This window comes from Akkermansiaceae bacterium (assembly GCA_024233115.1).
In the GTDB taxonomy this organism is placed as follows: Bacteria; Verrucomicrobiota; Verrucomicrobiia; order Verrucomicrobiales; family Akkermansiaceae; genus Oceaniferula.
The window spans coordinates 230,687-346,029 of record JACKQB010000004.1 but is presented as its reverse complement, the minus strand read 5'-3'; the positions used below and the strand labels follow the sequence as shown (position 1 = coordinate 346,029).

General features: G+C 56.6%; 90 protein-coding genes and 6 tRNA genes (2 of these 96 running past the window's edge). 34 read left to right on the top strand and 62 right to left on the bottom strand.

Annotated elements, in window-relative coordinates; all coding sequences use genetic code 11:
- Window positions 1-375, bottom strand: the 5' portion of a protein-coding gene (locus H7A51_12465) for a pentapeptide repeat-containing protein (protein ID MCP5537026.1). It extends 45 nt beyond the left edge of the window; only the first 375 of its 420 coding nucleotides appear in the window; it begins with the start codon at window positions 373-375; the stop codon falls past the left edge of the window.
- A 91-nt stretch (window positions 376-466) separates the two neighbouring features.
- Between H7A51_12465 and H7A51_12460 the strand changes: the two genes are divergently transcribed.
- Window positions 467-1,348, top strand: a complete 882-nt coding sequence (locus tag H7A51_12460; protein MCP5537025.1) for an MYG1 family protein — start codon at window positions 467-469, stop codon at window positions 1,346-1,348.
- Between the two features lie 94 nt (window positions 1,349-1,442).
- Here the strand turns inward: H7A51_12460 and H7A51_12455 are convergent, their stop codons facing one another.
- The 4 genes from H7A51_12455 to H7A51_12440 form a co-directional block, all read right to left on the bottom strand.
- The gene (locus H7A51_12455; GenBank protein MCP5537024.1) at window positions 1,443-4,670 is read right to left on the bottom strand and encodes a hypothetical protein; all 3,228 of its coding nucleotides are present in this window, start codon (window positions 4,668-4,670) and stop codon (window positions 1,443-1,445) included.
- Entirely contained in the window at window positions 4,667-5,407 is a 741-nt protein-coding gene (locus H7A51_12450) for a hypothetical protein (GenBank protein MCP5537023.1), read from the bottom strand. Before H7A51_12450 ends, H7A51_12455 begins: the two co-directional genes overlap by 4 nt.
- On the bottom strand, window positions 5,394-6,158 hold the full coding sequence (locus H7A51_12445) for a hypothetical protein (GenBank protein MCP5537022.1): 765 nt from the start codon (window positions 6,156-6,158) through the stop codon (window positions 5,394-5,396). The genes H7A51_12450 and H7A51_12445 overlap by 14 nt, the downstream gene beginning before the upstream one ends.
- Before the next feature lie 294 nt (window positions 6,159-6,452).
- Window positions 6,453-7,814, bottom strand: coding sequence for a transposase (locus H7A51_12440; protein MCP5537021.1), 1,362 nt, complete (start codon window positions 7,812-7,814; stop codon window positions 6,453-6,455).
- 155 nt (window positions 7,815-7,969) lie between these two features.
- Here H7A51_12440 and H7A51_12435 point away from each other — a divergent pair, with 155 nt between their 5' ends.
- Window positions 7,970-8,872 (top strand): hypothetical protein, encoded by a 903-nt coding sequence (locus tag H7A51_12435; protein ID MCP5537020.1) that lies wholly within the window; start codon window positions 7,970-7,972, stop codon window positions 8,870-8,872.
- Between the two features lie 15 nt (window positions 8,873-8,887).
- Here the strand turns inward: H7A51_12435 and H7A51_12430 are convergent, their stop codons facing one another.
- The 6 genes from H7A51_12430 to H7A51_12405 form a co-directional block, all read right to left on the bottom strand.
- Window positions 8,888-9,805, bottom strand: coding sequence for a PEP-CTERM sorting domain-containing protein (locus tag H7A51_12430; GenBank protein MCP5537019.1), 918 nt, complete (start codon window positions 9,803-9,805; stop codon window positions 8,888-8,890).
- 76 nt (window positions 9,806-9,881) lie between these two features.
- Entirely contained in the window at window positions 9,882-10,478 is a 597-nt protein-coding gene (locus H7A51_12425; GenBank protein ID MCP5537018.1) for a GNAT family N-acetyltransferase, read from the bottom strand.
- 183 nt (window positions 10,479-10,661) lie between these two features.
- The gene (gene rpmA / locus H7A51_12420) at window positions 10,662-10,916 is read right to left on the bottom strand and encodes a 50S ribosomal protein L27 (protein MCP5537017.1); all 255 of its coding nucleotides are present in this window, start codon (window positions 10,914-10,916) and stop codon (window positions 10,662-10,664) included.
- A 30-nt stretch (window positions 10,917-10,946) separates the two neighbouring features.
- A complete protein-coding gene (rplU, locus tag H7A51_12415) occupies window positions 10,947-11,258 on the bottom strand; it encodes a 50S ribosomal protein L21 (protein ID MCP5537016.1) in 312 nt (103 codons plus the stop codon).
- Window positions 11,259-11,608: 350 nt separating this feature from the next.
- Window positions 11,609-12,970, bottom strand: a complete 1,362-nt coding sequence (locus H7A51_12410) for a transposase (GenBank protein MCP5537015.1) — start codon at window positions 12,968-12,970, stop codon at window positions 11,609-11,611.
- Window positions 12,971-13,214: 244 nt separating this feature from the next.
- Entirely contained in the window at window positions 13,215-14,294 is a 1,080-nt protein-coding gene (locus H7A51_12405) for a substrate-binding domain-containing protein (GenBank protein MCP5537014.1), read from the bottom strand.
- A 172-nt stretch (window positions 14,295-14,466) separates the two neighbouring features.
- Here H7A51_12405 and H7A51_12400 point away from each other — a divergent pair, with 172 nt between their 5' ends.
- Together H7A51_12400 and H7A51_12395 are read left to right on the top strand one after the other, a co-directional pair.
- Window positions 14,467-22,878, top strand: coding sequence for a cadherin domain-containing protein (locus H7A51_12400; protein ID MCP5537013.1), 8,412 nt, complete (start codon window positions 14,467-14,469; stop codon window positions 22,876-22,878).
- 23 nt (window positions 22,879-22,901) lie between these two features.
- Window positions 22,902-23,708, top strand: coding sequence for a hypothetical protein (locus H7A51_12395; protein ID MCP5537012.1), 807 nt, complete (start codon window positions 22,902-22,904; stop codon window positions 23,706-23,708).
- Window positions 23,709-23,769: 61 nt separating this feature from the next.
- Here the strand turns inward: H7A51_12395 and H7A51_12390 are convergent, their stop codons facing one another.
- From H7A51_12390 to H7A51_12365, 6 genes are all read right to left on the bottom strand, one after another.
- A complete protein-coding gene (locus H7A51_12390; GenBank protein MCP5537011.1) occupies window positions 23,770-25,158 on the bottom strand; it encodes an alkaline phosphatase in 1,389 nt (462 codons plus the stop codon).
- Between the two features lie 192 nt (window positions 25,159-25,350).
- Window positions 25,351-26,907, bottom strand: a complete 1,557-nt coding sequence (locus tag H7A51_12385; protein ID MCP5537010.1) for an RtcB family protein — start codon at window positions 26,905-26,907, stop codon at window positions 25,351-25,353.
- 123 nt (window positions 26,908-27,030) lie between these two features.
- Complete coding sequence (locus H7A51_12380) at window positions 27,031-27,717, bottom strand: HNH endonuclease (protein ID MCP5537009.1); 687 nt, start codon at window positions 27,715-27,717, stop codon at window positions 27,031-27,033.
- A 210-nt stretch (window positions 27,718-27,927) separates the two neighbouring features.
- Window positions 27,928-27,999: transfer RNA gene (locus H7A51_12375), tRNA-Glu, on the bottom strand.
- Between the two features lie 7 nt (window positions 28,000-28,006).
- Window positions 28,007-28,077: transfer RNA gene (locus H7A51_12370), tRNA-Lys, on the bottom strand.
- 239 nt (window positions 28,078-28,316) lie between these two features.
- Window positions 28,317-28,907 (bottom strand): arylesterase, encoded by a 591-nt coding sequence (locus tag H7A51_12365; GenBank protein MCP5537008.1) that lies wholly within the window; start codon window positions 28,905-28,907, stop codon window positions 28,317-28,319.
- Window positions 28,908-29,046: 139 nt separating this feature from the next.
- On the opposite strand from H7A51_12365, the gene H7A51_12360 reads away from it, so the two are divergent.
- A complete protein-coding gene (locus H7A51_12360) occupies window positions 29,047-29,736 on the top strand; it encodes an ABC transporter ATP-binding protein (GenBank protein ID MCP5537007.1) in 690 nt (229 codons plus the stop codon).
- A 25-nt stretch (window positions 29,737-29,761) separates the two neighbouring features.
- Window positions 29,762-32,377, top strand: coding sequence for an ABC transporter permease (locus tag H7A51_12355; protein ID MCP5537006.1), 2,616 nt, complete (start codon window positions 29,762-29,764; stop codon window positions 32,375-32,377).
- Window positions 32,378-32,388: 11 nt separating this feature from the next.
- On the opposite strand, the gene H7A51_12350 is transcribed toward H7A51_12355, so the two are convergent.
- From H7A51_12350 to H7A51_12310, 9 genes are all read right to left on the bottom strand, one after another.
- Window positions 32,389-32,462: transfer RNA gene (locus H7A51_12350), tRNA-Gly, on the bottom strand.
- A gap of 151 nt (window positions 32,463-32,613) precedes the next feature.
- A tRNA-Cys gene (locus tag H7A51_12345) sits at window positions 32,614-32,690 on the bottom strand.
- 6 nt (window positions 32,691-32,696) lie between these two features.
- Window positions 32,697-32,768: transfer RNA gene (locus H7A51_12340), tRNA-OTHER, on the bottom strand.
- A 1,043-nt stretch (window positions 32,769-33,811) separates the two neighbouring features.
- Window positions 33,812-34,531 (bottom strand): hypothetical protein, encoded by a 720-nt coding sequence (locus H7A51_12335; GenBank protein MCP5537005.1) that lies wholly within the window; start codon window positions 34,529-34,531, stop codon window positions 33,812-33,814.
- Window positions 34,532-34,663: 132 nt separating this feature from the next.
- The gene (locus tag H7A51_12330; GenBank protein MCP5537004.1) at window positions 34,664-35,344 is read right to left on the bottom strand and encodes an SDR family oxidoreductase; all 681 of its coding nucleotides are present in this window, start codon (window positions 35,342-35,344) and stop codon (window positions 34,664-34,666) included.
- 64 nt (window positions 35,345-35,408) lie between these two features.
- Entirely contained in the window at window positions 35,409-38,537 is a 3,129-nt protein-coding gene (locus H7A51_12325) for a multidrug efflux RND transporter permease subunit (GenBank protein MCP5537003.1), read from the bottom strand.
- A gap of 41 nt (window positions 38,538-38,578) precedes the next feature.
- Window positions 38,579-39,766: an efflux RND transporter periplasmic adaptor subunit gene (locus H7A51_12320; protein ID MCP5537002.1), complete on the bottom strand. Its 1,188-nt coding sequence runs from the start codon at window positions 39,764-39,766 to the stop codon at window positions 38,579-38,581.
- A gap of 67 nt (window positions 39,767-39,833) precedes the next feature.
- Entirely contained in the window at window positions 39,834-41,228 is a 1,395-nt protein-coding gene (locus H7A51_12315) for an efflux transporter outer membrane subunit (GenBank protein MCP5537001.1), read from the bottom strand.
- Window positions 41,229-41,276: 48 nt separating this feature from the next.
- Window positions 41,277-41,882, bottom strand: coding sequence for a TetR/AcrR family transcriptional regulator (locus tag H7A51_12310; protein ID MCP5537000.1), 606 nt, complete (start codon window positions 41,880-41,882; stop codon window positions 41,277-41,279).
- A 183-nt stretch (window positions 41,883-42,065) separates the two neighbouring features.
- Between H7A51_12310 and H7A51_12305 the strand changes: the two genes are divergently transcribed.
- From H7A51_12305 to H7A51_12290, 4 genes are all read left to right on the top strand, one after another.
- Window positions 42,066-43,514, top strand: a complete 1,449-nt coding sequence (locus H7A51_12305) for a hypothetical protein (protein ID MCP5536999.1) — start codon at window positions 42,066-42,068, stop codon at window positions 43,512-43,514.
- A 107-nt stretch (window positions 43,515-43,621) separates the two neighbouring features.
- Window positions 43,622-44,932 (top strand): hypothetical protein, encoded by a 1,311-nt coding sequence (locus tag H7A51_12300; protein ID MCP5536998.1) that lies wholly within the window; start codon window positions 43,622-43,624, stop codon window positions 44,930-44,932.
- Between the two features lie 101 nt (window positions 44,933-45,033).
- Window positions 45,034-47,724 carry a c-type cytochrome gene (locus H7A51_12295; protein ID MCP5536997.1) on the top strand — a complete coding sequence of 897 codons (2,691 nt, stop codon included), beginning with the start codon at window positions 45,034-45,036 and terminating at the stop codon, window positions 47,722-47,724.
- Window positions 47,712-49,208, top strand: a complete 1,497-nt coding sequence (locus H7A51_12290) for a hypothetical protein (protein MCP5536996.1) — start codon at window positions 47,712-47,714, stop codon at window positions 49,206-49,208. The genes H7A51_12295 and H7A51_12290 overlap by 13 nt, the downstream gene beginning before the upstream one ends.
- Before the next feature lie 10 nt (window positions 49,209-49,218).
- Here H7A51_12290 and H7A51_12285 read toward each other — a convergent pair whose 3' ends face one another.
- Together H7A51_12285 and H7A51_12280 are read right to left on the bottom strand one after the other, a co-directional pair.
- Window positions 49,219-50,142, bottom strand: coding sequence for a histone deacetylase (locus H7A51_12285; GenBank protein ID MCP5536995.1), 924 nt, complete (start codon window positions 50,140-50,142; stop codon window positions 49,219-49,221).
- Window positions 50,143-50,346: 204 nt separating this feature from the next.
- Complete coding sequence (locus H7A51_12280) at window positions 50,347-51,927, bottom strand: SulP family inorganic anion transporter (GenBank protein MCP5536994.1); 1,581 nt, start codon at window positions 51,925-51,927, stop codon at window positions 50,347-50,349.
- Window positions 51,928-52,107: 180 nt separating this feature from the next.
- Between H7A51_12280 and H7A51_12275 the strand changes: the two genes are divergently transcribed.
- Window positions 52,108-52,953 carry a PEP-CTERM sorting domain-containing protein gene (locus H7A51_12275; protein MCP5536993.1) on the top strand — a complete coding sequence of 282 codons (846 nt, stop codon included), beginning with the start codon at window positions 52,108-52,110 and terminating at the stop codon, window positions 52,951-52,953.
- Window positions 52,954-53,617: 664 nt separating this feature from the next.
- Here H7A51_12275 and H7A51_12270 read toward each other — a convergent pair.
- A complete protein-coding gene (locus H7A51_12270) occupies window positions 53,618-53,764 on the bottom strand; it encodes a hypothetical protein (protein ID MCP5536992.1) in 147 nt (48 codons plus the stop codon).
- A gap of 566 nt (window positions 53,765-54,330) precedes the next feature.
- Between H7A51_12270 and H7A51_12265 the strand changes: the two genes are divergently transcribed.
- From H7A51_12265 to H7A51_12255, 3 genes are all read left to right on the top strand, one after another.
- Complete coding sequence (locus tag H7A51_12265; protein MCP5536991.1) at window positions 54,331-54,897, top strand: transposase; 567 nt, start codon at window positions 54,331-54,333, stop codon at window positions 54,895-54,897.
- A gap of 166 nt (window positions 54,898-55,063) precedes the next feature.
- Entirely contained in the window at window positions 55,064-56,374 is a 1,311-nt protein-coding gene (locus H7A51_12260) for a transposase (GenBank protein MCP5536990.1), read from the top strand.
- 111 nt (window positions 56,375-56,485) lie between these two features.
- Window positions 56,486-57,586 carry a transposase gene (locus H7A51_12255; GenBank protein MCP5536989.1) on the top strand — a complete coding sequence of 367 codons (1,101 nt, stop codon included), beginning with the start codon at window positions 56,486-56,488 and terminating at the stop codon, window positions 57,584-57,586.
- A gap of 61 nt (window positions 57,587-57,647) precedes the next feature.
- Here H7A51_12255 and H7A51_12250 read toward each other — a convergent pair whose 3' ends face one another.
- From H7A51_12250 to H7A51_12240, 3 genes are all read right to left on the bottom strand, one after another.
- Complete coding sequence (locus H7A51_12250) at window positions 57,648-59,561, bottom strand: heavy metal translocating P-type ATPase (GenBank protein ID MCP5536988.1); 1,914 nt, start codon at window positions 59,559-59,561, stop codon at window positions 57,648-57,650.
- A gap of 77 nt (window positions 59,562-59,638) precedes the next feature.
- Complete coding sequence (locus tag H7A51_12245) at window positions 59,639-60,403, bottom strand: class I SAM-dependent methyltransferase (GenBank protein ID MCP5536987.1); 765 nt, start codon at window positions 60,401-60,403, stop codon at window positions 59,639-59,641.
- Between the two features lie 49 nt (window positions 60,404-60,452).
- The gene (locus tag H7A51_12240; GenBank protein ID MCP5536986.1) at window positions 60,453-62,273 is read right to left on the bottom strand and encodes a cation:proton antiporter; all 1,821 of its coding nucleotides are present in this window, start codon (window positions 62,271-62,273) and stop codon (window positions 60,453-60,455) included.
- 247 nt (window positions 62,274-62,520) lie between these two features.
- On the opposite strand from H7A51_12240, the gene tadA reads away from it, so the two are divergent.
- The 5 genes from tadA to H7A51_12215 all read left to right on the top strand — a co-directional run bounded on the left by tadA (window position 62,521) and on the right by H7A51_12215 (window position 68,944).
- Complete coding sequence (gene tadA, locus H7A51_12235) at window positions 62,521-64,197, top strand: Flp pilus assembly complex ATPase component TadA (protein ID MCP5536985.1); 1,677 nt, start codon at window positions 62,521-62,523, stop codon at window positions 64,195-64,197.
- Window positions 64,198-64,284: 87 nt separating this feature from the next.
- On the top strand, window positions 64,285-65,964 hold the full coding sequence (locus H7A51_12230; GenBank protein ID MCP5536984.1) for a type II/IV secretion system protein: 1,680 nt from the start codon (window positions 64,285-64,287) through the stop codon (window positions 65,962-65,964).
- A 117-nt stretch (window positions 65,965-66,081) separates the two neighbouring features.
- Window positions 66,082-67,356, top strand: coding sequence for a type II secretion system F family protein (locus H7A51_12225; GenBank protein MCP5536983.1), 1,275 nt, complete (start codon window positions 66,082-66,084; stop codon window positions 67,354-67,356).
- 126 nt (window positions 67,357-67,482) lie between these two features.
- Window positions 67,483-68,016 (top strand): type II secretion system protein GspG, encoded by a 534-nt coding sequence (locus H7A51_12220; GenBank protein MCP5536982.1) that lies wholly within the window; start codon window positions 67,483-67,485, stop codon window positions 68,014-68,016.
- Window positions 68,017-68,173: 157 nt separating this feature from the next.
- The gene (locus tag H7A51_12215; protein ID MCP5536981.1) at window positions 68,174-68,944 is read left to right on the top strand and encodes a hypothetical protein; all 771 of its coding nucleotides are present in this window, start codon (window positions 68,174-68,176) and stop codon (window positions 68,942-68,944) included.
- Window positions 68,945-68,979: 35 nt separating this feature from the next.
- Here H7A51_12215 and H7A51_12210 read toward each other — a convergent pair whose 3' ends face one another.
- From H7A51_12210 to H7A51_12190, 5 genes are all read right to left on the bottom strand, one after another.
- Complete coding sequence (locus H7A51_12210; protein ID MCP5536980.1) at window positions 68,980-69,966, bottom strand: aldo/keto reductase; 987 nt, start codon at window positions 69,964-69,966, stop codon at window positions 68,980-68,982.
- A 70-nt stretch (window positions 69,967-70,036) separates the two neighbouring features.
- A complete protein-coding gene (frr, locus tag H7A51_12205; protein ID MCP5536979.1) occupies window positions 70,037-70,603 on the bottom strand; it encodes a ribosome recycling factor in 567 nt (188 codons plus the stop codon).
- 44 nt (window positions 70,604-70,647) lie between these two features.
- Window positions 70,648-71,382, bottom strand: coding sequence for a UMP kinase (locus tag H7A51_12200; GenBank protein MCP5536978.1), 735 nt, complete (start codon window positions 71,380-71,382; stop codon window positions 70,648-70,650).
- A gap of 122 nt (window positions 71,383-71,504) precedes the next feature.
- Window positions 71,505-72,764 (bottom strand): bifunctional glutamate N-acetyltransferase/amino-acid acetyltransferase ArgJ, encoded by a 1,260-nt coding sequence (gene argJ, locus H7A51_12195; GenBank protein MCP5536977.1) that lies wholly within the window; start codon window positions 72,762-72,764, stop codon window positions 71,505-71,507.
- A gap of 25 nt (window positions 72,765-72,789) precedes the next feature.
- Window positions 72,790-73,827: an N-acetyl-gamma-glutamyl-phosphate reductase gene (locus H7A51_12190; protein ID MCP5536976.1), complete on the bottom strand. Its 1,038-nt coding sequence runs from the start codon at window positions 73,825-73,827 to the stop codon at window positions 72,790-72,792.
- A 107-nt stretch (window positions 73,828-73,934) separates the two neighbouring features.
- On the opposite strand from H7A51_12190, the gene H7A51_12185 reads away from it, so the two are divergent.
- Window positions 73,935-74,011 (top strand) — tRNA-Pro (locus tag H7A51_12185).
- Window positions 74,012-74,325: 314 nt separating this feature from the next.
- Here H7A51_12185 and H7A51_12180 read toward each other — a convergent pair.
- Complete coding sequence (locus H7A51_12180; GenBank protein ID MCP5536975.1) at window positions 74,326-75,099, bottom strand: tellurium resistance protein TerC; 774 nt, start codon at window positions 75,097-75,099, stop codon at window positions 74,326-74,328.
- 52 nt (window positions 75,100-75,151) lie between these two features.
- Between H7A51_12180 and H7A51_12175 the strand changes: the two genes are divergently transcribed.
- Genes H7A51_12175 through H7A51_12165 form a run of 3 tightly spaced genes read left to right on the top strand, consistent with a single transcriptional unit; the run spans window position 75,152 to window position 77,150 of the window.
- The gene (locus H7A51_12175) at window positions 75,152-76,171 is read left to right on the top strand and encodes an aldo/keto reductase (protein ID MCP5536974.1); all 1,020 of its coding nucleotides are present in this window, start codon (window positions 75,152-75,154) and stop codon (window positions 76,169-76,171) included.
- An 8-nt stretch (window positions 76,172-76,179) separates the two neighbouring features.
- Window positions 76,180-76,944 carry a carbohydrate-binding family 9-like protein gene (locus H7A51_12170; protein ID MCP5536973.1) on the top strand — a complete coding sequence of 255 codons (765 nt, stop codon included), beginning with the start codon at window positions 76,180-76,182 and terminating at the stop codon, window positions 76,942-76,944.
- Window positions 76,944-77,150, top strand: coding sequence for a hypothetical protein (locus H7A51_12165; protein MCP5536972.1), 207 nt, complete (start codon window positions 76,944-76,946; stop codon window positions 77,148-77,150). The genes H7A51_12170 and H7A51_12165 overlap by 1 nt, the downstream gene beginning before the upstream one ends.
- Window positions 77,151-77,253: 103 nt before the next feature.
- Here H7A51_12165 and H7A51_12160 read toward each other — a convergent pair whose 3' ends face one another.
- The 11 genes from H7A51_12160 to rpe all read right to left on the bottom strand — a co-directional run bounded on the left by H7A51_12160 (window position 77,254) and on the right by rpe (window position 92,306).
- Window positions 77,254-78,501: a DNA polymerase gene (locus H7A51_12160; GenBank protein ID MCP5536971.1), complete on the bottom strand. Its 1,248-nt coding sequence runs from the start codon at window positions 78,499-78,501 to the stop codon at window positions 77,254-77,256.
- Window positions 78,502-78,633: 132 nt separating this feature from the next.
- The gene (locus H7A51_12155; GenBank protein MCP5536970.1) at window positions 78,634-79,290 is read right to left on the bottom strand and encodes a LysM peptidoglycan-binding domain-containing protein; all 657 of its coding nucleotides are present in this window, start codon (window positions 79,288-79,290) and stop codon (window positions 78,634-78,636) included.
- 107 nt (window positions 79,291-79,397) lie between these two features.
- The gene (locus tag H7A51_12150; GenBank protein ID MCP5536969.1) at window positions 79,398-79,754 is read right to left on the bottom strand and encodes a DUF1311 domain-containing protein; all 357 of its coding nucleotides are present in this window, start codon (window positions 79,752-79,754) and stop codon (window positions 79,398-79,400) included.
- A gap of 125 nt (window positions 79,755-79,879) precedes the next feature.
- A complete protein-coding gene (gene ligA, locus H7A51_12145) occupies window positions 79,880-82,105 on the bottom strand; it encodes an NAD-dependent DNA ligase LigA (GenBank protein MCP5536968.1) in 2,226 nt (741 codons plus the stop codon).
- A gap of 14 nt (window positions 82,106-82,119) precedes the next feature.
- A complete protein-coding gene (locus H7A51_12140) occupies window positions 82,120-84,789 on the bottom strand; it encodes a DEAD/DEAH box helicase family protein (GenBank protein MCP5536967.1) in 2,670 nt (889 codons plus the stop codon).
- A gap of 446 nt (window positions 84,790-85,235) precedes the next feature.
- Window positions 85,236-86,114, bottom strand: coding sequence for a DUF3800 domain-containing protein (locus tag H7A51_12135; protein MCP5536966.1), 879 nt, complete (start codon window positions 86,112-86,114; stop codon window positions 85,236-85,238).
- The gene (locus tag H7A51_12130) at window positions 86,114-87,742 is read right to left on the bottom strand and encodes a site-specific DNA-methyltransferase (GenBank protein ID MCP5536965.1); all 1,629 of its coding nucleotides are present in this window, start codon (window positions 87,740-87,742) and stop codon (window positions 86,114-86,116) included. The genes H7A51_12135 and H7A51_12130 overlap by 1 nt, the downstream gene beginning before the upstream one ends.
- Window positions 87,743-87,921: 179 nt before the next feature.
- Window positions 87,922-88,239, bottom strand: a complete 318-nt coding sequence (locus tag H7A51_12125; protein MCP5536964.1) for a hypothetical protein — start codon at window positions 88,237-88,239, stop codon at window positions 87,922-87,924.
- Window positions 88,240-88,325: 86 nt separating this feature from the next.
- On the bottom strand, window positions 88,326-89,705 hold the full coding sequence (locus H7A51_12120; GenBank protein ID MCP5536963.1) for an FAD-binding protein: 1,380 nt from the start codon (window positions 89,703-89,705) through the stop codon (window positions 88,326-88,328).
- A 65-nt stretch (window positions 89,706-89,770) separates the two neighbouring features.
- Window positions 89,771-91,594, bottom strand: a complete 1,824-nt coding sequence (locus H7A51_12115) for an NPCBM/NEW2 domain-containing protein (GenBank protein ID MCP5536962.1) — start codon at window positions 91,592-91,594, stop codon at window positions 89,771-89,773.
- A 43-nt stretch (window positions 91,595-91,637) separates the two neighbouring features.
- Complete coding sequence (gene rpe, locus H7A51_12110; protein ID MCP5536961.1) at window positions 91,638-92,306, bottom strand: ribulose-phosphate 3-epimerase; 669 nt, start codon at window positions 92,304-92,306, stop codon at window positions 91,638-91,640.
- Window positions 92,307-92,378: 72 nt separating this feature from the next.
- Here rpe and H7A51_12105 point away from each other — a divergent pair, with 72 nt between their 5' ends.
- Complete coding sequence (locus tag H7A51_12105) at window positions 92,379-92,867, top strand: nucleoside deaminase (GenBank protein ID MCP5536960.1); 489 nt, start codon at window positions 92,379-92,381, stop codon at window positions 92,865-92,867.
- Between the two features lie 35 nt (window positions 92,868-92,902).
- Here H7A51_12105 and H7A51_12100 read toward each other — a convergent pair whose 3' ends face one another.
- From H7A51_12100 to H7A51_12090, 3 genes are all read right to left on the bottom strand, one after another.
- Window positions 92,903-93,913 (bottom strand): CAP domain-containing protein, encoded by a 1,011-nt coding sequence (locus H7A51_12100; protein MCP5536959.1) that lies wholly within the window; start codon window positions 93,911-93,913, stop codon window positions 92,903-92,905.
- 101 nt (window positions 93,914-94,014) lie between these two features.
- Window positions 94,015-94,383 (bottom strand): hypothetical protein, encoded by a 369-nt coding sequence (locus H7A51_12095; GenBank protein MCP5536958.1) that lies wholly within the window; start codon window positions 94,381-94,383, stop codon window positions 94,015-94,017.
- A 75-nt stretch (window positions 94,384-94,458) separates the two neighbouring features.
- Complete coding sequence (locus tag H7A51_12090; protein MCP5536957.1) at window positions 94,459-95,439, bottom strand: zinc-binding dehydrogenase; 981 nt, start codon at window positions 95,437-95,439, stop codon at window positions 94,459-94,461.
- A gap of 496 nt (window positions 95,440-95,935) precedes the next feature.
- On the opposite strand from H7A51_12090, the gene H7A51_12085 reads away from it, so the two are divergent.
- Window positions 95,936-96,460, top strand: coding sequence for a DUF456 domain-containing protein (locus tag H7A51_12085; protein MCP5536956.1), 525 nt, complete (start codon window positions 95,936-95,938; stop codon window positions 96,458-96,460).
- 82 nt (window positions 96,461-96,542) lie between these two features.
- On the opposite strand, the gene H7A51_12080 is transcribed toward H7A51_12085, so the two are convergent.
- Both H7A51_12080 and rph read right to left on the bottom strand, forming a co-directional pair.
- Entirely contained in the window at window positions 96,543-97,214 is a 672-nt protein-coding gene (locus H7A51_12080) for a prepilin-type N-terminal cleavage/methylation domain-containing protein (protein MCP5536955.1), read from the bottom strand.
- Window positions 97,215-97,364: 150 nt separating this feature from the next.
- Window positions 97,365-98,147, bottom strand: a complete 783-nt coding sequence (rph, locus tag H7A51_12075; protein ID MCP5536954.1) for a ribonuclease PH — start codon at window positions 98,145-98,147, stop codon at window positions 97,365-97,367.
- Window positions 98,148-98,209: 62 nt separating this feature from the next.
- Between rph and lpxK the strand changes: the two genes are divergently transcribed.
- The 3 genes from lpxK (at window position 98,210) to recG (ending at window position 103,309) form a co-directional block, all read left to right on the top strand.
- Window positions 98,210-99,418, top strand: coding sequence for a tetraacyldisaccharide 4'-kinase (gene lpxK / locus H7A51_12070; protein MCP5536953.1), 1,209 nt, complete (start codon window positions 98,210-98,212; stop codon window positions 99,416-99,418).
- A 112-nt stretch (window positions 99,419-99,530) separates the two neighbouring features.
- A complete protein-coding gene (gene recJ, locus H7A51_12065) occupies window positions 99,531-101,252 on the top strand; it encodes a single-stranded-DNA-specific exonuclease RecJ (GenBank protein ID MCP5536952.1) in 1,722 nt (573 codons plus the stop codon).
- Between the two features lie 17 nt (window positions 101,253-101,269).
- Complete coding sequence (recG, locus tag H7A51_12060; GenBank protein ID MCP5536951.1) at window positions 101,270-103,309, top strand: ATP-dependent DNA helicase RecG; 2,040 nt, start codon at window positions 101,270-101,272, stop codon at window positions 103,307-103,309.
- A gap of 29 nt (window positions 103,310-103,338) precedes the next feature.
- On the opposite strand, the gene H7A51_12055 is transcribed toward recG, so the two are convergent.
- Window positions 103,339-103,713, bottom strand: coding sequence for a VOC family protein (locus H7A51_12055; protein MCP5536950.1), 375 nt, complete (start codon window positions 103,711-103,713; stop codon window positions 103,339-103,341).
- A gap of 147 nt (window positions 103,714-103,860) precedes the next feature.
- Here H7A51_12055 and H7A51_12050 point away from each other — a divergent pair, with 147 nt between their 5' ends.
- Together H7A51_12050 and H7A51_12045 are read left to right on the top strand one after the other, a co-directional pair.
- Window positions 103,861-103,998: an entericidin A/B family lipoprotein gene (locus H7A51_12050; protein ID MCP5536949.1), complete on the top strand. Its 138-nt coding sequence runs from the start codon at window positions 103,861-103,863 to the stop codon at window positions 103,996-103,998.
- A 157-nt stretch (window positions 103,999-104,155) separates the two neighbouring features.
- Entirely contained in the window at window positions 104,156-105,310 is a 1,155-nt protein-coding gene (locus H7A51_12045; protein MCP5536948.1) for a helix-turn-helix domain-containing protein, read from the top strand.
- Window positions 105,311-105,395: 85 nt separating this feature from the next.
- Here H7A51_12045 and H7A51_12040 read toward each other — a convergent pair whose 3' ends face one another.
- From H7A51_12040 to H7A51_12020, 5 genes are all read right to left on the bottom strand, one after another.
- Entirely contained in the window at window positions 105,396-105,848 is a 453-nt protein-coding gene (locus H7A51_12040) for a hypothetical protein (protein MCP5536947.1), read from the bottom strand.
- Between the two features lie 225 nt (window positions 105,849-106,073).
- Complete coding sequence (locus H7A51_12035) at window positions 106,074-106,646, bottom strand: Uma2 family endonuclease (GenBank protein ID MCP5536946.1); 573 nt, start codon at window positions 106,644-106,646, stop codon at window positions 106,074-106,076.
- A gap of 57 nt (window positions 106,647-106,703) precedes the next feature.
- Window positions 106,704-109,223, bottom strand: coding sequence for an ATP-dependent Clp protease ATP-binding subunit (locus H7A51_12030; GenBank protein MCP5536945.1), 2,520 nt, complete (start codon window positions 109,221-109,223; stop codon window positions 106,704-106,706).
- Between the two features lie 18 nt (window positions 109,224-109,241).
- Window positions 109,242-110,381: a protein arginine kinase gene (locus H7A51_12025; GenBank protein MCP5536944.1), complete on the bottom strand. Its 1,140-nt coding sequence runs from the start codon at window positions 110,379-110,381 to the stop codon at window positions 109,242-109,244.
- 23 nt (window positions 110,382-110,404) lie between these two features.
- On the bottom strand, window positions 110,405-110,968 hold the full coding sequence (locus H7A51_12020; GenBank protein MCP5536943.1) for a UvrB/UvrC motif-containing protein: 564 nt from the start codon (window positions 110,966-110,968) through the stop codon (window positions 110,405-110,407).
- 201 nt (window positions 110,969-111,169) lie between these two features.
- Between H7A51_12020 and H7A51_12015 the strand changes: the two genes are divergently transcribed.
- Genes H7A51_12015 through H7A51_12000 form a run of 4 tightly spaced genes read left to right on the top strand, consistent with a single transcriptional unit; the run spans window position 111,170 to window position 113,853 of the window.
- Window positions 111,170-111,856 carry a sigma-70 family RNA polymerase sigma factor gene (locus H7A51_12015; protein MCP5536942.1) on the top strand — a complete coding sequence of 229 codons (687 nt, stop codon included), beginning with the start codon at window positions 111,170-111,172 and terminating at the stop codon, window positions 111,854-111,856.
- A 36-nt stretch (window positions 111,857-111,892) separates the two neighbouring features.
- Window positions 111,893-112,477, top strand: a complete 585-nt coding sequence (locus H7A51_12010) for a hypothetical protein (GenBank protein ID MCP5536941.1) — start codon at window positions 111,893-111,895, stop codon at window positions 112,475-112,477.
- A 33-nt stretch (window positions 112,478-112,510) separates the two neighbouring features.
- Window positions 112,511-113,032: a hypothetical protein gene (locus H7A51_12005; GenBank protein MCP5536940.1), complete on the top strand. Its 522-nt coding sequence runs from the start codon at window positions 112,511-112,513 to the stop codon at window positions 113,030-113,032.
- A complete protein-coding gene (locus H7A51_12000) occupies window positions 113,032-113,853 on the top strand; it encodes a DUF1573 domain-containing protein (GenBank protein ID MCP5536939.1) in 822 nt (273 codons plus the stop codon). Before H7A51_12005 ends, H7A51_12000 begins: the two co-directional genes overlap by 1 nt.
- Before the next feature lie 38 nt (window positions 113,854-113,891).
- Here H7A51_12000 and H7A51_11995 read toward each other — a convergent pair whose 3' ends face one another.
- Complete coding sequence (locus tag H7A51_11995; GenBank protein ID MCP5536938.1) at window positions 113,892-114,431, bottom strand: type II secretion system protein GspG; 540 nt, start codon at window positions 114,429-114,431, stop codon at window positions 113,892-113,894.
- Between the two features lie 249 nt (window positions 114,432-114,680).
- A protein-coding gene (locus H7A51_11990) for a hypothetical protein (GenBank protein MCP5536937.1) crosses the window boundary here: on the bottom strand, window positions 114,681-115,343 show its 3' portion. The gene runs 912 nt beyond the window's last position; 663 of the gene's 1,575 nt are visible here — the last part of the coding sequence; the start codon falls outside the window, past its right edge; the stop codon is at window positions 114,681-114,683.

Genomic DNA, 115,343 nt, shown 5'->3' with positions numbered 1-115,343 from the left:
CATGTCGGGGCGGCTCCCTTCGAGGGCCGTGCCGACACCATTGCTGCACCGGTCGAGCGTGCACATGCTAAAATCAGCCCCCCTGAGATCAGCCCCATGGAATTCCGCCAAATAAATATGGGCGTCGTGAAAAAGGGCTTTTTTCAGAATCGACCGATGGAATAGGCAGCTGCCCAGTTCACAACCAGAAAAGTCCACTCCCGTTAGATCTAGGTCGGAAAAGTCCGTGCCCCAGAGGTCTGTTCCGAACTCCAGCATTACATCCAGCTGACGCCCCGCCTTTTGCTCGGCTTGTAGATAGGTAATGACTATCATCCGCTCTATTCCAGGTGCCAATTGCGCCAGGCAAAGTAACAGGATGAGCGCGACTTTCATATTGGGCAATCTATCACGTGTTACTAAAGATGCACGCCGATAAAGGTTGAGGTGGACAGGAGTGTCCACTCTCCCTATGGATGCGCCCCGTATGTCCATCCACACCATCATCACCCATCCTGGCGGCGCGCATAAGGATGATTTTCTTGCCTGCAGTATCATGGTAGCCCTGCATGGAGCCCCGATCGTGCGGCGAGAACCTTCCGATGATGAACTCAACGATGCCCATGTCTGCGTCATTGATACCGGCGACCGGCACGAGCCGGAGTGCAACAACTTCGACCACCACCAGTTCCCGCGCGACCACACCCCGACCTGTGCACTCTCACTGGTCCTGAAACACCTCGGTCTTTACGATGACGCCAGGTTGTTCTGTGATTGGTTGGAGCCTGCCGAGTGGTTTGATTGTCGGGGTCCTAACAAAACCGCCGAATGGTTAGGTGTCGGGCGCGATGTCATAGGCAAGCTGGGCTCACCCATTGATATTTCGATGCTGACTCGTTTTGCACGTGTCTCGCCATCGGACCAACTGCAAGCGGGTGACCCCGTTTACGAACTCATGCGCTTCATCGGCGAAGACCTGCTGGATTACCTGAAAGGGGTGAGGGAAAAAATCGACTTCGTGGCCCGACACGTCGAACGCTGGACCATCACTGCGGGCGGGGAGACTTTCGAGGCTCTTTTCCTGCCGCGCACGGAAACGGGCATCGACGATTCATCAGGCGGCCTTGCCCGCTATATCCTGGTCAACGGACTGGATCAGGAAATAGCCGCCATCATCTACCCCGATAGCCGGGGTGAGGGGTTTGGTCTCGCAAGGTTCAATGACCATCCCCAACTCGACTTCACCCGGATCGGCTCGGCCGGTGATGTCCACTTCGCCCACAACAGCGGCTTCCTCTGCAAAACAAGCGCCACCGGTCCCGACCGCCTGAAGGAGATCCTTGCCGGGGCTTGGAGTGCGGTGACTTAACACCGCTTTCTCCTTGCCTCGACCCTCCCCAAAGCGGAGGCAAGCCGTCCGCACTCCAGGACACGCGATCTAACGGATGAATGTGATGGGCTGGCTATTCCTTCCAGCTCAAGTCGTAGCTGGCGGCTTTGGTGTAGCCTTTTCCATCGAGTTGCACGGTTGTCCACTCACAGCTTTGGTTGGGCCCGCCCCAGTGGCTGTAAATGGCAATCTGGACGGTGGTGGGGTGTTGTGAGGCACACTCAATGGAATAGTTGCCCGGCATGGCGCGCTTGAGCATGTATTCCTGGACGCCCGGTGCGGTGAATAAGCGGCCGCCTTGTCGCGAGTTATGCCACTTTCTCGTTTCGGTGCCACCCGGTTCGATGATGCGGGTATTGAATTGGACGGTCGGGTCACTGCAGTAAATGACACAACGCAGATCGGAGATGAGGTTTTCACTGAGCTGGTCGTAGTGGGTTTTTGCGTAGGCATTGCGTTCTGTGACGGCGAGTGTGTTATAACCCAGATCGACATCCTTGGGAAAATGGTTCACACTGAAGTTGTAAGATGTCGCGGGGTTGACGGCGGGGTTTTGCCGCTGCTGGTAGCGGATAAGATCGAGCCTGGCTTGTGCATCCTGTGGATAATCGTTGCGCAGGGCTGTTAGCTCGACCAGTGCCGCTTTCCAGAAACCGAGTTCGCCGAGCCAGTAGGCCAGCTCACGTCTGCTGGCGAGTGTGCGCGCACTGCCCTCGGTGATATTGGTGAGCACCTGGTGGGCGAGTTCCTGCTGGTTGTGCCGCGCCAATATGCGTGCCACCCGGATGTAAAATCCAGGTGGGTAAACGTGTTTGCCTTTGAGCTTCTGATAGGCGGTGGCCGGGTCGGTGCCGTTGTTCAATTCCTCTGCAAAACCTTTGAGGGCATCCGGGTTGACAGTGGTTGTTGTGACCGCCTGAATCCGGATCACTGTCTCAGCTGGTTTGTTAGGCAGCCTGGTGCCGCCGAAGGGATCATCGTCCGCGCCACCACGGTCAGCATAACGGGGGGGTCTTTGGGTGACCGCCGGGGCATGGGCGGGGGAGGGTTTGGGTTGGGTTTCACCGCTGGAAAAAGGATCCCAATCAGCATCGTAGTATGAGCGGTCCCTCTCCACCACAACCATGTCCCCGGGCAGGAGGGGGACATCCTTGTAATGCATACTGTGCAGGTTGTAAGTCAGGGCATGGGCGTTGCGGTAGAGGCTGACGTACTGGAGCGAGCCAAGAGGGAATTTTCCGCCAGCGAGAGCGATCGATTGTTTTAAGGTAAGCGGTTGATCACTGCGGTAAATGTCCGGGTTGTTGACGAGTCCACGGACCGAGACCGCCAGCTTCTGGCCCGGTGCCAGTTTGGGTGGTTTGTTAGGCAGCTCGTTCCATTGGGTGATGAGTTGATGTTGGGTATTGAGCCAGCGTCGGTAATCCTCCTTGTTTTTGTTGTCCCCCTGGCTGACGGCCAGCTTTTGCGCCTGCTGGTGCCACGTTTCAATGACGCCGTAGGCTTGCGGATCGAGGTCTTTTTTGTCAAAAACCTTGCTGATGGCGTCGAGCCAGATGCCCGCTTGCTGGTGCGCCGCAAGAAGCTCCTCGCTGAGCCAGCTGAAGTCACGCTGATGCCATGCCAGTTTGAAGTTCCATTGCTGTTTGAGCCGAAGCAGGAGTTCGTCCCGGGCCGGTTGACCCGACTGTTTGGTGGTGCGTTGCCGTTCCCATTTAGCAAGCAAATCCGGCTCCGGTGGCGGAATGTCAAAGCGGACGTAATCCTGAAAGCGTTCGAGGACAATCAGCGAGGTGAAGTCGCTGACAAGACCGTATTGGCGGCAGTGGGAGACAATCTGCTCCTTGCTGTCAGGGATGGTTTCGAGCTGGCTGAGCTTCCTCTGTGCCCAGAGTCGTTTGACCAAGGAGGAGTTGTTGACCTGTTTGACCTGATGGCTGCGTAGATGGTGCCGGATGGTTTCGCCGTTGCCGTTTGTAAAGGTTATGCTGAAACTGGATGGAGTTTCGCGGCAGGTGCCTAACAACTGATACCTTCCGTTGCGCAACCCAGGCAGGATGCCGAGGTTGGTGGAGTCAATATCCGTGATGATATAACGTGTATGCGTCAGTGCGTGCAGTGCCTTTTCGATGGGTGTGTGGAGGATATGGATTGCTTGAACCTGGCCGGCTCCGGTATGCAGGCGCAGGCGAGCGTTTTCGGCGGTATGGAAAATGATGGTGCTTTGGCGGTCATTGATGGAAAGATCCCCGGCATTGTTGCCATCGGTGAAAACAAGCGTGAGCGGGGCGTCATGCTGGCTTTCCTTGATCAGGTGGTAAGCCGTCGAGCCGTCATGGAACGTGTTTTCGAGGGTTTTGCGCAGCTTGTCCCAGTTGCCCTTGTCGATGTTGAACTCCCCGGCATCCTTGAGGGTGTTCCGCAGGATTTGCAGGCTTACGCGGGTATTGCCGAGCTGTTTGAAATAAGCGCCGAGCAGCTCCAGCTCGCGTTGGACGGGGCGTTGTGCAGCCGACCCGGAAGCATCCCAGATGATGTTGATATGAGCCGGTTTGTGCCGTGGTTTCTCAACGGCATCCGCAGGGGGCGCGAAGTTGAGCGAGAAGTAGGAAACGGAGTCATGCTTTTCCACCGTCATCGTGTCCCCGGCCAGCGGCGTGGTCCCGACGATGATCGACGGTGGCAGTTTGCTGTTGGCGGATCGGGCTGTGTGTATACCAGTGGCCGATGGAGTAAAGGGAAGATCCCCGGCCTGGATGCTGATTTCCTGGTGGTGGCGGATCGTGCAGGAAAAGGCATTGATGGTCCCGGGGTAGTCGGTGGGTAGGGTGTAACGAAGTTTTCCGTCGACTGCGTGCAAGTGTTCAATGTATCCAATACGGACGAGTTTGGTGCCCCGGGCGGGAATCGGGAAGACCTTGGTGCGGTAGGTGTTGCCTGCCTCACGTTCGATGATGCCGGGGTCAATCATCGCGCGTTTGATGGTTTCATAGGCATGTCGCGCCTGTTCCTTTTCAACCGAAACCCCGTTACGAAGCTGGCCGTTTACCTCAAGGGCATACTGGGAAACGGTGGATCCGACTGGAAGAGGCATGACAAACTCACCTTCCTGGATACGACTCGTTTCGTTGCGAAAACGGAGGGTGAGCAGGGTCTCGGCAACATCACCGGTGATGGTGACCTGGGCATCGATGGTGTCGATGCGCAGCGGGATGCGCCCACGGGCATCCTTGATCCACATGGTGGGTGTGGCAGCCTGCGCGAAGGTGCACGCTGCGAGTAAAAGCATCAGGGGTTTCATGGTTTGACGGGGGTGATGGTCGCTTTGACAAAAAGCAGTATTTTGCGTGAGGGGTCGGGTTTGCCCTTCGCATCCATTGGGCTGAAGGTGTTGATTAATTCAAACTGGCCGTTGGTCAGGGTAACCGCCGTGGCGACCTCCATGGAATAAAAGACGGGGGATTTGATGTCAGTTTCACCCCATGCGTCGGTGTGTGTGACCCAGTGAACCATGTCAGGCATTTGCAACCATTCGGGCGCGAACCTGAGATCAATGGTGTGGCCGTCCTCCGACCATGATGGTTCTACCTCCAGGCTGGTGCCGACGTTGCGCGTTTGGAACACCGGTGGATGTGGTCGGATGGCACCAGACATCCGCTGCATGCGTTGATGGTCTTCTGGGGTAAATGAGCCACTTATTCCCGAGCCTTCCAATTCCGCTGGATGAATGATCTCCCGGATTGATGCGACAGTGGATTTTTCGCCACTGCGGGCCAGAAGGATGGTGCTGTGGACCACCTTGGCTTTTTCTTGTGAAACCAGTTTTTGGGTGGCTACAAAGAGTGTTTTTCTGTTAGGCTCATGGGTGCTGAGCATTTGGCAAAGCGAGGGGTGGGCCATTTCGATCCATCGCGTCTGGATACGGATCATCCGGGCTGGGTCCTGCTGCGCCGGAAGCACCGGGCTGGACCAGAGTGCGAACAAGACTCCAGAGAGCAGCGCCTTCATGTTTGCTTTGTTGATGTTAGCGTCCCGCATACATGATGTCGGCCTTGAGGAAAACGAGGATCTTCCGTGAAGTGTCAGTGACCCCCTTGTCATCCCTGGGCGACAGAGCGGCAAGAAGACAGGGTTTGCCCGTGACAACGCTGGCGGCCGTGGTCACCCGTAGCGTGTAGAAGACCGGCATCATGATGTTCGCCTCACCATGGTGGTCTTTCCACTCCGACCAGACCAGGTTTTCCACATGATAAACCAGTTCGGGGGAAATCCGCACATCGAGCACTTTGTTATCCGTGTCAATGACCGGTTCTACCTCGAGTGTGGAGCCGAGGTTGCGGGTTTCAAAAGCCGTGGGGGTGGGTCCTGTGGCCAGGTCCTTTTTGGTAATCTTATCCTCGGCACCATTTTCGATTTTTACAGTATGGGGAAGCTCGGCGGGTTCGTACTCCGTGGGATAGATGAACTCGCGGACGGATTCCGCCGTGGCTTTTTCACCGCTGCGGGCGATGAGCATCTGGGTTTCAATGATTGTTGCCTTTTGGGTTTTCGTAAGCTCGCCGATACGTTTGCGAAGCGCGATGTCGCTTGTGTTGACCGTGGGATCGTCCATGAGCTCGGTCATTTGCTCCAGCGACATTTCGATATACTCCACTTGAATGCGGACCTGGCGCGGGAGATGGGCCTCGGCTTCTTTTCCAAGGGGGTCGAATGGCGCTTCCTGGGCAATGAGGGGAGTGAGGCCCAGAAGAAATGGGCACACGGCGAGCAGTTTAAGATTGGGTTTCATAGGTATCTATCAGACTAGGTGGGTGGCTACGAGCTGTCGAGCAAGATTTCAAATTGAAGCAACAAGCCCTGATCGTTAGCGAGGATTGGGCTGGATTAATTTTTGTGTGATATTCATGCTGAGGGGTTGTAAATCCATCGCGTTGATCGCTTACGGTGATGGAGCAACGATGTTCTGGCGTTTTTACCTGCTCATTCTCAGGCTGGATTGCTCCCAACTCCCAGTCGACGGCGTTGTCCTTCCTCCTCCCCGGCACGGGAGGTCTTCAACCGGAACTTTTTGCGCAAGGCGGCTTCAGGCCTTTGGATACATCAGCCGGTGATCCGGCATCCATTCCTCAAAGATCTGCCGCCAAGCTTTCATCCTCTCATGACAGATGTAAACCACCGCCTTGAGTTGGCGGGCATGACGCTTGATTTCCATGGGCAATAACAACAGCCGCTGCATCACCGTGCGCGGACGCTTGGCCAGGTCTTTTTCAGGCAACACCAACAGCTTGAGGGCCCCGAGGATGTTGTAGGCCAACGCCCCGAGGCTATACCATCCGTCGTTGGCGCTGAGACTGTGGCAGGGCGGCCTGTGAAGCCCTAGATCACTGAGCACTTCGCCAAAGCGGCGTTCACACTCACCCTTGAGCCGGTGACGTTCAAAGGCTGCCCTGGATTGGGCCGCTGTGTGACCCCGTCCTTCTTCAACTTCGACGAAGCAGTAGCTCCAGAACATGTCGTCTTCCCGTTTGTGACGCAGGGCCGCAAAGTTATGCGCTTGCCTACAGCCCGAGGGCTGGTGTCTTACCCAGCTGTAGGATACGAGATGTTTGATTCCTCCACGCCAGTGGGTAAGTTCGGACTCGCCCCAACTTTCCTCGGGAAGTCCTCCGGCCATGCGTTCCAGGGGACTTGTCCATTTGTTGTAGCTGATGCTGTGGCGGGTGAAGTGTTTGGCCGCGTGTTCAAGATCCTCCCCGTCACTGCTGCCGCTGTCGGCGTAGAGATAGTGTTTTCCTTTTTTACGCAGCTTACCGCTGTTAGCGCAGAACCTGCCGAAACACTCGCTTACTCCGCGCTGTCCCCCGAGTTCGCATTCGAGGATGAGAGGCCCGGCCCACAACGTCTGCCAACCAAGCGATACATCCCCCTTGTAGTTGATTGCGGCACCTTCAAATTTTTTACCGCTGACTTCGATCTGGGTATCATCGAAAAACCATTCGAGTTCGTTGCCACCGTAGCTGTATGTATTGGCCGGAGCCGTCTTGAGCACCCATGTGCAAAACCGGCGGTTGATCGCCTTGAGGGCATCAAGGCCCGCGGGGTCCAGAGCCCGGAGCCATTCGCCCAGGGCGCTCTGGTCGGGCAGTTTTTTTATTCCTAACAGCCTTAGCAGTGCCTTGTCTTCATTGAGAGCCTCCGCATCCGCCAGGCTGCTTCCTCCTGTGCAGAAGTTGTAGAGAAAGGTGCTGATGTAGACTTCGGGATCAAAGCCCCGGTTGCGGTTCTTGCGGTGCTCGAGCTGCGGGTAATCACTGATCCAGCCCATTAGTCCGCTTTGCCGGATCAAGCCGACAATGGCCAGTTGCCCTCCATGCACCGAGCATGATTCCGAGGTTCTTAGCTCCATTGCAAACTTGCGCGGCTTCAGGGAGTAGTGTCGTGACATGCCCCCTTATACACAATATCAGTCAAAGTTGCAAAATCACCTTCAGGGTGAATCATCCCCAGCGTCGCTAATGATTAGGGCAACAAGCAGAGGATGCATAAGAAACGCTGGGATTATCCGTTGGACGTGGTCGGGGGTTCTGCTATTCAGGGGGTATGAAATTGAAAGCCACACTGTCTGTTTGCCTGATTTTATCCTCCCTCCCGGCTTTGGCCCAAGATGCCGGCCGGGTCAGTATCGGTGATTTTCTGCTGTCCCGGTCACCGGCCACGGCACCGTCGACCCAGCTGGACTACAGCATGGCTACGGAGGTCGATTTCGATGCGGCGGCCGGTGGGTTTTCCTATCAGCGACAGGAACTCGATGTACCACTCACCGCCCCCATGCATATAAACCGCTGTAATGCGGTTAACCTGGGCGTTGTCTATGAGGCAACCCAGCTCGATACCAACACATTTCTGGGGAACATGGACCTACACGATTTTCGTATCAACATCCGCTGGATCTACCGCCAGCCTGGTAGCAAGTGGGGATGGATGGCCCTGCTTTCACCGGGTCTGGCCACCGATGGTGAGGGGGTCAATGCGGATGACTTTTCGATCAATGGGCAGGTGGGATTCCGTTACACCAAGTCACCTGGGTTCGCTTGGCTTGGTGGGGTGGTCTTCTTTTCCAACTCCTTTGATACGACGGTTTATCCCGGTATTGGATTCCAGTGGAAGCCCTCGGACGACGTCCAGGTTACCTGGGCTGGCCCGAGTTTCAAAGCGTCCTGGCAACCCCATCAAGACTGGTTGCTCCACGCCACTTTTGGTTCTGCCGGGGGTAACTGGAATGTGGAAAACAGCGGTGGCAGCTTCGATGTCAAACTCCGCAGCTATCAGGCGGGAGTAGGGGTGGAGCGCAGGCTGTCCGACAAAATCTGGCTCGGACTCTGGGGCGGTGCCACCTTTGCCAATGATCTGGAAATAGAAACCGCATCAGGAAAGCGGCTCTTTAACCAGGACGCTGACATGGGCTGGTTTGTGAAACTCGGGGTGCGGCGGATCGTCTGGTAATCCCGGCTACCGATCTTACCTCCGGCGACGGGCCGTAAGAAGGCCAAGCCCTGTCAGAAAGCTAAGGGCAGGCGATGGCTCGGGCACCGCATGGGCGTCAACGTAATTCTGGATCTCGGTGGCGTAGTTTCCCACGTAGGAATAGTAGGAGGCGTCACGCAAGTCCTCCCTGGTAGGATGCAGGTCGATATCGACCTGGCCGATCGCCCAGTTGATACCAACTAACAGAAGCTCCCCGCCGTCATCGATAAACAGTGGACCGCCTGAATCACCACTCGCGAGCTGTGATTCATAGGAAACCAGACCGGTGTCTCCAGAAATCTCTTCAAGCGTCCTCAGCGCCGGTGCCGTTGTGCCCGCAACGGTCAGAGTGAGAAATTGATCGATGACGTTTCTCCCCACAGCCATACTGGTGCGCTTGTCGGCTCCATAACCTGTTGCCGTTGATGTAATCCCGGCTGTGAGGGCGTTTTCATCGGCAACCATGGACAGGGCGTAGGTGGCGACATTGAGACTCTGGTTGGCCCAATTGTAATAGCTTATGGTGTTGGGCAGGGCGGAGTCGATGGTACCGATCCACAGGTCGGACGTGCCGATCCGTTGTCCACCGGTGATCGTCCGGACAACAGGCGAGCTACCGGCGTCGTTATCAGGATAGAAATAGAGACTCGTTTCCGTACCGGGGTAATAATGGTTCGCAGAGAGGAAGACGTTGGAGCTGATCATCGTCGCCCAATGGCCGCCTTTTCCCGCTGTGCCGGTGGTGGCCCGTCCTACACCCGACCAATCGTAAGCCGCGCCGATAAACGACGGATCGTCGGCAAAACGATCATTTTCGGCTGCCGAGTGGCCCTGGATTTCGATGGCTTGTGCAGAGACAAAGAAGCCTATCCAAAGCACCGATGCAAATTGAACGAGGGGCGGGATTTTCATGTTAGGCAATCCAACCTAGCCAAAGCGGATGATTAATCAACCTTAAATAACCGCAGCCTGTTGTCCGGCTCAATGATCAAAGAAACCGGGGCGTCAGCTCGGCAATCCACTCGGCGAGGTCACCCGCAGCGAGCGTCAGCGGCAGCTTGGAGGTATCGGTGAGATCCCAGCGGAAGATCGCCTTGTACCCGTCCCATTCACCCTCGCCTCCGGTATCGAGCATCCAGCCGATGGCTTGTTGGTTTTCGGGCATCGTGTAACCGACAAATTCCTCAATCCCGTTGGCATAGGCCTCGAGCCAGAGAATGGCGAGCAGCAGGGTGCCCACGCCCCGCCCCTGGTCGCGGTCGAGCACGGTGCAGGAGAATTCCGCTTTACCGGGATCGTCCGCAAACCTCCAGTAGCTGGCCGCCCCCATCCCGGGGTATTCACGCGATGCATCGAGCACGGCCCAGATGGAATGATTGCCATGGTCAGGATTGAGCAGGCGGTCGAGCATACGTTCCCCGATCACTTCGCCAGTGCGCGTCCAGAACCGCTGGTAGCGTGATTCCATGGAAAGCTGCTGGTAACCTTCCGCCAAATCCTCCCGGTCGGCGGGGCCGAGTGGTCGGGCCGAGACAGGGGTGCCGTCTCTCAGCTTGAGGGTCAGACGTTGTTCTTCCGGATTCATGGTGGCTATCTCCTGCTGGCACACTAGCCAATTCTCAACCACCGTCAATGAGCTTGGTCCACTTTGATAAAACGACCGTGTGTTTGATCGCCTGAAGCCAGGCGATCAAAAAACCCCACCGGTCATGCCGATGGGGTTTTGGAAACTGGTAAAACCGGGATGTTTGTACGGGTCGTATCGACCTTAGCTGGCCTCGGCGAGCTTTACATTGACGCGACGTCCTTCCTTATCGAAGTAAACATTGCCATCGGCCTGGGCGTGGATGGTGTGATCCTTGCCCATGTAGACGTTGTTACCCGGGTGCCACTTGGTGCCACGCTGGCGGATGATGATGTTGCCTGCGACGACGACCTCACCGCCGAATTTCTTGACGCCGAGACGTTTGCTGCGTGAATCGCGACCGTTTTTAACGGAACCTTGTCCTTTTTTATGAGCCATTGTTCTAGGTAGTTGAAATGAATAATTGAATTAACCGATGCTGGTGATCTCCAGCTTGGTCATGTGACGGCGGAAGCCCTTGGTCTTGTGGTAACCCTGACGGCGCTTGAACTTGAAGGCAACACCCTTTTTGCCACGGAATTGGTCGACCACCTTGGCGGTGACGGTAGCTCCGGAGACGGTGGGGGTTCCGATGGTTGTGCTGCTGCCGTCGTTGACAAGCAGAACCTCTTCGAATTTTGCTTCAGTGCCTACTTCGGCGTCGATTTTCTCAACGTCGAGTGTTTGACCTTCTTGAACGCGGTATTGTTTACCACCTGTTTTAAAAACTGCGTATGCCATGGGATTGTCTCCTCGGAGTGCTTGGATTGTAGTGCCGGAACACACCTCGTGTGCCGTGCGGGGGCGGAATTCACCACATTCCCGCGCTACGGGCAAGAATATTTTTTTAATAAAACGCGTAACCCTGATCGTTAGCGAGGATTGGGCTGGATTAATTTTTGTGTGATATTCATGCTGAGGGGTTGTAAATCCATCGCGTTGATCGCTTACGGTGATGGAGCAACGATGTTCTGGCGTTTTTACCTGCTCATTCTCAGGCTGGATTGCTCCCAACTCCCAGTCGACGGCGTTGTCCTTCCTCCTCCCCGGCACGGGAGGTCTTCAACCGGAACTTTTTGCGCAAGGCGGCTTCAGGCCTTTGGATACATCAGCCGGTGATCCGGCATCCATTCCTCAAAGATCTGCCGCCAAGCTTTCATCCTCTCATGACAGATGTAAACCACCGCCTTGAGTTGGCGGGCATGACGCTTGATTTCCATGGGCAATAACAACAGCCGCTGCATCACCGTGCGCGGACGCTTGGCCAGGTCTTTTTCAGGCAACACCAACAGCTTGAGGGCCCCGAGGATGTTGTAGGCCAACGCCCCGAGGCTATACCATCCGTCGTTGGCGCTGAGACTGTGGCAGGGCGGCCTGTGAAGCCCTAGATCACTGAGCACTTCGCCAAAGCGGCGTTCACACTCACCCTTGAGCCGGTGACGTTCAAAGGCTGCCCTGGATTGGGCCGCTGTGTGACCCCGTCCTTCTTCAACTTCGACGAAGCAGTAGCTCCAGAACATGTCGTCTTCCCGTTTGTGACGCAGGGCCGCAAAGTTATGCGCTTGCCTACAGCCCGAGGGCTGGTGTCTTACCCAGCTGTAGGATACGAGATGTTTGATTCCTCCACGCCAGTGGGTAAGTTCGGACTCGCCCCAACTTTCCTCGGGAAGTCCTCCGGCCATGCGTTCCAGGGGACTTGTCCATTTGTTGTAGCTGATGCTGTGGCGGGTGAAGTGTTTGGCCGCGTGTTCAAGATCCTCCCCGTCACTGCTGCCGCTGTCGGCGTAGAGATAGTGTTTTCCTTTTTTACGCAGCTTACCGCTGTTAGCGCAGAACCTGCCGAAACACTCGCTTACTCCGCGCTGTCCCCCGAGTTCGCATTCGAGGATGAGAGGCCCGGCCCACAACGTCTGCCAACCAAGCGATACATCCCCCTTGTAGTTGATTGCGGCACCTTCAAATTTTTTACCGCTGACTTCGATCTGGGTATCATCGAAAAACCATTCGAGTTCGTTGCCACCGTAGCTGTATGTATTGGCCGGAGCCGTCTTGAGCACCCATGTGCAAAACCGGCGGTTGATCGCCTTGAGGGCATCAAGGCCCGCGGGGTCCAGAGCCCGGAGCCATTCGCCCAGGGCGCTCTGGTCGGGCAGTTTTTTTATTCCTAACAGCCTTAGCAGTGCCTTGTCTTCATTGAGAGCCTCCGCATCCGCCAGGCTGCTTCCTCCTGTGCAGAAGTTGTAGAGAAAGGTGCTGATGTAGACTTCGGGATCAAAGCCCCGGTTGCGGTTCTTGCGGTGCTCGAGCTGCGGGTAATCACTGATCCAGCCCATTAGTCCGCTTTGCCGGATCAAGCCGACAATGGCCAGTTGCCCTCCATGCACCGAGCATGATTCCGAGGTTCTTAGCTCCATTGCAAACTTGCGCGGCTTCAGGGAGTAGTGTCGTGACATGCCCCCTTATACACAATATCAGTCAAAGTTGCAAAATCACCTTCAGGGTGAATCATCCCCAGCGTCGCTAATGATTAGGGCGCGTAAGTTTGGAAAAGAGCTTCGAAATATGGGGAGATATGGCTGAACCCATGGAAAATACCGTGGCAAACGGCCATTGTGGACAGGTGCAACCCGGCCATCGAGACCTTGGCATGGAAAAACCTGGCTGTCACCTCGAATACCATCACGGTCATCCTCCCCGTCACCGGTGCGGTCGCGACACCGACCCCTTGTCGGTGAGGTGGGGTGGCAGGGTGAGCGGCTTCACCTTCTTGGCGGGATAGCTCCGGATTAAACGGATCAGTGCCTGTTGTTCGGATTGGGAGTCCCTGTGAAAGCAGCTTAGCCCGGGTGAATACCAGTCGAGATAGTCAAGGTCGTTGCCCAGTATGATGGATAGATCGTCGGGGATTTTCAGGTTGTGCTGTGCACAATAGCCAAGCACGCCGAGCAGTTGGAGGTGCGAGGTGATGACCATGGCGGTGGGGGGCGTGACCCGGTGTAGCTCGGTGAGCATGGCGTTGAACTTCTCCCGTGTCATGCCCGACAAATCCGGCATGTGGTAGCTGTTTCTGAACTGGATGCCGCGGCTGTGCAGGTAGTCCGCATACGTTTTCACGGTTTTGGCAAGGGGCTCAATGGTCAGCACGACGATACTTTTGTGACCCAGGCTGCTGAGGTGCTTGTGGGCTATGATGAGCATTTGGCTCAGTGAGGCACCGACAACAGGCAAACCCGTGTTGCCGATGTCACCGCCATAGGCTACTGCCCTGATCCGCTTGCGCACGCACCAACGGCAAACCTCCAGGCTCGGCATGCCGAACAGCCACCGCGCGTGCGGGTAATCGCTGTGAAGTTGGTTCAACTTGGTACCTGGGCGAGTCCCGGCTTCGTTGGAGTGAATGAGGAGGCATTTCCACCCTCGTTGGTTAAAATGGCTGAACACCTGGTCGAACATGGACAGCGGGCTGTCGCGTTCCAATGCGCTGTTGTCCCCCGCGACGCAGATGAGCACCCTGCGTGCCGTCGAAGGCCGGTGGTGCTGGTGCTGCTCCGTGATGGTGTGTTTGAGCCTGCGCGGGCGGGTGCCGTTGGGAGGTTCTAACAAGTCACGACGGGTCAGGATTTCCAGGGCATCCACCAGCGTCTTGCGGCTCACCCGGAGGTCGTTGCAGAGCTGCCGGTAGCCCGGCAGTCGAGTCTGCCAGCGTCCATTGAGAATCTCTTCTTCGAGTGCGTTCGCAGTCAATCGACTCAAGGGTATGCGTTCGGGGACGATCATGAAGTCATGTGTATATGACTGATAATGAGTCAACAAGGAAAAACTGCGCACCTAAATGACGCAGTCGACTTTTGCAAAAATCTAGACGGCTCAGGCACCTCAGCTAGTCTGCCGCCAATCTATCTTGGCTCCCAGATTATTTTAACACACACTAACAAATACTAACCAGACAATGAAACACAAGCGCATCAAACACACACATCATCTCCTTGCCCTTGGTTGCATGGTATCCACAGCGATGGCAGCGGCTCCTGTTGCCCATGACGACACCATCGCTTGGAAAGAAAACGCAGTGCTGGAGCTCGACTTCCTCCATCTCAACGACACGGATGCGGACGGCGATGCCCTGAGCATCACCGGTGTCGGATCGCCAAGCAACGGCACCTTGGTCAATGTCGGTGCCAACCACTACCGCTATACGCCAAATTCCGGTTTCGCCGGGCGCGACACTTTCACTTACACCCTTTCCGATGGCAATGGCGGCACGGACACGGCGACGGTGACTATTTCCGTCAACGCCATACTGGACGTCAGCGCAGCGCGCAATGCCTTGCTTGCGAATGTCACCCAGCTGGTGGACCCCGGCACTCCCGGCCACATGTCCGTCTGGGGCCCGACCACATTCAGTGTCTCCAATTACCCTAACAGCGATGAATCCCGTCCGATGATTGCTGCCGGCTCGCTCGGCGCCGGCAAATTCATCGCGATGCCAGATCATCAGTGGCTGAAGATGAACACCTACGGCGGTGATGCCTCGATGGCGGCATTTTACACCAATGGCATCACTTGGCTGGCGGGCACCACGAGCAAAACAATCAGCATCGTGACCATGGAATCGGGTGTGCAAACCTGGCTGCAAAGCAAGGGGTATACCAATGTGGTGGTGGCCACGGCATCGAACCTTTCAAGCAATTTGCAAAACGCGGTAGTGTTCATTCCCGGCTGGCTTGGCAACAACGCGACCCAGGCAACTGTCACCACGACGAACAATTTTGTCAGCGGTGGCGGCAGTCTGTTCATCTGCGATTATGCATCCGGTTACACCCAGTGGTGGAACAAGCCAAAGTGGGAGATCCCTAGTAACAAAGTGCTGCGCGAGGCAGGTATGGCTTTTGTTAGGGATGATTACGTATGGGGTGCCCAGAACATCAACGCAGCCAATGATGAGCTGGATCTCGAAGGAATTGAGGCCGTGCTCGCAGATCCGGGTTCCGCGTCGCAGAACGAAAAGGACATCGCCGTCGCGGTGACGCAGGATTTGATTGATTGGCTGCATCCCGACGATATCGCCTACGCACGCCTGCGTGATGTATTTTGGAATACGGTGAATGGACTCACCCCGACGGAGGCAAATCCGGTGACCGATGCCTTTGAACGTGCGTTGTTAGGTATTGAATGCAGCCTGTTGGCAAAATTGGATCCCGCCGAAATGACCCCACACCGTGCGGCACTGCCGGTGGACGCGCAAGAGCCACGGGTCAGCGGTGCGGTTTTTGCCCTCGTTTCACCTCCTTCCGCTCATGCGGAAAAGACGATCTACACTCCGTTCTATGCCGCCCCCGGCGAACTGGTCACGATCAATTTTCCCACTCTCTTGAGCACTAAGAATCTGGATGTGCGGATCGGCCATCTCCGCAGCGATCACGGAGCAAACAGCTATCCGGTGATGCCGGATCAGGTGCTGAACTTTGACGTTGATGCCACCCAGGTGCAGGTCGCCAGCCCTCACGGCGGCTTGATTCAAATCATCGTGCCCAGCTACGTCACCTGGACTGGCGACCAATCGATCACCGTCAGCGGAGCCGTGCAGGCACCGTATTTCAAATTGGGTGAAACCACCGATGCGGAATGGGTGGCCGGCGTCCGTGACCGGGGAACCCCCTTCGGCGTGCTTGATTCGGATGAAGCCACGCTGGTGATTGATGCGGATTTGTGGCTGCGTAACCTGAATGATCCGGAAGCGGTGATCAGCGAGTGGAACTACTTCTGCGGCAAGATCCGTGAGTTTTATAACTACGACGCGGGTCGCCAGTTGATCGTGCATCACGATTATTTTGCGGTGGGAGGGTTTGCTACCTATCCGCAATCGTATTCCAGAGGATCCAACATTGTCGATGCACAAGACCTCAAGACCTCAGGCTTCGCTTTGGTGCTGCATGAATACGGTCACATCTGCGATACCGACAACATCATTTTTGATAAGTTCATCGAGACCAGCCCGAATCTGGGTGGTAAATGGTTGCAGCAGTCCGCCAGGAATTACTCGTGGAAACAGACGCTGACAACGGCGCGTATTAACAACTACCTGTCCTCTCAAGGAAGCAATTTTTGGAACGATGGCGGTGATCACTATGTGACGCATATGAAGAGCACGCTCTTTGAACTGCTGGCCGCAGAGTTCGGACCGTCGTTGATCAAGGACACCGTGTGGGCGATGACCGCCGCACCTGAGTTAGCTAACAGTCAGGCTAAAATCGACGAGTGGGCGCGCCAGCTCAGCACCCGCACTGGGTATGATATGAGCGATCTCTTTGCCGCCTGGCAGATTCCGGTTTCCGCTGCCGCCGATTCAGAACTCTCTACCTACACGACTTGGCTGCCGATTGAGCGTGTGCCGGAAAAATTACTGGCAGAGCAGAACACCCCACTGGTTTTCCACAACCCATCGGCGAATGATTTCAGTTACGACGGCACCGTGGTTCTTGCCGGATTCACCCAACCCGCACACGGCAGCGTGACCGACAACGGTGACGGCATGTTCACCTACACGCCGGCTCCGGGTTACACTGGGCAGGACGATTTCACCTACACCGTGACCAATGGCTTGGGAAATTCCTTTGTCACCACCGTTCAAGTCACCGTGCTTGCCTCGGGCAGCGGTCCTAGACCAGTGGCCTTTGACCAATCGATCAACAACTCCAACTGGTCCACCATCACCCTGCCACAATCCTACACCTCGCCGGTGATTGTTGGCCAGCCTGTGACACTCGCGGACGCAGCGCCAATGGTGGTGAGACTGCGCAATGTGGGCACGAACAGCTTCGAGGCAAAACTCGCTCGCGCGGACGGCAGCAGTGATGCGCTAGGCGACACCCTGGTGCGCTTCTTCGTGGTTGAGGAAGGAGTTTACAACGAAGCCACCCACGGCATCAAAATGGAGGCGGTGAAGTTCACCAGCACCGTCACCGATGGCAGCGGTAACTTCTCCGGCGAAACTCGCCCACTGGCCTACGCCGGCTACGACCATTATTTCACACCGGTGATTTTCGGTCAGGTGATGAGCTCGAACGATGCCGCCTGGTCGAGCTTCTGGTATCACGCGTCATCCTATGATCTGAAAGTCGGCAAACATGTCGGTGAGGACCCTAACACAACACGCGCCAACGAAACCGTGGGTTACATCGTGATGGAGTCCGGCTTGTATCAGTGGCCGAACTATCTCATGCGCGTGGGCAACGGCGGATACGATAGGGTTAGCGGTTTTGGCAGCTTGAATAGTTCCACTTCGACTGCCAACCTCAGTGCATTTCCTGTCATCACCTCGGCTCAAATCGGTGTCGGCAATTTGAAAAAAGACAGCTACACCGAAGATGGAACCATCGCAGTGCAGCGACCTGTTTCTAATAGCAGCCAGTGCTCATGCTGCGCCACCGAAGATACGCTGGGCGACGCCGAGCAGTCGGTGGATCAACATCACTTGCATTATCTGTTAGCATCCTACACCGGCAACGGTCCGTCTCCGCTCTATGCTGGTGAGTCGATCCAATGGCAGCTGGAAGAAGGCAGCGGCACCGTGGCCTCGGACAGCAGCGGCAAGGGCAGCGACGGCACGCTTTACGGCAGCCCGACATGGACTGCCGACGGTCGCGTGGGCGGCGGATTGGCGCTCGACGGCGTGGACGACAAGGTGGAGATGCCACTGACCGAGCGCGACTGGAAGGACTTCACCGTTTCCGTCTGGGTGAAATCGGCGTCGGACACGCAGAACATTTACTCTGCGGTATTTTCCAACTACAATCCCAATGTCAGCGGCAGTTTCCAGATTGATCTGGCAAGCGGCTACCGCTTCAGCAGCTCGGACGGCACCGCTTCGTTTGGCCCGTCACCCGTCGGCGAATGGGTGCATCTGCTGGTTAGCTGCGACGGCACCGACACCCGCCTCTATTACAATGGCGTGCTCAGCCAGACTCTGACCGATGCCAGCCCCGCCCTGTTTAACCGCATTTGCGTCGGGCTAAACAGAAACAACAACCAGTATTTCGCCGGCACGGTGGATGAATTGATGGTTTACGATTTCGGCCTCAATGGCGATCAGGTGGCGGCGCTCTACGCAAGTTACATGCAGCCAACCCTCGCAGATGCATCCTTCGCGGTGACGGAAAATACCAGCGTCGGCACCCCCGTCGGCACGGTGCTGGCGACCGATGCCACCCCCGGCGACTCGTTGACCTATAGCATCACAGCCGGCAACGCCAGTGGCGCGTTTGCGATCGATGCCTGGACGGGCGAAATCACCGTGGCCAGCTCCCCGGACTATGAAACCACCGCATCCTATCAGTTGACGGTTCTGGTCACGGATTCCAGCGGACACAGCGATGAAGCGACGGTCGACATTGCGGTGCAGGACATCGCGGGCGATGACTCGGATGGCGACGGACTCAGCGACGAATGGGAGGTCCTTCACTTCGGCAGCGTGGCGGCACAAGACGGCTCCACTGATTCCGATGGTGACGGTCTGACCAATGCCGAGGAAGAAGCCGCTGGAACCAATCCTAACAGCACCGACAGCGATGGCGACGGCTTCAGCGACTCCGCCGAGCTGGCGGCTGGCACCGACCCCAACGACGCCGGGAATAATCCGGCGCCACGCCACCTCGTGTGGACCGGAGTGGTCGATGGTGACTTTTTCAATGAAGCCAACTGGGACAGCGATGACACCATCGCCGGCACCCAGCCCCCGTCTAACAACTCGGTGAACCCCGACACGGCACTCAACGCCCTGAGCGTCACCATCGACGGCGTGGATTTCGCCAACATGAACTCCACCATCGTGCCGGACGGCGTGCCGTTGACCCTCACCAACGGGCAGATCACCACCAGTGGAACGATCGGTTACAACAACACCGCAGCCACCCAATCCACCCTCACCCTGGGTGCGGGTGCCGCCGTCAGTTTCCAATATATTGCCAACAGCGATGTAGTCCTGACGGATGACGCCGTGCTCGAACTGCGCGGTGGAGGCAACCCACTCAATGGTTCATTCATCGATCTCGCCGTCGAAGCCACCGGCACCATCCGCTTCGCCAACGAATCGGTCGCCGATGTGCGCAGTGAGCACCTCGCAAAAATCACCGTGGATGGTCAGCCCGCCGTCGAGGGAACCAACGTCCAGCTGGCCGATGTCAACGGCACCACCGTGCTGAGTGTCATCCCGCCTAACAACGCACCTGTGGCTGAAGAGGCCATCGTTGACGTGGCGGAAAACCTGCCCTCCGGCACAGTCGTTGGCAGCGTGATCTTTGCCGACCCTGATACTGGCGACAACCACAGCTTCGCGATCACCGGCGGCAACGGCGCAGGCCTGTTTGCCATCGATGCCAACAGCGGGGAGATCACCACCACGGCAGCTCTCGATTTTGAATCCACAGCGCAGTATGTGCTCACGATCGAAGTGACCGATGACGGCACCCCTGCCTTGAGCGACAGCGCAACGCTGACCATCGATGTCACCGACGTCAACGAGGCACCGGTTGCCGTCGATAACAGCGGTTCGGTTTCGGAAGATGCGCCATTGAATACTCTGGTGACCACGGTTTCTGCAACTGATCCAGACGCGAATGACAGCTTGTCCTTCTCCATCACCGCTGGCAACACCGGCGGAGCCTTCGCAATTGATCCCTCCACCGGTGAAGTCACCGTGGCGAGTTCTCTAGACTATGAAACCACCAGCACCTATCAGCTGACGGTTCTGGTCACCGACTCAAGCGGCTCCAGCGATGAAGCGACGGTCGACATTGCGGTGCAGGATATCGCGGGCGATGACTCGGATGGCGACGGACTCAGCGACGAGTGGGAGGTCCTGCACTTCGGCAGCGTGGCGGCACAAGACGGCTCCACTGATTCCGATGGTGACGGTCTGACCAATGCCGAGGAAGAAGCCGCCGGAACCAACCCTAACAGCACCGACAGCGATGGCGACGGCTTCAGCGACTCCGCCGAGCTGGCGGCTGGCACCGACCCCAACGACGCCGGGAATAATCCGGCGCCACGCCACCTCGTGTGGACCGGAGTGGTCGATGGTGACTTTTTCAATGAAGCCAACTGGGACAGCGATGCCACCATCGCCGGCACCCAGCCCCCGTTTAACAACTCGGTGAACCCCGACACGGCACTCAATGCCCTGAGTGTCACCATCGACGGTGTGGATTTCACCTTCATGAACTCCACCATCGTGCCTGAAGGCGTGCCGTTGACGCTCACCAACGGGTTGATCACTACCAATGGGACGATCGGATACAGCATCACCGCAGCCACCCAATCCACCCTCACCCTGGGTGCGGGTGCTGCCGTCAGTTTCCAATATATTGCCAACAGCGATGTGGTGCTGACAGATGACGCCGTGCTCGAACTGCGCGGTGGAGGCAATCCACTCAATGGTGCAACGGTCGATCTCGCCGTCGATACCACCGGCGACATCCGCTTCGCCAACGAATCGGTCGCCGATGTGCGCAGTGAGCACCTCGCAAAAATCACCGTGGACGGTCAGCCCGCCGTCGAGGGGACAAACGTCCAGTTGACCGATGTCAACGGTACCACCGTGCTGAGTGTGATCCCGCCTAACAGCGCGCCCAGCGTTGCCGACGGCAATTTCTTCACTGTCGAAAACAGTGCCTTGGGCAGCGTAGTCGGTGTCGTTTCCGCAACAGATCCCGATGCCGGTGATGTCCTGAGTTACGCCATCACCGCTGGCAACGGAGGTGGTGAGTTCTCCATTGATTCCAATACGGGTGAAATCACCATCAACACGAACCTGGACCATGAAGCGGTCCAGCAGTATGTGTTGACGGTTGAGGTCACCGATACTGGTTTACTAACCGATACAGCCACGATTACCATTGATGTGACCGATGTCAACGAAGCTCCGACCGCCCAGGGCACGGCGGCGAGTATTGCGGAAGATGCCGTGGTTGACAGCTTGGTTGCCACAGTAGCAGCCTCAGATCCCGATACCGGTGATGTCCTGAATTACGCTATCACCGCTGGAAATACCGGTGCCGCCTTTGCCATCGATAGCAGTGGCAATATCACGACCGCTACCGGCCTCGACTATGAGTCAATCAATAGCTACACCTTGACCGTCACGGTAACAGACTCCGGTAACTTGAGTGATACCGCCACGGTCAACATCACTGTGACGGATGTTCTGGAAATCATAGCACCGGCTGTCAGCACGGGATCAGCCAGCAACCTTACCCAGACGAGTTCCGACATTGGATTCTCAGTTTCAGACGATGGTGGTGAAGCGGCGGCTGTCACCATTTACTATGGAACAAGCGACGGCGGCTCCAATGCGGGGGCGTGGTCGAACAGTATCTCCCAGGGTGGCCTGACAACGGGCAACTACTTGACCGACCTATCAGGTCTCACCGAGGGCACCCAGTATTACTACACCGTACGGGCCGTGAACAGTGCAGGTGAGGTATGGGGTAGTACCGGTAGCTTTACCACCGTGGCGGACACCTCGCCGAAATTGGTGCGCACGATGGTTTCTGGTGTCGGAAACTCGAGTTGGAGCAACGTTGATCTTGGTCGGAATTATAATTCCGCGGTTATTATTGCTACGCCAGTTTATCCAAACAGCAGTGTGCCCCCGGTAGTCACAAGAATCCGTAACGTTTCTGGAAGCGGGTTCGAGGTTAAAATTGACCGGGTGGACGGACAAAGTGGTGCCGTCAGTTGTGACGTTTCCATTATTGCTGTCGAAGAAGGCGTTTACACCGTGGCAAGCGACGGTGTGAAAATGGAAGCGGTGAAATATACGTCGACGGTTACAGGATCCAGGAATGCATGGACAGCGGAATCCCGTAGTTACCAGAACAGTTACACCAGCCCGGTCGTTATCGGTCAGGTCATGAGTGCCAACGACCCCGACTGGTCGACGTTCTGGAGCCACGGTAGCAGCCGGACAGAAGTGCCGGATTCCAGTAACCTGAATGTCGGCAAGATGGTGGCAGAGGATCCCAACGACACACGTGCCGCTGAGACGGTGGGATATATTGTAATCGAGTCTGGAAACGGAACCATCAACGGACTGGCATACACTGCGGGGGTGGGCAGTGATACCGTGCAAGGCACGGGAAATACCAGCACGGGATTTGTCTACAGTCTGAATGGCCTCAGTAGCGCGAGTGCAGCCGCAGTCAGCCAGAGCGGTATGGATGGTTCTGACGGGTCATGGGCGGCTCTTTACGGCGCCAACCCGATCACCCCGACGCAGCTGACCATTGTCTGCGATGAGGACCTGCTCAAGGACAATGAGCGTAACCACACCACTGAGCAGTGTGCATACATCGTGTTTGAATAATAGCAATCCTAACAGCCTCTCCGATGCTCTGGAAATATTATGTGATTGCCTTGGTATCCATCGTACTCGGTTATGTGTTGCGTGGCTGGACGGGTGACGAGCTGTTTCATTCCCAGTGGGATGACTCGGCAGCCGTCACACGCAGCAGCCAGCGTCCCAAAGAAGCTGCCGAACGGAATCGTCCGGCAGTCCGGCATGGAAATGGAGACCCGTCTGGTTTTTCAGGTGGCGACGACCTCGCTCACCAGTCCGGACTGGAACATCCCGGGGCGGCTGGAAGGCTCGTCGTGGTTCCAGCGGCGTTGTTGGAAAATCTCTCCGCTGAGAAAATGACGGTGTCGTGGAGCCAGGATCTTTTTTCCGGCCATGGCGGTGCGCTCGCTTCCCTGCAGATCACGGACCGCGAAAAGGGAATGGTACAGAGGGAGTGGCGTGCAACGCAACAAGCGGTACGCAAATTACAGGCGTCCCATGTGAGATCGGAGCGAAAACCGGATGGCTCGGTGTCCATGGTTGTTCCGGATTTGTCGGCCGACTTGTCGAGGATAGGCAGTCGGTTTTATGAAAAACTTGAAAGTCACTTGGGTGAGAATCGGGCCGGTGCCTTGGCGGCGGTGAATCAGTTGAATGGTCTGTTTAACCAACCTGGCGGTGAGACGGTTTATACAGTCAGGATGGAGTCGGTGGGTAACGGTCAATGGAGATACCATATGAGTCAACGAGGCCCGGAGGGGAACAGGACATGGGTGGGCGACAGCGTCCCGTTGCCGATAAGGCATTTGACGGATGCCGCCAACATACAGGCCAATCTAAACCCTCCCGGCAAATGAGCGGCACAAGGGATCATCCATTGATGCACGCGCTGGTGCAGCATTCTTAGCTGATTGGGCGTCAGGCGATGGCGAGGGCGCGCAGCAGGTGGCCGTGGACGTCCGTGTTCTTCATGAAGCCGGGGAACTGGTGGCTGCCCGGGCCATAGGCGCAGAATTCCGCGAGGTCCGCAGTGTGGTTGCCTCCGGTCCAGGTGATGCCGTGGTGGCGGCCGAAGATATCCGCAAGCACATTGCCTTTTAAACCTTGCGCCATTTTGAGCTCGTCCTTGCTGAGGGCGATGCCGGTGTGTTTGGCCAGGTAGTCGCGCAGCGGGGGGCCGCTGAGTCCGGAGCCGGCGTTGGCCAACCATTCGAATGAGCGGTTGAAACCGGCGATTTTTTTGAAGGCCGGGGTGGTGCCGGTATAGATGCCGGGGGCCATGCCCTGGTCCGGGCGGGCGTTCACCCCGTTGAGCTGGATGCCGCCGCAGCCGTGGTCGGTGGTGATGATGACCAGGACGTCTTCCCGGGTGGCGGCGTAGGCGAGCATCGCGCCGATGGCATCGTCGAATGCAAGCTGTTCGCGGATGCTGCCGCATGCGTCGTTGGCGTGGCCGCAGTGATCGATCCGTGCGCCTTCGACCATGAGGAACCACTGGCCGGAGGTCAGGGTGTCCAGTCGACCGACCGCGATCTGCGCCATTTCCGCCAGGCTGGGAACAGTTTCCTGCAGATTTTTCTGAGCCTCCCGGTCAATGGCAAGTGGGATGTGGCCGGGTGAAAACAGTCCGAGCAAGGGCTGCCTGGGGTTTTTGGCGTCCAGCAGCTCCCTGCGGTTGTTGAGGATCTGGTAGCCGTCCTTACTGAATTTCCGGAGGAGTTCCCCGGGGAAAAACTGCCGACCGCCGCCGAGCAGGACCTCCACGCCGCGCTGGTGGTATTGCTGGGCGATGAGCTGCTGGTCGCCGCGCGTCGGGGTGTTGGCGGCGAAGCCCGCCGGTGTGGCGTGGGTGATGGTCGCGGTGGATACGAGGCCGGTCGGGATACCGCGTTCTTTGAGGAGGGATTGCAGGGGCGCGATCGGCTTGCCGGATGCGGGATCGATGTTGATGGTGCCGTTGTCGACCCGTTGGCCGCCGCCCCACGCGCTGGCCGCCGCGGCGGAGTCGGTTACGATGCTGTTGGCGGAAAAGGTTTCGACCAGTGCGCGCACCGCCGGTTTTTCCTGATAGAGCTGCATCCAGTGGGTGGTCCGCCGATCGAAGAGCGCGCGACTATGCTGGGCCAGCGACAATGCGCCGTGATTCATGCCGTCGCTGACCATGAAAATCACCTTTTTCGGCACCCCGCGGTTGTCGTTGGACTTGCGGGTTTCCTGTGCGTGCGCAAACGGGGAGCTGGTGCCGAAGAGGGCGGAGCTGAGCGTGGCAGCCTTGAGAAACTTACGGCGTGATGTGGTGGAGTTCATGGCTTTTCGGAGTGAGAACTACGGTGGGCAGGGCTGGGTTGTGTCATGAAGTCGGGCTCTCGGCAAGGAAATGGTGGGCATTCACAAACGGACGCGGTTGTTTATTAGTGCCGTGTCCCCATGGGACTGGCCTTTCCTGTCCGCCCGGTCGTGGAATGCGGGGGACAGGAGTGCCCTTCCGCCCTCCCAGGGTCAGCCTTCCTCCTGATGTAGCTCCTGCCTGACGCGACGGCGTTCGGCGCGGTGCTGGATCTGACGTTTTTGTTTGGGTGTCAGTTCGTCTCCCTTGCGCCATGGGCCGCGCTTTTTTTCTCCGGCCATGATGCAGCCGAGGGGGTGGATCTTGGCGATGACCTCGGCGAGGCCGAACTCCTCGATCTGCGCGGTGACGTGGCCGGCGTTTTTGTAGGCGACCGGGGTTTCGCTCAGGTCGGGGTCGCCGCAGAACCAGCGGACGTCGATATCCTTGGTGGCGTGGCGGATGGCGTTTCGTTTGCTTGCCTCGTCAGGGAATTTCCTCTTCAAGGCGGTGCGTGAGATGTTCCGCCCTGCACCGTGGGGTGCGAAGGAGAGGTGTTCTTCGTTATCCAAACCGAGCACCATCAGGATGGGCTCCGCCATGTTGAGCGGGATCAGTCCTAACAGCGGGTTGCCGTTTTCATCCTTCCAGGCGGGGGTTGCTCCTTTTCCGTGCAGGTAGGTGTCACCACGTTTCCAGACGAAGTTGTGTTCGTTGCCAAACTCCGCGACGGCTTCGCCGGCGATACGTTCGAGGAATCGGGCGTGGATCGCCTGGTGGTTGGCTCGGGTCCAGCGGCCGATGTATTGCAGGGCCTCCCAGTATTCCTGCCCGACCTCCGAGTCGGCATCAAGCCATGCGGCGGCGGGCGGGATGTGGTTTCCCACACGGGCGCTATGTTTCACGGCGGCGATCTGTCCACGCTTGAACACCTTCGCTCCGAGTCCACGCGATCCGTGATGGGTGACGAGGACACGGAGTTTGAGTGGTGCTTGTCGCACCTCAAGCTCGAGCTCAAAGCGGTCGGCTAGATCATCGTGACCGGCCCGGCGGAGTTTACCCACGAGTTGGTGCGTGATTTCCATTTCCCCGATATAGGCGAAGTGGTTGCCGTCGCCCTGATCGGCGATGTGGATCCTTGCCCAGTCGTAGAGGCCGTTAAGAAATTTGTTGTCCCAAACGTCCTCGTCTAACACCGGGTGGTGTACAAGGTCATCGAAGTGACGTCCTCCGGGTCCGAATCGGGTGGAGGTCGTCAGCGCATCGAGTTCGTTGCCTACCTCACTACGGGCGTAGTAGAAGGATGCGTACATCGAGCAGCAGACGTCAGCCGAGTGGGCACTCGGGATGATCGCATTCTCCACCGCGATGGCACCACCGACCGGGATGACCGCCGTGCCCATGGACGCGGGGCAGGCGTCCGGCATGATGGCGCCGCGCGTGATCACGGGAGTTTTGAGAAGCTCGTCCATTTTCTTGCGGACGGATTCGACGTTTTCTTTTTCCTCCTTGGTCTCCGGGCGGATCGCCTCGGAAAACGGCGCGGCCTTCTCACGCATCACCACCTTGGGTGGCGGCGCGGTGAAGTCGCGTTTGAGGAGCTTGATGATGTACTTGGCATCCGTGATTCCACGGGCTTGGTATTCATCGACTTTAGCAAGCATCGCACCGATCTGCGGGCCGGGTTCCCAGCCGGCGTCGATGAGGTCTTGTCCGTTGATAAGTTTCATAATTTAAAATGGGTTGACCGCGCAATACGCGCGAGGCGCTCTTTGGAGCGCGGCGAGGTATCGCCGCTTTTGCGGGACTTTATCAGGTTGATTGCTGTGTGAAAGTTGAATGAACTTACTGCGTCAATGATGGTCTGACATTTTCCGGTGGATTAAAAGCGCTGATGGCTCAGCGCACTCCAAAGAAATTTTTCGCGTAGTTAGCGTATTTCGCGGTTGTTGGTTTGTTTTGTTAGGTAGGAATACATTCCAGTCGGGGATGTTGTGGAAGTTTTCCAGGGTTAATGTGATGGGTACGGCCCGGGGTTTTTCCGGTGGGCGGATCAGCGTCAGCCCGGCCTCGGTGGGTGTGCGGTCGGCTTTGCGGGTATTGATTTTCCGGCAGGCCAGCACGCAGTTTTCCCAGGAGGTCGAACCACCACGCGACTGAGGGATGATGTGGTCGATATTCCCTTCGTCCCGTGTGAGAGGGCGTCCGGTGTATTGGCATCGGCCTCCGTCCCGCAGCCAGATATTTCTGGCACAAAGGCGGGGTCGGTGGACAGGCACATCCGCGTAGCGCGACAGCACAATGACGGTGGGTGCCCTGACGGATCCGCTGACGGTGCCAATGGAGATATCCTTTTCCCGCACCGGCAGTGTGAGCCAGGTGGCCCAATTGACCGGCACCATCCAGTCGTGATGCTGGATGTCGAGACCGGTGGCGGCGTCCGTGGCCATCTGCCCGAACGCTTGCGCCGGGGTGGTCACGGAGATCGCCTGCCAGTTCCGGTTCAGGACAAGCACGGTGTTTTTGTGAAGAAATGTCATGAGTTTGGTGTTTGGAGTTTTAAGTTTAGAATTTAAGTGAGCGGGTGTTCGTTTCAAATGATGGCGCCCAGGGGTGGAGTCGAACCACCATTGACGGATTCAAAGTCCGTAGTCTTAACCGTTAGGCGACCCGGGTTTTGGAATGAATGATTTCAGATTGCAGAATGAACAATTATCCATTCTGCAATCTGAAATCATCCATTTAAAAAATACTCCCGCCGGGAATCGAACCCGGATCATTCGATAGAAAGTCGAAGGTGTTAACCTTTACACTACGAGAGCTTAAAAATTGGCCCACAGGGAATCGAACCCTGATCCGCCGGTTAAAAGCCGGCTGCTCTACCGTTGAGCTATAGACCAGTTGTATGAATGGCGGAGTTCCGAGGACTTGAGCCTCATCCTGGTCAAGTGGGGACGTATTGTTTAGCAAACAAACCCAGCACGCCTGTCTGGTTGAAACTCCTGGCTATAAAAATTGGTATCCACGACTGGAGTCGAACCAGCACTATGCGGATTTTAAGTCTGCTGCCTCTGCCGATTGGGCTAAGTGGACATAACAAGAAGTTAGCTGATGACAGCTAACTGATCGTGAAACGGTGCTATTTAAGCAGCGGAGCCAATGCTTTATAAACATGCGCCGCAACGATTGCTTGACCTTTTGCATTGGGATGAATTCCGTCGGGCAGATTAAGCGACTTGTCGGCAGCTACCCCCTCTAGCAAAAACGGTAGCGCGAGGACATTTTTCTTTTGCGCCACATCGGCAAAAACCTTACGGAAGGCATCGATGTATTCCTTGCCCATGTTATCCGGCATTTGCATACCGGCGACGAGAATCCGGGCATCGGGTTGTTTCTCTCTGACAACGTCGATGATGCGCTCAAGGTTCACCTGGCTCACCTTGGGGGCGATGCCGCGGAGGCCGTCGTTGCCGCCAAGGGCGATGACGAGAATATCGAGGGGCTGCCTGGCGATCACCCGGATTCTGCGCAGACCGCCACTGGTGGTGTCGCCACTTAATCCGGCATTGACGATCTGAATTTTTTTGCCATCAGCGGCAGCGAGTTGACTGATGACCGCTGGGTAGGCTTCCTCTTTTTCCAGTCCATAACCCGCCGTGATGCTGTCGCCAAGAAAGACGATCTTTTTTATTTCCCGGGCAATCGTGGTGCCAGTGAAAAGCACCATCATACAAATCCCCATAATGATTGGAAAAAAACAAGACGGATGCTGGAAACGGTGTATCATAAATGCACTTGCTGTTGATATTAAGCTGCGTTTTTGGATGTGGCGACACGTTAACCCCATCTGTGGAATTGGCTAGAAATACATGACAACAAACGACAAGCATTCGATACTCAGGACCTGTGAACTGACGAAAACCTACCCAAGCGGCGGTCATGAGCTGACGGTGCTCGACCGCGTTAGCATCGATGTCCCACAAGGGGCGACGGCGGCAATCGTGGGGCCATCGGGCAGTGGGAAAACAACGCTCCTCGGTCTCTGCGCTGGCCTTGACCGCGCCACAAGCGGTACGGTGGCACTCGCTGGCAAGGATATTTCCGCTTTTGACGAAGACGCCCGGGCGAAACTGCGTAGTGAGTCGATCGGTTTTATTTTCCAGAATTTCCAACTGATGCCAACACTGACAGCGCTGGAAAACGTGCTGGTTCCCGGTGAACTCAGCGGAAACCAGAATGGCACATTGACGGATCGGGCGGCAGAGCTGCTGGATCGTGTCGGTCTGGGTGAAAGGATGAAACATTACCCCAGCCAGCTCTCTGGTGGCGAGCAGCAGCGTGTCGCGATTGCGCGCGCGTTTATCCATCAGCCGAAGATCCTGTTTGCGGATGAACCGACCGGAAACCTCGACGAGGAAGCCAGTCATGTAGTTGAGGGAATGTTGTTTGATTTGAACCGAGAACTGGGCACCGCGCTCGTGGTAGTGACACACGATCTTGAATTGGCCGAGAAGGCGTCGTTGGTATTCCGTCTGAAGGGGGGCAGGTTGGTTGAATGATTCTGAGATCTGATAGGTTTGTAAGATGCTGAAAATAGTACGACATCTCTTTACCCCCTGGGCCTGGCGGATGGCTTGGCGGGATAGCCGTGCCGTGCGTTGGCGACTGTTGCTTTTCTCCGCATCGATCGTGTTTGGCGTAGCCGCCTTGGTAACGATCGGATCGCTGCGACAAAACCTGAACGACGCGGTAGGTTCACAGGCCAAGTCGCTGTTAGGTGCCGATTTGATGGTGTCATCACGCCAGCCCTACACCGGGGAAACGAAGTCGCTGTTTGCAGACATAGCCAGCAACGGCGGTGAGCAGGCCAGTGAGGTTTCATTTTCAACGATGTTGCGTGTAGGAAGTTCCCCGTCGCCTAAGTTGGTGAGCCTGCGTGGTCTGGATGCTTCGTTTCCTTTTTATGGAAAGATCGTCACCAGTCCTGCGGACGCCTGGGCTAGGGTGCAGCAATCGCCGGGGGTGATTGTGGAGGCATCGTTCCTCAGGAAAATGAATGCCAAGCTTGGTGATCTGGCAAAGCTTGGTGATCTGGAGTTACCGGTGGTCGGGGTGTTGGAACAAGCGCCACCATCGGCCTCGGGCTTCGCGGCATTCTCACCGACGGTGCTGACGTCATTGGATGTGATCGACCAATCCAATCTTACGGGCAGCAAGAGCCTGGTCTTTTACAGAACCTATTTCAAACTCCCCAAGTCAGTGGATGCCGGGAAATGGGTGAACAAAAATGCCGCCGTACTCGAGCAACAACGGTTAACCCACACGACCTCCGAGAAGCGGAGTGAGAATATTGAAAAGGCGATCGACCGACTCTACATTTTTTTTAACCTGATCGGTTTTAGTGCGCTGTTCCTTGGCGGGATCGGAGTTGCGGGGGCGATACACATCCATGTGTCGGAGCGACTGCAAAGTGTCGCGACCTTGCGTTGCCTCGGTTGCTCATCGGCGCAGGCATTTGCCGTCTATCTTGCGCAGAGTATTGCCATGGGCATTGCTGGAACCCTGGGCGGTGTATTGGTGGGTAGTGGTTTTGTGTATTTTCTGGGACTGGTCATTTCCAGTTTGCCACCGGGCACACTTCCCTTTGCTGTGGATGTGGTGCCAGCCTGGTTTGAAGTTGGCAAAGCGGCAGCCGTTGGTGTGATGATCTGTGTTTGTTTCGCCTTGTTGCCTCTACTGGCAGTCAGGCGGGTCAGCCCGCTTGCGGCATTGCGTCGCGAGCAAGTCAGCATGCGAAAACCAGCCCGCGACCCACTCCGTTGGCTTGTTATTTTTGGCTTGTTTGTCTTTGCGTTGCTGCTGACGTGGTTGGATAACGGGGGGGCAGACCATGGATGGAAAACCTCGCTCGGATACATCGGGTTCCTGGCGTTTGCCTTTGTGTTTTTAAGCGTCATCGGCAAATTACTTCGCTGGTTTACAAAACTCATCGCGCGGCCGTCATGGCCGTTTGTAATCCGACAAGGTGTAGCCAGTTTGCACCGACCTAACAACCAGACCGGCTTGTTTATGGTTTCCATCGGTTTGGGAGTGTTCCTCATATTTACACTGCTACTGATGCAAAACATCCTTTTGCAGTGGCTCGACCCGGTGAGGATGGGGGATAAACCCAATCTGTTTCTCGTCGATATTCCACCAGAGGAAAAACAAGCCGTTGAACAGTTGATTGCCGACAGTGGGGTCATACTTCTCGGTAATGCGCCGATTGTCCAGATGCGACTAACGGAGATCAAGGGTCGGCCTGTCGCCGGACTCATTGGTAAACCCGCGGAGGGAGAACGGCCCATCCCCAAGTGGATCCTGCGGCGTGAGTTTCGTTCCACGTTTCGCGAAGCATTATCGGATAGCGAGGAACTCGTTGCCGGCGAGTGGGTAGGAACCGCCAAAGGACTACAGGAGAGCGATGTCATTCCCGTTAGTTTTGAACGAAAACTAGCATCCGATCTCGGCCTGCAACTGGGTGACGAGGTGACTGTTTCCATCGAGGGTTTCGGAGTGACACGCAAACTGCGTGTCGCCAGTTTACGTGAAGTAGACTGGCGGAGCATGAATCTGAATTTCTTTATCGTATTTCCGCAAGGCACAATCGACGAATACGTCTCATTCGACGTACTTGCCGCCCATTCGCCGGATGATGATTCGACAGCTAACCTCCAGCAGGCGATGTTTAAAAAACTGCCTTACGTAAACACCATTGATCTAAGTTTGATCCTGAAAACAGTGCAGTCGATTCTGACCACCGCTGGCAAGACGGTTCAGATTATGGCACTATTTACTGTCGTTACCGGTGCTATCGTATTGGTGGCGTCGATTCTAGCAGGTCGGCGAATCAGGATACGCGAAAGTGTCCTGCTGCGCACACTCGGGGCGACGAGGAAACAAATATCCTCCATCCTTGCCGTCGAGTATGCGTTGCTTGCATTAATGGCCACGATAGCTGGATCTATTCTCGCCCTCACCGCCAGCGTTTTGCTAGGTCGTGCGGTATTCGAGGGTGATCCATATCACATCCCCTGGGGTTTATTGGCTACCGGCATAGGCTTCGTTGTAGCTATCACCGTATTCCTTGGAATGTTGTTGAGTCGAGGAATATCCAGTCACCCCCCCTTACAGATCTTGCGTTCTGAAGGGGCTAGCTAAACGGGAAAAAATGGTGCGCTATCCCGGGATCGAACCGAGGTATCCAGTTTGGAAGACTGGCGTTCTACCATTGAACTAATAACGCGTAAAAAGTGGTATGGAGTGGAGACTTGCAGTCTCCGGCTGCCTATCGTTGATCAACCTACGAGTCCTTCGTCTAGTCCTCCCCAGCTTTAGCAAAGGGGAAGGCCTGGCGCACTACAGGAAGTCGCGGACTACAAGACCATACTCTATATTGGATACCTCTGCGGGGATCGCACCCGCCAAACTCTGCTTTGCAGGCAGGCCAGTTCACTAGCTCTGGTCAGAGGCATTAAAATTGCGAGGGCGGGAATCGAACCCGCGAGGACAGGCGTATGAAACCCGTCAGGATACCAGCATCCACCTCGCTATTAGATTATAGAATAGACAGAGCCGGCGCAGGCTTTGTGCCGGCTCTGTCGTTATTTGAAACGAACACCCTTGCCACTCCTTGGCGGAGTCACAGCCGCGGGTTTTCCCGGCGGACGTTTCGGTGTTTCTGGCACACCTCCCTGGAAAGCCTGTTTAATGCGCTCACAGGGGAAGAGTAGATATATCTATACAAGATAGTATATAATATCTATAGGCATAGTGGTGCCATACTTGACTGATAGGGGTTTTGAGGCTAGTCTACGATGCGTTGAGGGTATCGTTGGCTGTTGCCATCAAAGGTTTCAGTCAGGCTTTGCCTTCCCGGGTCGTCATCAGATACAGCTGGTGACGGCCTTTTGTTTGTGGGCTATGTGGAAATGAGGTAAAAGTATTCAGTTATCAGTTATCAGTTATTGGGTTTATCGTTGGCCGCAGGGCGGCTTCTTAGTTGGTGTTTGGATTTTGAAGCTTGGGGTTTTTGAGAAATCCGGGCATAAAAAATCCTGCTTCCTCGGGGGGAGAGCAGGTCTGCATGGGTTGTAACCGTTGATGTGGCTGTTATTTGCCTGTTTCAATGATCTTATGCAGACCGTGGACCTCCTTTCACGTTGGGTGCGATACCGTGATCCGGTACCATGTTCTTGGCGCTATGACGAATCCTGCTCTCCTGGTTGGAGGGACGGAATCCCCCCCGGCTCTTCATCTGTGATCCCCCGAGGCATCGATAGGATGCCAGAGCACACACCGACCAGCCGCCGATCCCGATTGAGCCGGGAAGCGTGGTAAATGATGTGGTGAACGTGTTCATGATCGAAGGTCGTTGTGAGTTGGTTGGGGGGAGGGGGCGGTCAGTTGGAGCGCCAGTCAGAGTGAGCCTTGTGCAGGCGTTGCCTGCGGCGATGTGGGTGGCTTATATCAACGAGATATAATAACGGCAAGCACTAAATAGAAAAAAATTCATATTTAGATATAATGATGTACTGTCCTGCCCATTGTAACGGAGCCTGGCATGGGGGAGCCATCGCTAAAGCTGGTGCTATTTCACTCTTGCTCCGCCTTTTGTTCTGCCTTTTGTTCTGCCCGCTTGGCTTCGATGTCGGAACGTGCCTGTTCTGCCATTTTGCCAAAACGCTTCCTGATCTCCTCATCACGCTGTTGGACCGTGCGGGCATCGCCGGTGACGTTTTGCATCGACTTGTCGAGCTGTTTCCTGCTTTCAGCAGTGCCATTGCTTGGGTCGGCCCCGAGTTCAATGGCTGCGTCGGTGACCTGTCCTTGCCGCTCTTCGATCTTATCCAGGGCCTCGTCGTATTTGTCCATGATGGCAACCACATCGGTACCCTCCTTGACATCCGCCGTGATGGCGACAGCACTGCCCCAAAGGTTGTGGACTGCGGTGCGGTTATCCTCGGATGCCGCATACCAAGCGCCGGCCGACCCAACAGTAATGAGGAAACAAGCGGCGGTTGCGATCCGGAAACGTTTTTTATTGCGTGCATCACGTGCCTCCCGCGCCTCGAAGGCCTCGTTGAGCATCGCATCGTATTCTTTTTCGCAAATCTCGTCACGATGGTCATGACGGATTTTTTTTGTTAGGTTGGCCCTCCTGGTTTGTTGGGTAGTGTTTACCGACGAGGCGGATGCCGATTCCTCCTCTTCATCCGCTGCGGCGGCAGCAGCCTCGATGGCGGACAGGATGTCCGGATCATATGCGCCGGATGGAGTGGTTTTTGCGTTCTTGTTTGAAGGGTGATTTTGCATAGCACCTCTCACTCTAATCTAACTTGTTAGCGTTATTCAATAATAAACGACACCAAACGAAATTTGAAACGACGGAATATCATCGTTATTCCTTGTTGATGTGGTACTTGGCTGACGCAAAAAACCGGAATTTTACGGAGCTGTAAGAGAATCTGCATTGTTGCCAGGCCCGATACCTAGTAGAAATGGAGCTGCGGTAGTGGCCCATTGTTTGGCGTCAGGATAGTGTGACGCACCATCTCCCCAACAGGTCCGAAGCATACGTGTGTCGATAATGCCGGGGTTCAGGGCGACGGCTGCCAGGCCGGGTGGCAGTTCCTGTGCCAGCGCCTGGGTCAGACCTTCGATCGCCCATTTGCTCGCGCAATACGGTGCGACTTCGGGGGAGGTTGATCTTCCCCAGCCCGACGACAGATTCACGATGACGCCTCCATTTTCCTCCATGATCGGCACGCAATGGCGGATCATGTTGGCGGTGCCGCTGATATTGATGGCGATCAGACGGTCAAAATCCCCGGTAGCAATCTGCCACAGCGGTGCAGGCTCGTTGACGATGGCGGCGTTGTTGATCAGCAGGTCGGGAGGGCCGGTGACAGCGAGTGCATGCTTGCAGAAACCGGCAGTCGCGGTATCGGATGAAACGTCTATGGCTTCAAAATAATGGGGTTCCGGAAACTCGTTCAGCAGGTCGCGGATCAGCTCCTGCCGCCTTCCACAACCTGCCACAGTGTGTCCGGCGGCGGAAAACTCATCCACCAGGGCGCGGCCCAGACCCGAGGTGCAACCGGTCAGCCAGATGATTCTCTTTTTCATGAAGGTAAACTACAGCGGTTTGCGGTCGATCTCAATGCTGAATGCAGCCATTGACGCGGCGGACCTATTCCTTGACCCATTTTCTAACTATAACGTAAAAGAGGGGTGCGAAAAACACGCCGAACATCGTGACCGCGAGCATGCCGGCAAAGACCACGGTGCCAAGCGCCTGTCGCATTTCCGCACCAGCGCCAGTGGCGAGCGCCAGTGGTACCACACCCAGGATGAAGGCGAAGGAGGTCATGACGATGGGTCGGAACCGGAGCTTCGCTGCCTGTAACGCGGCCTCAAACCTGTCCCGTCCCTGGTCCTCTAACTGCTTGGCAAACTCAATGATCAGAATCGCGTTCTTGGATGCCAGCGCGATCAGAACCACAATTCCGATCTGGGTCAGGATGTTGTTGTCCATCCCCCTGAGATGCACCCCCCAGATGGCTCCGGAAAGACAGAGGGGAACGGTCAGGATAACCGCCAGCGGCAGGCCCCACGACTCGTACTGGGCAGCCAGCAGGAGGAAAACAAAAACCACGGAAAGCGTGAATAGAACCACCGGGCTGGTGCCGGATTTTTTCTCCTGATAGGCGAGCTCGGTCCACTCGTAGGATATGCCTGGAGGCAGCACCTGCCGCGCGATTTGCTCCATTTTAGCGAGTGCCTGTCCGGTCGACACCCCGGGCGTCGGGGTTCCTAACAGGTCGGCGGATGAATAGAGGTTGTGCCGCACCACCCGGTCGGGACCGGTCACGCTGCTGACGGTGGTAAACGACCCCATCGGCACCATGTCACCCTTGTTGTTACGGACTTTGAGCGCTGTGATGTCGGTTTCCTGGTTGCGGTAAGGCGCATCAGCCTGAGCTGTCACCCTGAACGTCCTGCCATAGAGGTTGAGTTCATTGACAAAGGAGGAACCCAGCTGGGTTTCCAGGGTGGAGAAAATCTCACCCGGCGACACGCCGAGCATCTGGGCTTTTTCCCGGTCGATATCGGCAAACAACTGGGGTGAGGCGGAGGTGTAGGGGGTGAATGCCTGGGCGATGGTGTCATCCGCCATGGCGGCGAAGGCAAGCTGCCAGGTCGCCTGTTCCAACGCCGTGTAGCCGAGACCTGCCCGGTCTTGGATCTCCATTTTGAAACCACCACCGGTACCGAGTCCGCGTACGGTGGGTGGCGGGATGACAAATGCCAGGGCGTCCTGCTTCATCGCGGTTTGCTGCAGCCGTGCCCGGATCGCGTCGGCTGTCAGGTCGGCGGTCTTACGGTCGGCGAAGTCATCAAAGACGGTGAAGATCACCACGGCATTGGGTGCGTTGGAAAAGGTGGCACCGTTAAAACCGGCGAAGGCGACGGTGTTTTTCATACCCTTGACCTTGAGCAGGTCCTTGACCAGGTCGCGGGCGACCTGATCGGTTTTCTGCAACGGAGTGCCAGCCGGGAGCTGCACGGCAACAATCGAGTAACCCTGGTCCTGCGTCGGGATGAATCCACCGGGGACCCGTTTGAAGCCCATGTAGGCGGTCGCCATCAGCGCGCCGTAGATGAGTAGCATCAGCAGCGCCATACGCAGGGTTTTTCTAACAATCCAGCCATAGCTGCCGGTGATCCGGTCGAACAACCAGTTGAACGCGTTGAACAACCAGCCGAAGAGGAAATTGATGACACGTGAGACGGCGTCGGATTTTTTATTGTCGGCACGCAGAATCAGCACACCGAGCGCCGGCGACAGCGACAGCGAAACGATCATCGAGATGAAGGTGGAGGTAGCGACGGTAACGGCGAACTGGCGGAAGAACTGACCGGTGATGCCGTCGATGAAAACCGTCGGGATAAAGACCGCCATCAGCACCAGCGCGGTGGCGAACAGGGCGCCGGAGACCTCCTTCATGGCCTTCCGGGTGGCCTCGCGCGGCGGCAGTCCGTCCTCCAGGTTGCGGTCGATGTTTTCCACCACCACGATGGCGTCATCCACCACGATACCAATGGCGAGTACGAGTCCGAAAAGTGTCAGGTTGTTGATCGAGAACCCGAGCCCCTGCATCACCGCGAAGGTACCGATCAGCGACACCGGGATGGCCAGCAGCGGGATGATCGCGGCACGCCACGACTGCAGGAAGACAATCATGACCAGCACCACCAGCAACACGGCTTCAAACAGGGTGTCGAACACCGCATCAATCGACCGGTCGATGAATACGGTGGGGTCGTAGTCGATGCTGTAGGTGAGCCCCTCGGGAAAATCCCTGGACAGCTCATCCATGGTTTTGCGGATGGCCTCGGCGGTTTCCAGGGCATTGGAGCCGGGCTGTTGGAAAATGGGGATGGCCACCGTGCGGGACTCGCCGAGGTAGGCGTTGACGTTGTAGTCGAGCGAGCCGAGCTCCACCCGTGCCAGATCCTTGAGGTGCACCAGACGTCCGTCCGGTGAGTTTTTGACGATGATATTTTCAAATTCCTCCAGCTCGGTCAGTCGACCGGTGGTGGTGACGTTGAGCTGGAGCGAAACCTTGTCCGGCTGCGGCTCCTGACCGATGATACCTGCAGCCACCTGGACGTTCTGCTGGCGCAGGGCGGCGACCACTTCGTTGGAGGTCAGTTTGTAAAAGTCCATCCGCTCCGGGTTGAGCCAGATGCGCATCGAATACTCTCGGCCACCGAACAGGCGCACTTCCCCGACTCCCTCGATGCGCCGGAGTTCGTCCCGTACTTGCAGTAGCGCGTAGTTCGACACGTAGGCCATGTCGAAGGTATCATCCGGTGAGTACATCTGGACCACCATCATCAGGTCCGGTGAGGATTTTTCCACGGTCACCCCGATGCTGCGGGTCTGGCTGGGCAGTTTCGGCTCCGCCGTCGACACCCGGTTTTGCACCAGCACCTGGGCTTCGTTCAGATCGGTGCCCGGTTCGAAGCTGACGGTGAGTTGATAGACACCATCGGCGGTGCTCTGGGAGTTCATGTAGATCATACCCTCCACACCGTTGACCTCCTGCTCGATGGGTGCGGCGATGGTATTGGCGAGGACGTCGGGGTTGGCGCCGGGAAGAGCCGCGCGCACCACCACCGTCGGCGGTGTGATCTCGGGAAACTGGGCCACCTGCAGACTACGGAAGGCAAGAAAGCCCACCAGGGTGATGATCAGTGAGACGACCGTGGCAAAGCGCGGACGGTCGATAAAGAAATAGGCGAAGTTTTTCATGCTCGGTGTAAATGGAAATGGTAAAACGCTATTGGCGTCGACTACTTACCGGTATCGGCAGCTGTCTGGGTCGGGGTTTCCATCGGGGCCGGCATCGGGTTCACCGGCACCTTGGGGCGCAGGAACTGGATACGGCCGATCGCAATTTTGTCGCTGGGCGCCAAGCCGGATCTAACCACGCGCATATCTCCCTGGGCACTGCCGACCTGAACGTATGCGCGGGCCAGTGTGTTGTCCTTTTGCAGCACCCATGCATAGCGTTTGTCCTGGTCGAACCCGAGCGCCGATTCCTTGACAAGGATGAGGTCGCGCTGGCCTCCCACCGGCATCCTGACCTTGGCAAAAAGGCCGGGTGTTAGAAGTCCGCTGTCGTTGTTGACCCGTGCACGCATCCGCATGGTGGCGGTGGACGGGTCGAGTGCGTTTTCCGTGTAGTCGATCACACCGCTGTACTCGAACTTGTCTGAATCCGACACCGCGATCTCGACGGCGAGTCGTTGCCTGCCGGCCCCCTTCGCCACGGCATCCTGTGCGAGCCGTTTGAACTCAAGCACCTGCCGCTCGTTCATTTCGAAGTAAACGTCGATCGGGTTCTGCGGGATGATGGTGGTCAGCACCTGGGCACCGGCGTTGCCGCCATTGATGTAGTTGCCGCGGGTGATCTGGTGTTTGCCGGCAATCCCGGAAATGGGAGCCGCGATATCCGCAAACTCCCGGTTGAGCGCGGCGCGGCGAAGCTGGGCCTCGGCAGACTTGAGGTCGGCCTTCGCCTTGTCATGCTCAGCCTGGCGCACATCGAACTCCTCACGTGAAATGGCATTGTTTTTCACCAGTGACGCTGCCCGCCGGAGGTTGGAGTCGGCGAGTTTGATCGCGGTCTCCACCTGGGTGACCCGTGCCCTGGCATTGGCGAGGTCGGCGTCAAAGATCGAGGGGTCGATGGAAAACATCGGTTCACCCTGTTTGATCAGCTGGCCTTCCTTGAAATGGATTTGATCGATGTAGCCGGAGACGCGTGAGCGGACCTCGACTTTCTCGGTGGCCTCAAAGCGACCGGTGTAGACTTCGGTCAGGGTGACGGATTTTTTCACGGGCGACGCGACCGGCACCGGCATGAGACCCTGCGCTCCCGCGTTCTGCTGCTCCTCTTTTTTACCTTTGCAGGATACCAGGGTAACGGCAGCCGCGGTGACGGCAATGGTGGTGAGTGTGGAAATGGAAAGTTTCATACGAAATTGTGATTATTGTTAGTTATGGATGTTGGAAACACGTGGGTGCTGACCGGCGGGGCGGAGGTTACTTGCCTCTGCTGAAACCTCCGCCGAGCGCCTGGATGAGTTGGATCGTCGCCCCGAACTGCTGGCCGCGTGTCCGCACCGCCGCCCGTTGCGCACTGAGTTTGCTGCGCTGGGCATCAGCAACATCGAGGTAGTTGGTGGCACCCTCCTTGTAGCGCACGGAGGAAAGCTCGAGCGTCCGCGCGCTGGCCTCGACCGCGCTATGACGGGCGCTGGCCTCACCCTTGAGAGCTTGCAGGCTGGCCACGGCACTCTCGACGTCGGCGATCGCGCTCAGCACGGTTTTCTGGTAGTTTGCCAGTGCCTCCTCACGCTGTGCCTGGGAGAGCAGAATACCGGATTTGATACGCTTGCCCTGGAACAACGGTACGGAGACGGATGGTCCGATCGAGAAAAACTGGCTCGACCAGCCGAGGAAGTTTTTACTGGAGACCGCATTGCTGCCGGCGCTGCCAGTTAGTGAGAACTTCGGGTAGCGTTCCGCTTCAGCCAGACCGATCCGTGCCGTGGCCGCTGCCACTTTGCGCTCGGCGACGGCGACATCCGGCCTGCGGTAGAGCAGTGCCGCTGGAACTCCAGCAGGGACGGTGGGCAGGTAGGCCCGGGAGCTGCGGGAGCGGATACGGAATGCCGACGGCTGCTGGCCGAGCAGGACGGCGATTGAGTTTTCCAAGGTGGCGCGCGGTCCCTTGAGCGCAAGCAGGTCAGCCCGTGCATTGGCAAGCTCCGACTTGGCGCGTGCGGTGTCGAGCTCGGACGTCAGTCCGGCCTGGTGTCGCTCGTTGGTGATTTTCACGCTGACCTTGCGCGTCTCCACCGCTTGGGCGAGGATGGATATTTCCTCGTCGAGGAAGCGCAGCGCGAAGTACTGTCGGGCAAGCTGTGTCTGCAGCGACACCCGTGCGTCCGCCACCGCGAATCCAGCTGCCTCGGCATCCGCCTTACCCGCTTCCACGAGTCGGCGGACCCGGCCCCACAGGTCCATTTCATAGGAAAGATAGCCACCCACGTCATAGAGTGAATAATACTCGCTCAGCTGGCTGCCGCTGAGTCCGGCCTGGCTGCTCTTATGCCGCGTCGCCGAGCCGGTGGCATTCAGTTGGGGGTATACCGCGGATGCGGTGATGCCGAGCTGGGCGAGTGCCTGCTTCCTGCGGGCATGGGCAGCGGCAAGGTCAAGGTTCTGTGCGAGCAGCTGGCCCTGCAAGCGGTTGAGCTCGGGGTCGCGGAAAGACTGCCACCACGAGCTCGAAACACCAAAATGACTGCTGGTGCTCGATTTATACTGCTGTGACGGCCGGAACTCCGGTTTGACGTAATCGGGTCCAACTGGCGCACAGCCGACGATGGCGAGTGCTGTTGCTGCTATGAAAATTGGTTTGGTCGCTTGCATGATAGTAGGGGTAGACTAATTGGTCTGTAGGGTCGGGTTGTTTGTCATTTATTCCGCTGCCTTGGCGGGGATGACCACATCGGCGGTGAATCCGAGCACCGTGCGTAGCAGGGTCGATTTCCGGTGGAAATAGGCTTGTCTGAAAGCTCCGGTCCAGAGTGACGACAGGATCTCGGTGGTTTCGGCTGCGGATTGCCTGGCGTCGATCTGGCCGTTGTCGATGCCCTCCTGCACCACCCCCTCAAGCAACCGGTTGATCTGCGGGTAGGCACGGGAGATTTGCTCGCGCATCGCCGGACTGCTGAACCCCGACTCCGAGGTGAGTTTCATCAGTAAACACACCGGTTTGCCTTCGTTGGCGATGAATCTTGCGATTGCCATCTCGTAATTACTCAGGATTCTGAGGCGTGCGTTGGGCTCCAGCTCCCGATTGAGAAGGATGTCGCTGAACGAGGCAAGGGTCTCCTTGACATAATGCTGGATCAACTCCACGCCAAACTCCTCCTTGGAGGCAAAGTGGTGGTAAAAACAACCCTTCGGCGTGTTCACCGCCTTGAGGATCTCGTTCAGACTGACCGATTCCAGACTCTTTTCGAGCAGTAACTCCTCCGCATCGTCGAGAATGCGCTCCTTGGTTGTGCTGGGTTCACTCATGGCGGATGAGTGAATAGACCGAACGGTCTAATAAAGCAATAAAATTGCCGATTTTCGTTAAACGGTCGTCTCAAGCAGCGCTCGATGCCCACTTTTTATCCTGCACGCAGGCACAGTTCGGCGAGGGTGTATCATTTATTGTGTTCCGCTGGACTCGGTTCGACAGCGTGCTAGTTTGGCATCATGTTGATGATGAGAACCATGTCTACGGCAGTGGTCGGCACCTGTTTGGTGCTTGTGACATCGCGCGCGGCTGATCTTGCGCAACCGGGCTATGCCATCGTGGTGCAGGATGCTGTTTACCAGGATGCCGGTTGGAAACAGGTATGTGATGCCTTGCAGAAAAACCATCCGGGGGCGCAAGTGGTCGAATGGAGCACCGAGCTGGAGGAGGCGCTGCCGGCACTCGCAAAACAACATCCACATTACACGGCGTTTGTCGCGCCATGCACCAAGGTGGGGCCGGAATTTATAGCCCGGGCGCATCGCTTGACCCGGCGTTACGACGATGATGTCTACACCGACACGCACTGGGGTGTGGTGACCGGATATGATGCCGGGACGGCGCTGTCGATGGTCAATACCAGCCAGCCCATCACCATCAAACGGGTGAGCTCGGGAACCGAGATCGCCATGGAAATGGTGGACCAGGCGATCTGTTACGATGAACTGGTGGCCAATAAAACGGTGCAGAAACCGGCAGGTGAAAACGAGGCTCGGCAGAGCAAGTGCCCCACCGATACCACAAAGCTGTTAGCCGACACCCTGACCGACTGGAAAGCCGACCTGTTTATCACTTCAGGACATGGATTTAGGCGGGGTTGGCAAATTGGCTTTCGTTATAAAAATGGATTTTTTGAATCGGAGAATGGCCAGCTCTTTGGTAAGGACCTAACAAACAAACGGTTTGCGATCACCTCCGATCATCCGCGTGTGTATCTTCCGATAGGGAATTGCCTGATCGGTTGTGTTGAGGATAAACATGCCTTTGCCATCGCCATGATGAAATCTGCCGGGGTCAAAGGAATGATCGGTTACACGGTGCCCACATGGTATGGGTATGCGGGGTGGGGCTGCCTCGATTACTTTGTCGAGCAACCGGGTCGCTATACCCTGAACGAGGCGTTTTTAGCCAACCAGCACGCGCTGGTGCATCGACTGGAGACCTCATTTCCCGGCGGAATGAAACACAACCCCGCGCCGGGAAAAACGGCGCGCACGGCGCCAAAGATTGCGACTGCCGGGCCGGGCCGTTGCACGGATAAACGCGACTTTTCCGGCCTACTGCACGATCGTGATGTGCTGGCCTACTACGGTGACCCTGCGTTGGAAGCAAAGATGGATCAACGCCCCTGTGCCTACGATCAGACTCTGGTGCAAGAGGGGGATGTATATACTCTAACCGTTGCAGGCCGGCGTTGGAAAGATACGTTTAAACCCGTCAATACCAACGGCTCACAACGCGGCGGTCGTCCGGTGATTCAATTTTTACCCGAAAGAATCAAAGGGCTGAAAAAAGTCGAAGTCATCTCTGGCGCAGAGTTTTCACCCGTCATCACCGATGATTTTATCCTTGTCCCCAACCCCGGTAAGGGAGAAGGGTTTGAGGTGAAATTCCGGGTGACAAAATAAGGGAGGGCTTGGATTTGCTCTGCGTGCCATTCCGTCCAAATCATTCTGTTCGTGGGCGGCTTGCTGTTTAGTTCGACATGATAGTCGTTATTTGTTAATAATTCTTTGTGTTTGGTCGACCGTGTAAAAAATGGCTCACACTCATACTTGGTGTGGGTTTGTTAGGTCTGGCGAGTGGTGTGATGTATTTAAAATCACAGCAGGACTCGAACCACGGCTTTTCCGTGGACTCTTTATTTGCCGTCGAGGTGCCGAATTTAAGAAAACTGGCACGCTCGGCGATGCGAACCGACAGAGATTTAGCCAAAAACCTGGAGCAAGATTACGATGCCATGTTTGCCAGGGTCTTGGCGCGCAATCCGGACCTCGTGCCCACGTGGAAATCCGTGCCTGACGAAAAAAACGGTTTCCTGCAATGGTTGGAGTTTTGTGAAAAACGTAGCCCGGGTGAGGATGTGACCTCTGTGGATCTGACCTTGGATGATGAGCTTTCAGACATGATCAACGGGCTGAGTGAGTGGGATAGGGAAATGGTCAAAAAGCACCTCGATGCGCACTCTGACCTATTAGACGAGGTGACTCGGATCGGAATCATCGATGATCAATCGACCTCTGGTGTCGCTGTCGACCGCTGGGTGTGGTTCAGTGCGAACTTCACCAAGCAGTGCGCCGATTTACTATGTGCCGATGCAAGGGTGGCGGCTGAGGAGGGCGATGCCGAGCGCGCCGAGCTCCGTATCAATGCGGCCCTGGGTCTGGCCAAGCACCACAGCCAGATAGAAACCCCCTCGCTCATGTCGGAAACGGTGGCTATTTTGATCCAGATCAGCGTTTTGGGCGCTTCTGTTGAACATGTTATTCCCGCACTTGATCTTAGCCCGGGTGAAATCCGGCAATGGCGGGATACGCTGAAGCCTGTGACGAATGAGGATTTTTCCGAGGTGATGAGAGGTGAGTTTTACGCGAGTACACGTGGGATGTTGATTCCTATTTTACTGTCATATAACAGTCGTAGCAGTGAGGTGAAAATCTCCGACCCGGAAGTGCTGTGCGATGCCTTTGCCCAAAACTACCTCCACCAGATGAGCCAGATACGTGCGGCGAACCCTCAAAAGCTCTATCAAAACACCGCAGGCCTCCACGAAGATTTTACCCCTACGAGTCAGCTTTCAAAAGAAGCGCAAACCGTTTATGACGACTCACGGTTGGGGGTAAGTGTCTGGGGGAAAGGCTTTACAAGGGCCCAGGCGATCTACCGCTATCACGATGCCGCCCTTGCCATCGCCGTTGGGGACAAGCCGCCCGCTGATTTAATCACTGGGAAACCCTTCCTCTTTGATCCACAAACACGGGTAATATCATTCCCAGACGATCCGATGCTAAAAGAGCTAGCGGTCGGTCCGATCAAAGTGCCCTAGCTTATCATGGGGAATACCACACTCCCCAAAACAACTCTTTTTGCTTTAAATAACATGGCCACCACTCAGAGTATTTAGCGCATACCCAACCTTGCGATCCTGTGGCCCTATTCAAAAAACAAACCGACCTCGGCGTCTTATTTTTGCTGTGCATGGCTCCGGTTGTCCTGGCCGAGCCGATCGTTCCCGGTTTGATGTCGAGCCAACTGACACCGGAACTCAAAGGCAGGGTGTTGCTTGAGGAGCTTAACTGTGCCGCTTGCCATCAGAGCGAGGCTCCCTTTGCCGCGCAGTCGAAAAAGGCACCCCGATTGGCGGAAATTGGCTCGCGGGTGGACCCTGGTTACATCGAGTCGTTTATCTTGGACCCCCATGGCACCCAACCCGGCACGACGATGCCGGACGTGCTTACCCATCTGGATGGGAAGGAGCGGAGGGAAGTGGCCAGGGCGATCACGCATTACTTGCTGTCTCTTAAGAAAAACGACTTCAAACCACAGGCTCCGGACACCGTCGCCGCCCGCCGTGGCGAGCGTCTGTTTCATACGCGGGGATGTGTCGCCTGCCACTCTCCGCGTGATCAAGCCGGGATGGAACTCCTGCCGAAAACGTCCGCTCCTCTGGGTGCCCTGGAAAAAAAATACAGCACCAAGAGCCTGATGGCATTTTTACAAAACCCGCATGCCAGCCGCCCATCCGGTCGGATGCCCGACCTGAAACTGCCCGCGACAGAAATCGAGAGCATCACCCATTACTTGTTGCGGGACACCCAGGTGCCGGGGAATCTCAATTACACACTCTATCACGGTTTGGTCTGGGAGGGCTTGCACAGCGAGGCGGTGACGGCTCGGAAGGCTGGTCAGGTGAATGACTTTTCCCTCGATCAACTGGGTAAACAGCCCAAGCATTTCGCCGTGGAATACGAGGGCTGGATGCACATTGACCAGCCCGGTGACTATACTTTTTTCCTGGAGCTGAACGGAGGAGCCCTCCGCCTTGATGGGACGCAGGTCATTCTTCAGGAGCCTAGTCAGCGACGTGGTCCAAAGAAACTCCAAGGAACCATTGCGCTGGAAACGGGCTGGCGGAAAATCCAGCTGACCTATTTCAATACCGGGCATAAGCCGGTATTCGCCTTTGAAATGAAAGGGCCTGGAATGCAACGAGGCCCCCTCTCCGCCGCGATGTTATCTGTTTCTAACAAACCTGTTGCCGCATTCCAGGCGGTACGAGTGGATGATGCCCTGACTGCGCGTGGACGGAAGTATTTCGAAACCCAGCGATGTGCGAATTGCCACGACGATGTCGGGGTGGCACCACAGCCTGCGCGTCCGTTTGCTGAACTTGCGTCTGGTCAGGGGTGCCTGAGTGAAGCTCCTGGAAATTGGCCACACTTTTCCTTGAGCGCGGCACAGCGACAGACAATCACTGAGGCTCTACCGAAGGCTAAGGGCGAACTAACAGATAAACAAAAAATCGACAAAACCCTAATCACCTACAACTGCATCGCCTGTCACGACCGGGCCGGGTTGGGCGGGATTGTCTCGGAGCGGAACGCTTATTTTTCCGGAACGCACCCGGAGTTGGGAGACCAGGGCCGGTTGCCGCCGCCGCTTTCCCATGTAGGTGCCAAATTGCAACCTGCATGGATCTCGAAAGTGCTCATGGGCGGGGCACGACAACGCGAATACCTGCACACCAGAATGCCGCAGTACGGCGAGGAAAACGTAGCTCACCTGGTCATGCTGTTTGGTGAGGTCGACCAGCTGGAAAACGTGACTTTCCCTGAAATCGCCGACATCAGGGAATCCAAAAACGCGGGTTACGAGATGATCGGCTCAAAAGGATTCAGCTGTATCGCCTGTCACGATTTCAATGGTAAAAATACGGGAGGTGCCGGGGCGCTGGACCTTGTCCATGTCACGGAACACGTCCAGAAAAACTGGTTCCACCTCTTCATGCAGAACCCCTCGCGTTTCCACACGACCGGGATCATGCCCAGCTACTGGCCCGGTGGCCAGTCGATCCGGCCGGATGTTCTCAACGGAGACACCGCCCAGCAAATCGAGGCGCTCTGGGCCTATCTGGGCGATGGTGCCAGCGCCAAAAAGCCGGAGGGCCTGTCCCGGCAGAGCAACGAGCTGCGCGTGTTCGATGTGCCGGAAATCGCCCGCGGCCGCGGCACCACCGCCGGTTTCCGTGGCATCGGAGTGGGCTACCCCGGCCGGTTGAACCTGGCGTTTGACTCCGGGGAAATGGCACTGCGCTTACTTTGGAAAAACAGGTTTGCAAGCGTTGACCACGGCTCGTTCAAGGCCGCCGGGGACCAGCGTATTGCCTTCCCTCCAGGTATTCCATTCCACCGACTGAAATCGTTGGATGACCACTGGCCTTACAAAGGAAAATCCGACCACTTGTTCCCGCACGACCACGGTTATCAATTCCTGGGATACCGGCTAGACACCCGGCGCAGGCCGACGTTCCGCTATCGCTACGGCGATGTCGCGGTGGATGACTTTTTTGAGGAAGTGGTCGATCCGGATGGGGTGACGAAGTTCAGGCGGACTTTCAAATTCGAGGCAGGCCAGGCGCAATCGATGTTTTATTTCCGTGCAGCCTCGGGTAAAAAAATCACCCGGAAGTCAGACCGGGATTGGGTGGTCGACAGACTTCAAATCCGGATCACCAGCGACCACAAAGCGATCATCCGCGAAGGTGATCCCGGCGAGGTTCTCATCCCGCTCACGCTCCCGAAAGGAGCTTCATCTTTCACCCTGGAATATATATGGTAAATATCCGACTCATCCCCGCGCTGCTCCTAGCCGCCGCCACTCCCGCTTTTTCCGAACAGGATCTGGGCGCGATGTGGGGCACCGCTGCGGCGGAGGCAACATACTACCCGATCACCAACATCCCCATTCCAGCCGGTGTGCCGCTGCGTGTGGGGAGCTTGGAAATCCTGCCCGATGGCCGGCTCGCCGTCGGCACCCGCCGGGGTGATATCTATTTTGTCGATGGTGCCTTTGAATCTCCCCCGGCACCGAAGTACCACCTCTTTGCCACCGGCCAGGATGAGATCTTCGGTCTGTCGTGGAAGGACGGTGCCATGACCGCCACCCAGTTTGGTGAAGTGACCCGTATCTCGGATACCGATGGGGATGACGTCGCTGACCAATACGATACCCTGACCAATAACTGGGGCTACGCCGAGGGGCACGAGTTTGCCTTTGGCTCCAAACATGACCCCGACGGCAATATCTGGGTGGCTCTCGGACTGAGCGGCTCCTATCACTCTAACAACATATTCCGTGGCTGGGCTGTCAAAGTCACCCCGGAGGGAAAAATGATCCCGGTTTGCAGTGGACTGCGTAGCCCGGCTGGTGTCGGTCCCAATGCGGAAGGGGTGATGTTCACCATCGAAAGCCAGGGGCCGTGGAACGGCTGCAATTCACTCAAGCACCTGAAGCAGGGCGCTTTTCTCGGGCACCCCGCGAGCTATAACTGGTATTCCTACGTTGATGGCATGGAGACACCCAGGGTGATCCCTGACAGCCAGTCGCGTATGCAGATAGAAAAAAAGCGGGTCAAGGAGCTGGTGCCACCCGCCGTCCGCTTCCCCTACATCAAAATGGGCCGATCCATCTCGGGGTTCCGACTCAACCAGACCGGCGGGAAATTCGGCCCCTTTGAGAACCAGATTTTCCTCGGCGACTACACCCTGAGTATCATCCTGCGCGCCACCATGGAGGAAATCAACGGGGTCTGGCAAGGTGCCTGTTACCCGTTCCGCGAGGGCCTGGCGACCGGGCTGATGCACGTCGAGTTCTCACCCAGGGGGCAGCTCATTGCCGGCGGGTTCACCACCAACAGCCAATGGCCGGTGCGCGGCACCGAACCCTACGCCCTCCAGCGCATCGACTGGAGCGGGCTCGTGCCCTTCGAAATCAAGGAAATCAATATCAAGAAACAGGGTTTCCTCATCCACTTCACCAAGCCTGTCGATGTCAACATCGCAGCCAAGCCCGCCAGCTACAGCATCAAGACCTATACCCATATCTACGCCGCCGGCTACGGCAGCCCCGAGGTCGACCACACCGTGCCCAGAGTCACCCAGGCCGTCCCATCCAAAGACGGCCTCTCAGTCATGGTGAGCCTCGATCAAATCACCGAAGGCCACATCCACGATTTTGATCTCACCACGATGAAGTCCAACGACGGTGACAACCTGCTCCACACCAAGGCCTACTACACGGTGAATGAGATTCCGGAAAACTGAACCCGTTTTCTTACCCCTTGCCGAACTCCGCAGCGATTTTCTTCGCCGATGCCACCGTGTTCCGGTGGAGTTTGGCGGTCAGGCCGGGGTGGCGGTTGTAGCCGCCGCCGTAGAGGATGGCGAGGGGGATGCGGTTTTTGATAAAGGCGCGGATGATGACGTCGTCGCGGCGTTGCATGTCGGTGACGGTGAGCATCATGTTTCCTAACAGGTCGTTGGAATGGTTGTCGGCACCGGCGACCCAGATGACGAGGTCGGGGTTAAAGACATCCAGGGCACCTGCAAGGGTGTTGAAGAGTTGTTTGAGATACATGTCGCCCTCGACGTAGCGGACGGTTTCCACATCCATCGAGCCATCGACCCGGCTGGTCAGTGAGGCGGACTGGCCGACGTGGATCGAGTAGGTGAATACGCGTGGATCGTTTTGCAGCAGGCTGTTGGTGCCGTTCCCCTGGTGGGCATCGGTATCCACAATCATGATGCGGATGCCGGGTTGTTTTTCCTGCAAGTCACGCACAGCGATGGCGACATCGTTAAAAACACAGAACCCTTCACCCCGACCCCTGAAGGCGTGGTGGGTTCCTCCGGCGAGGCACACGGCGACACCTTCCGCGAGCGCGGCGTGGCAGGTCTGCCGGGTCGCCTCGGCTTCGGTGGCGCAGCGGGCGAAGAGTTTCGGGTTGGCGGGCAGTCCGAGGGCGAGCTGCTCACGCATGTCGAGGGCGCCGTGGTAGATCTTGGAGAGATACTCGCCGTCGTGCACACGCTTGAGCACATGAAGGTCGGTCTGGGCGACATCGATGATTTCCTCCGGTCTGAGGATGCCATTCTGCAGCAGCATCTCGCGGCATGTTGAATACTTGTCACCGGGAAATGGATGACCCTCTGGCAAGTCCAGTTTCAGGTCGAGGTCCGATGAATAAAAGCAGCGCATGGCGGTTGGGCACCCAGTCTGATGGGTTTTGACAGAATTTACAGAATTAACAGAATAATTTTTCCATGGGGAGGATGGATGGTTGAAACGGGTGCCCGCCTGACTGGGTTCCGAAGCTTGAGAAGGACGCGAACAGGCACGTATTTCCCAATCCAGCGCCATGCACATCATGGATTTCTTACGGCCTGGAGGCCTTGATGATGGTTATGACCCGATGATCCTGCTGTCCTCACTGCGGAGTCGGGCGACGGAATAGTGCGGGTCGTCGGGGAGGACTTCGATGTCGACCAAGCTGCCGGCTTTTTCTAACATCTGTTGGCAGTCGGGTGATAGGTGGCGGACGTGCAGCACCTTGCCGGCGTTACGGTATCGTTCGCCCAGCGCGTTGATGGCCTCGAGCCCCGACAGGTCGCAGACGCGGGCTTCTTCAAAATCAATGACGATGTTGGGAACGTCGGACTTCGCCTGGAATTTATCGGAGAACTCGCGCACCGAGCCGAAGTAAAGCATGCCTTCAACCCCGTAGATGCGCTCTTCCGGTGTGTCTTTGTGCATGGTCACGGTAATGTGCTTCGAGCTCTCCCAGGCGAAGACGAGGGCGGAGAGGATGACCCCGACGAATACCGCCAGCGCAAGATCATGCAGAATCGCAGTGACCAGTGTCACGGTAAGGATGATAAGCATCTCGGACTTGGCGATCTTTCCAAAGCTCTTGAACGTCGACCACTCAAACGTGCCGATCACCACCATAAACATCACACCGACCAGTGCGGCGATCGGGATCTGGATGATGACGGGGCCTCCGATCATGATAAACAGGGCGAGTGAAACGGCGGCAACCACCCCCGAGGTGCGGCCACGACCGCCGGATTTGATATTGATCAGCGACTGGCCGATCATGGCGCAGCCACCCATGCCGTGGAACAGCCCGGAGAGGATGTTGGCGGCTCCCTGGGCAATACTCTCGCGGTTGCCCTGGCCACGGGTTTCTGTGATTTCATCAATGAGCTGGAGGGTCATCAGCGATTCGATGATGCCGACCATGGCCACCACAAACGCGGTCTTCAGAATGAACCGCCAGTGCTCCAGCCAGTTGAATCCCGTGGGAAATGCGAATGCCGGGAAGCTGTTGCTGAGGGTGCCGTCGCCACCGCCGTCTTTCAGCACGTTTTCGATCGTCCGCGCATCGGGTAAGAAGTAGGCGATGATGCCGACGATGATGATCGCAACCAGGGTGGACGGCACCGCTTTGGTGACTTTCGGGAAAAACTGGATGATGGCCATCGTCAGGACCACCAGTCCGATCATCAGCCAGAGAGCACCGCCCTGCATCCACGCACCCTGCGATTTGAAAAAGCCGAACTGGCCCATGCAGATCACAATGGCCAGCCCGTTGACAAAGCCGATCATCACCGGGTGGGGGACCAGGCGGATGAAACGGGCAAGTTTCAGCAGACCAAACAGGATCTGGATCGCACCCGCCACGATGATGACCGCAAACAGGAACTGAAGCCCGAGGTCTTCGCCGATCTCATTGCCATACTTCACCGCCGAGCCGGCGACCACGGCGATGGCTCCCGTGGCTCCTGAGATCATACCGGGCCGACCACCGAGGGTGGCGGTGATAAAACCCATGAACACAGCCGCCCAGAGGCCGACCAGCGGATCGACTTTGGCGATAAATGAAAAGGCGATGGCTTCGGGAACGAGGGCAAGAGCCACTGTCAGACCCGACAGGGAGTCGTCCTTGAGGTTGCCGTTTTTCTTGGTGAAGAGATCAAACATGAAAAGTCAGGTGTGTGTGAACCCCGCGCACTAGAGGTAAGTGTGCACAATAGCAACCCCGATCTGGCGGAGTTTTGGGTTCAGGCTCATAAGAACCCAAAATATTTTAATAATCTTACTTTAAGTTTATGTTATTAGTAAAAAACAATTGACAATGCGGAGTAATATTATAAAAAAGACATGCAAACCGACTCGAAAGGCCGGTTTTATGCAAAACCCCCCTACCCTTTACATAAACCGTTGAAAAACATCATCTGCATCACCTTGCTTGGAGCTTTTGCTCATTTTGCGAATGCACAATCGGCCTACGTGGCTGATTATTCGGCCAACCCGTTTCTGGACGGCTCGGCCACGGATCTGGACGACTCCAGCTGGCTTTCCTCCAAGTACGGCCGTAATGGGGTCGTGGTATCCAATCCCTTCAACCCCACGGGAAACGCTGATGAAGAATCTTTTTTCGCAGTAAATTCCGGATTTTACAACCATACGGTAAAGTCGATAGGCGACAAAATCTCGCTATCGACGAGTTTTTACTCTGATTCGACAACTGGCAGCGGCGCCAGGGAGTCGACCGTATATATTTCACTCGCCCCGGGTTTGACCGCATTGCTGGGCGATATCGGTGATGGCTCAGGGAATGAGCGAATTTCGCTTGGCGTTGGTTCTGCTGCCGCGGTTGTCAGCAACCCTGGCTTTACCCTGACCACTGACCAGTGGGTTGACGTATTGTTCAGTGCAACCTATGTGGGTGACAACGCCGGTGGTATTGCAACCTTTGATTACGAGCTTCGCCTCAGGGGTGGAATGGTCGGTAACTACAACGCGCAGGGTGTGGCCCAGCCGTCTCACAGCTATTATGATATCGTGGGAACGGCCCAGTCACCTGCCTTTGGTCAAGAAGGGGACGGTGATGCGCAAACGATTTATTGGGCGGCTCCGACCAACGTTCCCGAACCCTCTACTGTAATTTTGTTAGTGACAGGCGCTATGGCTGCTGTGATGCGTCGCAGTCGTCAAGGTGCCTGAATCTGTTTGTGTTGATTGTTCAGACCCCCAAGTCCCTTGACCGGGTCTTGGGGGTTTTGTTGTTGCGCTCACGCATCGCCTAAAATAAAAGGTCTTAAATAAAAGGCCTGTCCTTTAGTAGGAAAAACATCAAGCGTTACCCTTACAGTCTGGTTTACCTTATCGGAGCTGCTTTGGACTGCGGCGAGGTATCGCCGCTTTTGCTACGGCTTTCACGGTTCCGATACAGATGCCACTCAACGGTGCCAAAAACACTTTCACTTTCACGGATTCACTGATTTTCCCGAAAATCATCTTTGTGCGTGCATGTGAACATCATGGGCCATTCAATAGCGGCGATACCTCGCCGCAGTCCAAGTAAAGGGGGAAGAGATTTGTTGCATTTGGTGTTTTTGACTGTTTGGAATGTTGCACGTCATCTCTTCCCCTCTCGCCCAACAATCATCGAATCTACAATCCACGGACCCCTCTCTGCGCTGGACCTCTTTACCCACAAGCATCTCTGATCATGGATCGATGATCCGTTTGAATTGTCGTCACATCCGCCTCCGCCTCCCGGGCAGTATTTCCAGTGCGAATTGGTCCATAAATAAAAGGTCTGTCCTGTAGAAAGCAATTGTTTACGCCATTTTTAAAGCATGATTTTCTAACACCGATGACGTGGTCAACCGGTCCTCCCAACCACTTCCTCAAGCGTCGCCTCAAAGCTCTCGCGATCCGCGTCACTGCGCACAATCTTGTCCAGCCGGTTCCCTCGCGCCATCACATGGTAAATGGCGTCATCGAACTGGACTCTGACTTGGCGTGGCATGATGGGATTCTACCGGAGGAAATGGGGGAGTGCAAGGTGTCAATGATACATTTCTATGCCTGACCAATTTCACATTTTCAGACAGTTGCTGCCCCCTTTTACGGTTCATACCCGTTTAGTAGTAAAGGTGGCGGGGTGGCCCCGCCGCCTACTCGACCGGAATACGTGGGCTAGTTGTTCACTGCTCTCACACGAAAGAACCGATTTGAGGTTGTTGATCCGTATTGTCCTGGATTTGCTGGTACCCAGGTAATTAGATCGACACTGGATTCCATAATGATGGAGACGGGTCCCGAAGCATCACTAGGAATGACAACTGCTGTTGAAGGCGTGCCCGCTGGAGTTGCCGATGTTGCCGACGAAACTGTTGTACTGACGATACGCATACCAACACATGGGGAAATGGTCCCTGGAGAAGTCATAGTTAAAGTTGCTGGTCCTACTAGTGGCGCCGGACTAACTGTGGATGGTTTACCTAGGAGCTTGTCGGACTTGGAATTGATCCAAGAGTTTGATAGTCTCAATGCATGGCCGCACGCTTTGTTTCCGTAGACCGTAATACTCCGATGCTTCTGCCTCCTGACCTGCGTGAGTGGGTGCCCGAGGACGACCTGGTCCATTTCGTGATCGAGGCGGTGGACCGCCTCCCGCTGGAGAGCTTTCGGGTCAATCACCGGGGCACCGGAGCCAAACAATTCCCGCCCCATATGATGCTGGCGCTGCTGATCTACAGCTACGCCAACGGTCTGTTTTCCTCGCGTAAGATCGAGCGAGCCACCCACCGCGACGTGGCAATCCGTTACCTGACGGCAGGGACCCATCCCGATCACGACACGATCTGCAAGTTCCGCCGCGACAACCTCGAGGCTTTCCGCGAGAGTTTTGTCGATGTGTTGGAGCTGGCCCGCGAGCTCAAGTTGCTCAAGCTCGGCAACGTCTCGCTGGATGGCACCCATTTAAAGGCCAATGCGTCCATCGATCAGAACGTCAGCTATCAACGAGCCGTTGAAATCCGCGAGCAACTCCGGCTGGATATCGACGGGTTACTCGCACAGGCGGAAACAGCTGATGCCGAGGACCAGGATAGCCAGAAGCTTCCCAGGATAAAAACAAGATCGGTGTTAGAATATTAGGTGTAAAAAATTAGCGTGGCGGGGTCTTGTTCGAGCTGTGTTGCGAGCACCGAGGTTGATTCATGCTGGGTCGTTCAAGCTCACTTTGCGTCTGTTAGCTCGCGAGAGGATAAATAAATGCATTTACCGCTTGATTACAGGGTCCTGACCCGCAAAAAAATTATTCATGGCCCATTTACTAACAATAACATCCGAGACTTACCGCCGCTTCCGCCAACCCCTAACATGCATCCTCGACAAAGCAGAACACCAGCGTTGCTGTCCGGTGGTCGGGGATCACGACTGGATCGATACAGGCATCTTCCGCGTTCTCGACAACGAGCCCTCCGGGCGCGCCTTTCTCCAGAGTCTTTTTGATTCCAGTGGCGGGGAAGCAGGGCTCACCCCCGCCCAGTTCTTTGACGCCCTCAAGAGCAGGCGTCGGCGCAGCCACCTCCGTAGCCTTCTCGACGAGTATCTCGCCACCGCTCCGCGCAACCATCCATCCCATCCCGGTCCGGCAAGCCATGCGGCCCTTGATGATTTTGAGATTTTCGCGGGGGACGGCCACTTTCATGCAGCCGCCTCCCATGACCAGCGTGATTACAAGGGAAGGAAAACAGCCGTAGGCCACCTCTACACACTGAACCTGCGAAACTTCACCTGTAATCACCTCGCCCTGAGCAACAAGAAAGAAAAACGGCGGACAAGGAAGACCGAGAAAAACCACGACATCACCCTGCTCAAGTCCCTCGACAGAGAGCTCCTGCGCCAAGGCGCGCCAAAGGGAAGGAAGGTCATCTACGTGTGGGATAAGGCCGGAATCGATTTCGCCCAGTGGTTCAAGTGGAAGCAAGCGGGCGGCATTTACTTCCTGAGCCTTGAAAAAGACAACATGCGCCCGGTGAGTCCGATGCCCCTTGGGTTTGACACCGCGGATCCGGTTAACGCCGGAGTAATCAGCGACGAACTCGCAGGATACGGCGGCGGAGTCATGCTGCGGCGCATCACCTACCGCTGCCCGCAGAGCGGACGCGACCTGGTATTGCTGACCAACCTGACAAGCTCAAGCTTCCCGCCGGGACTCATTGCCCAGCTCTACCGCATGCGCTGGGACATCGAGAAAATCTTCGATGTGTTCAAGAACAAGCTTGGCGAGATAAAGGCATGGGGGAGCACGGAGGCCGCGCGGGAGATGCAGGCCCTCTTCATCACCCTGAGCCACAACCTGCTGACACGCTTTGAGGAAACCATCAGGGAAGAAGAGGGAATCGAGAACACAACAAACCGCGAGCGGATGGACAAGCGTCTTGAGCAGGCGCAAAGTGAAGCCAGCCAGTTAGGAGGGGAGTTGCCAAGGCTATACAAAGACTGGCAGAGGCTTAAGCAGACGGGCGTGACCTTCATCCGCTGGTTAAGAAATCAAATTTTCAAACCGACTTCGTGGGTGCAGTCCTTGCACCTGTTAAGGCAAACCTACGCCATTTTTAAAGCATGATCTTCTAACACCGATCAAAAACAAACAAAAGGTCTGTCCTGTTGATATGAAATAGGTGTTGACCTTGGTGCTTTTTTTGTGTAGTTTCCCCTCAGTCAGCCGTATCCAGCTATGTATCAGCCACGTTTTCTATCCCCTTCCGCCGAGGTTTCGGCGTCGGTTTATCACTGTGTTTCCCGGGTGATCGACCGGCGGTTTGTGTTGGGGCGGGATGAGAAGGATGTTTTTGTGCGCATGATGCGGGAGTATGAGGCGTTTTGCGGGGTGCGGGTGCTTTCCTACTGCGTGATGAGCAATCATTTCCACCTGCTGGTGGAGGTGCCGCCGAAGGCGCGGGGGGCGGCGGTGGAGATGGGGGACGATGAGTTCCTGAAGCGGATGAAAACGATTTATTCGAAGCTGTATTACCTCGACATCGAGCAAATGGTGCGGCGGCTTCGGCGGCAGGGTGCGGACGCGGCGGTGGAGGAGTTCAAGGCGAAATACACCCGGCGCATGCACGACCTGTCGTCGTTTATGAAGGGGCTCAAGCAGCGGTTCACCCAGTGGTATAACGGCAAGAAAGCGCGTAAGGGAACCTTGTGGGAGGGGCGGTTCAAGAGTGTGCTGGTGCAGGATGGTTACGCGGCGCGTGTGATGTCGGCTTACATCGACCTGAACCCGATCCGGGCGGGGATGGTGGAGAAACCCGAGGACTACAAGTGGAGTTCGTATGGCGAGGCGATGCAGCCGACGGCGAAACGGGGCCGGAAGCTGGCGCGGGACGGGTATTGCAGGATTCTGGCCGGTGCGGATGATTTTAATTTAAAAAGGGAGGGTGCAAAGCCATTGCAGAGCTGGGGCGACGGCGTGGCGGAGCGGTACCGGATGATGCTGTTCACGGATGGCGAGGAGGTGTTCGCCGAGCGGAGGGAAACGGGAGGCGGGGTCAAACAAGTGCGGAAAGGCTTCCGTCGACAGGACGTGGAGAAGGTGCTGGCGAAGGGTGGCAAGCTGAGCATTGGCGAGGCGTTGAGGTGCCGGGTCCGGTATTTCAGCGACGGCGTGACGTTTGGTAGTCGGGACTTTGTCGACAAGGTGTTCAAAGAGGCCCGTGAAAGATTCAGTGAAAAACGCAAGACCGGGGCGCGGCCATTGAGTGGTGTGGGGTGGCGGAAAAAGCAGACCCGGCTCTACTCGATGCGGCAGCTGGTCAAGGAGCGGCTGGAATAGAGTGTTCTGTTAGGTGGCGACCTGTCGACGAGGGTGGGAAACTAGTCCTTTGCCCATGCGCTCACGCATCGCCTTGACCTTTGAAAAACAAGATCCGCAGGCTGTTGAGCACCACGACGATGGTGGAGCCCTCATGGCCGAGCACTCCCAGGGTCAGCGGGATCCAACTGCCGATGGCGGCAAGGCCGAGGAGGATCACGACACCCAGGGAAATGGCGAGGTTTTGTTTGATGATGGCACGGCAACGCCGACTCAGCTGGAAGGCGTCGAGCAGGCTTTCCAGCTTGTCGTGGGTGAGGACGATGTCGGCTTGCTCCAGGACGGCGTCGCTGCCGCGCAGTCCCATACCGATGGATACATCCGCCATGGCGAGACTTGGCGCATCGTTGACGCCGTCTCCTGCCATGGCGACCTTGTCGCCCTGTTCTTTCCATTTCCGGATGGCCGCCACCTTGTCCTCGGGATGAAGTTCATACTGGAAATCGGTGAGCCCTACCTCGTCGGCGATCAGTTGCGCCGATGCCGCCCGGTCGCCGGTGAGCATGGATGTTTTGACACCTTGCTGATTGAGTTGGCGGATCAGTCGGGCGGCCTCCGGTCGTGGGGTGTCGCGCAGCAGTAGCCGTCCTGTCAGGTTGTCGCTGTGCACGATGACCTCGGTGAGTCCGGCTTCGGGCAATGGCAGGGATTCGAGCCATGGGTTTGCTTTCCCCGAATCAACAACATGCGACCTGCGGCCCAGGGTCACCGCTTTGCCATCGATGATGCCGCTCAGTCCTTTACCGGGGAGTGATTGGAAATCAGTCACCTTGCGCGGGACGCCCGCCCGGTCGGCATGTGCCGTATGGATCGCCCTCGACAGCGGGTGGGTGGAGTTGAGCGAGAGGGCGGCGGCGAGGTCGAGGAGCTGCCGGTCGGCACCCACGGGATTGGTTTCGATGCCGACGAGTTCGAGTTCCCCCTTGGTCAGGGTGCCGGTTTTATCGACGGCAAGGCGGGTGATTTGGGCAAGGTTTTCCACCGCCAGTCCACCACGGAAAAGAATGCCGCGCCGTGCTCCGCTGGCAATGCCTGTGAGGATGGCGCTGGGGATGGATATGACCAAGGCGCAGGGCGAGCACACCACCAGCAGGGTCATGGCGCGGTAAAATGCGGATTTCTGACCACCTTCATTCAGGAAAGCGGGGATGTGCATACCGAGGTGCCAGATGAAAAACATGGCGAGTGAGAGCAGCAGGATACCGATGGTGTAGGTGGTGCCGAACTTGTCGGTGAAGCGCTGCGAGGGAGCTTTTGATTTCTGGGCTTCGGTGATCAACTGGATGATGCGGGCGTGGGCGCTATCGCCGGCTTCTTTTTCGACCACCGCATCAAGTTTGCCCCAGGTGTTGATGGTGCCACTGAAAACCGCATCGCCCGGTCGTTTGTCAACCGGTGCGGATTCGCCGGTCAGTGATGACTCGTCGGCCGAGCTTGCGCCGGAAACCACCCGGCTGTCGGTGGGGAACTGCTCGCCCGGGAGAATGCGTATTTTTTCACCGATACGGAGGGAGGCGACGGACACCTCCCTGGTGCTGTTGTCCTGCTGGATCGAGAGTGCCATCTTGGGTGCTTCACGAAACAGGGAACGGATTTCCCGCTCGGTTCGCGCCATCGCCATGGCTTCGAGGGCACCGCTGAGGGAAAAAAGAAACAGCAGGGCGGCACCTTCCCACCAGGCACCGATAAAGGCCGCGCCCACGGCCACGGCGATCATCAGGAAATGGATGTCGAGCCGGAGTTTGCGCAGTTTTTCCAGGGTGTCTAACGCCGCATCCCAGCCACCGGTCATGTAGGCGATCAGGTAGATGCCGAGCGCGATGTTTTCAGTATCGGGGAATCGCTGCACGATGATTCCGGCCACAGTGGCCAGTCCGCAGAGAATGGCGCTGCCTAACAGTAGTGGCCAGGAGCCTTCGTCATGATCGTGATCCATGGGAATGGTTTGATTCTAGCTGCTACGCGGTAAATAGAAACCGAAAAACCTGTGAGACTCGATCTCATTAACGGAGGCTACTCATCGTCGTGACGTCTGGCGATGACGGTGATCATCTGGCTGTTGTCATCGCATGGTTCACCGGCTGTAAAATCACCGATGATTTGTTGCGTGCTGAAGCCGGCGTCGGTAAGTATTTTTCCGATCTCACGTGGCCAGAACCAGGTCAGCTTATGAACGCTGTCACTGGATTCTAACACCTCTCCGGCGGGCGACAGGATTTGGTACCGATGTTCACGCAGAAGTTCTTGTGAGAGGCGTTTGATGTAGAAGCGGGTATGGCATTGCGCGGTGTTTCCGTCGGGTAGTTCCGTTTCCTGGTCGAGAAACCAGACGCCTTCCTCGAGTTCACCGGTTAACTCCGCCCATGGGATGAAGGTGGTTAAGTACAGCCCGCCGCCCGGGTGGAGATGATCGCGGATGTTGGCAAAAACCTCCGCGATGGTATCGGGTGGCAAAAGTTGCAGGGTGAATGCCGGTATGGTGACCGCGCCATAGACGGAGCCGGTCCGGAAATCCTCCATGCCGGCGTGATGCAGGACGGGGCTGAAGTCGCCTGCGGATTCCCGGCACAGTCGCAGCATATCCTCCGAGTTATCCAACCCCTCCATCAGGTATCCGTCTGCTAACAAAGGAAGTAAAATTCTCCCTGAGCCGCACCCGAGCTCAAGTGCGGAGCCAGCGTATTGTTGGAGGAAACCCTTAATCAACGGAAGCTCTGCATTGTCACCCTCAGCCGCCCAAAACACATCATGCAACCTTGCCTCTAACTGATCATACATAGCCCTTCTTGGTATTTGGAGTTTGAATCTTGGAGTTTAAACGCAGCGATTAGGCATCCTCCGGCCTGATCATCGCGTAAATCGTGGTTCCCGGTGCCATGGGTTTCATTTCGTCATACGCGACCTGTAGACCTTTTTCCTCGGTGACCCGGAACAGGAGAATGTAATCCTCACCATACATCTCTTGGAAATGCTCCAGGGTGAACTGCCCGGTGATGGTCGTTTTTTTAATCACCGCACCTTGGGCGGCAAAATTCTCCAGTCGCCTGAACTGTGGGCGCGACGGGAAACAGATCCTGCCGCGCAGGTGTGCCGCCGCCGCTGTCCGGTGGTGGGCACCATCATCGGTCGGCGCGACCTGCCAGACGTTCTCCCGGCCAAAGACGTGGACGAAATGGTGCGCCGCCAGTGAGTTGACCTCGTCGTTGGGGGTGGTGGTGATCAGCTGGCCCAATCCTGTGAGTTCGAGTTCCTCCTCCACATACTCGGAAAGGATGTTGGCGCGGACAGCCGGGAGGCCATCAAGTTTCGCGCTGGCGATGTTGTCGTAGTTGGTGTCTAACAACAAGATGTCATGACCGTCTTTCTTGAGTGCCTTTGCGGCCAGTCTGACCCATTTTCCAGCACCGGCGAAGAGGATGCCGCGTGGGTTTTTGCTGGCGAGTCCCAGACGGCGTGCCAGTGGTGCCGCCAGCAGGCCGTAGAACGCCACGGTCCCGACGATGACGATAAATACAATCGGGACCATCTGATGGGTAACCAGTCCTATTTCCTGGTTTAAATTGCCCTCGTGGACCGCATGCTCGAACTCAAGGGCAAAGATGGCCGTGACTGCCGCGGCGACGATACCGCGAGGTGCCATCGATGACAAAAAGAACTGTTCCTTCAGATTGACTTGTTTGGAAAACAGGTTGGCTCCAAAAACGGAGAGAGGACGCACCACCACGATGAGCATGGCGAGCAGTCCAAGTCCGGGCACCAGAGCATCTTTCAGTTCGCTGAGTTGGACACGCCCTGAAAGCACGATGAATAACACCGAGATGATCAACACCCGGAGGTTCTCCTTGAACTCGAGAATGTGTTTCACGGACACCGACTTCTGGTTCGCCAGAGCAATACCAAGCACCGTGACGGTGAGTAGGCCGGACTCGGGCTGGATGGCATTGGAGGCGGCAAATGCCGTGGCGGTCACTGCCAGCAAAAAGACCGAGTGCAGGTAGTCCGGTATCAGGTGGTGCTTCAGCAGGAGTTCAATGATTTTCGCCAGTATAAATGCCAGCACCACACCCACTAACAGGGTGAGGCCGAGCGCGCGGAAAATTTCCTCCCTGGCGGCATCCACATTGCCGGCGATCGCGACCTGATAGACGAGCACCGCGAGGATGGCGCCGATGGGATCGATGACAATCCCCTCCCACTTGACCACGTTGCCAATTTTCCGCGACGGCTTGATGTGTCTGAGCAAGGGGGCGATCACGGTGGGTCCGGTGACCACCAGGATCGCACCTAACAGCGATGCCACGCGCCAATCGAACCCGAGCAGATACCGGGTGCTTGCATAAGTCAGGAAAAAACTGATCACCACCCCGAAGGTGCACAGCCTCAGGACAGGGGTGCCGCTTTCCTTCAGATCGGAGAACTTGAGTGTCAAGCCGCCCTCAAACAAGATGACGGCGACACAAAGACCCACCGCGGACAGCAGGACGTTATCGCCCACCAGATAGTCATCGATGTTGGCCCCGGTGAAATGGCCCAGGCCAAATCCGAAGGCCAGCAGGACCAGGATCGAGGGCAGTTTGCATTTCCAAGCCAACCACTGGGCAGCGATGCCAAGTGCCAGCACGAGTGTGAAATAGGTGAGAGGTGTCATGGATCAGGGAAGTCATTGAACGCATAAAAAGCACCGATGACCATTGTAATTACATTGAATCTGAGTAACGAGGCGTGTTGTAGTTACATTGAATTATCATCAGGAAAACTAATATGAAAAATCGAACATGACTGCTTGACGGGGAGTGCCGCCTTGACCAGTCTGACAGGGATGGTTTCCGTACGGATTGTTATGGGAGCTGCTTTTTTCACGACTCATTACTCACCATTTAAGCGAAGATTTTACAGTGTATTCTAACGAAGATTACCTCCTCGAACTCCTGACAGAAGCCGGACTGGTTTCTGTGGAGGAAATCGAGACCACCCGCGGCCAGTTGAAAGGCAGAGAAAGTGTCGTGGAAAGGCTTGTCGGCAGTAAGCGTATCAGCGAGGAACAAGTCGCCAAGGTTTGCGCTCAGAGCTCCAGCATGGAGTACATCGATCTGGCACACACGCCCATCGCCCCGGATATGTTTGATAAAATCCCGGACGATGTCGCCAGACGATTCCGTGCGGTCCCGGTGCTCGACGACGGCACCTATTTGACCGTTGCCGTCGCCGACCCCCTCGATTTCGAGGTCCTGGACAGCCTTCCCCATATTCTGGGTCGTGAAATCAACCCCATTTGCGCCACGGCCTCTGCCATCGCCCAGGTCATCCACCAGAACTACGGTGGCGATGTTGACGAGGAGGCTGCGCAATCCGAGTTTACCGTTGTGACCGAAGAGGGCGCAGAAGAAGCTTCCGCCGATGACGCGCCGATCATCAAAATGGTATCCACCATGCTGCTGGAGGCCTTTAAGATGAGCGCCAGCGACATCCACATCGAGCCTATGGAGACCTCGCTGCGTATCCGTTTTCGGGTCGATGGCAAGCTCATCGAGGTGGACAACCATCCGAAAAAGCTACACCCCGCTATCATCGCCCGCATCAAGGTGATGAGCGGCACCATGAGTATCGCTGAGAAACGCCTGCCCCAGGACGGACGGATCCAGATCCGCGTGGCCGGCAAGGAGGTCGATCTCCGCGTGTCATCCGTGCCGAGTAACCACGGCGAGAGCGTCGTCATGCGTATCCTCGATAAAACCTCCCTGATGCTCGGTCTGCCGGAGCTCGGATTCCTGTCGGACGACCAGGATACAGTGAGCAAACTCCTCGGTATGCCCGATGGCATCATCCTGGTCACGGGGCCGACAGGCTCGGGTAAGACCACCACTCTCTACGGCTGCCTCAACACCATCAACAAGCCTGACCGGAAGATCATCACCGTGGAGGATCCGGTGGAATATGAGTTGCCCGGTATCAACCAGGTGATGGTGAAAACCGACATCGGCATGACCTTTGCCGCCGCCCTCAGGGCCATGATGCGCCAGGCGCCCAATATCATCATGCTGGGGGAAATCCGCGATAAGGAAACTGCGGGTATCGCCATTCAGGCGGCACTTACCGGTCACCTTGTCTTTTCAACCCTGCACACCAACGACGCCCCTGGTGCCGTCGCCCGTCTGGCGGATATCGGGATCAAACGATTCCTCATCGCCTCGTCGGTCAGGGCGATTATCGCCCAGCGCCTTGTGCGTAAACTTTGCCCGCACTGCAAGGCCCCGGCCATCCTCAATGACCGCGAATTGCGCACCCTCAAGCTGGACGCCAGACAGGTCGCGGAAAGCGACATCATGGGTCCGGAGGGCTGCGACATGTGCCGTAACATTGGTTATAAGGGCCGCATGGGAATCTTCGAGCTTTTCAAAATCGACGACGAAGTACGTCACCTCATCAACGAGGAGCTGACCTCACCACAACTACGCCGCCGGGCGCGTGAGCTGGGAATGCGCACCCTCCGCGAAGACGGCATCCGCAAGGTGCTCGCCGGCATCACCTCCGCAGAAGAAGTCCTGCGTGTCACCATGGCAGACAGCGACTAAACCCAGATACCGAATCCGACCAACACGTCACCGCCACCACACTCAAGAGGACTCAACAGGATTCACCTAACAGCTTATACATCTTTCATGGACAATTCACAACTCATCGACATTTTCGTCAACCGCGGTTTGATCGATCAGTACCTTGCCACTGACATCGTACAAGAGGTCGAGAACAGCGGTAAGGAGATTTCTGAAATACTCGCCGATTACGAGGTGATTCAGGAAAAAGACGACGTCTGGCCGATCATCGCCAACGAGCTGGGCGTCGGTATGATCGACCTCGCGAATTTCGTCCCGCCTGCAGAACTGCTGGCGCTGATTCCCGGCGGTATGGCCCGCTTGCATGGAGCCCTGCCGGTCAACGTCGATAACGAGGGGCTTACCGTCTGCCTGGTCGATCCCCTCAACCCCCAGGTCGTCGAGGACCTGCGCTTTGCCCTGGGTAAGGAGATCATTCTGGCCATTGCTCCCGACCACCTTGTCGAAAAACGACTCAGCGATGCATACGGCGGTGAAGGACAGGCGATGGATGATATCCTGAGCCAGCTGGAAAACGGCATCGTCAATCCTAACGAGCCTAGTGCCCAGGATGTCGAGGCGGAGGCGAATTCCGCTCCCATCATCCGCTATGTCGATCTGGTGCTTTACCAGGCGATCAACGAGGGGGCGTCCGATATTCATTTCGAACCCTTTGAGACTGAGTTCAAGATCCGCTACCGTGTCGATGGTGCCCTTTATGAAATGGCACCGCCTCCGGTGCACCTCGCCTTACCGATCCTTTCCCGGATCAAGGTGATGTCCAATATGAACATCGCCGAGAAGCGCATCCCCCAGGACGGCAGGATTGTTAAACACATCGGTGAAAAGCAGGTGGACATGCGTGTTTCCACCCTGCCCACCCAGCATGGGGAGAGCATCGTACTCCGGGTCCTTGACCGCGGCAATATCAACCTGAGCCTCGATATGCTCGGGATGCCTGACAATATCTTTGAGTACATCAATGACACCGTGCGCAAGCCTAACGGGATTTTCATCTGCACAGGTCCCACCGGCGCCGGTAAAACCACCACCCTCTACGCCGCACTCAAGGAAATCAACACCATCGACTCCAAGCTGCTCACCGCTGAAGACCCCGTGGAATATGATGTCGACGGTATTATCCAAGTCCCTGTGCATGAAGGTATAGGCCTGACATTCGCACGTATCCTGCGCGCCTTCCTGCGTCAGGACCCCGACCGAATTCTGGTGGGGGAGATCCGCGACCTGGATACCGCCCAGATTGCCATCCAGGCATCGCTCACGGGGCACCTGGTGCTCTCGACCCTCCACACCAACGACGCCCCCGGCGCCGTCACCCGGCTCGTTGACATGGGCACCGAGCCATTCCTTGTCGCAGCCTCGCTCGAGGGTGTGCTCGCCCAGCGCCTGCTGCGGACGATCTGCAAGGATTGCAAGGCATCCTACGAGCCCAACGAAGCTCTCCTCAACCAGCTCGGTGTGTCGTCCCATGAACTGGGCGACAAGGAATTCTACACCGGCCGCGGCTGCGACTCATGTGACCAGTCCGGCTACAGGGGTCGCCGTGGCCTGTTTGAGTTGCTCGATATCACAGACCCCATCCGTGACCTGATTACGGACCGCGCCCCGACGGTTGTCATCAAACAGAAAGCCATCGAACTGGGTATGAACACCTTGCGCGAGGACGGACTGAGAAATATTTACGACGGAAAAACCACCATCGAGGAAGTCCTCAAATACACATAAACCAATGATTTTTGCCTGTCCCGGCGACCGGCACGAACAACTGATTGAAATTTACTATTTTCAACTGCCCGATCATTCCCCAAGATAAACCAAGCAAACCATCCACCAATTAAAACCATGGCCAACTTTCAATACCTAGCCCTCGACGCCAAGGGCGACCAAACCACCGGCACCGTCCAGGCATCCAGCGAGTCGGACGCCATCCAGCAGCTTCGTGCCCAAGGCCTCTACCCGACGCAAGTTGTTGAAGAGGGCAAAGGCTCCCTCACCGCAGGGAAGACCAAGGCAAAGGCGCGCGGTAAAAAGAAAGTCAAGAGCATGAGCGGTGGCAAGCTCAAGCCCAAGGCCCTGATGATCTTCACCCGTCAGCTGGCCACCCTGATAGATTCCGGTCTGCCACTTCTCCGTGGCCTGACCGTGCTTGGCAAGCAGGAGCCTAACCCGGTCTTGCGCAACACCGTGAACTCGCTCGCCGATTCCGTCCAGTCCGGTGCCACCTTTTCGGAGAGCCTCTCCCAACACCCCCGTATCTTTAACAAGCTCTACGTCAACATGGTCAAAGCCGGTGAGCTGGGTGGTGTGCTCGAAGTGGTCCTGACACGTCTTGCCGAATACATGGAAAAGGCGCACAAGCTGAAAAACAAAATCGTTTCCGCGATGGTCTATCCCATCATTGTGCTGTTTATCGCGGTCGCCATTCTCGTCTTCCTGATGTTGGTCATCGTGCCGAAGTTCAAGGAAATGTTTGCCGAACAAGGAGGGAACCTGCCCCTCATCTCACGGATCGTCTTCGGTGCCTCGGAGAATATGTTGAAATCCAGTTTCATCCTCCCCAACGTCGTCTGGATATTCCTGATTGCGGCAGGTGGCTTTGTCCTCATCAAAGTGTGGTCAAACACCAAGGGCGGCCGCGCTGCCATTGATGCATTCAAACTCAGGATCCCCATCTTCGGAGACCTGACCAAAAAGAGTGCCATCTCTCGTTTCTCCCGGACCCTCGGAACCCTGGTCACCTCCGGTGTGCCGATTCTCCAGGCACTCACCATTACCCGTGACACCGCCGGTAACGTGGTGGTTTCTAACGCCATCGATACCGTCCACGAGGCGGTCAAGGAAGGTGAATCCATCGTCGCCCCACTCCAGGCCAGCAAGATTTTCCCCGCCATGGTCATCAGTATGGTCGATGTCGGTGAGGAAACAGGCCAGCTCCCCGAGATGCTGCTGAAAATCGCCGATGTCTACGATGATGAGGTCGATAACGCCGTGACCGCACTGACATCCGTGCTGGAACCGATTATGATTGTGTTTCTCGCCCTGGTTGTGGGAACGATTGTATTTGCATTGTTCCTACCCCTGATTAAGATGATTCAGAACGTGGACACTCCAAGTTAAGTTCGCGCACAAACAGACGAACAAAGATCAAGAGCAAACCGGACCTGGCTGTCGCGCGACCGCGTGCCGTGGGGCAGCCACACCCCTGCCACGTCACAGCCACATCATCATAACCCAACCATACCCATGAAAACACCCCGTCATCCCCAAGGGTTTCGTGCCCCCGCCTTTACTCTGATTGAGCTCATGGTCGTTATAGCGATCATTCTGGTCCTGGCCTCGATGGTGGTCGGTGGCATGGGATGGTACAAACGCAAGGCGGCGGAAGGAAAGACGCAGGTGCTGGTGTCGAGCATCGAGCGTGCCCTCGAGGAATATAAACTCGATAACGGTGTTTTCCCAACCGGTGGCGGCGGCGACAACAGCACCATCGAAGTCTACAAGGCGCTCTACGGTGATGCCGATGCCAACGGAACACCCGATTCCGGTGCCAAGGTCTATCTTGAAATACTCAACCCAAGCAATACAGGCAATAAGCTGAATGTGGATACCAGTAACTACACCATCATCGATGCCTGGGGCTCGCCTCTCCATTACCAGAGCCCGGGCGAGATGAATCCGGCGGACGACTTCGATCTCTGGTCGCTCGGTGCCAATGGCCAGGGTGGCCCCGCCAGCAATAATAAAAAGGATAAGGCGGACGATATCAAAAACTGGTAAGCCCGACGCCATCACGGTCACGGCCTTCGTGCCGCCCATGAGTTGCCCCGGTCACCGCCGTGTTGCGGTGACCCCCGCACGGGGGGCCGGTAATACTTGCTCATTCACCTTTACTTCTTACGTTCTGCTGCCTTACTTGCGGACACCCAACCATTTCATGTCAGAAGATTCCCTTCCTCCAGAGCCACAGGACAAGGCTCCCCGTAAAAAACCGACCGCCAAGTCGGCCAGGAAAAAAGTTGCCAGCGAAACCCCGACGGCTGCAAAAACTGAAAAGCCGGATAAGCCGGAAAAAAGTGCCGCTAAGGAGCCCGCTCCCCAACAACCGGAAAAACAAGACCCGCCTGTTTCGCCTAACACATCTGGCGCACCCGAAAATACTAACAAGCCGGATCAGGCGGCCAACGCCGGAGGCCAATCCGATTCAGCCGATTCAGCCGATTCCCGTCCGGCGATCAAACGTGGTGTCCGTGGCAACTCGAAAAAAACAGCTGCCAAAAAATCCGCCAAGCAGGAGGCAAAAGACGAACAACCCCAGGACAAGGCCGCGGAGGCTTCCAAGGAAGATCAAGGCGATGACCGCACCGCTGAGGAGCAGCCTCGCAAACAGGCGCGCCGCAATCGGAACCGCAAGCGTAACCGACAGGAACAGCCGCAGCAGGAAGCTCACAAGGTGAAGCTCAATGCCAGGAAAGTCGCCAAGCGGGCATGGAAGATTTTCCTCGGCGAGGTCAATGAAGAGGGCCTGGCCCTGATTGCCGACAAAGACGCCGGCGAGCTTGCACGCCGCAGCCTCCGGATCGCGGAAATCTATTCCCGCGAGGAAGCCAACGTGATCGGCAGGGGCAAAAAAAACGAGGCCCATGCCGAGCCAAGACAGCCCAACCAACCGGAAGCTAAAAAAGCCGACGGAGAAGAGGTCGGGTAAACCCGTTTTGGAGCTTTTAACCGCAGTTTTAAGAATTACAAAATCTCGTCGATCGCAGCCAACTCGGCTTGGGTAAACTCAAGCCGGTCCAGGCAGCCGACATTTTCCTCCAGTTGTTTGACACTGGAGGCACCGATCAGGGCACTGGTGACCGCCGGGTGATGAAGCACCCAGGCCAGGGCCATGTGGGCGAGTGACTGGCCGCGCTGCGCAGCAAAGTGGTGAAGTTGTTGGACCTGGGCCATCCTGGCGCTGACCGCCTCTTTTTGTAGGAATCCATGTTCCTTGGCGGCCCGGGAATCCTCGGGTATGCCATCGAGGTATCTCCCTGTGAGTAAACCTTGGGCCAGAGGCGAGAAGGGGATGCACCCCACGCCTTTTTCTAACAATACATCCGTCAGCCCGTCTTCAATCCAGCGATCAAAGAGATTGAATCTCGGCTGGTGGATCAGGCAGCGCACCCCCATGGATGCGAGGATGTCACAGGCTTCCGCCGCCATAGCCGCAGGGTAATTGGAAATGCCCGCATACAGCGCCTTGCCTTGTTGCACCGCCGTGGCCAGCGCTCCCATGGTTTCCTCTAACGGGGTGTCGGGGTCGGGTCTGTGCGAGTAGAAAATATCGACATAGTCGAGCTGTAGCCGGTCGAGCGACTGGTCGAGTGACGCCAGCAGGTATTTACGTGAGCCCCACTCCCCATACGGGCCGTGCCACATGAAGTATCCCGCTTTGGTTGAAATAATCAGCTCGTCCCGATGTGACAGGAAGTCGTGTTTGAGGATGCGACCGGCATTGCGTTCCGCCGAGCCGGCGGGTGGGCCGTAGTTGTTGGCAAAATCAAAGTGTGTGATTCCGAGATCAAAAGCCCGGTGCATGATACTCCGCGCCTCATCTGGATCATCGACATCACCAAAGTTATGCCAGAAGCCCAGTGAGATGGCCGGCAGTTTCAGTCCGGAATGACCGCACCGGCGGTACGGCATACGGCCATCATAACGTTCAGGGTCCGGGGTGTAGGACATGGTTAGGGGGTGTGGACACTCTTGTCCGGATGGCTGTGCGGGTGGTGGACAAGAGTGTCCACCCTCCCTATCAAACCGTCATCAACTCGGTTTCCTTGGCTGCGAGATGCTCGTCGATTTCCTTGATGTACTTATTGGTAAGCTCCTGGACCTCGGCCTCGAAATCGTGCTGTCCGTCCTCGGTGATGGCATTGGCAGCCTTCATCTTTTTGGCTGCGTCCATTCCGTCCTTGCGGCAGGCACGGACACGGACACGGGCTTCCTCGGCTTGGTTCCTGACCATTTTCACCATGTCCTTGCGGCGCTCCTCGGAGAGTTCCGGCACGGGGATACGGAGATGTTTACCTTCGTTGGCCGGGTTGAGGCCGGTATTGCTCTCGAGGATTGCCTTTGCGATGTCCTTGGTGGTTGAAGGGTCGAACGGTTGGACCATAATCATGCGCGGCTCGGGCACGGTGATCACAGCGAGGCCCTTGACCTTCATGTTGCTGCCGTAGCTGGCAACGTGGACATCAATGTTCTCGACCAGTGCGGGGCTGGCTTTTCCGGTGCGGATGGCTGCAAATTCGTGGATGGCATATTCCACGGCCTTCTTCATGCTTTGTTCGGTATTTTTAAGTGCTTCGCTGGCTTCCATGGGATCGATAGTGAATGGTGGATGTTGATTAGTGAATGAAAAAATTACCCCTTGTAGACGATGGTGCCGATATCCTCACCCGCGAGGGCTTTGGTGATGTTTCCTTCGCCACCGATATCGAAAACAATGATAGGTATGTTGTTGTCCATGCAAAGGGTAAATGCGGTGGAGTCCATGACCTTGAGGTTCTGGCTCAGGCACTCCTGGAAGGTGATTGTCTCGTAGCGGACGGCATCCGGGTTTTTCTTGGGGTCCGAGCAGTAGACACCATCGACCATCGTCGCCTTCATAATGGCATCGGCTCCCATCTCACTGGCGCGTAGCGCTGAAGTGGTGTCGGTGGAGAAAAAGGGGCTGCCCGTTCCCGCCGCAAAAATAACCACATTCCCCTGCGAGAGCAGCCTGTTGGCCTTGCGGCGGATAAACGGCTCGGCAACGTTTTTCATCTCGATGGCCGACTGGACAACGCACTTCACGCCTTCGGCTTCAAGCGCGCTTTGCAGGGCAAGGGCATTCATCACCGTGGCCATCATACCGACGTAGTCGGCCGTCGCCCGGTCCATGCCCCGGGCACTTGCGCTGGCACCGCGCCAGAAATTGCCGCCGCCGCAGACCACGCCGATTTCCACTCCTGTGCTGGCTGCTTTTTGGATTTCCTTGGCAACACGCTCGACGATCTCGGGCGAAATGTTGTCCCGGCTACCAGACTCTCTCAGTGCTTCGCCACTGAGTTTTAATATCACACGTTTAAAAGAACGGGCTTCTTGGGCTTTACTCATGGTGTCGGGCTGAGAATCAGGAATCCATGGCCCTGAGTCAAGGAGGGAGTGAAAAAGTAGGACAGCTTTTTAATCTGTCGACAAGCCAGGCACCTATCCTGCCGACCGCTTAAAAAACCGCCCTACACCAGCCCGTCCTTGCGCGCCTGTTTCCAGTAGGCGTATTCGGAGCGGTTGAAGTCGATGTATTCCGGTGACAGGTCACTGGAGTAGACCTCGTGCTCGGCCTTGCCGAGGTGGAGGTTGATGGTGATGGTAAACGCATCCTTGGCCACCAGGTTGCGCAGGGTGTCCATGGGGGTGTTTGCCTGTAGCCCGCCTAGGCAGGCGGCCTTGCCATTGATGTGGATATCGATGAGTTCCTCCCTGACCATGGCACGGGAGTATCCAACGGCGTGGATGATACGTCCCCAGTTAGGGTCGTTGCCGTTCCACGAGCTTTTGACCAAGGCTGAGTTGGCGACGGCTTCGGCCACTTTACGGGCATCGAGGTAGGTGCGCGCACCCTTGACCTCGACGGTGACGAACTTGGTGACGCGTTCGCCGTCGCGGACAAGCGACTTGGCCATTTTGAGCATGACATACTGGAGTGCCTCGCGGAACTGGCGGCATTCCTTGCTGTTGCGTTTGATCGTGGGGATGCCGCTCTGGCCGTTGGCGAGGGCGATGACGGTGTCGTTGGTGCTCATATCGCCGTCGATGGTAATCCGGTTGAATGAGACATCCACCGACTCGAGAATCGCCTTTTGCAGGCACGGCTGGGTGACCTTGGCATCGGTGGTGATAAAACAAAGCATTGTTGCCATGCTGGGGCAGATCATGCCGGCGCCCTTGGCACAGGCTCCGATGCGGACCCGGTGGTCGCCGATCTTGACGGAAACAGCAATTTCCTTTTTGCAGGTATCGCTCGTCATGATGGCACGGGCGACGTCCTCGCCGTTTTTGGGACCCAGGCTGGCAACCAGCTCCTCGATCCTGGGTTCGATGCGGTTCATCGGCATGGGCAGGCCGATGACCCCGGTGGAACACACCGCGACCTGGCGTTGTCGCAGCCCGAGCCCCGCTGCAACCAGGCTGCATGTCCTGCGCGCATCCCCAATGCCTTCCACTCCGGTGCAGGCGTTGGCATTACCGCTGTTGGCGACGATGGCCTGGACCTGGTCGGCTTTGAGATACGCCTGGGAAACCTTGACGGGTGCGGCTTTGACCCGGTTGGTGGTGAAGGTGCCGGCAGCCGTGCAGGCGTACTTGGAGTAAACCAACGCGAGGTCCAGCCTCGGGTTGTCGGGGTTTTTAATTCCGGCGCTAACAGCCGAGGCAAGAAAGCCGCGAGGAGCGCAAACCCCTCCCTTGATTCTTTTGATGCTGTCTTTGGTAGGCATGGCTGACCTTTACCCTGAGTGGTTTTTAAAAGTTTTGCAACCCGGCAGTTTCAGGAAATCCGCAGATCAGGTTGAAATTCTGGATTGCCTGGCCGGCAGCGCCTTTTCCGAGGTTGTCTTCGGCACTGAGCAAGAGCACACGCCCGGTGCGCGGATCGTGGCTCCAGCCGATGTCGATGAAGTTGGTGCCGGTGACGTTTTTGGTATCGGCACAGCCGCCTTTTCCTAAGAGCCTGACGAAGTATTCATCCGCGTAGGCTTCTTCGAGGGCGTGTTGCACGGATTCAGGCTCAGCTGTCAGCGTTGCGCTGGTGGTGGTGCAGATACCGTTGTGCACCGGCACGAGGTGGGGGGTAAACGAGATGGCAACCGGTGCTCCAGCCGCCTTGCCCAGCTCCTGTTCAATCTCGGAGAGGTGGCGGTGTTTGGGGATGCCATAGGCGCGGACACTTTCGTTGGCCTCACAGAAGAGCAGGGGCAGGATGGCATTGCGGCCGGCACCACTGACGCCCGACATCGAGCAGGTGACAATACTGGTGGGGTCGATGAGTTTTTTTCGTAACAGGGGAATCAGCGGCAAGCTGATACTAGTGGGGTAGCAGCCCGGTGAGGCTACCAGCCGCGAGCCGAGGATCGCGTCACGATGGACTTCCGGGAGACCGTAAACGGCCTCTTTGAGTAACTCCGGCGCCGGGTGGCTGGCATCGTAGAACTCCTCATACACGGCTGGATCATCGAGTCGGAAATCGGCGCTCAGGTCGACGATTTTCAGCCCCTTTGCCAACAAGCTGGACGCATACCCAGCCGCCACTCCGTGGGGCAGCGCGAGGAAGGCGACTTCGGCGCCGGTGGCTGCGACGGTATCAGCATCCGGATCAATAAATTGCAAACCCGAGGCCGCGGCACCGGAAAACCGGGGAAAAAGCTCCCCGATACTGCGTCCTGCGTTTTGCCGTGAGGTGACACAGACCAACTCGGCATGTGGGTGGGAAAGCAAGAGGCGTAGGAGCTCCAGGCCGGTGTATCCGCTGGCTCCGATGACGGCGATTTTGGCACGTTTCATGGGGCGCTGGGAATGCCACGAAAATACGTGCTTGCCAACTCCTAAGTGATGGGCTTAATTGCGCTCCCCTGCCTGCCGGAGTCAGATCCGCAGGTAACAACAAAGACCGGGACTTGGCGCAGTTTGGTAGCGCGCTTCGCTGGGGGTGAAGAGGTCGCAGGTTCGAATCCTGTAGTCCCGACCATTTTTCTAAAAACGGAATCATCCACGAGATGGTTCCGTTTTTTGCGCAGGGACTACAGGATGAGAACGAAGTTCGAGCGCACGGCGCAGCATCGTGTGTCACGATTTTTATCGAACCAGAAATGCGGAGGAGCATTTCTGGAAACTGGCACGGACCGAGAGGAACGAGGTCAATCCTGTAGTCCCGACCATTTTTCTAAAAACGGAATCATCCACGAGATGGTTCCGTTTTTTGGTTTATGGGACCCATGCCCGGCCCCGACGGGTGGAACCCACATTCACCCGCAGCGCGAAAAGGCGGGCCGCCCCCCGCGGTTACGCCTTCGCCTTCTCCGCCATCAGCTTTTTCTGGTAGCGGCCTTGGATCACGTCCACAAGCACCAGCACGGCGATGACGAAGTAGAATGTCGTTTTACTCATCGCCTCAACCGGGAAGCCGAAGAAGCGGAGGTGGGCCTGATGGCCGCCTTCGGAAACGAGTAACACGCCGACGATAAAGAGGATGAAGAGTCCGAGGATCTCGTAGAGCCGGTTTTTCTGTAGAAAAGCGGAGACCTTGTCCGCCATGAGGATCATCAGGACACCACTGATGACGATCGCCGTCGCCATCACCCATTCAACCTTGGTAATGGCCATGGCACTGAGGATGGAGTCGAAGGAGAAAACGAGGTTCATCGCGACTATCAGGGCGACGATCTTGACGACGGATGCCTGCTTTTTCTTCCCGTCATGGGCGCGGGCTTCCTCATAGCTCAGCATGTGCATCACTTCCTTGACCGCTGTGTAGATAATGAATCCTCCTCCAAGCAGGGTGATGAGTGAGGTGAAATTGAAGTCGGCATGAACGAAACGGTTATCGCATTTAAACAGCGATGCCGTGAAGGAGTCCATGAGCTTAAGCAGCAGGAACAGCAGGCCGATCCTCAGGAACACGGCCAGGCCAATCCCCCAGATGCGGACCGACTTTTGTTTTTCCAAGGGGGCCCGCTTGGATTCGATGGAGATGTAGAGCAGGTTGTCAAAGCCAAGCACGGCCTGGAGCATGATCAGCATGGCGAGGTCAAAGAGGTGTCCCATGCCGCTAGTCATTATCATCTGTGCCGAGGCTTGCCAAGTAAGTCTGGTCTGGCATGATCACCGGATGAAATTAAATCGACTTGGCGGCAGCGCCATCGTGGTCAGCGACATCTGTATGGGCACGATGACGTTTGGCAAGCAGTGTGATAAAGACGAGAGTTTCCGTATCCTCGACAAAGCGGCGGATGCGGGGATTGATTTTTTTGATACCGCGGAAGTCTACCCTGTTCCACCCAGCAGGAAAACGGCGGGGATCACCGAGGAGTTGGTCGGGGAATGGTTGAAAACCAAGGACCGTGAAAGCCTGATCATCGCTTCCAAGGTCGCCGGCCCGGCCCACGGGTGGTTTATCCCGCCCGTGCGTGGCGGCAAGGCGGCCATCGACCGTCATCATATCCGCCGCGCCATCGAGGGAAGCCTGAAACGACTGCAAACCGACTACATTGACCTCTATCAAGTCCACTGGTGTGATCACGACATGCGTGCCGAGGACACCCTGGAGGCTCTGGATGAGCTGGTGCGGGAAGGCAAGGTGCGGACCATCGGCACCAGCAACGAGGACGCATACGGGCTGATGAAATCGCTCTGGACCAGCGACACCTGCGGCCTGGCACGTTTCGATACCATCCAGAATAATTTTTCCATTAACAACCGTCGGTTCGAGGATGAGCTGGCTGAGGTGTGCCGACAGGAAAAGGTCAGCCTGCTGCCCTACAGTCCGCTTGCCGGCGGTGTTCTAACAGGAAAATACAACGATGGAAAATATCCCGATGGGGCGCGTTTCAGCAAGTATCTCCAGACTGGCCAGCCTCGTCAGAAAGCGATGGCGGAGCGCTTTGTAAACGAAAAGAGCCTGGCTACGACAGCCAGGATGATCGAGATTGCCAAGGAGATCGACATGCATGTGGTTACCCTTGCCACCGCCTGGAGCAAGCAGCACGATTTTGTCGCCTCCACCATCGTGGGGGCGTCTCACGCAGACCACCTCGACCCCATCATCGCCGCCGCTGATGTAACCTTGAGTGATGAGATTCTGGATAAAATCGACAAGGTGAGTGAGGAGTTTCTTTACCCGATGGGATAATTGCCACGATGCACGGATTACCTGAAAAATACCACTGTCCCCGCGTGGCGGGTCCGTTGAAGCTGGATGGCTTCATCTCCGATCCGGCATGGGCCGCCGTACCGTGGACCGGTGATTTCCAGGACATCACCGGCGACCCCGCGCTGAAACCTCGCTTCCGCACACGGGCGAAAATGGCCTGGGACGATACCTGGTTCTACGTCGCGGCCGAAATGGAGGAGCCTCATGTCTGGGGCACCATCACCAGGCAAAACGAAATCATTTTTAACGACAACGACTTCGAGGTGTTTATCGATCCCGATGGTGATTCTAACAATTATTACGAATTTGAGATGAACGCCCTGGGCACCATCTGGGAGCTGAATCTCCCGGTGCCCTACAGCGAGGGTGGTGTGCCCCTACTCGGCTGCAACCTGCCTGGCCTAATCCGCAAGGTCGGGGTGAAGGGTAGACTCAATGATCCCACTACCACGGATGAAGGCTGGTGTGTGGAGATCGCTTTCCCGTGGAAGGAACTGGCGAAGTACAATCCGGGCCGATCCACCCCCCCGGCACACGGCGACATGTGGAAGGTGAATTTTTCCCGCGTCCAGTGGCGGCATGAGGTGGTTGATGGAAAATATGTTAGAATTCCGCCGCACGGCACCGACCTCTGCTCAGGTCTCAATCCCGAGGACCAGCAACACCCCGAGGACAACTGGGTCTGGAGTCCGCAAGGAGTCGTCAATATGCACATTCCAACCCACTGGGGAGAGGTGGTTTTCCAAGCCTGATGTTTGATCCCTATGTCATCGTCGCGTGGGTGGTTTTTGGAGGACTGGGTATGATTTATGTGGCGTATGGAAAGTGGAAAGACCTCTGGCAGCCGAAGGCGCTCGGTTTTGCCCTGATGTTTTACCCGTATTTTGTCACCCATCCCACATGGATATGGGTCGTGGGTGGCATCCTCACCCTGGCGCTCCCCTTTGCCCGCGATTAAGGAGGGTGGACACTCCTGTCCACCGGCAAGCCATGCGCCCAACCCAAGCACCATGGTCGGCTTGCACGATGCTGTGGACAAGAGTGTCCACCCTCCCCAGGAATCAATCCGCCTCCACGTCCAGATCCGGGATGTGGCCGAAGGAGATACGCATGGGGGCGGCTTCGATAGCGTTGTGGGCACCACCGAGGTAGATGGATTGCCTGCCAAACTTCTGCACCAGCATATCCATCGATTCATTAAGCACCTGGTGGCTGGTTTTCCCGGTTTCCACTGGGTGTTCCTGCTCGTCGATAAAGAGCGACGGGGTGTAGTTACCCACATGGGTAAGCCGGTCCAGTACCATGGAGACTTGCAGCAGGTGCTCGCCATGATGAGGCCGCTGCCGCCAGAGCAGGCTGGTGGTGCGTGCGAGTATGAGCGAGTCATCAGTCGGTTCTAACTGTATTTCACGGCACCACTTGCCCCCCCGGAGGTAACGGAGAGAAATGGAAAAACCGCGCGCCAGCATACCGTGGCTGCGTAGGCGCTGGGCGGCTTTTTGGGTCAGCTTGTGAAGAACCGGCAAGGCGGCGTCGGGGTGGCGTTGGTCGGGTGGCAGGACATGGCTATGGCCGATGCTGCGACGGCTGGTTTCCGGCTCCGGCACCTCTTTTCCCCGGAGTTGAAACCAGAGTCGGTCGCCCTCGATGCCACCCCAGGCCGCATGAAGCTGCTGTCGGCTGGCATGACACAGGCTGCGCACATCATGGATGCCGTGGGCGTGCAGGCGGATCTCCATGGCCCGGCCCACCCCGTGCATATCGCGCAGCTCAAGCTCATAGAGAATCCCGGGGAGGTCGTGTTGTTGGATGACCAGCAGACCATTGGGTTTACGCATTTTTGATGCCATCTTGGCGAGCCATTTGTTAGGTGCGGCACCTACGCTGCCATTGATCCACGGGCTGACCTGGTCGTGGATGGCGCGTTTGATGTTGTACCCTATTTTTTCCACGGTTTCCGGCTCCCGCAGGTTGTAGGGGAGCCAGCACCACATTTCATCGATGGAGAGTACCGCCTCGACGTGGAGGCAGGTTTCCACGGCGGCGACGAGCCGGTGGTGAAGCTCGACGTATTTGGCGGGCTGGGCCTGGACGATCTGGATACCCGGGCAGAGTTGGCGGGCGTCGCGCACACTGGTGCCGGTTTTGATCCCATGGGCTTTGGCCTCGTAGCTCGCGGCAATACAGCAAGATGTTTCTGCCAGAACCGGCGCCACACCGACGGGTCTGCCACGCAGGTGCGGCTGCAAGTGCTGCTCTGCCGAGGCAAAGTAGGCATCAAAATCAACAAAGAGGGAGGTAAGGCTCATAGGAAAGTGTTCGTAAGAACAGTATCCGATGAGCCGACATTAGTCAACAGGCATTCGTCATTGGCGGCAACCCTTGGAAGGGTTTTCCAAGCGCTTCCAGGGTCAACAATCTGCGCCCGGGTTGCCAGCGGGCTAATATCTCGGGATCAGCAGGCTCCGGCCAATTTTCAAATTCGTTCCCTTGAGTCCGTTGGCGCGTTGGATGGCAGTGACGGATGTCTTGTACTTTTGCGAAAGCGCCCAGAGGGTGTCGCCACTTCTCACCGTGTGGCGAATGGGGGGCTTGCGCTTGGGGGTAGCCTTGACGACGGGTTTGGGTTTCGGCTGGGGCCTGGCTTGTGGCGTGGGGGTGGTGTGGCCACCCACCGGCGGAGTAGGCCGGACACCGGTGGGGCGGGATGCAGGGCCGGGGGTGGGGGTGGTGTTGGAGGCGATGACAGGTGGTGTGACGGCAGGCTTGGAGGCTACAGCAGCTGGACCTGTGGTGGAACTGGAGCGCCACCAGACGCCTTTGCTTTTATCGTCTGCCCATCGTTCGACATAGTTGCCCCGACTATCAAAGGGGCCTACGCCGGGGTTGTAGCCACGGTTGGAGTGGTTTTCAGAGACAAAGCCGCCACCGCCGCCACCGCAACCGGCCAGAAGCATTGATAGTAATGCCGGTAGGGCCAGTAGGCTGGATGGATGGCTCATCTTGGCTGCCGTGTTTCCTCTCATACGGCGGAGTATGAGAGCGTGCGGGTAAGATTCAAGAAGGAAGAGATAAGAAATATCGATGAGGCGGCGCATAGGGTTGATACGGTGGCTTGGCGGGTTTTTACACAATCCAACGTCATGAATGCGGAGCCCGGTCCCTGCTCTGGAGGAAACGGAGGCCGTAAGCGGGAGGTAGCCTTCTAACCGTTGATTTCCTTGAAGCGTTTGTAGTCGGCGAGCAGCTTCATGGTCCGCTCCTGGGTCCGCATTTTCAAGCTGCCCAAACGCTCAACGGCTCCAAACTTACCCTCGCCGAAGTGGTGGCAGTCAAAATCCGCCTCGGCATCACGGAAGGCGATCCATGCCCGCTGGGAAAGACGGAGTTTCTTTTTTCCGTCCTCAGTAAGAACCCTCATCAGGTTCTGGTAAACGGTGTTCATTGCCTTGTCGGATTTCTGGTATTCCTCGTAGGCGTTCTGCTTGATCTCAGGCGTTGACTGGGCGTGGCAGAGTGTGGCGGAAAAAGTGAGCAGGAGGAGGGTGGCGAGTGTTTTCATTGGGGTAGTTTAACAGATTGCGGGGGGGAAGGGTAGGAGAAGTTTGCAAGCTGTCGGCATGTCTGGTGCGTCCATTGTACCGAGGATGACGATGCCTTGGGTAGCCGACAACTTAAAAAGTCGTCCTACTTTGTGAGCTGCTCGAATGCGGTTTCATCGAGGATGGTGACACCGAGTTCCTCCGCCTTGGCGCGTTTGGAGCCGGCTTTTTCTCCGGCTAACAGGTAGTCGGTTTTGGCGGACACCGAGCCGGAGACTTTGCCTCCCGCCGCCTCGATCTGTTTTTTAAACTCGGGTCGTGGTTTGGACAGGGTGCCGGTGATGACGAAGGTTTTGCCCGCGATCGGGGAGTCTGTATTTTGCAGTGCCGACTTTTCCGGGTCGTAGTTGTCCGACTGCGGGTTGATGCCGAAAGCGGCGAATTTTTCCAGCACATGCTGGCCTGCCTCGCTCTGGAAAAAGGCGACGATGTGCTGCGCTGCCACGGGTCCCAGCTCGGACTCGATCTGATACTTCGCCAGCCGCGGGTGGTTTTCCTTTTTGCGTTTGGAAACGGAGAGTTGTTCGAAGTTGGGTAGTTCGGCGAGGTCTTGCAGGATTTCAGACATCGCAACCTCCGCCAGGTCGCGGTGCAGTCGGGCGATCTCGCGGGCGGCGGACTCACCGATCTGGGGGATGCCCATGGCGAAGATCCAGCGGGAGAGGGGCGCGCTGCGTGACTTGTCGAGCGAGTTGACAATGGTCTCCGCTTTCTTTTCGCCAAGTCGGCGTGGTTTGCTTGCGCCTCCTTCGAGCTGGGCGGGGTCTAACAACAGGTCGGCGAGTGAGTCCGCCTCCAGCGCGAACAGGTCGAGGGTGTTTTGGATGGAGCCGGTTTCCACCAGCTTTTCCGCAACGGCGGTGCCGAGGCCGTCGATGTCCAGCGCCTTGCGTGATGCGAAGTGCTTGATGCGGGTGACCGCCTGGGCGGGGCAGGCGAAGTTGGTGCAGCGCCAGGCGACAAATCCCTCCTCCTGCTCGATGGGGCCGGCGCAGGACGGGCAGCGGCCGTGGACGTATTGGAAAAGATTGAACGGCTCGCTGTGAGGCGGGCGTTTCTCTTTCACCACCTTGACCACGGCGGGGATGATCTCACCGGCTTTCTCGATGACCACGGTGTCGCCGAGGCGGATGTCCTTGCGGTCGATCTCGTCCTGGTTGTGCAGGGTGGCGCGGGAGACGGTGGTGCCGGAGACAAACACGGGTTCGAGTTCGGCGACGGGTGTGAGCACTCCGGTGCGACCGACCTGGATGGTGATGTCCTGGATGAGTGTCTCCTTTTGCTCGGGGAGAAACTTGAAGGCGCAGGCCCAACGCGGGAATTTGGAGGTGGCGCCGAGCTGCTGGTGCAGGGCGAGCTCGTCCACCTTGACGACCGCGCCGTCGGTGGCGTAGGGGAAGCTGTGCCGGTCGTGGTTGAGCTTGCCGACCAGTTCTAACAACTCGACAGCATTGCCCGCCTTGTGGAACCACTTGCTCGCTTTGAGTCCGTAGTCGGCGAGTGTTTTCTGGAACTCGCTGACGCTGGCGTAGGGGGCGTTCTCGACAAATCCGTAGGAGTGGAAAATGCAGTCGAGCGGCCGCGCGGCGACCAGTTTGGGGTCGAGCTGCTTGAGGGTGCCGGCGGTGGCGTTGCGTGGGTTGACGAAGGCAGTCTCGCCCGCCTCGTCGCGCTGCTCGTTGAGTCTGGCAAACTCGGCATTCGGCATAAACACCTCACCGCGGACCTCAAAAACCTCCGGGGCGCCTGCGGGGAGTTTCAGCGGAATCGACTGAATGGTGCGCACGTTCTGGCTAATGTCGTCGCCGGTGGCGCCGTCGCCGCGGGTGGCGGCGTAGTCGAGCACGCCGTCGCGGTAAACCACGGAGACCGCCACGCCGTCGATCTTGGGTTCGATGGTGACGGGCACGTTTTTCTGGCCGAGGTTCTTTTCCAGCCGGGCATACCAGTCGCGCAGGTTCTCGGCGGAGGACGCGGACGGGTCGCCGATTTGCTCAAGCTCCTCCGGCTTCAGCTCGTGGATGTCCTCGATGGAAAGCATCGGCACGAGGTGCTCGACCTGGGAGAAATGCTCCAGCGGCGCGCCGCCGACGCGTTGGCTCGGGGAGTCGGGCCGCGCGAGCTCCGGGTGTTCCTTTTCGAGCTTCTTAAGCTCATTCATCAGCGCGTCGTATTCCGCGTCGGAGATCTCCGGCTCGGCGTCCTGGTAGTAGAGCTGGTTATGCCGCTCAAGCTCGGTAGAGAGCTCGGCGATCCGTTTTTCGGGATCGGGCTGCTTGGAGGCGGCGAGTGAGAAGAGGTCGTCGGTCATAATAAATCAAGTGCTTAGAGGTGTTCAGCGATCCATTCCCATTTCTTGTCTTTTACCATCACAAAGGTGCAGGTGCCGCCGCTGAGTTCGGCCCAGAGTTCGCCGAGCTGGCGATTCGGTTTGGCATCGTTCCAGTAAACGGCCCCCTTGTATTCGACCACGAGGATGCGGCCGTCGGTGAGTTTGCAGACGAAGTCCGGGTAGAATTTTCCGGTGGCGTTCTGCAGGAAAAAGGACGCGGCGTTTTTGTTGACCAGGTTACGCACCCAGAATTCGATTTTCAGCTGTCGGTCCAGCCAGCAGGCGCAGAGGTATTCTTCCTCGGAATCAAACTCGCCGATGCGGGGGTAGTAGTGTTTTTGGAAATCGTAGTCGCCATAGTCGCCGTCATCATCGCGGGTGGGGGCGTAGGCGTCCGGATGGAATTCAAATGCATACTCACTGCCTACGCGGACCCGCGTTTCATGGCCGTCGCCAAAGAGAAATTGCTGGCATGCTTTATACACGGCCTCTTTGCGTAGCCCGCGAATCTGGGTATCGATGAGATTGCGCAACAGGAACTTCTGCCGGTTCACACGCGCCAAGCTCATGCCATCGAGTTTCAGCAGTGCTTCCAGCCATTTGGAAACAAACACACGCTTGCTGGCATGGGTGATGCTGGGGTCATGGATCTGTCGGCAGAACCAGGCGGCGAGTTTGGCCTCGGTCCAGTGCTCGGGTTTGTAGGAAAGACTGAGGTCACGCTGCAAGTCGCGGGCAAAGCTGGTGGTGATCTTGCCCGCCTCATCATCCACATCGATAAAGCCGGCTTGCTTGACCACGGCTGCCTGATCGAGCGCGAGTTGCTGATCCTTGTTGGGAGCTGCTTCCAGAGGGGGTAACTCCCAGGGGTAGTCCAGCGCTTCCGGTTCGTCGAACAGGCGCAGTTCGCCGTCGATCATCACGGTAAGCTGCGGCACCAGAAACGCGCTGCCACGCTCTGACGCCGTGGTGAAGATCTTCACGGCTTCTGAGCGACTGTGCTCGCCCGCCTGCCGAATTGCCTCCTTGGTGTCGTCCATGGTGGCTGTGTTCTGGATCTCCTCGGTTTCATCGGCGGACAGCGGTGCGTTGATCACGAGCTCCTTGTCCTTTTTGCTCCACTTGACCTTGCGTCTGGTCTGGGGCGGGAGTTGGGAAATATCGAGGTCTTCGCTCAGCTTGACCGCCACCGGGGTGAACTCGATCCGACCCTTGCCACGGGTGAAGTCCAGTTTGCCTTGCTCCTTGGTTTTGGCAGCCACAAAGTCCGCTGCCTCCTCGCGGTTGAATCCGGAGGCGTCCACCAGCGCGTCTCGCAGGTTTTTTGCCGTGTCCCCGAAGTCTTTGGAGACCACGTAGGCATACGATTGGTTCAGCGCATTGGTGGCGCGAAGCTTCGCCTGAGGCTGGCGCAGGATGCGTCCTAACAACTGCTCCACGGATGTCGCGCTGCGCAGCTCTGCCATGCTGACGAGGATGTAGGCAAAGGCACAGTCCCAGCCCTCCGCCAGCGCTTTCTGGGTGATGATGAACTTCACAGGGCATTGCTCGGAGAAGATGCCGCCATCATATTCCTTGTCCAGTGCCTCTAAGCCTTTCTCAGACCCCGTGGCGATGCAGATTTCCTTTTCAGGGATGTTGTGGTTTTTGATCAGCTCCTCCCTCACCCACTCGGCGTGGCGGGTTTCTTTTTTGGAGGATTTGGCTTCGGATTGAATCAACACCAACGGGCGCAAATACGGCGCTCCTGACGCGTGTTCCTTGTGGGCGTGGGTGTGCAGTTGCTCACGCTGATCGATGGCTAGAGCGAGGCAGCGTTCGTGGTCCGGCTCGGTTTCCAACAAGATCGGCAACTTGATCATTTCCTCCCGCTTGAGTTCCACGGCGGAAACGGAGTGCAGCACGTTGCTCGGTGTCTTTTTTGTATCCGGCGTAGCGGTCAGCTCCATGATGCCGGAAGGGGCAAACTTGGCGAGGGTGTCGAAGGACAGCTCGGTGCGGCTGTTATGGGCTTCATCAATGATGACGAAGGGTCGGCGCAGGCGCAGGGCGTTGACTAGCGACATCGGTGTATTGCCGTCCTCGTCTGGGAGCAGGGAGGCCTGTTGTTCCTCGGTGAGGCCGTCAAAGAGGCTCATCAGCGAGCCGTTGTTCTCATAGACCTTGCGCTGCTCCTCATCGGAGATTTGAAACGCCTGGCGGGTGGCGACGATGACCACGGTGCTGGTGTCCAGCGTTGATCGCGTAAGTGCCTTGGCCTCGTCCAGATCCATCACGGAAACAGGACCCGCCTCGCGCAGGGCGGCGTGGTAGGGATGGTCGTGGTTCCTGAGCGCATCCATCGTCTGGCTGCGGATGGCGGTGGAGGGCACCAGCCAGAGGAGCACGCTGTGCTCGGTGTGTAAAAGCAGATTATTAACCAAGGCTGCGCTTTTGGCGGCGAGGTAGGTTTTGCCACCACCGGTGGGAACACGCAGGCAGAAGTAGGGCATCTCATCGGGAAATCCGGCGAGCGGCGTGAACTGAGACTTTTTACCCCAGAGCGTCTTGGTGGTCTCCTGAAAGGCATAATCCGCATGCCCACGGTCCTGGCACTCGCGGAAATAGGCGGCGATGCTGTCGAGCGCGCTTTGCTGGTATTGCTTGGGCTGGAAGGTGGGCATGGGAATTAGGCGGAGTATAAATGAAAAGGGTGGCGACGGGTGGGGGTTATTTGGAGTGCGGACGGCTTGCCTCCGCTTTGTGGGTGGACGAGGCTTGCCTCGTGCGGCGGGGTTTCATCAGTTGTGGAGTAAGCTTGTGGTGCCATTGTAGAAGTGCGGCTGCCGCCGGAACTAAGATCGGCAAGCCGATCTGGAAAAAAGCGGAGGCAAGCCTCAGCACTCCAGAGGGCTGCGTGACATGAGATGGGTGATTGTTTGGCATGACGGCGTGTTTATGTGGATAGGGTTAGCTGGTCTTATGCAAGGGTGAAGGACTCTTGGTTCTATGCAGTAGGATAGACTGAAATGGAAAAACAGGTTGATTACAGTCCGAGTATGTGGTTTATTACGCGCACAAGGCTCTGTCTTGACCGAATCCTGACGCGGCGCGTCAGAGACTCATTAGGTCAGATGGGGCCTTTCTTTTTGTGGTTTTTTGTCCGGGTTGAGTCAAATTCGTGGTCTTTGGATTTAAATTTCCAGTGCAAATAGCCATCTTGCCACCTGCCGTCTGGGTAACTGCTTGGTGACGTTGTTACGCCAACATTGAAATTCGCCTTGCCAGTCACCCGGATAATTTGCTTTCGGATGAAATTGTAGAGGTCTTCCTTGGCCACCGTGCGTTTACCCCGGTAATAGCTGCCCTCGGGCTTGATTTTGTGTTTGTCGTTCAGACGGAAGGCGACGGAGCCAAGAACCACATCCATGCATTGCAGGAGGACGTGGCTTTTGGAATCAACATCCGTGATGTTTTCCGGAAGTATGGTAAGCCCCTTTCTGCGGAGTCTCGCATTCTGAGATAGAGCCGCGATGTGGCCACGAAACCTCTCTTTGCTTTCGCGATTCTGGTTTGGGAGTTTGTCGAGGTAGAGGCGCAAGCTAACTCCCTCCGGCGAATGATCCGGCATGTGATGCAGTCCGAAGCCATGTTTTAGGAACTGATAGTAGAGGAGGAAATACTCATCCTTGCGTTGCTCGGAAGTGAGGTTTTGTGGCACCTGGGCATTTTGTCGGAACATGACGCGCATCTTGAGAACTCCGGCTTGGATTTCATCAAAATACGCCGCCAGCAGCTCTTTGTATGCCTCAAGTTCCATTGGGCCAACTTTGGACCACTTCACCTCAGAACGGATTCCAGCAGCCTGCGCCGTTTTTTGCAGTCTGGAAACAACAGCATCCCATTGGCTGCTACCCACCATCACGCCTCCATAAAAGTTGGAGAAGAAGCTCCCCTTCTTTTCAGATTCATCACAGAAAAGGATGTATTCTTTATCTCTATCTGACATTAGACTTCGATGGCGTAGGGGGTTTGTTTGAAGGTGATTTGTTCGCGTTGGAGGCTTTGTTCGCCGAGACGGGTGGCGGCGGCGTAGATGGTTTTGGGGCCATCGTGGGCGGGGAGTTCGTCGAGGATCGGACGGGTGAGGATGTTGCCGCCGTCGGGTCGGCGGTCGCCTAGGATGCCGTTGAACAGGAGATAGATCGCGCGGCCATCGTGGATGCCTAGGAGGGGGGTTCCCTCTGCCGGACGGCTGGGACAGCCGTCCCTACCTAGCCCGGTCTCGCTGAACCAGACGAAGTCCGCCAGCTGGGCAAAGCTGACGTCATCACGGATATCGCCAAACTCATTGAACAATGGCTCGTCGCTGAGGTGGCAAAACTGGAAACCGCCGCCGAGTCCGGTCACCTTCTTGCCCTTGGCGTCTTTGTAACCTTGTGCAACACGTTTCACGCGCTCGGCGGTGATCGTCTGGGCGATGTTTTCCTCCATCTCGACGAGGATGAACTTGCGATTGCCGCCGTCCTCCGCGTTCTGCTTCAGCACGGCATGGCCAGTGGTGCCGGAGCCGGCGAAGGAGTCGAGGATGATGGAGTCTTTGTCGGTGGCGATTTGGAGAATGCGTTCGATAAGGCGCGTTGGTTTGGGGGTGATGAATACATCATCCGAGTGGTCAAACTGAACCGCTTCCAAGAGTTCCTTCTTTGCTTCTTGCGTGTGCCCAACTTCTTTATGCAACCAGAGGGTTTGAGGCGTCACCCCGTCTTTTACTTCCGATAAGAATCTTTTTAAGCGAGGCATATTATCACCGTTCTCACCCCACCAAATACGATTGTCGTTGTCTAGCTCATTGAATTTTTGCTTAGAAACTCGCCAATACATTCCTTTGCCCGGTCCCGATATTATGCGGCCACTAGGACATTTTATAGAATAGGTTCCTTCTGAATAATAGTTGCGTGCTTGAATATCACCAGATGTCCATGCTCCTCTCACATCGTCATCTGGATTTTTATAACGCTTTTGGGCTTCTTCACTTCTAGGTAGTAGATTGAGAGTCCACTTCTCACTACTGGTTGCGTAAACAACTACATAATCATGATCTTCGGAGAGGTGCCTAGCGGAGTTTTTAGGAGCAAACACTTTTTGCCATATTGCGGTTGTGATAAAATTCTTTTTCCCAAAAATCTCATCCATCAGCAGCCTCAAACTCGCCACTTCATTATCATCAATACTCACAAAGATCGCGCCATCCTCTGTTAGGAATTGTTTCAGCAAAACCATTCTAGGGTACATCATGCACAGCCATTTATCGTGGCGCGACAGATCCTCGGCCTCTTTTCCAACGGTTTCGCCGAGCCATTTCTTGATCTCGGGGGCGTTGACCTTGTCGTTATAGACCCAGCCCTCGTTGCCGGTGTTATACGGGGGATCGATGTAGATGCACTTCACCTTGCCGGCGTACTTTGGCAGCAGGGCCTTGAGGGCGTGCAGGTTATCGCCCTGGACGATGAGGTTTCCGTCGTCGTCGCCGCCGGAGCTGTGGGAAAGTTTTGCATCGGCTTCCAGCAGGCGGAAGGGAACGTCCTTGTGGTGGCGAATGACGGCGTCTTTACCGATCCAATTGAGTGTGGGCATGTTTAGAATGAAGCGATGAAGGATTAAAAGATGGAGGGACGGGCTGTGGCGGTGCTTGGGTGCGGACGGTGGTGGGTTTCAGGTGTAGGGGCCTACGCGGATATCGAGTTTGTCTGGTGAGTGAGCTGGAATGAAGCCTGAAATTGTTGTAAAATGAGGTTCGTTAGGATGGTGGGTGATCAGGAGAGGGTGATGCCGAGCAGGGCGCCGAGGGCGACGGCGATTCCGGTGTTGGAGTTGTTTTTTTCCAGCAAGTCGTCGATCAGCTGGTTGTTCCCGGCGATCATGTCGGCGATTCGGTTGATGGTGTCCTGCATGATTGTTTCGCCATTGAGCATGCTGTAGTAGAAGGAGACCGCTTGGGTCTGGGTGAGGGTGGTGATTGTTCCGGGGTCGACCTGGGGGAAGGTGTTGGAGATGCGGTCGAGCCAGTATGGGTCGGCAGGTGGGTCCCCGGCCGGGGATTCCGGGATTTCGACGGATACTTGGAGGTTCATGGGGTGGGGGTGGATGGTGAAGAATAGGTCTGATGGGTCCTATCCTACTTCGCCGAGGCTACGCAGGACACGGTAGGACTTATGGGTTAATCTAGAAATTTTCCCGGGTTGAGGATATTTTGGGGGTCGAGGGCTTTTTTGATCGCTTGATGAGTATCCATGGACAGGTCGCCGAGGGCCTGGCGGATCCAGGGTTTTTTGGCGAGGCCGATGCCGTGTTCGCCGGAGATGACGCCGTTGTTTTCGATGACCCAGGTGAAGAGTCGGTCGAGGGCGGTGTCGGCTTTCTTTTTAATCTCGGGGTCGGCGTAGTTTTCCACCATGATGTTGGTGTGGATGTTGCCGTCGCCGGCGTGGCCGAAGCAGGCGACCGGGATGCCGGTTTCCTGCTGGAGCTGGCTGGCGAAGTTGACGAGATCGACCAGTTTGGAGCGGGGGACGACGATGTCCTCGTTGAGTTTGGTCAGGCCGGTGTGTTTGAGTGAGTAGGAGAAATCGCGGCGGAGCTGCCAGATTTGCTCGCAGGCCGGCTCGTCCGGTGCCTCATCGATGCGCAGTGCCCTGTGTTCTAACAAGAAGTCGCGTAGGGCGGGGAGTTCGCGGGCGACGGTCTCGGTGTTGCCGTCGATTTCGATCATCAGGTAGGCGTCGCCGGGGGGGAGTTTATCGGCGCCGAGGTAATCGCGGGCTGCGGCCATGGTGAATCCGTCGGTGATTTCCAGGGCGGACGGCAGGGTGCCGGAATCGAGGATTGCCTGCACGGCGGCGGCGGCGGCCGCGAAGTCGGGGAAGGAGGCGCCGAGCATGGCGCGGGTCTGCGGGTGCGGGATGAGTCGGACGGTGATCTCGGTGACGATGCCCAGCATGCCCTCGGAGCCGACCATGAGCGAGGTGAGATCGAAGCCGGTGGAGTTTTTGTGGCAGCGGCCACCGGTGCGCAGGACCTCGCCCGACGCGAGCACGACCTCGAGGCCTAACACATACTGTTTGGTAACACCGTATTTCAGGCAGCGCGGGCCGCCGGCGTTGGTGGCGATGTTGCCGCCGATGGTGCACTCCTTCAGGGACGCGGGATCGGGTGGGTAATACCATCCGTGTTTTCTAACGGCATTCTGGAGCTCGCCGGTGATGACACCCGGCTGGGTGACGCAGACACCATCGGCGGGGTTGACTTCCAGGATGCGGTTCATGCGCATCATGGAGACGAGGATGCCGCCCTTGACCGGGACGCAGCCGCCGATGTGGCCGGTGCCGGCGGCGCGGGTGTAAACCGGGATGTTTTTTGCCGAAGCGAAACGGATGACTTTGGAGACATCCTCGGTGGTCTCGGGGAAAACGACCACGTCCGCCAGCGCGGAGGCGTGCCATTTGTCGGAGGCGTGTTCTGCGAGGACGTCTTCGGCGGTGGATATCTGCTCAGCGCGTAATAACGAGCCAAGTCCGGTGGTGAGATCGGTGCTGGTCACGCCGGAGTTTTAAGCACGGAAGGCGCGGATGGCACGGAAGAAATGAGTTGATTCGGTCAATCGACCTATCGGCTCAGGGTAGGATCCAGCCACAGGCCCCAGTCGGAGCGGGTGCTATCGTTATTGTCGTCGACGATGAATTCCAGGTTCTGTTTGCCGGTGACATCCAGGTTGAAACGGTGGATCTGGCCGGTTTTGGCGTGACCGGATGACCAGAGCTGTTGGCCATCAGCCTTGATGATGAAAACAACCGAGCCGTCGGCATGTTGTGCCAACCCGCAGCTACCCGTGAGTTTTTTCCAATGGCCGCCGAGTTGGTAGGTGTGTTTGGCGGGAGCGTGGGCGTAGATGCCGCTGGTGAAGATATGGTCGCCTGCACGCAACAGGGGGTCCCTAGCAGGGAGGCGATTGTAAGTAGGTTTGCCGTAACCGACTTCAGCGGTCGTGGGGGTGGCGTCGCCGATGGCGATGGAGGTGATGGTGGGAGCTACTTGATCAGGTGACGGGTGCAAGGGTGCCTGCCTGAGTAATCGTTTGGCGATTTCCGCCGCTTTGGGGTTTTGGGACTGGGCGACGGCTTGCAGGGCTTCTGTGACACCCTGGTGGTCAGCTTTCCGGATTGCCTGGCAACAGGGATCGAACAGGAGTGTTAGATCGATGTCGCTGAGCTCAGGTTGTCCGTCGCGGCCGACAGAGTAGAAATAGGTATAGGGGCTGAAGGTGCCGACGTGGGAAGTGGCGTCGCCATTGGCATAAAGGACGATCAAGCGGAGGCTGGCAGGGTGGCCATTACGGAGGTCCGTGCAGTTGAGTGAAAAGTGACCGTTGGCGTCGGGTATGGCGGTGGCGGTTGTGGCGTCGTAGTTGCTGCCGCCATTGGGATCGGTGTAGGCGAGGATGGCATGGACCGGTGGGGAGCCCGGGGCAAGCTCCACTTTTCCTGTCATGGTAAATGATTGGTTGCCGGGGATGATTTTGAGGTTGGTCAGGTTGGAGTTGCCGGCAAGTTGCATGCCTTTGATCGAGCCGGTGAACATCGGGTGGGATGCCAGCCTGAGGCCGCTGGCAAGAGTCAGGAACGAGCCTGCCCCTTCACCTCTGAGCTCGCGGCCATAAGTGCGGTTGCCGCCCCCCATCAATGCTATACCCAGGGCGGCGCGTTCGTCTGCCCTTTCGCAGTTATGCGGGAGGCCGAGAGCGTGGCCAAGCTCGTGGGCGACGCCGCCTACGAAAATGGAGTTGTATTTTCCCACCGAGATGTGGCCGTATTGGCCGTCGTGGAGCATGGGTTGTTTTTTATCGAGATAAACCGGGTCTAACAACGGAGAATCGACCTGCCATGCGGTGCCGCCGCGGTGGGTGCCGCCTGCGTAGTAGGGGCTGTTCTGGGTCATACGTTGCTGGGTGGGGTCCCAGTTGGACATATTGCAAAAGATCACAATGGTTTCCTTATCGGCGTCGATGCCGGCCTTTTTCAGGACGGGGAGGCATTCCTGGCGGATCTTGTTACCATCGCCCGGCTGGTATTGAGCGTAGGGTTGGGGAGCCTTGACGAGGTGGATTTTCAGAAGCTTGTCCTGGTCGAAATCAAGGTTAATGGTCTGGCCGCCAAAGCCGAGGCGTGTCATCTCGGCTGCGTAAAAGCGCTGGATGTGCGTCATGCAGCGGGTCAGCCGCTCACGGTATTGGTCGGCGGGTTGACGATCCGACGGTGTCCAATAAATGATATGCAGGGTGCGGTTGATGTCAGTGGGCTCGCCTTTTTTCCATGCTTCGAGGATGGCGCGTGCTTGTGGAACCTTTTGGGCGATTTCCTCATCGGGCGTCAACGCCTGGGCGGACAGGCACCCCCCAAAGATCAAGGCTGTGGCAATTATGGAAAACTTCATGGCCTGGTATACAACGATTGCTCTGATTATCTTTCGCCCGGTATCAAGCGTTGCGGATCGTCCGGATTGCTGCTGCCATATCCGGCGCCTTGAAAGTGGATGAGCCCGCGACCATCACATTGGCACCGGCGGCGGCGGCGATGGGAGCTGTTTCAGGATCGATACCGCCGTCAACCTCGATGTGATAGGAAAGCCCGCGTTGCGTTCTCCATGCGGCGGCTTGTTCCACCTTGGGCATGACTTCGTGCATAAATGACTGCCCCCCAAAGCCGGGAACCACGGTCATGCAGAGCAGCATGTCAATCATGTCGAGATGGGGTTCCACCGCGGACATCGCCGTGGCGGGATTAAGCGCGAGCCCCGCCAAACACCCCGCCTCGCGGATACGGGTGAGCGTTTCCGCGACATCGTGGTCGGCCTCCACATGCACCGTGATCATGTCAGCGCCCGCTTTGATGAATTCCGGGAGAAAATGGTCGGGTCGAGCAATCATCAGGTGCACGTCGAGGAAGGCGTCGCTGACACCATCGATGGCTTGGATGATGGCCGGGCCGAAGGAGATGTTGTTTACAAAGTGACCGTCCATGACATCGAGGTGCATCCAGTCGCCGCCGCTGGCCATGGCGCGGTCGGTCTCCTCTTTGATCCTGGAAAAATCCGCCGCCAGAAGCGAGGGGGCGATGATGCGGTCGGTATGCTGCCAAGTGCTCATGGCATTAGTTTGAAGTATTCAGTTTGAAGTTTGAAGTTTTTTTGACAGGTTCTGTGCGTGAGTGACGATTTGATGATGGATTTCCGGAGTGACGACTACTTTATGCAGCTGGCGTTGCGTGAGGCGCGCAAGGCGTATGAGGCGGGTGAAGTGCCGGTGGGTGCGGTGATCGTCAGCAATGGTTCGGTGATTGCGCGGGCGTGGAACCAGGTGGAAACACTGAAGGACGCCACGGCGCATGCTGAGATGTTATCGCTGACATCGGCCCAGGATGCGGTGGGTGATTGGCGGCTGGAGGGGTGCACTTTGTATGTCACCAAGGAGCCGTGCCCGATGTGTGCGGGAGCCATTGTGCACTGTAGGCCCGACCGTGTGGTATTCGGAGTGCCGGACCCCAAGGCGGGGGCGGCGGGAGGATGGATTAATTTGCTGGAGTCCAACCCGCCATTGAATCATCGCTGTGATATTGTCTCTGGGGTCATGCAGGATGAGTGTCTCGCGTTGCTACAGGGTTTTTTCCGCGAGGCGCGGGAGAGGAAGAAGAAGTTGAGAAGTGAGTAGGTGAATCCAAACCTCCTTAACAAGCTATTTCCCTCCTAGCTGCCGAAGAGCTGCGTCCAGTGGCGGTCGTGCTGGCCGAGGCCGATGCGGCGGTGACTGCCGTTGAACATATTCCTGTGGTGGCCGGGTGAGTAGAACCAGGCTTTGTTGGCACCCTTGGGGTCGGTGGAGCCCATGTAGATGTTCTCGCCGGAGGCCGAGGTGCCAAAGTTATTGGCGCGGATAAAGGGAGTTTTTTTTCCAGCCACCGGAGATTCGTGGGCAAAAAAACCGAGGGTTGCCATGTCCTTGGAGTGGTCACGACCGGCGGCGCAGAGTTTGGGGTCGATTTCCAGAGCGTTGTAGCCTGCGAGCAGACGCATCAGGTTGGCATCGGCCACACCGAGCCTTTCCGCCTCCGGGACCTTGGCTTTTTCCGCAGTTTTGCGGTTTTGTTCCATGAGCTTGAGTCCTTTGCGATCGAGGCCGGAGAGGGCCTGGGTGACGGAATTTTCCAGGGTTTCAACCTGGGAGACCGAGTTTTCTTTACCTGGAATAATTGCGGCTTCGATCAGCGCGTCCCGCAGTCCCGCAATGGCTAGCAGGCCCCGCCGTTCTTTTTTCAGGGTTTCATCGCTTGTTGCCAGGATTGTTTTTGCGCTGGGCAGCAATAAATCACGTAGTTCATCCAGGATGGGCATACCGCGTTTTTTGAGAGCATCCTTCATTGGGCCATCCCCGAGTGACTTCATGGCGGCAAGCTCCTTGCGTAAATCGCGAACCCGGCTTTTGTGTTCCCCCGCCTTGCCGCTGGAGCTTCTTGCGGTGCGTTGGAAATTGGAGATGTATTTTTCCTGGAGTCTTGGCCATGCACGCTCGACTTGTTTGTAGAGTTCCTTGACTTCAGAGTCGGGAAGGTCGTCAACGGCATCATAGACATCGGCGTAGTCCCCTCCTCGATCAATCCGTGCCTGCAGGGCTGCGAGCAGTTCGCTGCCTGAGGATGCCGCCCGGATCGGAAGCAGGGAAACAACTGACAATAGGAGACTGATGGATAATGCGTTCATGGGTGCTTACTCTGGGAGCGAAGCCAGGGTAGCGCTTTTATCAAAAAAAACAAGGAGAGCCATGCGGGCCCTCCTTGTTGGTGTTTTTTGAATGATGGTGATTAGCGGCAGATACTCACATTACCATAGCGTGTGCGCAAGCTGATGTGGCTGCTGTGTCCGCGGTGGCTTGGGTAGCGGCTGTTATTGTAATAGCGGCTACCATGTCCCGGGTGGTTATGGTATGTAGGCCGGTAATGGCTTCTGCAGCGGTGCACGACCGGAACACTGTAGTAGCGGTAGATCGGACGGTGGTAACAATCGTATCCTACGAAGACACGCTTGGTATAGACGGGGCATCCGCATGCTGTATTGCCGCTCAGGTAGGTGTAGCTGGAGCTGCAGTTGTCGTGTGGACGGGCTTCAGCTGTGCCGGGAAGAGCTACCAATCCGACGATGATGGTGACAAGTGTTGCTAGTATTGTTTTCATATTATTGTGGTTTTTGGTGTTCGCTTACTTCGACGACAGGAATATGAAACTTATTCAGAAAAAATAATTTCTTTCTCAAGAACTGCACGTGACCAGCACCTTGCCATTCCGCTTATTCTCCATCGCACGGGTAACGGCAGCGGTGATATCTGCAAGTGGGTAGGTGGAATCGACAGGCTGTGTTAGATTGCCTTCAATGATCCATCGGGCAAGTTGTGCATAGCATTGTTTGAGGGTATCGGAATCATTTTCCTTCATCCATTCGGTGACCCAGAATCCGTGTAGCTGGATGCGTTTGAAAATGAGGAATTTGTTAGGAACCTTCAGGCTGCGCATGCTCATTGCTCCGTAGGTGACGTGGATACCCTTGGTGGCGAGCGCGTCCATCAGCCGCAAGGCACTGTCGCCACCAACGGCGTTAAGAGCCAGGACGGGAGGGGCACCGGCGGTGAGATCCTTGATTTGATCGATCGACTCCTGATTATCTAACAACACATGATCGGCACCCAGCTTGAGAAGACCAGCGATAGGTTGCTCGCGGCGCACCAGGTTGATGGTACGCAGCCCGAGAAGCCTGGCAATCTGGATCACACAGGTGCCGACACCGGAGTTGGCTGCATTCTGAATGACCCATGATCCCTGGGGGAGATTGACGAACTGTGTGAGCATGCACCACGCTGTGAGCGGGTTGACTTTGAGCATGGATGCCTGCTCGACCGGTGTTTCGCGCGGTATTTTCAAGACATCCCTGGATGTGCAGGTGACTTCTTCGGACCATGTTCCGACGGGTTGGATGGTGATGACAAGATCGCCTACCTGAAAATCATCAGCCCGGGATTCGATGACCATGCCGCAGCCTTCGAGACCGGCGGTAGCAGGTAGCGCGGGTTTGAGACCGTAAACACCCTGGATATAATTGATGTCGGCCGGATTGATCGGCGAGACCAGCATGCGTAGCCGTATTTCATCTGCTTGAAGTTCACGACGACGGGTTTCTGTAAGATCGATGACTTCAGGTGGTTGTCCAAAGGATGCAAAGGTTGTACTGATAGGCATATGTAAAATGATGGGTTGTGAGTTGGATATTTCAAGGAAAGAGACCACGGACAGCTCTGGTTTTGGTGACTTGATTAAAGCCGATGGGAGGCGTCTGCATCTTGGGAGAAATGCACGACTTGCTCAAACTCTTTTTCGAGTTTGGCTGCATTGTCCGTGGTAATGACCCGTTCAAGCGCCGCTAAACACGATAGCTGGAAAAGGCCTCGGTTATTGCCGTTTCCCCGCTGAATGGGAACCGTGAGTGTATTAATCGCTCGGGCCATTTACTCTGTTTACGAACAGAGGGGCCAGATCGAGAAAGTCCGCCGTGCGGTCGAACTGGCTGGCTGCCATATGGAAAACGGGGTTTTCCAACAATTCCTTTTTCATGACTGCATACAAGCACTGCCCATAGCGGATGGAAAGGGTAATGTGGGGTAAATGGGAGGCGGTATTTGCGAAAAAACATGCAGCCTTTGCTTGCGTGTTTGGCTGGGTCGATTACAGGTGGCGTATGCTTGGTTTTTTGGTTGATATCCTGCCCGCTATCGGCACCGCTGTGGCGTGGGTGGTGACGGTGTGTTTGTTGATCGTCGGGTTCATCGGCACCTTGGTTCCCTTTCTTCCCGGCCATCTGATCTTGTTTTTCGCGGCTGTGGCCCACTGGTTGATGTTGCGGGATGAGTCGGGGGTGGAGTGGTGGACCTTTGTCGTGCTTGGCTTATTGCTGACGCTCTCCCAGGTTTTCGAATTCATGAGCGGAGCGGTTGGCACCCGCTGGTTTGGAGGGACCCGATGGGGGGCGGCCGGTGCCTTGATCGGTGGGGTTGTCGGGATGTTTTTCATGCCCTTTGGCCTGATCCTTGGCCCACTGATTGGCTCGACCTTATGTGAGTTTGTCTTTGCAAAAAAAGAGGTCCGTCCCGCCACCGTATCGGGAGTCGGCTCTGTGCTGGGAACGGTGGCCGGCCTCATCGTCAAGGTGGTGGTGGGCGTGATGATGATTGTGTGGTTTGTGGTGGACGTATTCTGGATCTGATGTGTTAGAGGGCGGATACGAAAAAGCCGGAGAGGTTTCCCTCTCCGGCAGGTTGATTGTTAGTTTGTTTGTTTAACAGGGGTTACTTGGCTTCGACTAGGTCTGAGCTGACGTATCCATCGGTTCCCCAAACGGTATCATTACCCGTGTCGAACAGTGTCTTGCCACCGCCGAGCTTGGCTTTGTTGTCGTTTTTGTTAAGCAGGAGTTGTTTGCAAGCGCCATCGATACGGAGCACAACGGCCTTGCCGTCATAGGGGTCTGGCTTGAATGCCTCGCCGGTATCAAATGGTGCCATGATGACAGGGCGTCCACTGTTCACGCTGGTGGACATACCCTTGATGTATGCAAATCCGCACTCACCTTCTGCGAGTTGGTCGGTTTTGTTGGTAACCACGTTGTCGGGCTTCTTGTTTGTGGAAGCACCGCCCTTGGCGTAGAAGATTTCCTCGGACTTGGTATAGCCGCCAGCGATGAACTGGGCCAGGTAGTCGTTGGAGTTGGAGCCGGTGTAGCCGGCGAGTTCGTCTACCGCGGTATCGTCTCCAGGAAACTCACCGTAGTCTTGGTCAAACTCGATGAGCAGGTAGAAGATCTGCTTGGCGTTACTGGTGGCTTCGGTCATGGCAGCTTTTTTGTTCTGCTTCATGATAACGGGGGTCGCCATGGCTGCGAGAGCAGCAATAATGGCGATAACAACGAGGAGTTCCACGAGGGTGAAACCTAATGCTCTATTTTTGCTTGTTATTTTCATGGTATTTATTTTTTGTTTTGTATGTGTTTTATACACTTGTTTTTGTACTCAGCCAGGCCGCCACGTACGTGAAGGCACAACTGACACTGCAAGCTACTACGTCTGGCCGTTCCCGCAAGGCAAAAAACAAGCTTGGATGGGGAAAATAACCTACGGGCGTTTAAAACAATCGGCGAGATCTTTAAGGTCTGTTGATGATGCCTGATCCGCGTCAAGTATAGCCTGCTTTTGCAGTGCGGTGATTTCGATCACGCCCTTTTTGGCAAGATCCAGCATGGCGGTCATTTGTTCGCTGGTGAAGGTGCTTTCCTCGCCACTTCCCTGGAGTTCGACGAATTCGAGGTCCTCGGTCATCACCACATTGAAGTCGACGCTGGCGTCCTTGTCCTCGGGGTAGTTGAGATCAAGGACCGGGGTGTTCTGGTAAACGCCGGAGCTGATGCCGGTGACCAGTTTTTTCATGGGGAAAGACTTCAGTTTCCCAGCAGCCATCAGTTTGTTCAGGGCAATGGCAATGGCGACGCAGCCACCTGTGATGGAGGCGGTGCGAGTGCCGCCGTCGGCCTGGAGGACATCACAATCGAGCCAAACTGTGCGTGGTCCGAGGGCCTTCAGGTCAACCACGGCACGCAGTGACCGGCCGATGAGCCGCTGGATCTCGGATGACCGGCCATCGAGTCGGCCCGTGGATATATCCCGCTGTTTTCTGTCGAGTGTGGAGTAGGGCAGCATATTGTATTCCGCCGTGAGCCAGCCGCCGCCTATTTTTTGATACTTCATCCAGCGTGGCACATCCTCCTGGATGGTGGCGGCGCAGATGACGCGGGTGTTTCCAAATGAGACCAGCACGGAGCCGGTGGCGTGGGGCGCTATGCCGGGTTCGAAAGTGATAGGGCGTAATTCATCGTTCTGGCGTCCGTCGGGTCTGGTCATGGCAGAAGTGTTAAGTTTCAAGTTCCAAGTTTCAAGTGCAGAGTGTATAAGCCTGTGCAGGGATGAGAGAAACGCTGGACGAGCTGGAACAATGGGGCACCGAAGTTATTTTCGGGAGGGCCCGCGGGTTCCGTGCGACGATCATGCGGATTTTCCTGTGGAGTTTGTCGGGTCTTTACCGTTTCGGTGTGGCCAAACGTCTGGGGAGATACCGCAATGGGAAAAAGACCCAGCATTATCTGGGGATCCAGGTGGTCAGCATCGGCAACCTGACTGTGGGAGGCACGGGCAAGACCCCGGTGGTGGAGCTGTTTGCCCGCACGCTGCGCGACCGGGGGCGTAAACCCGCCATCCTCAGCCGCGGTTATAAGAGCAAAAAAATGAGTAAACCCCAGACGTGGAGCCGTCGGGAGGGAGGGGGGGCGATACCGGCCGACGAAATGCCGAAGGTGGTCAGCGACGGCGGCGAGCCATTGATCGCCGTCTCCTATGCCGGTGACGAACCGTGGATGCTGGCCAAAAACCTCCCCGGTGTGTCCGTGGTGGTGGATAAAAACCGGGTCAAGGGCGGCAGCTTTGCGGTGGGCGAACTGGAGGCGGATACGCTGATCCTGGATGATGGCCTGCAGTACCTTGATCTCGCCCATTCGACGGATGTTATCCTGGTCGACCAGAGTGCCCCGTTTGGCACCGGCCAGATGCTGCCGAGAGGGACCTTGCGCGAACCTGCGAAAAACCTGATCCGCGCGGATTACATCTTTATTACCAAATGCGATGGCAGCTCGAACGAAGAGCTGATCCAGAAAATGCGTCGCTATAACAAGTATGCGGAAATCATCGAGTGCACCCATGGGCCGAAGCATTTGGAAAATTTGTACACCGGTGAGCGGATGCCGCTTGATTTCCTGGCTGATAAATATGTGGCCGCGATAAGTGGTATCGCCGTGCCAAGGAGTTTTGAGAAAATCCTGGAAAAACTCGGTGCCCAGGTGGAATTCCACCGTGTGTTCTCCGATCACCACCCGTTTAATCAAAAAGAGATCGACCGCTTCATGCGCCGCTGTGTTGAGCGCGATATTGAGCTGATCATTACCACGGAAAAGGACGCCGTGCGCTTTCTGAAACCCACCGAGCTGGACGTGCCGGTTTATTTTCTCCGGATTGAGGTGGATATACTCAAGGGCCGGGAAGTCTGGAACACACTGGTCGAGCGTATCTGCGGAGAAAAACCCGCGACCGATCACCTGCTGCTGCGCGAGCTGGCCGGCTGACGCACAGGGTCAGGGTCAGGGTTTGCCCCCCCGGTGGCGGATTTTTGAACTTATCAGGCGAATTCATCTTCTTTCCTTGTGAAGGGCTGCATAGATCCATAGCGTACCATGCATGAGTCAGAAGCAATCACAATGGATCGTTGCAGAGATCCCGGAGGTTCCGCCGGATGTGGATAGCGCCTTGCCGGGGATCCTTGTGCGTATGCTGCTCCAGAGAGGGGTGGATGTCGCGCACATGGACCGCTTTCTCCATCCGCGGTTGATGCACCTTCAGGACCCGTTTCTCCTGCCCGACATGGATGCGGCCGTGGCGCGTATCCTCTCGGCAGTGGACCTGGGTGAGCAGGTATGTGTCTATGGAGACTACGATGTGGACGGCATTACCTCGGTGACCCTGATGACCGCCATCCTCGGAACCTATGGCGTGTCTGTTAGGAGCTTTATTCCCCGTAGGGGGCCGGAAGGCTACGGCCTGAACGATGCGGCGCTGGCGAGATGCATGGCGGAAGGGGTAAAGCCGGATTTATTGATCACCGTGGATTGTGGCACAGCTTCACTGGATGAAATCGCGGCATTAAAGGCCCAGGGCGTGGATGTGATTGTCGTGGATCACCACGAGCTGCCCCCGATGGGAAAACCCGACTGCATAGCCGTGGTCAACCCCAAGTGCGTGGATGAGGCCGACCAGGAATTTCAATATCTCTGTGCCGCCGGGGTGGTGTTCAAGCTGGCCCATGCCTTGCTCAAACAACGACCGCTTGAGAGTTTCGACCTCAAGGATTATCTCGACCTTGTGGCCCTCGCCACCGTCTCGGACATTGTGCCGCTGGTCGAGGAAAACAGGCTCCTTGTCAGGCATGGCCTGAAGCGTATGGCAAACACCCGCAACCCAGGTCTCAAGGCACTGATGCAGGTCGCCCAGGTGAAGGGGAAGATAACCAGTGCGGATGTCGGTTTTAGGATTGGCCCCAGGATCAACGCTGCGGGTAGAATGGATCGCCCTGAAGACGCATTGGCAGCCTTGACCACGGATGATGTTAGCGAAGCCGAACGTCTGGCAGATTTGCTGGACGCCCATAACAAGGACCGGCAAGCAGAGGAAATGCGTATCCACAAGGATGCCCTCCATCGTTTGAAAACCGAGTGCGATCCGTCTGATCCCGTGATTGCGTTAGGCTCGCGTGACTGGCACCCGGGGGTGGTGGGCATCGTCGCTTCCAGGATGATGCGGCGCTTTCACAAACCGGCGTTTATCATCGCCATCGATGACCAGGGACTGGGCAAGGGAAGCGGGCGTAGTATCGGCGGCGTATCCCTGATGGAAGCAATCAACGCCAACCGCGATCTGCTGGTTGCCGGCGGCGGCCATGCCATGGCCGCCGGGATCAGCGTCGACGAGAATAACATCGAAGCCTTCCGCAAGGGCTTTGCAAGATACGTCGAGGAAAACGTGAGCGCGGACGACCGTTTGCCGAGGCTCTACATCGATGCCGAAATTACCTTCCCCGAGTTATCCCTGGAGTTCTTGAAAAGCTACGAGCTGCTTCAGCCCTTTGGCTCCTGTAACCCCGAGCCTCTGTTTATGAGCCGGGAGGTTTATCTGACCGAGCCACCGCGGGAGATGAAAAACCATCACTTGAAGATTTCCATGAAACAGGGCGAGTGCTGGCACGACGCCATGTTTTTCGGTGCCGGCCAGCGCGAGCTCCCCGACCCGGAAGAGCCGTGGGATATCGTCTTTACCATTAACCGGAACGTTTTCCGGGGAAGGACCAGTCTGCAGATTGTCATCCAGGATGTGCGGCCTCACCAGAAAGACCAAACGGATACCTAGATACCGGACAACAAACGATGAGTCGATTCAAGGCCAGTGATGCCCTGTCGTCGGTGGAAATGATCTCCGCCAAGGACGTGCTCGCCTATGGCTCGGCGGGGGTGGCAACGGTCAGCGACCTGCTCGATCGCCTGCCCAGGCGTTACGAGGACCGGAGAAGGTTTGATGCCTTTCCGGTGCAAGCCGGCGGCGGTTCACGCTGCCTGAAGGGCACGGTCATTGATACCCAGGTAAAACGTTTCGGGGGGAGAAAACAGTTCTACGAGGCGGTTGTGATCGAATCGGGTGAGGGTGTCTTCGCGTCTAACAAGATAACCTGCCGCTGGTTCAACATGCCATGGATGAAAAACATGCTCGCCGCCGGCCATGAGGTGGTTCTTTTTGGTAAACCCAAAGAGTATCAGGGACGGATCATCATCGACCATCCGGATTTTGAAATCGTGGGGGATGACGACGAAGCGTCGATCCATCTTGAGCGGATTGTGCCCATTTACAAAGGTGTCAGTGGTATCGCCCAACGCCGCCAGCGTGAGTATGCCTACAAGTTGCTGGATATGGTGGATGCGGCGAGCCTGGCGGCGGTCTATGATGTCGACCCCACCTACCCGCGTCACGAGGCGATGCGAGAAGTCCATTTTCCTGAAAGCCTGGAGCAGGCCGAGGCGGCACGTCGATACTTCGCCCTTGAGGAATTCTTTTCCCTGCAGCTGAGTGTCGTCTGGAAACGGGCCCGGTATCACGAGCTGCAAGGCAGGGTGCTAGGCAGAAAAACCAAGCTTCTTACCGAGTTCTATCACAGTCTTCCCTTTGATCTAACAGGGGCGCAAAAACGCAGTGTCAAGGAGGTGGTCGCTGATATGCGCCTGCCCCGGCCCATGGGTCGCTTGCTGCAAGGTGACGTCGGTTCGGGAAAAACCTTTGTCGCCATGTGTGCGATGCTGCTGGCGGTGGATTCCGGTGTGCAGACAGCGCTGATGGCACCTACCCAGATCCTTGCGGAACAGCATTACCTGACCTTTAAAAAATGGCTTGAGCCGCTTGGTGTTAGAATAGCCTTGAGGACAGGATCGCGCCAGGAAGACAACCATCTGGAGCTGGACGGTGAGACACAAATTATCATCGGTACCCACGCCTTGCTTTACGAGGGTGTGAAGTTCAATGACCTGGGTCTCGTGGTGATTGATGAACAACATAAGTTCGGGGTCGGCCAAAGGGCCATGCTGATAGGCCAGGGTGTGATGCCGGATGTCCTGGTGATGACGGCGACGCCGATCCCGCGCACACTGACACTGACCATCTATGGTGATCTGGATGTGTCCATACTCGATGAACGACCGGCGGGCAGGGGCGGGATCATCACCGCGGTTAGAAAGAAACCCAAGGTAAGCGACATCACCAAATTCATCCAGGAACAGCTCGCCGCAGGACGCCAGGCCTATCTCGTGTATCCACTGGTCGAGGAAAGCGATGAACTCAAGGCCGAGGCGGCCACGGTGGAATATGAAAAGTGGGTGAAGCGATTATCCCGGTTCAAGGTGGGACTCCTACACGGAAAAGTTGCGCCTGAGGAAAAAGATGCCGTGATGACCGCATTCAGGGATGGCGAGCTGGATGTGCTGGTGGCCACCACTGTCATCGAGGTGGGGGTGGACGTGCCCAATGCCAATATCATGGTCATCCACAATGCGGAACGATTTGGCCTGGCCCAGCTGCACCAACTCAGGGGCCGCATCGGTCGAGGTGAACACAAAAGCTATTGTATCCTGACAACCGATGGCAAGTCAGCTGACGCGATGGAAAAGCTGCAAGTCCTGGTAGACACCTCGGACGGATTTAAAATCGCTGAAGCCGATCTCCGTCTGCGTGGTCCGGGGGATGTGCTCGGTACTGCCCAAAGCGGCTTGGCCGACCTGCGCTTTATTGATTTTCTGGCCGACACAGAACTCATCCGCGAAGCACGCGCGCTGGCCGATAAGGTGCTGGCGGATGACCCGCTTTTGGAAAAATCCCCCCACCTCCTCGAGCTTATCCATGATGGTGAGGTGGAGGTGGGTTAGTGCATTACCCGCGACAGGTGTTAGCAGGTCTAACACTCAAGAATCTCAACCTCGTAGCCATCGGGATCGGTGACGAAGGCCATTTTCCGGTCGCCCGAGGAGAATTTTTCCCTCCAATCACCCGGCCAGATTTCGATGCCGTCCTGCTCAAGCTGATCGCAGTAGTCGATGATGTCGGGGACCCCGACAGCGGTGTGCATCAGGTCCTCTGGAAACGTGACCTGAAAATCCGGTGAGTAGGTCAGCTCGAGAAAGTGCTCGTTTCCGGGAAGGTGGAGAAATGCCAGTTGGTTTCCCTGGGGCGATGTTTTTTGTTCGCCGAGCTCAAAACCGAGTTTCTGGTAGAAAGCGATGCTGGCTTCGGGATGGGAGACCCTGATACGGGTGTGGAGGAATTTGATCATGCCCATTTCTGAACGGCACAGGACCCTGCGTCAAGTTGTGCATGAAAAATGATTGGCAACCTCCGGGAGAGGTTTTAATATACCGCCACTATCAACGGCTTGATAGCGTTACAACCAAACCTCAATAGAAGAACCTCATTTGAAACCATGAAAAACTCCGTAAAAATCATCCTCGCCCTCCTCGGACTTGCCGCCATGGCACTGAGTTCATGCAACACCATGGCTGGATTTGGCCGCGACATGCAGAGTGCCGGCGAAGCGATTAATGACAAGGCCCAGCAGTAGTTGCCAGGGCTGGTCGATCGCAGGCGCGGGACCTGGAGGTGTGGAGGGGGATGTTGTTCCATGCCCCCCGGCTTTCGGGTGTACTGTGGTGAGGCAATCAAGTGATATTGTTTTCTGGTGGTTGCATCGTCCGGTAAACTAGGATATTGACAGTGTCGTGAGCGAAGGACGTAAAAATGTAGCCATCTTGTTGGAGAACAACTACGAGCGGCCGTTCCGGTTGATAGACGGCCTACTGTCTGTTCCCGGGGTGAGGGACCGCTGTGCTTTCCGTAGTTTTTTACTCTACGAGGCCGGTTATGACGATCTGTTTACCGAGGAGTGGAAGCCTGACGGCATCATCGCCTGTTACGATGAAAATGCGGAATTATGGCTGCGCGATGTGGAAATCCCCGTGGTCAACCTCGTGGGAACGGAGGATGGAATCCATGCATCCGTCGGCACCGACTACCGGTCATTGGCGCAAACCGTGGTCGAACACTTTGATGCGCTTGGGTACAGGAATATCCTCAACCTGGAAACCGAGGGGATTGACCAAAAGCTGTTACTCGATCCCCTCATTCGTCCCCTCTGCGCTGCCCGCGGGATAGAATTTATGAGTGTATCGATCCGTGATGGCATCGACTGCACCAATGTCGGTGAGTTGAATGAAATCTGTCCCGAGTTTGTCAGGGCCCTTAACACGATGAACAAACCACTCGGCATCTATACCCGCCACGACCGCCGGGGCCGGTTAGTGGTCGATTACCTGGTTCGCGAAGGCTACTCGATACCGGATGAAGTGGGGGTGCTGGCATGTTTTGATTCATTTGAAGCCAAACTTTGTGATCCGCCCTTGTCGAGTATTGTACTGCGTGACATCGAAACCGGTGCGCGTGGTATTCAGAAACTCGAGAAGCTGATGAACGGTGAAGCCTTGCTGACGGAGCATGAAAAAGTCCCGGTGCGCGGTGTCCGGGTGCGGGGCTCCACCCTTGGACAGTCTGAGGGCGATCTGGAGATTCTCCGCGCCAGAAGCATCATCCGTGCGCGGGCCCGCGAGGGTATTACCGTGGATATGCTGGTCAACGAGATGAATGTTTCCCGCAGCACGTTTGAAAAACGTTTTATTGCCCTGACTGGACACTCGCCTGCCCAGGAGATCCGTCAGGTGCGACTCGACTGGGCGCGCGAGTTACTTCTAACAACCGACTTACCCATGTCGCAACTGGCTCCCCTGGTTGGTTTCAAAGACCGCCGGGCATTTGTCGTATTCTTCAAACGTGAAGCGGGAACCACACCGACCGCATTCCGGGATAGGAACCGGATCTGATGGGGCGGGTGTAATAAAAAAGTGTAATAAAAAAAGCGGACAACATGGCTGCTGTCCGCTTGAATGGATTGATGGAGGCTCGGATCTATAGTCGGGCCACGACGAGGCCGAGAGCGACGAGGGCACCTATTTTTTCGTGGGTTCCACCCGTGGCGGCGATGATCAGCAGGCCGATGGAGACAATGGCGAGTCCTTTCAGGCGGGCCATACTCCAGAGCCAGATGCCATTTTTAGCATCCACGCTTTCCGAGGCGGCCTCCATGCGAGCCTCATCAAGGTCGTTTTCCTTGAGGTCCTTGACTTCTTCACGCCAGGCTTTTTTGTCGTCTGACGAGCTGTCTTTATCGGCGATATCCTTTTCGAGTTTGCCAATTTTGAACTGGATTGCGTCGACGTTGCCTGCGGCATCGCGCTCGGCGGTCCTTTTCCAGGTGAGTATACCTTCACTGAGGAACAGGATGCAGAGTCCGATAAACAGGATGGCATAACGAATCAGCGGATTGCCACTGATCTTTGCGGTTTCTTCTTTAATATCCATAACGGTGGTTGTTGTGCGGTTGTAATATGACTTCGAGGGTATGCAAGGGTGCACCCTGGTGCATCATTCAGACGCCAGGGTTCAGGCTACAATGCGCACAAATGGTGATAGGGCACAAGTCGGAAAGCGGATGTGGTCAACGGTGCGCGGATTCCTGGTCTTCGTGGCCATGGCACCATATCGGGCGGGTGCCTCGGACAGGGAAACCCGTTGCGCAGTTCCATCCTAGTCAGCGGACAGGCCCTGATAGATGTCGGCAAGCGGAAGCTGCGCCTCTATTTCCGGAAGGTCGACGGTGTCGGCGAGGTTACGATAATTTTCCTGCATGAAGCCGCCGTTCGGGTGTCGTCGGTCGACGTTGACGCTCACCTTTGTGGGGTCGACCAGGATCAGCACTTTGAGTGAGGGAATCGTGAGGTAGGCATCACGTTTTTCCCCGGCGTCAATGCGCCGTGTCGATTGGCTGAATACTTCAACGACAACGACAGGTGAGTCCGTAAACGAAGCTTCCTCGTCGACAGGTTCACAAATGACCTGGAGGTCGGGATAGTAAAAGCGGATTTGGTTTGGCAACTGGATTCTGACCTTGGTGTCGCTGTTGTAGGGTTGGCAGGGTTTGCCTTTGAGAGAGCCGTGGAGAGAGGCCGTGGCATTTGTCACGGCCCTGTTATGCCCCATCTTTGCTCCTGCCATGGCATGCACGATGCCTCCGAGGTATTCATGCTTCACCTCGGAGACCAGCTCTCCTGCGAGGTAGTCCTCGACGGAGACCAGATCATCTGTCAATTGCAATGCCATGATTCGCAGGGTAGTTGTTGAGAGGGGCTGTTCAAGTTCGCAATGCGTCCGGCCTGGTCAAGCCTTTGCCTTGCCCTTGTCTTTCCCCTTCGACGGGACCGGGGTGAAGGTGAGTTTCTTGGCGTCCTTCTTACGGCTGACCTTGACCGTGTCGCCTTCCTTGATGTCGGCGCGGAGCAGGGCCTCGGCGAGCGGGTCTTCGAGGTAGCGTTCCACGGCACGGCGCATCGGGCGGGCTCCGTAGTTGGGATCGTAGCCTTTTTCCATGAGCAGCTCGCGGGCGTTTTTGTCCATATTCAAGGTGATCCCTTTATCCTGAAGACGATTAAAGAGCTTGGTACACTCGAGGTCGACGATGACGTTGAGCGCCTTTTTCTCCAACATGTGGAAGACCACGGTGTCATCAAGCCGGTTCAGGAACTCGGGTTTGAACTGCTTCTTGGCTTCCTCGAGGATCTTCGCCTTCATACCTTCGAAATCGCCTTCCTCTTCCTGCATGGCACCGAAGCCGAGGGATGTCTGGCGTTTGATGCTGGAGGCGCCGACGTTGGAGGTGAGGATGATGATGGTGTTGCGGAAGTCGATTTTACGTCCAAACGAATCCGTCACCGTGCCTTCTTCCAGGATCTGGAGCAGCAGGTTCATCACGTCCGGGTGGGCTTTTTCGATTTCGTCAAACAGGACCACCGAGTAGGGTCGGCGCCTGATGGCCTCGGAAAGCTGGCCGCCTTCCTCGTAACCGACGTAGCCCGGAGGCGAGCCGATCAGGCGTGAGGTGGAGAACTTCTCCATGTATTCGGACATATCGATCTGGATCAGGGCCTCCGGATCACCAAACATGAACTCGGCCAGGTGGCGGGCGAGGTAGGTCTTACCCACACCGGTGGGTCCGAGGAATAGGAATGAGCCAATCGGTCGGCGCGGATCTTTCAAGTCGGCGCGCGAGCGGCGCAGCGCTTTGGAGATGGTCACCACCGCCGTGTCCTGACCGATGACGTGGCTCTTGAGCTCGTCTTCCATTTTCAGCAGCTTGTCGGCCTCCTTCTGCTCCATACGTTGAAGCGGTACGCCGGTCCATTTGGAGATGACGGCCATGATTTCGTCCTCGCCGACTTCGACGATGGTTTCCTCGCTCTCCGCTTTCCATGTGGAGACGATTTTCTCAAGTTCCGACTTTGCCTGTTTTTCCGCATCACGCATGGAAGCGGCCTGTTCAAAATTCTGATCATTGATGGCCGCGACCTTATCGGCCTGGATCTGCTCGATTTTTGCCTCCAGGTCTTTGACTTTGGGGGGGCGGGTCATCTGGCCGATGCGTGCCCGTGAGCCGGCCTCATCGATGACATCGATCGCTTTGTCGGGTAAAAACCGGTCAGAGAGATAACGTGCGGAAAGTTTCACCGAGGCCACAAGTGCCTCCTGGGTGTACTTGGCCTTGTGGTGTTCCTCATACTTGAACTTGAGGCCTTCAAGGATGGTGATGGTGTCCTCCTCGGAGGGTTCTTCGACCTTCACTTTTTGGAATCGGCGTTCAAGTGCGGAGTCCTTCTCGATGAACTTGCGGTATTCGTTCATGGTGGTAGCACCCACGCACTGGAGCTCGGAGCGGGAGAGGGCCGGCTTGATGATGTTGGACGCGTCCATGGCGCCCTCGGCGGAGCCGGCGCCGACGATGGTGTGGAGTTCGTCAATAAAGAGAATGATGTTCTCCGCTTTGCGGATCTCGTCCATGACGGCTTTGATGCGCTCTTCGAACTGGCCACGGTATTTGGTGCCCGCGACCATGAGGGCGAGGTCGAGGGTGACCACCTTGCGGTCGCGCAGTAGTTCGGGCACGTTGCCATTGACGATTTCCTGGGCGAGGCCCTCGACGATGGCTGTTTTACCCACACCGGCTTCACCGATGAGCACCGGGTTGTTTTTGGTGCGGCGGCAAAGAATCTGGATCACGCGTTCGATCTCGGATTCGCGTCCGATCACAGGATCGAGCTTGTCGCGTTTCGCCAACTTGGTGAGGTCACGGCCAAAGGCCTTCAGGGCGGGTGTCTTGCTTTTCCCCTCGCTCTCGGCACTGGGCATTTCAATGTCCTCATCCTCGTCCTCGAACTCATCAAAATCGTCCGCGAGGTCGTCCGGATTGAAGTTGGGGTCGATCTCGGCAAGGATTTCCTGCCTGGTCTGGTTGATGTCGACATTGAGGCTGGTGAGTACGCGTGCAGCGACACCTTCGCCTTCGCGGAGTAATCCTAACAAAAGGTGTTCGGTCCCGACGTAGGAGTGGTCGAGGTTTTCAGCTTCCTTGTTGGAAAGCGACAGCACTTTTTTCACACGCGGGGTGTAGGGGATGTTGCCGGTCATTTTGCTTTCGGGGCCGGAGCCGACCTGTTTTTCCACCTCGATACGGACGGTCTCGAGATCGAGTCCCATGTTTTGCAACACGCTGACAGCAACACCCTGACCCAGCTTGATGAGGCCTAGCAGAATGTGTTCGGTTCCCACATAGTTGTGATTGAAGCGGTCGGCTTCTTTGCGGGCTAGGGCGAGCACTTGTTGGGCTCTTGGGGTAAAATTATTCATAGGATGTGAAACGGCAAATTATGCGGATGGGGGTGAACTGGGTGGCGTGTCGGGCTGTGTGTTGATGAAATCAGAATGGCTATCGATGAAACCAATAACAGGTGTTGGAAGGTTTTGCAACCTGCTACGGATAATTTCCGCACGAATGGCATCCCTTTCCTCCGGCGAAAGTTTTCGATTGGCCAGATTCTGCAGGTGGGCGGGCTCGATGTCCATGAGCAACGTGTCACATAGCTGGATGACATCTTTTGGAAAACAACCCATGTCGCTGCCCAGCCGGATCAATGACAAGTGCGTCAGCGCTTCCTTGGAATCGATGACGTAGGCGAATTTCAACAGACCGTAGGCGCGCGAGATCTTGTCCGCGATCATCTGCGGGTCATCCTCGACAAGCTTGGTGCGCGCATTGCGTTCCTGGTCGCGAACCCTTTGGATGACCCGTTCCAGCCTGCTGATGATGTCATCCTCCGATTCTCCCAGGGTCGACTGGTTGGAAATCTGGAACAGGTGGCCGAGGGACTCGGTGCCCTCACCAAAGATGCCGCGCACGGCCAGGCCGAGCTTGCCGACGGCCTGGATCACCTGGCCGATATGGTCGCTGATGACAAGGCCGGGAAGATGAAGCATGGCGGATGCCCGTAGTCCGGTCCCGACATTGGTGGGGCAGGCTGTTAGGTATCCAAGTTCGTGGTCGAAGGCATACGGCAGGGTTTTTTCAAGCTGCGTGTCCACCTGGGAAATAAGCTCGTAGGCTTCGCGAAGGTGCAGTCCGGAGTGGATGGACTGCAGGCGGAGATGGTCTTCCTCGTTGATCATGACACTCAGTGTCTGGTTACGGTTGACCACCGCGGCACTGCCGTCACTGCGGGCGGCCTGCTCCCGGCTGATCAGGTGGCGCTCGACCAGCACCTGTTTCTGCACGGATGAAAGCTCGCTGAGCTGGTGGGAAAAGGCATCTTTCATCTCCGGGAGAGCCTCGATCTTTTCGCGCAGCATGGGTAGGATCTCGATACGCTCCTCCTTGCGCGCCCAGCCGGGGAAGGGGGCGCCGGTGATATTACGCGCCAAGCGGATACGGCTGGTGAGTACGATCGCGCTGTCGGCGTCCGTGCCGGTCATCCAGTCGGCGGGATGTTTCAGGAGTGTTGAGAATCGCATCATTTCAATACGGGCACCGGGGTTCAGGCTTCGGGAGCCAGGGATGTCTCTTTGGATAGGTTTTGGATTTCATCGCGTAGCGCGGCGGCTGTTTCGTAGTCTTCGGCGTCAATCGCCTCGTTCATCTCAAGCTGGAGTTGCTCGAGCCGTTGGCGTTTTTCGAAGGCCTCGAGCATGCCCTCGGGCACCCGGCCTGTGTGGCAGGTCCCCTTGTGCATACCGACGAGGTTGTTTTTGATGGCATCACGGAAAAACTGGTAACACTGGCTGCAGCCGAGCCGGCCAGTCTTTTTCAGGTCGTCAAAGGCGAACCCGCACCCGGGGCAGACCGCCTTGTTGGTGGGATGGGCGGAGGTCAAGGGAAGTTCAATGGTTTCATTGCCCATCGGGACGTTAAACTTGGGAGCCTTGGGGGCGGGCTTGGCGTCGTCGTGGGAGGCATCCATGTTACCCAGCAAAAAACCTTCCGGATCGGTGACACCGTGTTTGGCGGCACAGGCCTCACACAGGCATGTTTTGTTGCTGTTGCCGTCGATAATCTGGGTGAAAAAGACGGTCGCCTTACTGTCGCAGTAGTCACATTGCATCGCTGGTGGAAATCCTAGACCCGACGTGAGGAAATGCGAAAGGAAAAGTGTGCAATGATGTCATTTTTTCAGAACCGGGCATAATCGGGTGTAAATAGGGTCGGAGAAGCACGGGAAGGATGGAAAAACACCGTCTTGCCAAGACCCGGATTCCCCGTCATGGTTTGCGGTATCGCCAAGCTGACGATCTTTGTCATTTCCATGAATATTTTCAGACACATTGCGTCCAACCCATTAAAAGGACCCGTGCCGCCGGACCCAGTCCCCGGTGGAGGCCCCGTCAGTGACAGTGATGTGGCACCGGAATCAACGTCGAACGAGGATGCCGAGTGGGTAAAAAAAGCCCAGCTAGGCGATACCCGTGCGTTTGACCGGCTGGTCACCAAACACCGTGGAAAAATCTATGCCATGATCTTCAATATGGTCAAAAACGACGCCGACGCATGGGACCTCTCCCAGGAGGCCTTTATCAAGGCGTGGAAAGCCCTGCCCGGCTTCGAGGCGCGTGCCCGTTTTTCCACCTGGCTGTTTCGTATCAGCCACAACGTCGTCTATGACTGGCTCCGGAAACGGAGGATCGAGGGTGACGGGGAGCTCAATGACGAGGTGTTTGACGCCAACAGGATCGACGCCGGGGCGGCGACGGCACCACCCCACAACATTCGCCCGGACGAAGCGCTCGAGCAGAGCGAGCTGCAGCAACAGATTGCAGCGGCCATCGCCAAACTATCCGAGGAGCACCGCGAGGTCATCCTGCTGCGTGAGGTGCAAGGGCTCGACTACAAGGAAATCGCGGAAATCACCGAAAATTCGGTCGGAACCGTGATGAGCCGACTCCACTACGCACGCAAAAATCTTCAGGCCTATCTTGGCCCCCAGCGGGGGTAAACTCCCAATTTAGAACTCAAAAAACCAACGAATGCCATGAAAAAACAACCCGATGAAACCACACTCACCCTCTGGATGGACGGTGAGCTGGAAGGTGATGAACTCACCCGGATCGAAGCATGGGCCCAGGAACACCCGGAAATCCTGGCCGAGCGCGACGCCGTCCAGGCGATCAGCGCCCGTATCAAGGCGAGCATTCCCTCCAGCGTCGAGCCACCCTACGCCGATTTTTTTAACCAGAGGATTCTCCGTCACATTGACGATGAGCCGCCTGTTACCGTGGCGCCCCGGAAAGCCGGAGTTTGGCAGAACTTTGGCAGGTGGCTTGCCCTTCCTGTGACGGCGGCCGCGATGGCGCTTTGTTTTTACGTGGGCACCCAAGTGGGTGAAAATCCTACGCCGGCTTCTCCCGTCTACACCGTTGCCGCAGCACCCACGGTCTATACCCCGGACGGTGATGTGAGTGCCGATATGTTCAAGTCCGACGATGCCGGCGCCACTGTCATCGTCCTGGAGGGCCTCGAGGATATCCCCGACGACTTGGAAATGGTGGGTGAGCCCACACGGGGAAAACCGGGTCAAGCCGGTGCTGTGATGGTGAACAGCGAGATGGTCTTCTGATTTTCCACCCCGACCAACCAAGCGTAAACCAAGATGAACAAGATACCCGGCCTGCTCACTGTCCTCTGTCTGCACGTTGCTCTACTGGCCGTTTCTGCCCGCGCCGATGAGGGAGGGGTTGACAGGGGGAAGGAGGTGGTCGGCAAGATCAGGGCCACGCTTTTTATCGGCACGGATGCCGATCCTGCAACCTTGGGTGACAAGCTGCCGGCCGTCGCCGATGCCACCGCCAACCGATTGCGGAGTGTGGACAAAATGAGCTTCAAACACTACCGCAAGCTCGGCACCGATACGCAACCCGTTTACCGGAGTTATGAAAACTGGCTGACGCCGCTGAAGCCATCGGAGGAAATATTACTAAGTTTTGAGTCGCGCGGACGTTCCTCTGATGGTGGTCTGCGACTCGACCTTGAGTTCTGGCAACACCGCCGTAAAGTGATGAAAAGCGATCCCGTCCTGCAAAAGGGCCGCCCCCTGTTGATCCTTGGCCCTAAATGGCGTGGAGGCACGCTGATCATCGCCGTCGAACTCATTCAAATCTCACTGAAAGAATAATGCGCCCACTCATAGCTCTCGCAGTCCTGCTGGTTACCCTCATTGCTGGCTCTGTCTTGATTTCAAACCAGGAGGTCCGTGCCACCCCGCCCGTCGACCAGACCAAGCGGCTTCAGGCCGAGGTGGCGGATGCCGGTGGTGAAAAGGCCGGGGCGCCGGCAGCGGAACCTGCGCGCGCCGGACTGACATTCGAAAAAACCCGTATCGAGATCACGGCAGCCCCGGATGCCAAACAGGTCACCGTGCCATACACCTTCGAAAACAAAACGGATCGCACCATCACCATCGCGCGTTATGACTCCGCCTGCTCCTGTCTCAGTGCCAAGGTCAAGGGCGGCAAGCTGGAATACAAACCCGGTGAGAAGGGTGAGCTGAAAGTCGATTTTGCACTCGGCTCCTTCTCCGGCCTGGTGGAGAAAACCGTGCTTCTCTGGACGGCTGAAGACGGGGAGGAAACGCCATCCTCCGTGCTGACGGTGGCGCTGACGATCCCGGTGTTGTTCGAGGTGACGCCGAAGACTGTGTTCTGGGATCAGAATGGCGGCAAACAGGCCAAAGTGGTGAAGCTCAAGGTCAACAACAGCCAGCCGATCCGTATCCTCAATCACTCGGGCACCAACGACAATTTTTCCTATGAACTCAAAACCATCCGCGATGGATGGGAGTATGAGCTGGTGGTAAGCCCCAAGGATGTGTCCCTGCCTGCCTTCGGTATGATCAAGCTGTCAACGGATTCATCGATCCCGCGTTACCAGCGACAGATGGCGTTTGTCTGTATCAAGAGGCAGGCGGAGGAGGCTGCAACCCCTCCCGCGCCCTAGATTCCTGTTAGCCGACAGTGTGGGGTGGCAGGTGGTTTCTACCAGTTGCAGATGTCGTTGGACGTGGCATTCCGGTTGTTTGATTCCGGCCCGCCTTTGGCATCGACCCCCAGTGACCAAAGGTCGAAGTCGTCACGAGGGTTGATTAATCCCGGGCTGCGATAGTAAATCTCGTTGTTCCAGCTGTCGGTGATGAGGTAACCCTCGTTGGATGCACGGGTTGGCGTCTTGCTTTTAGCTGAATGAGGGTTGAGTGACGGGAGGTAGTTATTCGTTTCGTTATCAACATAGCCATCGCCGTCCGCATCCCCGTAGAGGGCGATGTAGAGTTCCCCACTACTGCCCGCCTTGCCGTCAGCAACAGGATAGGTTCCGTAATCACGGCGGTAATCCTCCAGTCCATGGGAAATGAGCCTGACAAGAACGAGGGTTTTGTTTTCCCTGCTTGCTTTTTGGATGTAGTTAAAGGTGGGAATGGCAATCGAGGCGAGGGGGATGATAATGACGAGTGAGGTGATCATTTCTCGCAACGCAAAACCTGGTGTTTTTTCTTTTCTGTAGTTAGGGTGGGCTTTCATGGCTGATGCTTGTTCGTTCAGTAAGAGTGAATGGATCCATGGGATGTCGACGGATCAATCAACTCGGGTCTAAGCATGTGCCATGCCAGCCGTTCCTTCATACGTGTCAATTGAGACACACCGCTGATTTTACCGCCTGCATGATGGCGGGTGCGGGGTGCAACGATCACAGGGGGCCGCCATGAGACCGGGCCGGGACGCCCGGCATCCGGAGGGGGCTCATCGCGTCCATCAAAAACGTGCAGGACGCTAGTGTTCCCACCCTTGGCTGATGATATCGTTCAGCTCGATGTATGGGTGGTTGGGGTCGGTGGTGTTCCACCGGAAAGACAGCACGCAGAAGCGGGGCTCGGTGTAGGGAAAGTCCTTGCGCGACCCTATTTTTTCCATCAGGGGCGAGTTTTTATTCAGGTAGGCATCAAAGATGGAGGCACCGGACGGGTGGCTCTTGATGACGAGCCTGACCATGTTGGCTTTCAGCTCCTTGGGGATATCCCGGGCCAGGTCGGCGGTGCGTGCTTCAGCGATACAGTGGAATGTGGTGACCTCGTTGTTAGGGTGCTTGGCATACCTGGTGAATTTTTTTTCGTAGTGCTCGATAAAGGCGTCCCCATGGATCCTGGGTGGATGGATGCCGGGGCGCTCAACGACTTGCATCACAATGCGGTGTCGCTGCTGGTCTTCATCCGGGTCCTCAAAGCTGACAAAATAGAGATACTGGGTCATGTTATCTTCCATTCTGGGCACCATTTCCACCATGCGGATGGATTTGACGGGTTTGAGCGGGCCGGCGAGGCAGCTGGCCATCAGGGTTTCACGGCTGTGTTTGCTTTTGGACATCAGCGCCATCCTCTCGTCGAGTGTTGTCGCATCCAGGAATAATTTGAGATTCTGGTTGGCAAGAAAGCCCGC

Excerpts from the sequence above, each read along its gene's own strand:
- H7A51_12020 (MCP5536943.1), bottom strand. The coding sequence starts at position 110,968 with ATGCAATGTGACTACTGCGACAGTAAGGCGACCGTCTTTTTCACCCAG.
- H7A51_12150 (MCP5536969.1), bottom strand. The coding sequence starts at position 79,754 with ATGAAAACACTCGCCACCCTCCTCCTGCTCACTTTTTCCGCCACACTC.
- H7A51_12095 (MCP5536958.1), bottom strand. The coding sequence starts at position 94,383 with ATGAAAACAATACTAGCAACACTTGTCACCATCATCGTCGGATTGGTA.
- H7A51_12230 (MCP5536984.1), top strand. The coding sequence starts at position 64,285 with ATGGACAATTCACAACTCATCGACATTTTCGTCAACCGCGGTTTGATC.
- H7A51_12080 (MCP5536955.1), bottom strand. The coding sequence starts at position 97,214 with ATGAAAATAACAAGCAAAAATAGAGCATTAGGTTTCACCCTCGTGGAA.
- recG (MCP5536951.1), top strand. The coding sequence starts at position 101,270 with ATGAGTCGATTCAAGGCCAGTGATGCCCTGTCGTCGGTGGAAATGATC.
- H7A51_12260 (MCP5536990.1), top strand. The coding sequence starts at position 55,064 with ATGGCCCATTTACTAACAATAACATCCGAGACTTACCGCCGCTTCCGC.
- H7A51_12360 (MCP5537007.1), top strand. The coding sequence starts at position 29,047 with ATGACAACAAACGACAAGCATTCGATACTCAGGACCTGTGAACTGACG.
- H7A51_12395 (MCP5537012.1), top strand. The coding sequence starts at position 22,902 with ATGCTCTGGAAATATTATGTGATTGCCTTGGTATCCATCGTACTCGGT.
- H7A51_12125 (MCP5536964.1), bottom strand. The coding sequence starts at position 88,239 with ATGAACCTCCAAGTATCCGTCGAAATCCCGGAATCCCCGGCCGGGGAC.
- H7A51_12265 (MCP5536991.1), top strand. The coding sequence starts at position 54,331 with ATGCTTCTGCCTCCTGACCTGCGTGAGTGGGTGCCCGAGGACGACCTG.
- H7A51_12055 (MCP5536950.1), bottom strand. The coding sequence starts at position 103,713 with ATGATCAAATTCCTCCACACCCGTATCAGGGTCTCCCATCCCGAAGCC.
- H7A51_12430 (MCP5537019.1), bottom strand. The coding sequence starts at position 9,805 with ATGAAAATCCCGCCCCTCGTTCAATTTGCATCGGTGCTTTGGATAGGC.
- H7A51_12315 (MCP5537001.1), bottom strand. The coding sequence starts at position 41,228 with ATGCAAGCGACCAAACCAATTTTCATAGCAGCAACAGCACTCGCCATC.
- H7A51_12130 (MCP5536965.1), bottom strand. The coding sequence starts at position 87,742 with ATGCCCACACTCAATTGGATCGGTAAAGACGCCGTCATTCGCCACCAC.
- H7A51_12405 (MCP5537014.1), bottom strand. The coding sequence starts at position 14,294 with ATGATCGTCCCCGAACGCATACCCTTGAGTCGATTGACTGCGAACGCA.
- H7A51_12240 (MCP5536986.1), bottom strand. The coding sequence starts at position 62,273 with ATGACACCTCTCACCTATTTCACACTCGTGCTGGCACTTGGCATCGCT.
- H7A51_12000 (MCP5536939.1), top strand. The coding sequence starts at position 113,032 with ATGCGCCCACTCATAGCTCTCGCAGTCCTGCTGGTTACCCTCATTGCT.
- H7A51_12085 (MCP5536956.1), top strand. The coding sequence starts at position 95,936 with ATGCTTGGTTTTTTGGTTGATATCCTGCCCGCTATCGGCACCGCTGTG.
- H7A51_12245 (MCP5536987.1), bottom strand. The coding sequence starts at position 60,403 with ATGTATGATCAGTTAGAGGCAAGGTTGCATGATGTGTTTTGGGCGGCT.
- H7A51_12025 (MCP5536944.1), bottom strand. The coding sequence starts at position 110,381 with ATGCGATTCTCAACACTCCTGAAACATCCCGCCGACTGGATGACCGGC.
- recJ (MCP5536952.1), top strand. The coding sequence starts at position 99,531 with ATGAGTCAGAAGCAATCACAATGGATCGTTGCAGAGATCCCGGAGGTT.
- H7A51_12305 (MCP5536999.1), top strand. The coding sequence starts at position 42,066 with ATGTTGATGATGAGAACCATGTCTACGGCAGTGGTCGGCACCTGTTTG.
- H7A51_12210 (MCP5536980.1), bottom strand. The coding sequence starts at position 69,966 with ATGTCCTACACCCCGGACCCTGAACGTTATGATGGCCGTATGCCGTAC.
- H7A51_12105 (MCP5536960.1), top strand. The coding sequence starts at position 92,379 with ATGATGGATTTCCGGAGTGACGACTACTTTATGCAGCTGGCGTTGCGT.
- rph (MCP5536954.1), bottom strand. The coding sequence starts at position 98,147 with ATGACCAGACCCGACGGACGCCAGAACGATGAATTACGCCCTATCACT.
- H7A51_12140 (MCP5536967.1), bottom strand. The coding sequence starts at position 84,789 with ATGCCCACCTTCCAGCCCAAGCAATACCAGCAAAGCGCGCTCGACAGC.
- H7A51_12165 (MCP5536972.1), top strand. The coding sequence starts at position 76,944 with ATGTTTGATCCCTATGTCATCGTCGCGTGGGTGGTTTTTGGAGGACTG.
- frr (MCP5536979.1), bottom strand. The coding sequence starts at position 70,603 with ATGGAAGCCAGCGAAGCACTTAAAAATACCGAACAAAGCATGAAGAAG.
- argJ (MCP5536977.1), bottom strand. The coding sequence starts at position 72,764 with ATGCCTACCAAAGACAGCATCAAAAGAATCAAGGGAGGGGTTTGCGCT.
- H7A51_12455 (MCP5537024.1), bottom strand. The coding sequence starts at position 4,670 with ATGAAACCCCTGATGCTTTTACTCGCAGCGTGCACCTTCGCGCAGGCT.
- H7A51_12050 (MCP5536949.1), top strand. The coding sequence starts at position 103,861 with ATGAAAAACTCCGTAAAAATCATCCTCGCCCTCCTCGGACTTGCCGCC.
- H7A51_12425 (MCP5537018.1), bottom strand. The coding sequence starts at position 10,478 with ATGAATCCGGAAGAACAACGTCTGACCCTCAAGCTGAGAGACGGCACC.
- H7A51_11995 (MCP5536938.1), bottom strand. The coding sequence starts at position 114,431 with ATGAAAGCCCACCCTAACTACAGAAAAGAAAAAACACCAGGTTTTGCG.
- H7A51_12225 (MCP5536983.1), top strand. The coding sequence starts at position 66,082 with ATGGCCAACTTTCAATACCTAGCCCTCGACGCCAAGGGCGACCAAACC.
- H7A51_12330 (MCP5537004.1), bottom strand. The coding sequence starts at position 35,344 with ATGAAAAAGAGAATCATCTGGCTGACCGGTTGCACCTCGGGTCTGGGC.
- H7A51_12280 (MCP5536994.1), bottom strand. The coding sequence starts at position 51,927 with ATGTTTGATCTCTTCACCAAGAAAAACGGCAACCTCAAGGACGACTCC.
- H7A51_12170 (MCP5536973.1), top strand. The coding sequence starts at position 76,180 with ATGCACGGATTACCTGAAAAATACCACTGTCCCCGCGTGGCGGGTCCG.
- H7A51_12035 (MCP5536946.1), bottom strand. The coding sequence starts at position 106,646 with ATGGCATTGCAATTGACAGATGATCTGGTCTCCGTCGAGGACTACCTC.
- H7A51_12385 (MCP5537010.1), bottom strand. The coding sequence starts at position 26,907 with ATGAAACTTATCAACGGACAAGACCTCATCGACGCCGGCTGGGAACCC.
- H7A51_12250 (MCP5536988.1), bottom strand. The coding sequence starts at position 59,561 with ATGGATCACGATCATGACGAAGGCTCCTGGCCACTACTGTTAGGCAGC.
- H7A51_12390 (MCP5537011.1), bottom strand. The coding sequence starts at position 25,158 with ATGAACTCCACCACATCACGCCGTAAGTTTCTCAAGGCTGCCACGCTC.
- H7A51_12090 (MCP5536957.1), bottom strand. The coding sequence starts at position 95,439 with ATGCCTATCAGTACAACCTTTGCATCCTTTGGACAACCACCTGAAGTC.
- H7A51_12335 (MCP5537005.1), bottom strand. The coding sequence starts at position 34,531 with ATGCAAAATCACCCTTCAAACAAGAACGCAAAAACCACTCCATCCGGC.
- H7A51_12365 (MCP5537008.1), bottom strand. The coding sequence starts at position 28,907 with ATGATGGTGCTTTTCACTGGCACCACGATTGCCCGGGAAATAAAAAAG.
- H7A51_12220 (MCP5536982.1), top strand. The coding sequence starts at position 67,483 with ATGAAAACACCCCGTCATCCCCAAGGGTTTCGTGCCCCCGCCTTTACT.
- H7A51_12040 (MCP5536947.1), bottom strand. The coding sequence starts at position 105,848 with ATGGATATTAAAGAAGAAACCGCAAAGATCAGTGGCAATCCGCTGATT.
- H7A51_12380 (MCP5537009.1), bottom strand. The coding sequence starts at position 27,717 with ATGACATTTCTTCACAAAAACACCGTGCTTGTCCTGAACCGGAACTGG.
- H7A51_12285 (MCP5536995.1), bottom strand. The coding sequence starts at position 50,142 with ATGCGCTGCTTTTATTCATCGGACCTCGACCTGAAACTGGACTTGCCA.
- H7A51_12030 (MCP5536945.1), bottom strand. The coding sequence starts at position 109,223 with ATGAATAATTTTACCCCAAGAGCCCAACAAGTGCTCGCCCTAGCCCGC.
- H7A51_12320 (MCP5537002.1), bottom strand. The coding sequence starts at position 39,766 with ATGAAACTTTCCATTTCCACACTCACCACCATTGCCGTCACCGCGGCT.
- H7A51_12100 (MCP5536959.1), bottom strand. The coding sequence starts at position 93,913 with ATGAACGCATTATCCATCAGTCTCCTATTGTCAGTTGTTTCCCTGCTT.
- rpmA (MCP5537017.1), bottom strand. The coding sequence starts at position 10,916 with ATGGCTCATAAAAAAGGACAAGGTTCCGTTAAAAACGGTCGCGATTCA.
- H7A51_12440 (MCP5537021.1), bottom strand. The coding sequence starts at position 7,814 with ATGTCACGACACTACTCCCTGAAGCCGCGCAAGTTTGCAATGGAGCTA.
- H7A51_12160 (MCP5536971.1), bottom strand. The coding sequence starts at position 78,501 with ATGAGCCTTACCTCCCTCTTTGTTGATTTTGATGCCTACTTTGCCTCG.
- ligA (MCP5536968.1), bottom strand. The coding sequence starts at position 82,105 with ATGACCGACGACCTCTTCTCACTCGCCGCCTCCAAGCAGCCCGATCCC.
- H7A51_12115 (MCP5536962.1), bottom strand. The coding sequence starts at position 91,594 with ATGAAGTTTTCCATAATTGCCACAGCCTTGATCTTTGGGGGGTGCCTG.
- H7A51_12400 (MCP5537013.1), top strand. The coding sequence starts at position 14,467 with ATGAAACACAAGCGCATCAAACACACACATCATCTCCTTGCCCTTGGT.
- rpe (MCP5536961.1), bottom strand. The coding sequence starts at position 92,306 with ATGAGCACTTGGCAGCATACCGACCGCATCATCGCCCCCTCGCTTCTG.
- H7A51_12190 (MCP5536976.1), bottom strand. The coding sequence starts at position 73,827 with ATGAAACGTGCCAAAATCGCCGTCATCGGAGCCAGCGGATACACCGGC.
- H7A51_12255 (MCP5536989.1), top strand. The coding sequence starts at position 56,486 with ATGTATCAGCCACGTTTTCTATCCCCTTCCGCCGAGGTTTCGGCGTCG.
- H7A51_12270 (MCP5536992.1), bottom strand. The coding sequence starts at position 53,764 with ATGCCACGCCAAGTCAGAGTCCAGTTCGATGACGCCATTTACCATGTG.
- H7A51_12310 (MCP5537000.1), bottom strand. The coding sequence starts at position 41,882 with ATGAGTGAACCCAGCACAACCAAGGAGCGCATTCTCGACGATGCGGAG.
- H7A51_12010 (MCP5536941.1), top strand. The coding sequence starts at position 111,893 with ATGAAAAAACAACCCGATGAAACCACACTCACCCTCTGGATGGACGGT.
- H7A51_12435 (MCP5537020.1), top strand. The coding sequence starts at position 7,970 with ATGAAATTGAAAGCCACACTGTCTGTTTGCCTGATTTTATCCTCCCTC.
- H7A51_12325 (MCP5537003.1), bottom strand. The coding sequence starts at position 38,537 with ATGAAAAACTTCGCCTATTTCTTTATCGACCGTCCGCGCTTTGCCACG.
- H7A51_12355 (MCP5537006.1), top strand. The coding sequence starts at position 29,762 with ATGCTGAAAATAGTACGACATCTCTTTACCCCCTGGGCCTGGCGGATG.
- H7A51_12005 (MCP5536940.1), top strand. The coding sequence starts at position 112,511 with ATGAACAAGATACCCGGCCTGCTCACTGTCCTCTGTCTGCACGTTGCT.
- H7A51_12445 (MCP5537022.1), bottom strand. The coding sequence starts at position 6,158 with ATGAAACCCAATCTTAAACTGCTCGCCGTGTGCCCATTTCTTCTGGGC.
- H7A51_12200 (MCP5536978.1), bottom strand. The coding sequence starts at position 71,382 with ATGAGTAAAGCCCAAGAAGCCCGTTCTTTTAAACGTGTGATATTAAAA.
- rplU (MCP5537016.1), bottom strand. The coding sequence starts at position 11,258 with ATGGCATACGCAGTTTTTAAAACAGGTGGTAAACAATACCGCGTTCAA.
- H7A51_12410 (MCP5537015.1), bottom strand. The coding sequence starts at position 12,970 with ATGTCACGACACTACTCCCTGAAGCCGCGCAAGTTTGCAATGGAGCTA.
- H7A51_12215 (MCP5536981.1), top strand. The coding sequence starts at position 68,174 with ATGTCAGAAGATTCCCTTCCTCCAGAGCCACAGGACAAGGCTCCCCGT.
- H7A51_12275 (MCP5536993.1), top strand. The coding sequence starts at position 52,108 with ATGCAAACCGACTCGAAAGGCCGGTTTTATGCAAAACCCCCCTACCCT.
- lpxK (MCP5536953.1), top strand. The coding sequence starts at position 98,210 with ATGAGAGAAACGCTGGACGAGCTGGAACAATGGGGCACCGAAGTTATT.
- H7A51_12450 (MCP5537023.1), bottom strand. The coding sequence starts at position 5,407 with ATGCGGGACGCTAACATCAACAAAGCAAACATGAAGGCGCTGCTCTCT.
- H7A51_12460 (MCP5537025.1), top strand. The coding sequence starts at position 467 with ATGTCCATCCACACCATCATCACCCATCCTGGCGGCGCGCATAAGGAT.
- H7A51_12135 (MCP5536966.1), bottom strand. The coding sequence starts at position 86,114 with ATGTCAGATAGAGATAAAGAATACATCCTTTTCTGTGATGAATCTGAA.
- H7A51_12180 (MCP5536975.1), bottom strand. The coding sequence starts at position 75,099 with ATGACTAGCGGCATGGGACACCTCTTTGACCTCGCCATGCTGATCATG.
- H7A51_12015 (MCP5536942.1), top strand. The coding sequence starts at position 111,170 with ATGAATATTTTCAGACACATTGCGTCCAACCCATTAAAAGGACCCGTG.
- H7A51_12175 (MCP5536974.1), top strand. The coding sequence starts at position 75,152 with ATGAAATTAAATCGACTTGGCGGCAGCGCCATCGTGGTCAGCGACATC.
- H7A51_12155 (MCP5536970.1), bottom strand. The coding sequence starts at position 79,290 with ATGCGCCGCCTCATCGATATTTCTTATCTCTTCCTTCTTGAATCTTAC.